115 protein-coding genes and 3 tRNA genes (1 of these 118 running past the window's edge) are annotated in these 115343 nt (G+C 34.3%); 77 read left to right on the top strand and 41 right to left on the bottom strand.

Annotation, left to right across the window (positions count from 1 at the left end; translation table 11 throughout):
- The 3 genes in view from SB689_RS06750 to SB689_RS06740 are tightly spaced (at most 35 nt apart) and all read left to right on the top strand, a layout consistent with a single transcriptional unit that may run on beyond the window.
- Positions 1–986, top strand: the 3' portion of a protein-coding gene (locus tag SB689_RS06750) for a YncE family protein (protein WP_410691372.1). Its footprint begins 148 nt before the window's first position; the window shows 986 of its 1134 coding nt (coding positions 149–1134); the start codon falls outside the window, past its left edge; the stop codon is at positions 984–986.
- Positions 987–998: 12 nt separating this feature from the next.
- Positions 999–2207, top strand: a complete 1209-nt coding sequence (locus tag SB689_RS06745; RefSeq protein WP_410691371.1) for a cell surface protein — start codon at positions 999–1001, stop codon at positions 2205–2207.
- Positions 2208–2242: 35 nt separating this feature from the next.
- The gene (locus SB689_RS06740; RefSeq protein ID WP_410691370.1) at positions 2243–4522 is read left to right on the top strand and encodes a DUF5074 domain-containing protein; all 2280 of its coding nucleotides are present in this window, start codon (positions 2243–2245) and stop codon (positions 4520–4522) included.
- A gap of 246 nt (positions 4523–4768) precedes the next feature.
- Here SB689_RS06740 and SB689_RS06735 read toward each other — a convergent pair whose 3' ends face one another.
- From SB689_RS06735 to SB689_RS06700, 8 genes are all read right to left on the bottom strand, one after another.
- Complete coding sequence (locus SB689_RS06735) at positions 4769–5980, bottom strand: MFS transporter (RefSeq protein WP_410691369.1); 1212 nt, start codon at positions 5978–5980, stop codon at positions 4769–4771.
- Between the two features lie 70 nt (positions 5981–6050).
- Positions 6051–6707, bottom strand: coding sequence for a FadR/GntR family transcriptional regulator (locus SB689_RS06730; protein ID WP_410691368.1), 657 nt, complete (start codon positions 6705–6707; stop codon positions 6051–6053).
- Between the two features lie 130 nt (positions 6708–6837).
- Positions 6838–6909 (bottom strand) — tRNA-Glu (locus tag SB689_RS06725).
- Positions 6910–7005: 96 nt separating this feature from the next.
- A tRNA-Glu gene (locus SB689_RS06720) sits at positions 7006–7077 on the bottom strand.
- Positions 7078–7088: 11 nt separating this feature from the next.
- Positions 7089–7343 (bottom strand): 30S ribosomal protein S20, encoded by a 255-nt coding sequence (gene rpsT / locus SB689_RS06715; RefSeq protein WP_066752975.1) that lies wholly within the window; start codon positions 7341–7343, stop codon positions 7089–7091.
- Positions 7344–7419: 76 nt separating this feature from the next.
- Entirely contained in the window at positions 7420–7740 is a 321-nt protein-coding gene (locus SB689_RS06710; RefSeq protein WP_066752973.1) for a hypothetical protein, read from the bottom strand.
- A 215-nt stretch (positions 7741–7955) separates the two neighbouring features.
- A tRNA-Glu gene (locus tag SB689_RS06705) sits at positions 7956–8027 on the bottom strand.
- A gap of 56 nt (positions 8028–8083) precedes the next feature.
- A complete protein-coding gene (locus SB689_RS06700) occupies positions 8084–9376 on the bottom strand; it encodes an N-acetylmuramoyl-L-alanine amidase family protein (protein WP_410691367.1) in 1293 nt (430 codons plus the stop codon).
- Positions 9377–9442: 66 nt separating this feature from the next.
- Here SB689_RS06700 and SB689_RS06695 point away from each other — a divergent pair, with 66 nt between their 5' ends.
- The 3 genes from SB689_RS06695 to SB689_RS06685 all read left to right on the top strand — a co-directional run bounded on the left by SB689_RS06695 (position 9443) and on the right by SB689_RS06685 (position 13013).
- Positions 9443–12034: a putative LPS assembly protein LptD gene (locus SB689_RS06695; protein WP_410691366.1), complete on the top strand. Its 2592-nt coding sequence runs from the start codon at positions 9443–9445 to the stop codon at positions 12032–12034.
- A gap of 143 nt (positions 12035–12177) precedes the next feature.
- The gene (locus SB689_RS06690; RefSeq protein WP_054512082.1) at positions 12178–12558 is read left to right on the top strand and encodes a RidA family protein; all 381 of its coding nucleotides are present in this window, start codon (positions 12178–12180) and stop codon (positions 12556–12558) included.
- Positions 12558–13013: a hypothetical protein gene (locus SB689_RS06685; protein ID WP_410691365.1), complete on the top strand. Its 456-nt coding sequence runs from the start codon at positions 12558–12560 to the stop codon at positions 13011–13013. Before SB689_RS06690 ends, SB689_RS06685 begins: the two co-directional genes overlap by 1 nt.
- Before the next feature lie 67 nt (positions 13014–13080).
- On the opposite strand, the gene SB689_RS06680 is transcribed toward SB689_RS06685, so the two are convergent.
- Positions 13081–14625 (bottom strand): trypsin-like peptidase domain-containing protein, encoded by a 1545-nt coding sequence (locus tag SB689_RS06680; protein WP_410691364.1) that lies wholly within the window; start codon positions 14623–14625, stop codon positions 13081–13083.
- Positions 14626–14989: 364 nt separating this feature from the next.
- On the opposite strand from SB689_RS06680, the gene SB689_RS06675 reads away from it, so the two are divergent.
- Positions 14990–16369: a rhodanese-related sulfurtransferase gene (locus tag SB689_RS06675; RefSeq protein ID WP_410691363.1), complete on the top strand. Its 1380-nt coding sequence runs from the start codon at positions 14990–14992 to the stop codon at positions 16367–16369.
- A gap of 35 nt (positions 16370–16404) precedes the next feature.
- A complete protein-coding gene (locus SB689_RS06670; RefSeq protein ID WP_410691362.1) occupies positions 16405–16950 on the top strand; it encodes a 5-formyltetrahydrofolate cyclo-ligase in 546 nt (181 codons plus the stop codon).
- Here SB689_RS06670 and SB689_RS06665 read toward each other — a convergent pair.
- Both SB689_RS06665 and SB689_RS06660 read right to left on the bottom strand, forming a co-directional pair.
- On the bottom strand, positions 16899–17447 hold the full coding sequence (locus tag SB689_RS06665) for a hypothetical protein (protein ID WP_410691361.1): 549 nt from the start codon (positions 17445–17447) through the stop codon (positions 16899–16901). The genes SB689_RS06670 and SB689_RS06665 overlap by 52 nt on opposite strands.
- Positions 17448–17466: 19 nt before the next feature.
- Positions 17467–18633, bottom strand: a complete 1167-nt coding sequence (locus SB689_RS06660; protein WP_410691360.1) for a hypothetical protein — start codon at positions 18631–18633, stop codon at positions 17467–17469.
- Positions 18634–18815: 182 nt separating this feature from the next.
- Here SB689_RS06660 and SB689_RS06655 point away from each other — a divergent pair, with 182 nt between their 5' ends.
- On the top strand, positions 18816–19154 hold the full coding sequence (locus SB689_RS06655) for a hypothetical protein (RefSeq protein WP_066752945.1): 339 nt from the start codon (positions 18816–18818) through the stop codon (positions 19152–19154).
- A 186-nt stretch (positions 19155–19340) separates the two neighbouring features.
- On the opposite strand, the gene SB689_RS06650 is transcribed toward SB689_RS06655, so the two are convergent.
- From SB689_RS06650 to SB689_RS06620, 7 genes are all read right to left on the bottom strand, one after another.
- Entirely contained in the window at positions 19341–20105 is a 765-nt protein-coding gene (locus SB689_RS06650) for a TrmH family RNA methyltransferase (protein WP_410691359.1), read from the bottom strand.
- 2 nt (positions 20106–20107) lie between these two features.
- A complete protein-coding gene (gene rmuC, locus SB689_RS06645; RefSeq protein WP_410691358.1) occupies positions 20108–21607 on the bottom strand; it encodes a DNA recombination protein RmuC in 1500 nt (499 codons plus the stop codon).
- Positions 21608–21668: 61 nt separating this feature from the next.
- Entirely contained in the window at positions 21669–22424 is a 756-nt protein-coding gene (locus SB689_RS06640) for a DUF5995 family protein (protein WP_410691357.1), read from the bottom strand.
- Positions 22425–22453: 29 nt separating this feature from the next.
- On the bottom strand, positions 22454–23053 hold the full coding sequence (locus tag SB689_RS06635; protein ID WP_410691356.1) for a hypothetical protein: 600 nt from the start codon (positions 23051–23053) through the stop codon (positions 22454–22456).
- Positions 23054–23055: 2 nt separating this feature from the next.
- Entirely contained in the window at positions 23056–23526 is a 471-nt protein-coding gene (locus SB689_RS06630; protein WP_410691355.1) for a YciI family protein, read from the bottom strand.
- Between the two features lie 4 nt (positions 23527–23530).
- Positions 23531–24709 carry a nicotinate phosphoribosyltransferase gene (gene pncB, locus SB689_RS06625; protein WP_410691354.1) on the bottom strand — a complete coding sequence of 393 codons (1179 nt, stop codon included), beginning with the start codon at positions 24707–24709 and terminating at the stop codon, positions 23531–23533.
- Positions 24710–24802: 93 nt separating this feature from the next.
- Positions 24803–25279, bottom strand: a complete 477-nt coding sequence (locus SB689_RS06620; RefSeq protein ID WP_410691353.1) for a Dps family protein — start codon at positions 25277–25279, stop codon at positions 24803–24805.
- Between the two features lie 141 nt (positions 25280–25420).
- Here SB689_RS06620 and SB689_RS06615 point away from each other — a divergent pair, with 141 nt between their 5' ends.
- The 8 genes from SB689_RS06615 (at position 25421) to SB689_RS06580 (ending at position 34695) form a co-directional block, all read left to right on the top strand.
- Positions 25421–26785, top strand: a complete 1365-nt coding sequence (locus SB689_RS06615; protein ID WP_410691352.1) for a hypothetical protein — start codon at positions 25421–25423, stop codon at positions 26783–26785.
- Between the two features lie 360 nt (positions 26786–27145).
- Positions 27146–27559, top strand: a complete 414-nt coding sequence (rpsL, locus tag SB689_RS06610) for a 30S ribosomal protein S12 (protein WP_027383325.1) — start codon at positions 27146–27148, stop codon at positions 27557–27559.
- 23 nt (positions 27560–27582) lie between these two features.
- A complete protein-coding gene (gene rpsG / locus SB689_RS06605; RefSeq protein WP_066752920.1) occupies positions 27583–28059 on the top strand; it encodes a 30S ribosomal protein S7 in 477 nt (158 codons plus the stop codon).
- A gap of 6 nt (positions 28060–28065) precedes the next feature.
- On the top strand, positions 28066–30183 hold the full coding sequence (gene fusA, locus SB689_RS06600) for an elongation factor G (protein ID WP_410691351.1): 2118 nt from the start codon (positions 28066–28068) through the stop codon (positions 30181–30183).
- Positions 30184–30200: 17 nt separating this feature from the next.
- Positions 30201–30506, top strand: coding sequence for a 30S ribosomal protein S10 (rpsJ, locus tag SB689_RS06595; RefSeq protein WP_002661363.1), 306 nt, complete (start codon positions 30201–30203; stop codon positions 30504–30506).
- A 334-nt stretch (positions 30507–30840) separates the two neighbouring features.
- The gene (locus SB689_RS06590) at positions 30841–31689 is read left to right on the top strand and encodes a carbonic anhydrase family protein (protein WP_410691350.1); all 849 of its coding nucleotides are present in this window, start codon (positions 30841–30843) and stop codon (positions 31687–31689) included.
- Positions 31690–31828: 139 nt separating this feature from the next.
- Entirely contained in the window at positions 31829–32326 is a 498-nt protein-coding gene (locus SB689_RS06585; protein ID WP_410691349.1) for a low affinity iron permease family protein, read from the top strand.
- Positions 32327–32478: 152 nt separating this feature from the next.
- Positions 32479–34695, top strand: coding sequence for a reprolysin-like metallopeptidase (locus SB689_RS06580; RefSeq protein WP_410691348.1), 2217 nt, complete (start codon positions 32479–32481; stop codon positions 34693–34695).
- A 74-nt stretch (positions 34696–34769) separates the two neighbouring features.
- Here SB689_RS06580 and SB689_RS06575 read toward each other — a convergent pair whose 3' ends face one another.
- The 7 genes from SB689_RS06575 to SB689_RS06545 all read right to left on the bottom strand — a co-directional run bounded on the left by SB689_RS06575 (position 34770) and on the right by SB689_RS06545 (position 44045).
- A complete protein-coding gene (locus SB689_RS06575) occupies positions 34770–37484 on the bottom strand; it encodes a hypothetical protein (RefSeq protein ID WP_410691347.1) in 2715 nt (904 codons plus the stop codon).
- A 121-nt stretch (positions 37485–37605) separates the two neighbouring features.
- Positions 37606–38583 (bottom strand): hypothetical protein, encoded by a 978-nt coding sequence (locus tag SB689_RS06570; RefSeq protein WP_410691346.1) that lies wholly within the window; start codon positions 38581–38583, stop codon positions 37606–37608.
- On the bottom strand, positions 38583–38996 hold the full coding sequence (locus SB689_RS06565; RefSeq protein WP_410691345.1) for a hypothetical protein: 414 nt from the start codon (positions 38994–38996) through the stop codon (positions 38583–38585). The genes SB689_RS06570 and SB689_RS06565 overlap by 1 nt, the downstream gene beginning before the upstream one ends.
- Positions 38997–39360: 364 nt before the next feature.
- Positions 39361–40164 (bottom strand): hypothetical protein, encoded by an 804-nt coding sequence (locus tag SB689_RS06560; RefSeq protein WP_410691344.1) that lies wholly within the window; start codon positions 40162–40164, stop codon positions 39361–39363.
- 17 nt (positions 40165–40181) lie between these two features.
- Entirely contained in the window at positions 40182–40913 is a 732-nt protein-coding gene (locus tag SB689_RS06555; RefSeq protein ID WP_410691343.1) for an MIP/aquaporin family protein, read from the bottom strand.
- Between the two features lie 28 nt (positions 40914–40941).
- Complete coding sequence (gene glpK / locus SB689_RS06550) at positions 40942–42438, bottom strand: glycerol kinase GlpK (protein WP_410691342.1); 1497 nt, start codon at positions 42436–42438, stop codon at positions 40942–40944.
- An 11-nt stretch (positions 42439–42449) separates the two neighbouring features.
- On the bottom strand, positions 42450–44045 hold the full coding sequence (locus SB689_RS06545) for a glycerol-3-phosphate dehydrogenase/oxidase (protein WP_410691341.1): 1596 nt from the start codon (positions 44043–44045) through the stop codon (positions 42450–42452).
- Between the two features lie 106 nt (positions 44046–44151).
- Between SB689_RS06545 and SB689_RS06540 the strand changes: the two genes are divergently transcribed.
- The 30 genes from SB689_RS06540 (at position 44152) to SB689_RS06395 (ending at position 61075) form a co-directional block, all read left to right on the top strand.
- Positions 44152–44916 carry a DeoR/GlpR family DNA-binding transcription regulator gene (locus SB689_RS06540; RefSeq protein WP_410691340.1) on the top strand — a complete coding sequence of 255 codons (765 nt, stop codon included), beginning with the start codon at positions 44152–44154 and terminating at the stop codon, positions 44914–44916.
- A 231-nt stretch (positions 44917–45147) separates the two neighbouring features.
- Positions 45148–45774 carry a 50S ribosomal protein L3 gene (gene rplC, locus SB689_RS06535; protein ID WP_072407369.1) on the top strand — a complete coding sequence of 209 codons (627 nt, stop codon included), beginning with the start codon at positions 45148–45150 and terminating at the stop codon, positions 45772–45774.
- A complete protein-coding gene (gene rplD / locus SB689_RS06530) occupies positions 45765–46394 on the top strand; it encodes a 50S ribosomal protein L4 (protein ID WP_072407371.1) in 630 nt (209 codons plus the stop codon). Before rplC ends, rplD begins: the two co-directional genes overlap by 10 nt.
- 3 nt (positions 46395–46397) lie before the next feature.
- Positions 46398–46688 carry a 50S ribosomal protein L23 gene (gene rplW / locus SB689_RS06525; RefSeq protein ID WP_410691339.1) on the top strand — a complete coding sequence of 97 codons (291 nt, stop codon included), beginning with the start codon at positions 46398–46400 and terminating at the stop codon, positions 46686–46688.
- 22 nt (positions 46689–46710) lie between these two features.
- Positions 46711–47532 (top strand): 50S ribosomal protein L2, encoded by an 822-nt coding sequence (rplB, locus tag SB689_RS06520; RefSeq protein ID WP_034702846.1) that lies wholly within the window; start codon positions 46711–46713, stop codon positions 47530–47532.
- A gap of 2 nt (positions 47533–47534) precedes the next feature.
- Positions 47535–47813 (top strand): 30S ribosomal protein S19, encoded by a 279-nt coding sequence (rpsS, locus tag SB689_RS06515; RefSeq protein ID WP_050378485.1) that lies wholly within the window; start codon positions 47535–47537, stop codon positions 47811–47813.
- Positions 47814–47815: 2 nt separating this feature from the next.
- A complete protein-coding gene (gene rplV / locus SB689_RS06510) occupies positions 47816–48214 on the top strand; it encodes a 50S ribosomal protein L22 (protein WP_066752878.1) in 399 nt (132 codons plus the stop codon).
- Between the two features lie 7 nt (positions 48215–48221).
- The gene (gene rpsC / locus SB689_RS06505; RefSeq protein ID WP_054512045.1) at positions 48222–48959 is read left to right on the top strand and encodes a 30S ribosomal protein S3; all 738 of its coding nucleotides are present in this window, start codon (positions 48222–48224) and stop codon (positions 48957–48959) included.
- Between the two features lie 78 nt (positions 48960–49037).
- A complete protein-coding gene (gene rplP, locus SB689_RS06500; protein WP_066752872.1) occupies positions 49038–49463 on the top strand; it encodes a 50S ribosomal protein L16 in 426 nt (141 codons plus the stop codon).
- 12 nt (positions 49464–49475) lie between these two features.
- Positions 49476–49664: a 50S ribosomal protein L29 gene (rpmC, locus tag SB689_RS06495; protein WP_066752868.1), complete on the top strand. Its 189-nt coding sequence runs from the start codon at positions 49476–49478 to the stop codon at positions 49662–49664.
- An 11-nt stretch (positions 49665–49675) separates the two neighbouring features.
- Complete coding sequence (gene rpsQ, locus SB689_RS06490; protein ID WP_052186088.1) at positions 49676–49933, top strand: 30S ribosomal protein S17; 258 nt, start codon at positions 49676–49678, stop codon at positions 49931–49933.
- A gap of 2 nt (positions 49934–49935) precedes the next feature.
- On the top strand, positions 49936–50304 hold the full coding sequence (gene rplN, locus SB689_RS06485) for a 50S ribosomal protein L14 (protein ID WP_066752865.1): 369 nt from the start codon (positions 49936–49938) through the stop codon (positions 50302–50304).
- A gap of 22 nt (positions 50305–50326) precedes the next feature.
- A complete protein-coding gene (gene rplX / locus SB689_RS06480; protein ID WP_054512040.1) occupies positions 50327–50653 on the top strand; it encodes a 50S ribosomal protein L24 in 327 nt (108 codons plus the stop codon).
- A 13-nt stretch (positions 50654–50666) separates the two neighbouring features.
- Positions 50667–51218, top strand: a complete 552-nt coding sequence (gene rplE, locus SB689_RS06475; protein WP_054512039.1) for a 50S ribosomal protein L5 — start codon at positions 50667–50669, stop codon at positions 51216–51218.
- A 3-nt stretch (positions 51219–51221) separates the two neighbouring features.
- Positions 51222–51491 carry a 30S ribosomal protein S14 gene (gene rpsN, locus SB689_RS06470; RefSeq protein WP_034712998.1) on the top strand — a complete coding sequence of 90 codons (270 nt, stop codon included), beginning with the start codon at positions 51222–51224 and terminating at the stop codon, positions 51489–51491.
- A gap of 146 nt (positions 51492–51637) precedes the next feature.
- Positions 51638–52036 (top strand): 30S ribosomal protein S8, encoded by a 399-nt coding sequence (gene rpsH, locus SB689_RS06465; RefSeq protein ID WP_072407375.1) that lies wholly within the window; start codon positions 51638–51640, stop codon positions 52034–52036.
- Between the two features lie 17 nt (positions 52037–52053).
- Positions 52054–52599, top strand: coding sequence for a 50S ribosomal protein L6 (gene rplF / locus SB689_RS06460; RefSeq protein ID WP_410691338.1), 546 nt, complete (start codon positions 52054–52056; stop codon positions 52597–52599).
- A 15-nt stretch (positions 52600–52614) separates the two neighbouring features.
- Positions 52615–52968: a 50S ribosomal protein L18 gene (gene rplR, locus SB689_RS06455; protein ID WP_123982588.1), complete on the top strand. Its 354-nt coding sequence runs from the start codon at positions 52615–52617 to the stop codon at positions 52966–52968.
- A 19-nt stretch (positions 52969–52987) separates the two neighbouring features.
- A complete protein-coding gene (gene rpsE / locus SB689_RS06450; RefSeq protein ID WP_123982590.1) occupies positions 52988–53509 on the top strand; it encodes a 30S ribosomal protein S5 in 522 nt (173 codons plus the stop codon).
- Between the two features lie 10 nt (positions 53510–53519).
- Positions 53520–53696, top strand: a complete 177-nt coding sequence (gene rpmD, locus SB689_RS06445) for a 50S ribosomal protein L30 (protein ID WP_007839493.1) — start codon at positions 53520–53522, stop codon at positions 53694–53696.
- Positions 53697–53714: 18 nt separating this feature from the next.
- Positions 53715–54164, top strand: coding sequence for a 50S ribosomal protein L15 (gene rplO / locus SB689_RS06440; RefSeq protein ID WP_066752854.1), 450 nt, complete (start codon positions 53715–53717; stop codon positions 54162–54164).
- Between the two features lie 9 nt (positions 54165–54173).
- Positions 54174–55553, top strand: a complete 1380-nt coding sequence (gene secY, locus SB689_RS06435; protein WP_034702876.1) for a preprotein translocase subunit SecY — start codon at positions 54174–54176, stop codon at positions 55551–55553.
- A 3-nt stretch (positions 55554–55556) separates the two neighbouring features.
- On the top strand, positions 55557–55772 hold the full coding sequence (infA, locus tag SB689_RS06430; RefSeq protein ID WP_047401287.1) for a translation initiation factor IF-1: 216 nt from the start codon (positions 55557–55559) through the stop codon (positions 55770–55772).
- Between the two features lie 63 nt (positions 55773–55835).
- The gene (gene rpmJ, locus SB689_RS06425) at positions 55836–55952 is read left to right on the top strand and encodes a 50S ribosomal protein L36 (RefSeq protein WP_007839480.1); all 117 of its coding nucleotides are present in this window, start codon (positions 55836–55838) and stop codon (positions 55950–55952) included.
- Between the two features lie 9 nt (positions 55953–55961).
- Positions 55962–56339, top strand: a complete 378-nt coding sequence (gene rpsM / locus SB689_RS06420) for a 30S ribosomal protein S13 (RefSeq protein WP_066752851.1) — start codon at positions 55962–55964, stop codon at positions 56337–56339.
- 12 nt (positions 56340–56351) lie between these two features.
- Complete coding sequence (rpsK, locus tag SB689_RS06415; RefSeq protein ID WP_034702879.1) at positions 56352–56741, top strand: 30S ribosomal protein S11; 390 nt, start codon at positions 56352–56354, stop codon at positions 56739–56741.
- 19 nt (positions 56742–56760) lie between these two features.
- A complete protein-coding gene (gene rpsD, locus SB689_RS06410; RefSeq protein WP_072407383.1) occupies positions 56761–57369 on the top strand; it encodes a 30S ribosomal protein S4 in 609 nt (202 codons plus the stop codon).
- Positions 57370–57402: 33 nt separating this feature from the next.
- The gene (locus tag SB689_RS06405; protein WP_123982592.1) at positions 57403–58398 is read left to right on the top strand and encodes a DNA-directed RNA polymerase subunit alpha; all 996 of its coding nucleotides are present in this window, start codon (positions 57403–57405) and stop codon (positions 58396–58398) included.
- Between the two features lie 6 nt (positions 58399–58404).
- Complete coding sequence (gene rplQ / locus SB689_RS06400; RefSeq protein WP_034725967.1) at positions 58405–58929, top strand: 50S ribosomal protein L17; 525 nt, start codon at positions 58405–58407, stop codon at positions 58927–58929.
- A 76-nt stretch (positions 58930–59005) separates the two neighbouring features.
- Positions 59006–61075 carry a T9SS type A sorting domain-containing protein gene (locus SB689_RS06395; protein WP_410691337.1) on the top strand — a complete coding sequence of 690 codons (2070 nt, stop codon included), beginning with the start codon at positions 59006–59008 and terminating at the stop codon, positions 61073–61075.
- A 41-nt stretch (positions 61076–61116) separates the two neighbouring features.
- Here the strand turns inward: SB689_RS06395 and SB689_RS06390 are convergent, their stop codons facing one another.
- Positions 61117–61551 (bottom strand): hypothetical protein, encoded by a 435-nt coding sequence (locus SB689_RS06390; RefSeq protein WP_410691336.1) that lies wholly within the window; start codon positions 61549–61551, stop codon positions 61117–61119.
- A 209-nt stretch (positions 61552–61760) separates the two neighbouring features.
- Here SB689_RS06390 and SB689_RS06385 point away from each other — a divergent pair, with 209 nt between their 5' ends.
- The 3 genes from SB689_RS06385 (at position 61761) to SB689_RS06375 (ending at position 66472) form a co-directional block, all read left to right on the top strand.
- Complete coding sequence (locus tag SB689_RS06385; RefSeq protein ID WP_410691335.1) at positions 61761–63623, top strand: glycoside hydrolase family 35 protein; 1863 nt, start codon at positions 61761–61763, stop codon at positions 63621–63623.
- A gap of 186 nt (positions 63624–63809) precedes the next feature.
- Complete coding sequence (gene eno / locus SB689_RS06380) at positions 63810–65102, top strand: phosphopyruvate hydratase (protein WP_410691334.1); 1293 nt, start codon at positions 63810–63812, stop codon at positions 65100–65102.
- 83 nt (positions 65103–65185) lie between these two features.
- Positions 65186–66472, top strand: coding sequence for a citrate synthase (locus SB689_RS06375; RefSeq protein ID WP_410691333.1), 1287 nt, complete (start codon positions 65186–65188; stop codon positions 66470–66472).
- A 71-nt stretch (positions 66473–66543) separates the two neighbouring features.
- On the opposite strand, the gene SB689_RS06370 is transcribed toward SB689_RS06375, so the two are convergent.
- Positions 66544–66867, bottom strand: a complete 324-nt coding sequence (locus SB689_RS06370; protein ID WP_410691332.1) for a nuclear transport factor 2 family protein — start codon at positions 66865–66867, stop codon at positions 66544–66546.
- Between the two features lie 23 nt (positions 66868–66890).
- On the bottom strand, positions 66891–67685 hold the full coding sequence (locus SB689_RS06365) for an SDR family oxidoreductase (RefSeq protein WP_410691331.1): 795 nt from the start codon (positions 67683–67685) through the stop codon (positions 66891–66893).
- Positions 67686–67808: 123 nt separating this feature from the next.
- Here SB689_RS06365 and SB689_RS06360 point away from each other — a divergent pair, with 123 nt between their 5' ends.
- Complete coding sequence (locus tag SB689_RS06360; RefSeq protein WP_410691330.1) at positions 67809–68186, top strand: winged helix-turn-helix transcriptional regulator; 378 nt, start codon at positions 67809–67811, stop codon at positions 68184–68186.
- Positions 68187–68245: 59 nt separating this feature from the next.
- Here SB689_RS06360 and SB689_RS06355 read toward each other — a convergent pair whose 3' ends face one another.
- Positions 68246–68410 carry a hypothetical protein gene (locus tag SB689_RS06355; protein WP_410691329.1) on the bottom strand — a complete coding sequence of 55 codons (165 nt, stop codon included), beginning with the start codon at positions 68408–68410 and terminating at the stop codon, positions 68246–68248.
- Positions 68411–68718: 308 nt separating this feature from the next.
- On the opposite strand from SB689_RS06355, the gene SB689_RS06350 reads away from it, so the two are divergent.
- The 10 genes from SB689_RS06350 (at position 68719) to SB689_RS06305 (ending at position 85922) form a co-directional block, all read left to right on the top strand.
- The gene (locus SB689_RS06350; RefSeq protein WP_410691328.1) at positions 68719–69633 is read left to right on the top strand and encodes a dimethylarginine dimethylaminohydrolase family protein; all 915 of its coding nucleotides are present in this window, start codon (positions 68719–68721) and stop codon (positions 69631–69633) included.
- Between the two features lie 133 nt (positions 69634–69766).
- Positions 69767–70168, top strand: a complete 402-nt coding sequence (locus tag SB689_RS06345; RefSeq protein WP_410691327.1) for a four helix bundle protein — start codon at positions 69767–69769, stop codon at positions 70166–70168.
- 79 nt (positions 70169–70247) lie between these two features.
- On the top strand, positions 70248–71171 hold the full coding sequence (ctlX, locus tag SB689_RS06340; protein WP_410691326.1) for a citrulline utilization hydrolase CtlX: 924 nt from the start codon (positions 70248–70250) through the stop codon (positions 71169–71171).
- Positions 71172–71513: 342 nt separating this feature from the next.
- Complete coding sequence (locus tag SB689_RS06335) at positions 71514–72188, top strand: hypothetical protein (protein ID WP_410691325.1); 675 nt, start codon at positions 71514–71516, stop codon at positions 72186–72188.
- 646 nt (positions 72189–72834) lie between these two features.
- Positions 72835–74382, top strand: coding sequence for a T9SS type A sorting domain-containing protein (locus tag SB689_RS06330; protein ID WP_410691324.1), 1548 nt, complete (start codon positions 72835–72837; stop codon positions 74380–74382).
- A gap of 6 nt (positions 74383–74388) precedes the next feature.
- On the top strand, positions 74389–78003 hold the full coding sequence (locus SB689_RS06325) for a hypothetical protein (protein ID WP_410691323.1): 3615 nt from the start codon (positions 74389–74391) through the stop codon (positions 78001–78003).
- A 30-nt stretch (positions 78004–78033) separates the two neighbouring features.
- A complete protein-coding gene (locus tag SB689_RS06320; protein WP_410691322.1) occupies positions 78034–81807 on the top strand; it encodes a DUF6443 domain-containing protein in 3774 nt (1257 codons plus the stop codon).
- The gene (locus SB689_RS06315; protein WP_410691321.1) at positions 81807–82217 is read left to right on the top strand and encodes a hypothetical protein; all 411 of its coding nucleotides are present in this window, start codon (positions 81807–81809) and stop codon (positions 82215–82217) included. Before SB689_RS06320 ends, SB689_RS06315 begins: the two co-directional genes overlap by 1 nt.
- A 559-nt stretch (positions 82218–82776) precedes the next feature.
- Positions 82777–84534: a discoidin domain-containing protein gene (locus SB689_RS06310; protein ID WP_410691320.1), complete on the top strand. Its 1758-nt coding sequence runs from the start codon at positions 82777–82779 to the stop codon at positions 84532–84534.
- Positions 84535–84707: 173 nt separating this feature from the next.
- Complete coding sequence (locus SB689_RS06305; protein WP_410691319.1) at positions 84708–85922, top strand: serine hydrolase domain-containing protein; 1215 nt, start codon at positions 84708–84710, stop codon at positions 85920–85922.
- Between the two features lie 45 nt (positions 85923–85967).
- Here SB689_RS06305 and SB689_RS06300 read toward each other — a convergent pair whose 3' ends face one another.
- From SB689_RS06300 to recJ, 7 genes are all read right to left on the bottom strand, one after another.
- Positions 85968–86846 carry an alpha/beta hydrolase fold domain-containing protein gene (locus tag SB689_RS06300; RefSeq protein ID WP_410691318.1) on the bottom strand — a complete coding sequence of 293 codons (879 nt, stop codon included), beginning with the start codon at positions 86844–86846 and terminating at the stop codon, positions 85968–85970.
- 84 nt (positions 86847–86930) lie between these two features.
- Positions 86931–89222, bottom strand: a complete 2292-nt coding sequence (locus tag SB689_RS06295; protein WP_410691317.1) for a TonB-dependent receptor domain-containing protein — start codon at positions 89220–89222, stop codon at positions 86931–86933.
- Positions 89223–89465: 243 nt separating this feature from the next.
- Positions 89466–89804: a DUF3817 domain-containing protein gene (locus SB689_RS06290; RefSeq protein WP_066752792.1), complete on the bottom strand. Its 339-nt coding sequence runs from the start codon at positions 89802–89804 to the stop codon at positions 89466–89468.
- A gap of 5 nt (positions 89805–89809) precedes the next feature.
- Positions 89810–90613: a hypothetical protein gene (locus SB689_RS06285; protein WP_410691316.1), complete on the bottom strand. Its 804-nt coding sequence runs from the start codon at positions 90611–90613 to the stop codon at positions 89810–89812.
- Positions 90614–90619: 6 nt separating this feature from the next.
- Positions 90620–91204, bottom strand: coding sequence for a nicotinate (nicotinamide) nucleotide adenylyltransferase (gene nadD, locus SB689_RS06280; protein ID WP_410691315.1), 585 nt, complete (start codon positions 91202–91204; stop codon positions 90620–90622).
- A gap of 27 nt (positions 91205–91231) precedes the next feature.
- On the bottom strand, positions 91232–91597 hold the full coding sequence (locus SB689_RS06275; protein ID WP_410691314.1) for a four helix bundle protein: 366 nt from the start codon (positions 91595–91597) through the stop codon (positions 91232–91234).
- 30 nt (positions 91598–91627) lie between these two features.
- Positions 91628–93340 (bottom strand): single-stranded-DNA-specific exonuclease RecJ, encoded by a 1713-nt coding sequence (recJ, locus tag SB689_RS06270; RefSeq protein ID WP_410691313.1) that lies wholly within the window; start codon positions 93338–93340, stop codon positions 91628–91630.
- A 207-nt stretch (positions 93341–93547) separates the two neighbouring features.
- Here recJ and SB689_RS06265 point away from each other — a divergent pair, with 207 nt between their 5' ends.
- The 4 genes from SB689_RS06265 to SB689_RS06250 all read left to right on the top strand — a co-directional run bounded on the left by SB689_RS06265 (position 93548) and on the right by SB689_RS06250 (position 98177).
- On the top strand, positions 93548–94264 hold the full coding sequence (locus tag SB689_RS06265) for a ferritin-like domain-containing protein (RefSeq protein ID WP_410691312.1): 717 nt from the start codon (positions 93548–93550) through the stop codon (positions 94262–94264).
- 26 nt (positions 94265–94290) lie between these two features.
- Positions 94291–95100, top strand: coding sequence for a ferritin-like domain-containing protein (locus tag SB689_RS06260; protein ID WP_410691311.1), 810 nt, complete (start codon positions 94291–94293; stop codon positions 95098–95100).
- 106 nt (positions 95101–95206) lie between these two features.
- On the top strand, positions 95207–96019 hold the full coding sequence (locus SB689_RS06255; protein ID WP_410691310.1) for a M48 family metalloprotease: 813 nt from the start codon (positions 95207–95209) through the stop codon (positions 96017–96019).
- Between the two features lie 412 nt (positions 96020–96431).
- Complete coding sequence (locus tag SB689_RS06250) at positions 96432–98177, top strand: T9SS type A sorting domain-containing protein (protein WP_410691309.1); 1746 nt, start codon at positions 96432–96434, stop codon at positions 98175–98177.
- A gap of 80 nt (positions 98178–98257) precedes the next feature.
- Here the strand turns inward: SB689_RS06250 and SB689_RS06245 are convergent, their stop codons facing one another.
- On the bottom strand, positions 98258–99880 hold the full coding sequence (locus SB689_RS06245; protein ID WP_410691308.1) for an ABC-F family ATP-binding cassette domain-containing protein: 1623 nt from the start codon (positions 99878–99880) through the stop codon (positions 98258–98260).
- Positions 99881–100074: 194 nt separating this feature from the next.
- Between SB689_RS06245 and smpB the strand changes: the two genes are divergently transcribed.
- From smpB to SB689_RS06220, 5 genes are all read left to right on the top strand, one after another.
- Positions 100075–100533: an SsrA-binding protein SmpB gene (gene smpB / locus SB689_RS06240; RefSeq protein ID WP_089754547.1), complete on the top strand. Its 459-nt coding sequence runs from the start codon at positions 100075–100077 to the stop codon at positions 100531–100533.
- Between the two features lie 77 nt (positions 100534–100610).
- A complete protein-coding gene (locus SB689_RS06235; RefSeq protein ID WP_410691307.1) occupies positions 100611–102113 on the top strand; it encodes an OmpA family protein in 1503 nt (500 codons plus the stop codon).
- 93 nt (positions 102114–102206) lie between these two features.
- Positions 102207–102947 (top strand): YebC/PmpR family DNA-binding transcriptional regulator, encoded by a 741-nt coding sequence (locus tag SB689_RS06230; RefSeq protein WP_410691306.1) that lies wholly within the window; start codon positions 102207–102209, stop codon positions 102945–102947.
- A gap of 56 nt (positions 102948–103003) precedes the next feature.
- The gene (locus tag SB689_RS06225; protein WP_410691305.1) at positions 103004–103828 is read left to right on the top strand and encodes a UDP-2,3-diacylglucosamine diphosphatase; all 825 of its coding nucleotides are present in this window, start codon (positions 103004–103006) and stop codon (positions 103826–103828) included.
- Positions 103829–104800 (top strand): glycosyltransferase family protein, encoded by a 972-nt coding sequence (locus SB689_RS06220; RefSeq protein WP_410691304.1) that lies wholly within the window; start codon positions 103829–103831, stop codon positions 104798–104800.
- On the opposite strand, the gene SB689_RS06215 is transcribed toward SB689_RS06220, so the two are convergent.
- Together SB689_RS06215 and SB689_RS06210 are read right to left on the bottom strand one after the other, a co-directional pair.
- Entirely contained in the window at positions 104789–105079 is a 291-nt protein-coding gene (locus SB689_RS06215; RefSeq protein ID WP_066752734.1) for a GNAT family N-acetyltransferase, read from the bottom strand. The two genes, SB689_RS06220 and SB689_RS06215, sit on opposite strands and share 12 nt — an antisense overlap.
- 172 nt (positions 105080–105251) lie before the next feature.
- The gene (locus SB689_RS06210; RefSeq protein WP_066752731.1) at positions 105252–106001 is read right to left on the bottom strand and encodes an RDD family protein; all 750 of its coding nucleotides are present in this window, start codon (positions 105999–106001) and stop codon (positions 105252–105254) included.
- A 27-nt stretch (positions 106002–106028) separates the two neighbouring features.
- On the opposite strand from SB689_RS06210, the gene SB689_RS06205 reads away from it, so the two are divergent.
- The 7 genes from SB689_RS06205 to SB689_RS06175 all read left to right on the top strand — a co-directional run bounded on the left by SB689_RS06205 (position 106029) and on the right by SB689_RS06175 (position 112972).
- On the top strand, positions 106029–107012 hold the full coding sequence (locus SB689_RS06205; RefSeq protein WP_066752729.1) for a stage II sporulation protein M: 984 nt from the start codon (positions 106029–106031) through the stop codon (positions 107010–107012).
- The gene (locus SB689_RS06200) at positions 106996–107958 is read left to right on the top strand and encodes a DUF4013 domain-containing protein (protein ID WP_410691303.1); all 963 of its coding nucleotides are present in this window, start codon (positions 106996–106998) and stop codon (positions 107956–107958) included. Before SB689_RS06205 ends, SB689_RS06200 begins: the two co-directional genes overlap by 17 nt.
- Positions 107951–108748: a DUF4129 domain-containing protein gene (locus SB689_RS06195; protein WP_410691302.1), complete on the top strand. Its 798-nt coding sequence runs from the start codon at positions 107951–107953 to the stop codon at positions 108746–108748. The genes SB689_RS06200 and SB689_RS06195 overlap by 8 nt, the downstream gene beginning before the upstream one ends.
- Before the next feature lie 16 nt (positions 108749–108764).
- Complete coding sequence (locus SB689_RS06190; RefSeq protein ID WP_410691301.1) at positions 108765–109922, top strand: hypothetical protein; 1158 nt, start codon at positions 108765–108767, stop codon at positions 109920–109922.
- A 93-nt stretch (positions 109923–110015) separates the two neighbouring features.
- Positions 110016–111047, top strand: coding sequence for an AAA family ATPase (locus SB689_RS06185; protein WP_410691300.1), 1032 nt, complete (start codon positions 110016–110018; stop codon positions 111045–111047).
- 79 nt (positions 111048–111126) lie between these two features.
- Positions 111127–112449, top strand: coding sequence for a DUF58 domain-containing protein (locus SB689_RS06180; protein WP_410691299.1), 1323 nt, complete (start codon positions 111127–111129; stop codon positions 112447–112449).
- Positions 112450–112552: 103 nt separating this feature from the next.
- A complete protein-coding gene (locus SB689_RS06175) occupies positions 112553–112972 on the top strand; it encodes an OsmC family protein (protein WP_410691298.1) in 420 nt (139 codons plus the stop codon).
- Between the two features lie 76 nt (positions 112973–113048).
- Here SB689_RS06175 and SB689_RS06170 read toward each other — a convergent pair whose 3' ends face one another.
- Both SB689_RS06170 and SB689_RS06165 read right to left on the bottom strand, forming a co-directional pair.
- Positions 113049–114722 carry a T9SS type A sorting domain-containing protein gene (locus SB689_RS06170; protein WP_410691297.1) on the bottom strand — a complete coding sequence of 558 codons (1674 nt, stop codon included), beginning with the start codon at positions 114720–114722 and terminating at the stop codon, positions 113049–113051.
- A gap of 201 nt (positions 114723–114923) precedes the next feature.
- Positions 114924–115154, bottom strand: a complete 231-nt coding sequence (locus SB689_RS06165; RefSeq protein WP_410692134.1) for a T9SS type A sorting domain-containing protein — start codon at positions 115152–115154, stop codon at positions 114924–114926.
- Positions 115155–115343 lie beyond the last annotated feature (189 nt).

Here is a 115343-nt window from a genome sequence, read left to right as displayed (position 1 = left end):
GAAATATGGGAACCAATAAAGCCACACTAGATTTCTTTGATTATACAACAGGAACTTATCGCAGGAATATTTACGGAGAGATTAATCCTACTGTCATAAAGGAATTGGGGGATGTTGGAAATGATATTCAGATCTATGGCGGTAAAATGTACGCAGTCATCAATGTTTCCAATAAAATTGAAGTGCTGGATGCAAAAACGGCAAAACGTATCAAAACCATTCAATTGGAGAATTGCAGATATATCACTTTTAAGAATGGAAAAGCCTACGCGTCAAGCTATGCCGGCCCTGTTTCTCTTGATCCGAATGCGCCTTTGGGTAAAGTAGCAGAGATCGATACGGTTTCTCTTTCCATTCAACGAGAAGTGACGGTTGGATATCAGCCCGAAGAGATGGAAATTATAGGAAATCAACTTTTTGTAGCTAATTCGGGAGGGTATAAATATCCAAATTATGACAGAACCGTTTCTGTGGTTGATCTTTCGACATTTAAAGAAACCAAGAAAATAGATGTTGCGATTAATCTTCATCACATCAAAAAAGATAATTACGGCGATTTGTATGTGACTTCAAGAGGTGATTATTATACAATTCCGTCGAGTTTGTATTTGGTTGATCCTGTCACAGGAATGGTGAAGAAAGATTTTCATATCGGAATAAGTGAAATGACGATCGTTAATGACAAACTCTATTATTACGGAAACGAATTCAATTACAACACGCATACCTACAAAAAATCTTTCGGAATTATTGATGTTAAAACAGAGCAGATCATTTCGAATAAAGTGATCGATCAGGAATATGTTGACTTGATCAAAACACCTTACGGAATTGCCGTAAATCCAATCACAGAAGATATTTACATTACAGACGCGAGAAATTATGTTTCCACAGGATTTGTGTATTGTTTTGATAAAAACGGACACTTCAAATGGAAAACCGAAGGCGGAAATATTCCCGCGCATTTCACTTTTTTATATAAATAAATTACCCAAAATATGGATAAAAATATTTTTAAAATTTTAAAAACCTCATTCTTTGCTTTTCTTCTTATTGGAATTATAGGTTGTAAAAGTGATAATGATGAAGAGGTAAATAATGATAATTCTTCTTTTGAAGGGTTGAAAGAAAACTATACGATTGATCGTTTCAAAGTTTTAAACATTACCCCGAAATTAAACGGGAAACTAACATGGAGTATCAATGATTCTATTATTTCTGAAAATTCTGAATTGGATTTTATCAGTCCTGTTGTAAAAACGTATCCTTTAAAATTAAAAGTTGAGAACAACGGAACGGTAAAAACATACACTTCTTCAATCTCAGTAAATCATGAAGCGGGAACTTACAGCAAATATATTTCTAATGTTTTTGATTTCCGTCCGGCTGTAGGGCAGTTTATCAATGAAATTCCGGAATATCTCTCAGGAAATACAGCAAATGATATGATCCAAAAAGCTAAAGAATCTTTAGTTGGAAGCAATTCTACAATGGTTACGCTTGGAGGTTATGGCGGATATGTTGTTTTTGGTTTTGATCATACGATTCCGAATATGAATGGAAGAGATTTTAAAGTTTTGGGAAATGCTTTCTTCGGAAATGAAGCCAATCAGCCCCGTTCTGGATCTTGCGAACCGGGAATTATCATGGTTGCCTACGACAGAAACAAAAACGGAAAACCCGATGACAACGAATGGTACGAGATCGCCGGAAGCGAATATTTTAAAAATACAACCGCTAAAAACTATAGCATCACTTATTTTAAGCCCAACGAAAACAAGCCACCTGTTCCTGGAACTGAATTTTGGCAGACTGATGTTGAGTACATTAAATGGCAGGACACTCTTGGGAATGTAGGATTTAAAACAAGAAACACCTTCCATGCACAAAGTTATTATCCTTTGTGGATTAATGATACTTCTTACAGTTTTACAGGAACCAGACTTCAGGGTAATTTTTACGATCAAAGCGGAACAGGAGCTTATTGGGTAGGGAAGTCTTATGATTTCGGATATGCAGATAATGCTCCGAATAATGATGAAGCATCCAATATCGATATTTCCTGGGCAGTTGACCAAAACGGGAATTATGTAAAACTTCCGGGTGTAGATTTTGTGAAAGTGTACACAGGAACCAATCAGGAAGCAGGCTGGCTTGGAGAAGTTTCTACGGAGGTTGCCGGAGCTTACGATTTACATTTAAATTAAAAAATTTAACAATAAAATATTTAAACTAATTAAAAATGAAAAAGTTTTATCTTTTAACGATGCTTTTTCTGTTTGCATGTTTTACGAATGCGCAGATAAAAGTTCAGGGAGTGCCCCGAAATGATATTCAGCAGAATATTACGACTCAAAATCAGACAAACAATACGACTTTAACGTTTGCTGATGTTCAATATTGGGTTGGGACAGGTTCTAATCAGGCTGCTTTTGTGGTACAATGGAACGACAGCAAAAATCCGGATGCTCTAGTTTGGGGATTCAGATGGGACGGAAATGCTACAGGTGAAGATATGTTGAAAGCGATTGCAAAAGCAGATCACAGATTCTATACTTTGTTGTATCAGGGAACTCAGTTCGGTTCGGCAATCGGCGGACTTGGTTTTGATCTAAATGGTGCAAACACAAACGCTCTTTACAAAAACGGAAACGTTACTTATCCTTATTACCCTGTTGACGGAATTGTAAACACTACAGCTTACGATTTTGATGATTATACCGCAGCAGATGCTGCAGATCATTGGTCTTCAGGATGGACAACCAACGGATATTGGTCATATTGGGTAAAAGATCCTACTGATGCCGATTTCGGATATTCAGGCGTTGGAGCTTCAACCCGTGCTTTAGTAAACGGATCTTGGGATGTTTGGAATTTTAATGCAGGATTTTCAGATTTTCCTATTTCTTCAACGATGACTGCGGTTTCACCATATATTTCTTCAACTAATTTCACTAACGGATATTTTATCGTGAATGAAGAATGGTTCGGTCATACCAATGGTTCTGTAAATTTTGTTGATAATAATGGAAACATTAACTATCGTGTCTACAGCAATGCGAATAACAATCAGGCTTTTGGAGCAACGACTCAGTACGGAACAATTTACGGAGATAAATTTTACTTTATCTCAAAACAAGCTGCTGACGGTGGAGATACTCAATACACACCTGGAGGAAGATTGGTTGTTGCAAATGCTTCAACAATGCAGAAAATTGCTGGATTTAATAATATCGGCGGAGGAGACGGAAGATCTTTTGTTGGTGTGAATGAACACAAAGGATATATCGGAGCTTCTAACGGAATTTATACATTTGATATTGATAATTTAGCGGTTGGAACTTTAATTCCTACAACCGGAGGAGGAAGCCAATATGCAGGACAGATCGGAAATATGATCCGTACTTCACAATATGTTTTTGCAGTAAAACAGGCTGCGGGAATTTTAGTTATCAATCCTAATACAGATACGGTTGTGGCTACCATTGCAGGTTCTTTCCATTCTATTGTTCAGGCTAAAGACGGAAGTATTTGGACGGTTCAGGATCAAAAAGTGGTAAATATCAACCCTGTGACTTTTGCAAAAACAGAATACGCAATCCCAACAACAAAATATATCGGAGCTTGGGGAGCTTGGAATGCAGGTAGCTTTACAGCAAGTAATCAGCAAAATGCTTTATATTGGATCAATTCTATCAACAGTTTCGCTTCAGGAACTCAGATCGTTAAATTTGATATTAATACAAAAACTTTTAACGAAAATTTTGCAGCAATTCCGGGACAAACAGGAACTTACAAACAAATTCCTTATGGAGCAGCTTTACGTGTAAATCCTGTTACTGACGAGATTATTTTAAATACTACAGAAAGCGGTTACGGAGCTCATTACCAGAAAAACTGGATACATACATTTAATAATACAGGAACTTTAACCAACACAAAAATATTAAACGATTATTACTGGTTCCCGGCGATCACGGTTTTCCCTGATACTACGAATCCTGTGGTTAGCAATACGTTCCCTTCTCAGGTTTCTGTGAACGGAACATCTACAATTGATTTAAAAACTGTAATTTCTGATGGTGATAACTTAGCTGCGGCTATTGTTAAATCTATCAAATCAAACAGTAATACAGCGGTAATTTCTGCGGTGATCAACGCTAATGAAGAGTTGGTTCTTACACCTCAAGGTTCAGGAACGGCTGATATTGTGTTAAGTTTTAATTCAAATGGTAAAGTTGTTGAAAAAACACTTACCGTGAATGCTACTAATTCTACTTTGGCAACTGCTGAGGTTAAGAAGCTTCAATTCGGTATTTATCCAAACCCAACGACAGATGTTTTGAATATTAAAACTCAGGATAAAATTACCAATGCTGTGATCTTTGATCTTTCAGGTAAGATGATCAATGCACAGATCAATAATGGACAAATCAACGTAAGCTCTCTTACAAAAGGAATGTACATCTTGAAAGTAGTAACTGATAAAGCAGTTTATCAACAGAAATTTATTAAGAACTAATTACAGTTCGGAAAGAATTTTATTTTTAATAATTAGATAACGAAACCCTTTACTATTGCAGTAAAGGGTTTTTTATTATTAGCTTAAATTTTTATTTTTTAAATTAAAAAACGAGAAAATATCTATCTTCTTTGTCATTCCGGAGGAATCTAGACATAGCTTGTGAAAATTATTCTGTTAATTACTTTGTTGAGATTCCTCCGGAATGACAAACTACATGAATAATAAAGATTTAATAATTAAAATTTATTTACTCTTTTTTGTTCCTTGAATATTCGGTAAAAGAGCAGTGATGATTCCCATCAAAGGTAAAAATGCACAGATTTTAAATACATATTCAATACTTGTATCATCGGCAACTGCACCTAAAACGGCAGAACCAATTCCACCCATTCCGAACATGAACCCGAAAAATAATCCGGCAACCAAACCAATTTTATCAGGCATAAGATCTGTTGCGTATACCAAAATGGCAGAAAATGCTGATGCAATGATCAATCCGATGATAACGGCAAATGCAATCGTCCAAACCAATGAAAGATAGGGAAGACAAAGCGTAAATGGAGCAGCACCTAAAATGGAGATCCAGATAATTTTCTTTCTGCCATATTTATCACCCAATTTTCCGCCTAAAATAGTTCCGACCGCAACTGCTGCAAGAAACATAAATAGATACAATTGAGAATCCTTTACAGAAATATGAAATTTATCAATCAGGAAGAATGTAAAATAATTCGTCATTGAAGCCAGATAAATGTATTTTGAAAACACCAAAGCCAATAAAATACTCACAGAAAAGATTACTTTTTTTCTTGATAACTGAATATTAACAACCAAATCCTTATGTTTTGCTGTTTTTTTGAAGGCTAATCTTTCAGCATACCAGTTTCCGATTCTCCATAACAGGATAATTCCGATAAAAGCGGCGATGGCAAACAGTCCAACGTATCCCTGACCTAAAGGAAGCACAATAAGAGCAACCAATAACGGCCCGATCGCACTTCCGGAATTACCCCCTACCTGAAAAATAGATTGAGCAAGTCCTTTTTGTCCACCCGAAGCGAGTTGGGCAACCCTTGAAGCTTCTGGGTGAAATATAGATGAACCCATTCCGATCAAAGCAACTGAGATTAAAATGACATAATACTGATGAGCTGATGCCAAAAGTAAAAGCCCTGCCATTGATAATCCCATTCCGATGGCTAAAGATCTGGGATTTGGCTTTTTATCGGTGTAAATTCCGACAAATGGCTGTAAAATTGAGGCTGTAAGTTGAAATACCAAAGTAATAATCCCAATCTGCGAAAAAGATAGGCTAAACTCGCCTTTTAGAATTGGATATAATGATGGGATGGTAGATTGGATCAGGTCATTCAAAAAATGCGAAAAACTGATCATAAATAAGATTGGATAAACAATTTTGTTCGTGTCAATTGTTTTAGTCTGTATGTTATCCATAGAGTGGTTGTTTTAAATTCATCTTGTCATCTGATGAATTTTGTTATGATTTTAATGATTTATTTTATTCCTAATATAATTTTTCAACAATTTTTTGAGCAATAAGAGCTGCTTTCTCTGGATCTTTATTTTCAATGCTGTTATAAAGTTCTGTATGTATCTTCTGTGAAATTTTAAAAGAAGGGGTATTATTGTTATGATTGGTTTCGAAACTTCTAAGAATATTTTTGCTTGCAATTTTATAGATTTCCTTTAAAAGGGTATTTCCACAAGCTTCAGCTATCGCAACATGAAAGTTAATATCTGCTAGATAACATTCTTGTGCTTTGTTTTCTTCAGCAAATTGCTCTCTAAGATCTAAGTAAGCTTTAATTGTTTTTAATTCTTTCTCCGTATGATTGATGGCTGCTTTTGCTGCGATTTTTGAATCCAGCAGAGATCTTACTTCAAGAACTTCTTCAATTTCTGCTTTACTCATTTGAATATCCAATGATTCCTGAATGTTTTTAGAAACTACAAACGTTCCCACACCCTGTTGGACGCTCAATACTCCTTTAATCGATAGAATTTTTATCGCCTCACGAATGCTTGATCGTCCTACACCATAGATTTTCATTAGCTCTGGTTCGATGGGTAATTTTTCACCGACAGGATATTCATCATTAAGAATTCCTTCGATCAATCTTTCCGCTACTTCTTGAGCTAATGTTTTTCTTTGAATTTGCATAGTATATACATCTTATCATCTGATGATTGCAAAGATAAGCTTTTTATAAATATAACAGAATAAATTATGTCAAGAATAGTTTATAATTAAGAACAAAAAAAAAGAGACTTTAAAAATAAAGTCTCTTTTGTAGCCCGTAGGGGAGTCGAACCCCTCTTACCAGAATGAAAATCTGAGGTCCTAACCGATAGACGAACGGGCCATCTACCAAACTGTAATTAGATTACAGGGTTAGTATTTTGTTTTTATAAGTTTCAACTCTTATTTTAATTACCCGGTTAGTAGTAATTAAGTCTTGTAGCCCGTAGGGGAGTCGAACCCCTCTTACCAGAATGAAAATCTGAGGTCCTAACCGATAGACGAACGGGCCAACTATACTGATTAAGCTAGTTTATTAACGTGCTTAGTAAGTTTGCTTTTTAAGTTAGCAGCTTTGTTTTTGTGGATAATATTTTTCTTAGCTAATTTATCCAATAAAGAGATAACTTTTGGCAATTGCTCTACAGCAGCAGCTTTGTCTTCTTCATTTCTTAAAACCTTCAAAGCTGTTCTTGCAGTCTTGTGATAGTATCTGTTACGAACTTTTCTAACTTCGTTTTGTCTTATTCTTTTTAATGCTGATTTATGATTTGCCATATCGTTTAAATGTGAGTGCAAAAATAAAAACTTTTTTGATACCTGCCAAATTATTTTTGACTTTTTTTGAAAATTTTTAATTTTCTTCTGAAAGGTACTTTTTAAGCTTATCTATTGCTTGTTCTATTTTAAAATTTTCTTGTTCTTTATCTATTCTCTTGATAATATTTTCCAACATTATCATTGCGTTGTTCCATTCTCCGGTGGTGTTGGTGAAGGTGAGTCCGTCAATTGTAACTTCCATCGCTCCTCTTTCTCCACTCTTGTAAAGTCTGAAACTTATTTTATCATCCTTGCCTGTTATCCCATCTTCATTGATCTTTAAATCGTAACTTTTTGGGTTAGAGTGGATTTTATTAAAAAGCAGCTTGGCTTCTTGTATTTTTAAATCCGGCATGATATAAAATTATTTGTAAATCTTTTCGGAAATACATCCTTCGGATTTAATAAATTAGTATTCATCATTTTGCTTTTTCTTAATTTGGGATCATAGAACATTAGGGATTTAATGTTTTTCACCTATTTTCTCTCATTAAGAATAAATGCGGTTGCAAAATTAAATAAAATTTTTCAATTTTCTCTCATTTTTGCTTACCAGAATACTTTTTTCTGTAGTCTATAGGAGAATCGAACTCCTGTTGCAAGGATGAAAACCTTGAGTCCTAACCACTAGACGAATAGACCAAATTTTGAGGTTGCAAAAGTAGAAATTAACTTTTAAACTTCAAAATTATTTTTCACTATTTATAAACTTTTTGAATGACCGTATTTTTAACTCCTTTAGCTTCAATCTCTTTCTGAAGTTTCACAGCATCCTCTAAAGTGAACAGTTTTCCGTAAGTATAGTAGAAAGTACCGTCTTCTTTGTTTCTTTCAACATCTTTCAGGGTTTGAATGATGAATGAATTGCCATTTAATTTCTCACCTACAAAGACTTCAAGAGTGTAATATCCGGTGCTTAATTTTTGATTAGGCATAAATCCAACCGCAAATGCATTTCTAAACCCTGCATCTTTAGCTGTTCTTAAGTTAATATCTTTCACAGAAGCCATGTTGGTAACTCCGTAATAGTATTTGTACTGTCCGTTCTCTTTGATAGGAAGAATGTAGTTTAATCCTTTTAGAGCAGGATCATTATCGTTATACTTCGTAGGAGAACTCATTAATAATATTCTGAAATCGTTCTTTAATGCAACTTCGGCTGGCTTTTCAGGTTCAGGTTTTTTGGTTGTTGAACTGTATGCTCCTCCAGATTTTCTGTCAACCGCTTTTTTATAATCGATGATGGCGGTGTAAATACTCATTGCAATTTCATCCTGACCTTTTTCTGATGCTAAGTAATGACTTTCCTCAGGATGATTGATAAATCCTGTCTCAATAAGTACCGAAGGCATCGCATTCATACGAAGAACGTGTAAGTTCTTTTGGAAAACACCTCTTGAGAATCTTTTATCTTTTTCAACAAAATTTCCTTCTACCAATCCGCCTAAAAGAAGACTGGATTCCAAATATTTGCTTTGTTGAAGTTTTAGGGCAATTAATGATTCGGGAGAACTGGCGTCGTAAGAACCAAATGTCTGTTTATCTTTTTCGTCAAGAAAGATCACATCATTCTCTCTCTTTGCAACTTCTAAGTTGGTATCATTTTGATCTGGACCTTGTACATAAGTTTCGGTTCCGTAAGCGCCGGATCTTTGTGCAGAATTACAGTGTACCGATACAAAAAGATCTGCTTTGCTCCTGTTTGCAAGGTTGGTTCTGTCCGATAAAGAAGGATATTCATCATATTTACGAGTGTAAATTACTTTAAAGTCCTTATTTTTCTCCAGCATATTACCAATTTTTAACACAACGGCTAGGGTAACATCCTTTTCCGCGACTCTTCCGATGTCGGCGTAGTTTCTATTGGCTCCATGGTCACTTCCCCCGTGTCCGGCATCTAAAACGATGGTAAATTTCTTCTGTGAAAAAATAAAATTACAGACCAGTATCAGGAGAAATGATAAAATTATTTTAAAATTTTGTTTGTGCATCTTACAGTTTTAAAAATTATATTAATTTTGAGCCTGAATTATATACATTATAAATATATACAAAAATTGGTCAAAACCGTCTTCAAAAATATATTACAAATTTCAATTATCCTAATTTTTAACAGTTTTTTAGCACAGCAAACGTCTGAAAAATTGCCTAAAAATGCGGTTAATGATACTATTTCCAAAAAGGATACCATTGTTGTAAAAAAAGAGTCTTTAGAAGATATTCTTCAGACTAAAGCAGATAATATCCGTAGAGACTTCCCTAAAAAGATGATTTACCTGAACAAAAAAGCTCAGGTGAAGTATCAGGATATGCAGATTGATGCAGATTATATCTCCATAGATGAACAAAAAAGTCTAATGTATGCGAGAGGTAAACAGGATTCTTTAGGGAAAATCATCGAGCCGGTTATTACAACTCAGGCTGGAAAAAAATATGAGACCGACGAGTTTCAATATAACACCAAAACTAAGCAGGCAATTGCTTTTAATGCCCGAACCGAAGAAAGTGAAGGAGTAATTATCGCTAAAAAGACAAAAAAATATAACGATTCTGTCTTTGCGATGAAAAATGCGCTGTATACAACCGATGAGTATTTTATCAAGAAAAAAGATACAGCGGCGGATTATCACATGCTTGCTTCCAATATCAAATTAATTAAAACTAAAGAAAAATCTCAGATCATAACCGGGCCGATTCAATTATATATTGAAAGAGTTCCGACGCCTTTGATTATGCCGTTTGCTATTTTGCCTTTTTCTGATAAAAGATCGGCAGGTATTCTAATCCCGAGTTTTGGGGAAAGGCAGGATGTAGGTTTCTTTTTAAATGGAATAGGATATTATCAACCGATTGGAGAGCATTTTGACCTTAAAGTTCTTGCCGATATTTATACAAAAGGGAGCTGGAATTTAAGACCTGAAATGAATTATCTAAAGAAATACCGCTACTCCGGAAACTTCTCCGCAGATGTCGGAACAATGGTAAGAGGGATCAAAGGTCTTGATGATTATAATAAAAACAGTACCTACAGAATTGCTTGGAGACATACTCAGGATACAAAAGCGAATCCTTTTCTAACGTTCTCTGCTTCCGTAGATATTGTAAGTACTAAATTTTATAATAATACGCTGAATAACAATTATATTTTAAATCAGAATGTATTAAATACTCAGCAAAACTCAACTGTAACGATTACAAAAAGGTTCTTGAAATTACCGATTACGATTACAGGAACAACTTCTTATTCTCAGAATTTTGCAACGGGACAGGCAGATTTACGTTTGCCACAAATGAATGTTGCAATCAATCAGTTTTATTTATTTAAATCTAAAACAGGGGTAAGACAAGGTTTATTAGAAAATATTACAGTAAATACAGGAATCAATTTAACGAATTTCGTAAGAACTGAAGAAGGCGAACTTTTCAAAAAAGAAATGTGGGATAAAATGGAGACTGGGCTTAAAAATAATATTGCGCTATCTACAAACACCACTCTTGCAAAATATTTTACCTTCACATTAGGAGCAAATGTTGATAATGCTTTAACAACAAAAACGGTCAATAAATTCTACGATCCTATCGCCAATAAAGATATTACTGAAACAAATAAGGGAATTACCGGATATTCTACATTCTCAACAACAGCAAGTATTCAGACAACGTTGTACGGAATGATGAAGTTTAAAAAAGGAGCTGCAATAGAAGCTGTGAGACATATGATGACGCCGAGTATCGGATTTACTTACTCTCCTGATTTTGGAGGTTCGGGCTTTGGATATTATAAAAACTATTACAATGCAACGGGAGCTTTAACGCCTTATTCAATTTTTGAGGGAGGTATAGTTGGAAGTCCTTCAAGCGGATTGGTTGGAGCTTTAGGATTCAATATCGGAAACAATATTGAGATGAAAGTGAAGTCTAAAAGCGATTCTACCGGAGTAAAAAAGATCAAAATATTTGAATCTTTAAACCTTTCCGGAAGTTATAATTTTGCGGCTAACGATCACCCTTGGTCAATCTTTACGATCAACGGACAATCTTCTTTCTTCAATAATAAGCTGAACGTAAATACAAGTTTGTCTTTAGATCCATATAAAATCATATATCTTCCGGGACAGGATACTGGTGGTATCAGAACGGAGGAGTTTGGTCATTTCAGTGTACAAGGATTTAACGTGCAGTTGTCTTATCCTTTAAGCAGTGAGATTTTTGGAGAAAAAACAGATTACGCTAAAAAATATAAATCAAAAGGAGAAATAAGAAATGAGAATTATTATTTTGATGATGATAATTATGCTCGTTTCGATCAGGCATGGACGTTGAATGTGAATGCAAACTATGCCTATACAAAAACTTCAGGAAATAGAATTCCTACAAGAATGGCATCGGTAGGATTAGACGGTAGTCTTAAATTGACTCCTTTCTGGAACATCAACGGAAGTACCCACTACGACATGGTAACGAAAGAATTGGCGTATACAAGGATTGGTTTCTCAAGAGATCAACGAAGTTTTACCATTAATTTTAACTGGGTTCCTTTCGGACAGTATAAAGTGTACGACTTCTTTATTGGTATAAAAGCTAATATTTTAAGTGATGCATTGAAATATAAAGACAGAAGTTTCACGCAGCCAAACTCACCTTTCTAAATATCATATTGATATTTGAATATAAATTTTATATTTGCACCCAAAATAAATTCTAATGAAATCACTGTTGACTGAATTTTCTAACAGACCAATACAAGAAGCGGTGATTGCATATGACCTTAGAAAAAATTAAGTACCTACATATGAAAAAAGTAATCAACACAGTGAATGCACCTGCAGCTATCGGACCATACTCTCAAGCAAATCTTGCAAACGGAGTACTGTATATTTCAGGTCAGATCCCTGTAGATCCTGCAACTGGTAAATTGGTAGAAGGAATTGAAAAAGAAACGCACCAGGTAATGAAAAACCTTGAAGCAATTCTTACTGAAGCTGGAATGACGTTCAAAAACGTTGTAAAAGCAAGCATTTTCCTTAAAAGTATGGATGATTTCGCGGTAATGAACGATATTTATGCGTCTTATTTGGATGCAGAGAGCTTTCCGGCTCGTGAAACTGTGCAGGTTTCTTGCTTGCCTAAAAATGTTGATATTGAAATTTCTATGATCGCACACCAGGATTAATGAGCTTTATAAGAAATACATTTGCGGTTTTGGTGGGTCTCGTTATCGCGGGGCTTATTATCACTCTTGGTATAAGGGTTTTTCCGCAATGGGTTACTTTTGAAGCATTTGCTCCGTTTGAGCATTGGCAGAGGTTTCTTTACAGTATGAAAGATGATGAGGCTTTCTTTGGCTTCCTTTTGTTTATTTCCGGATTAGGGAGTACTTTTGGAGGGGTGGCGACGGCAATCATCGTGAAGTATGCTAAAGTGGCTTATGCTATCCTTATTGGCTTTATTATGTTGTTTATAGCCATGCTGGATGTTATTATTTTTCCTTATCATCCTACGTTTTATAAAATATCTATTTTCCTTACGTTTTTCCCTTTCGCTTGGATCGGAGGTAAGATTGTTGAAGTAATTTATGAACGGAAGAAGAAAAGAAGGATCGCCGAGAAAATGAACAATAAATCATAAATGAAAAAACCGCTGCAAATTCTGTAGCGGTTTTTCTTTGATATGAAAATGTTTAGCTTAAATTTTATTAAGGCATTTTGAAACCTTTTGTGTAAATTCTTCCGTATTCATCTACAAATTTCACCTGTACGTTTCCTTGGTATTTATCTAACACTTTTTCAACGTCTTTTTGAGAGTTTACAGGTTTGCCGTTGATTTCTACTACAATGTAATTATCTACGATTCCTATTTTGGCCATTTCGCTGCCTTCTGATACGTTTTTAGCAACAACACCGCTCGTCAATCCATAATCTGTTTTGAATCTTTCACTTAATGGTTCAAAATCTGCTCCGATTTTTTCTCCTATACTTAAATCAGCCTTTGTTCTTGTGGAAGTTCCGCCTTTTTGATCTTTTAAGGTTACGGTTGTCATGTTTTCTTTACCGTTTCTTAGGTAAGCAACCTGTACTTTATCACCAGGACGTTTGCTTCCGATAGCGATAGATAAGTCGGCGAAATCTGTAACGTCAGAGTTATCAATCTTAGTGATAACATCACCAATTTTCAGACCTGCATCTTCTGCACCGCTACTGTCTCCGAATCCTGTAACATAAACTCCTGAACCAGACTTGATGTTAGTCTTTTTCTGCTTGTTATAAGCCTGAACCTGCATATCATCAGAAAGATCTAGAGACTGTACTCCAAGGAATCCTCTTTGTACGATTCCGAATTTCTTGATGTCTTCAACAATTTTTCTTGCCAAATTAGCAGGAACAGCAAATCCGTATCCTTGATAATATCCTGTTGTAGATTGGATTGCTGAGTTGATACCAATAAGCTCTCCATTTGTATTAACTAAAGCTCCTCCTGAGTTTCCTGGGTTGATGGCAGCATCCGTTTGAATAAAACTTTCAATCGGGTTGGCTGCTTTACCCTGACCGCCTAAAATCCCGATTCCTCTTCCTTTAGCAGAGATAATACCTGCGGTAACGGTTGAATTCAGTCCAAGTGGGTTACCTACGGCAAGAGCCCATTGTCCAACTTCAATATTATCAGAATTTGCGAAATTTAAATAAGGTAATCCCTTTTCTTCAATTTTTAATAATGAAATATCTGTATTCGGATCTGTTCCTACTAATGTCGCGATGTAAGATTTCTTGTTGCTTAATACAACTTCTAATTTATTAGCACCCGCTACAACGTGGTTGTTGGAAATAATATATCCGTCTGGCGAAATAATTACCCCTGAACCCATTCCTGAAGGCATATTATCAGGTGCTTGTTGCTGTGGCTTTTGTCTTTGCTGACCTTGACCTCTTCCTCCCCCGAAAGGATCACCAAAAAAGAAATCAAACAGGTCTTGTTCAGATGCTCTTCCTCCTGAAGCTGCTCTGTTTTGATAATTCTTAATAGTTACCACAGCTGGAACTGTAGTCTTAGCCGCTTTTACGAAATCGTCACCCACGGCACCAGTATTCATTCCGGCAAACGAAACATTTGAGACAGATTTAAAATAACCTTGGTCCTCATTATTAGAATTGTGACCGAAATATTGTATTGTGCCAACGGTAGTAGCTCCTGAGATAACTCCTACTACGGCAAATGGTAATAGTTTTTTTAAAGTACTCTTCATTGTATATCTTCTTTTAATTTTATGTTCTACAGTAAACAAATTTAATGCTAAATAGGTATGCGATTAGTATGATATGTTTCAATTTTAACTAAAATTTAACAGGAATAGCAATAATTTATGTGTTATGTCATAATTATAAAGGTCAATTAACAAAACTTAAAATTATATTAAAGGACAATCTGACATAGTATAGATGTCAGAATGGTCATAAAGGTTAAATTTTGAGTTAAGATTTTATCTGAAGTCAGCATCCTTGTCAAGCTTTTATGACTAAAAATGAACAACCAAAAACCATCAACTAGCAACCAATTCAAAAAATTCTTATCTTTGCAAAAATATTTTTCTCACTTAAAACGTTTATAGCATGCAACTGTATAACACCTTAAGCGCAGAAGAAAGAGCTCAACTTATTGATGAAGCTGGTAAGGAACGTCTTACATTGTCTTTCTATGCGTATGCCAAAATTGAAGATCCCAAAAAATTTCGCGACGAATTATTTATAGCCTGGAATGCACTTGATGCCCTTGGCCGTATTTATGTTGCTCATGAAGGAATTAATGCTCAGATGAGCGTTCCTGCAGATCAGTTTGAAGCATTTCGTGATACATTGGAAGTCTACGATTTCATGAAAGGAATCCGTTTGAATGTAGCAGTTGAGCAAGACGACCATTCTTTCTTAAAGTTGACGATAAAAGTTAGACATAAAATTGTTGCCGACGGTTTAAATGATGAAACTTTTGATGTTACCAACAAAGGAATTCATTTAAAAGCTCAGGAATTTAATAATCTATTGGAAGATCCAAATACAATTGTAGTCGATTTTAGAAATCACTACGAAAGTGAAGTAGGACATTTTGAAGGAGCAATTACTCCTGATGTAGAAAATTTCAGAGAAAGTTTACCGATTATCAACGAACAGTTACAGGATTTTAAAGAAGATAAAAACCTGTTAATGTATTGTACAGGTGGAATTCGTTGTGAAAAAGCGAGTGCTTACTTCAAACATCAGGGTTTCAAAAATGTTTTCCAATTAGAGGGTGGGATTATTGAATATACGCGTCAAATCAAGGAAGAAAACATTGAAAGCAAATTCATTGGGAAGAATTTTGTTTTTGATCACCGATTAGGAGAAAGAATTACAGACGATATTATTTCGCAGTGTCACCAATGCGGTAAACCTTGCGATAACCATACGAATTGTGCTAATGACGCTTGTCATTTATTGTTTATTCAATGTGATGAGTGTAAAGCTGCTATGGAAAATACATGCTCCACAGAATGTTTGGAAATCATACATTTGCCTAGAGAAGAACAAGTTGCACTAAGAAAAGGATTGCAGGTTGGAAATAAAGTTTTCAGAAAAGGAAAATCTGAGGCTTTGAAGTTTAAAAATTCCGGAGATTTGTCGACTCAAACTTTAGCAAAAGCTACAACAACTGAAACTACAGATATTCGTCAGAAAATTAAGGTTAAAAAGGTATTGATTGGAAAAGGAGAGCATTATTACTCAAAATCAAAAATTGCTCAGTTCTTAATTGAAAATAAAGAGCTTTCAATTGGTGATAAAGTATTAATTTCAGGGCCAACAACGGGTGAGCAAGAAGTAATAATTACTGAAATTTTCGCGAACGGAGGTCCTTGTGAAACGGCAAAAGTTGGAGATCAAATCACTTTTGAACTTCCATTTAAAGTTCGTTTATCAGACAAATTATATAAAATTATAGAACCTTCTGAAAAAGCTTAATTAGAATGCTAAAAGCTGAGCTTAGAAAAAAATATATGCAAAAAAGAAAAGCCTTGTCAACTGATGAGGCTTTCTTGTTATCTGAAAAGGTTTTTGAAAATTTCATTGAATATTTTAAACCTGTTTCGGATCAAAAAGTTCATGTTTTTATTCCAATTGAGAAGTTTAAAGAAATTGATACTCAAATATTCATTAATTATTTTTTAAGTCGAAACATCAGAATTTTTGTCCCTAAAATTGTGGATACAAAATTAATTTCGGTTGAAATTTTTAAAGACGCTCATTTTGAAATTAATAAATGGGATATTTCTGAGCCTGTTTCTAATGTAGATTCTAAAGTCTTAGATTTTAATTATGTCATAACTCCTTTGCTGTATTGCGATAAAAAAGGAAATAGAGTAGGCTATGGAAAAGGATTTTATGATAGTTTCTTCGAAAATCTTTCTTCCGAGACAAAAAAAATCGGAGTTAATTATTTTAACCCCGATGAATTTATTGATGATGTTTGGGAAAATGATATTCCTCTAGACTATTTGGTTACTCCGACCGATGTGCTGTCTTTCTTTAATGGAGAAGAGTAGAAGTTGAGGAAGTAAAATTTAAATTCTTTTTTAAATTTAATTGGTGTTGACATTAAAATATATTGCGCATTTTTCTCAAATGTTCCTAATGATCTGTTTTTGTCATCAAAATATTCTACATTAAATTTCGCGTAATCTAGCGTATCATTTTTATAATAATCTTTATAAACGGATAAATTATTCACTTTTACACTTTTTACCTTTAAACTATCCAGTTCTCGGAAAAGCTTTTTGAATGTCATGCTATCCGGCTTATGGAAATAACTTCCCATTTGAGAATAAATTACTGTGTCGATCTCTGTATTCTTGTTTCCAGATAAATATAGCGTTGACAAGTCTAAAAGTTCCTGAACCTTTTGCTTGGTAATGAAATTTATTGCCTGCGCACTATCCATCTTTACCGCGGGATAGCTCTTTTTATTATTACTATTTCTAAGTGTTTCCAGATCGCTTACCTCTGTTTTTTTATTATTACAGGCTGCAAGAGTTAGAAGCATTATTGCAAAAATTAAAAAATTATTTATTCTTTTCATCTGTACTTGCAATTTTAAATTTTATGGATACTATTTTTCCTTTATTATCTTTTTTCATTTCAATTACACTTAGATTTTTAAGAGAAGTAGTAGGAGTTGTTACTAAGGTAATATATTTCTGTTTATCTAAGGTCTCAATACCGTAGGTGGTATTGTCGTAAACCTGATAAATAATAGCGTTGTTGCTGATTAGGTTCTCCAGCTGCTTACGTTTTTGCTTAAGAAGTTCCGGATTACCGTTGGCATCTTTTACTGAAAAATAATTGACAGCCATTTTATAATCATCAGGCTTCAGTTCTATCATTTCTTCTTCAGGTGCGTTTTCTAAGCTTCTGTTTACTGTTAAATATTCGTAGAAGGGTGCTCTGATCTCCATTTTAAGGATCTTATCTTTTGTTGAATATTTAAAACACTCACCCGGTTTTATCCTGTAAAGAATTGGAGATTCATTTTCCTTAATCACTTTTATTTCTAAAGTATTGATTACCGAAGTTCCTCTGTCTGCATCCGTGAAACAATATTTATATTCTTTTAGAAAAATTTCATCCTTAAAACCTAGAAGTCCGGTTGCGATCACCAAAATTGATGTTATGAATGCCCAAGCGTTCTTTTTTAAGAAATTTTTCTTGGGTTTTACAGGCTCAAAATCAGATTGATTTTTTATTTCTTGATTTTGATTAACTATTTGGTTTTCAGTAATTGATTTTTGTAAATCAATGTTTTCTTGCTCTTTTTGAACCGTTTTTTTAGACTGAATCTCGTTATCTGGAAGAATTTGTGAATTTTCAAGTGTTTTTTCTAATTCCTGTATATCTTCTTCACTTAAATCTTCCGTTTCCTGTAACAATTCTCCTGCAAAAAGGTGCTGCTTTTTGAATTCATACCATGAGTCGTAACCCGTATAAATACTCAATAAGTTGAGCATATCGATGCGGGGTAATTTGGTAACCGGAGAGTTTTTGAAATAGGTGTAAAAAGATTTTTCGCTAATGTTTCCTTTAGCCTTTTTACGAAGATCTTCCTGAAAATATATAATATCTATACCCTTCCATTTTGAAATATCATCATAGGAAGGAGTATATTCTTTCAAATATTGAGCTTGGACATCCTTTTTTAGCTGCTCAAAATGTAATAGATCTAAATCTGTCAATTTTTTAAATATAATTAAATTACTGATTATCAGTTAAGTTTATTTGTAAAACTATTTTACAAAGGTATTACAATTATTTTTCATAAACAACTTTTGTATCTGCTATACCTTTGTCTTGTTCAAATAACAGAACGAAAGAAAATTTTAAAAAACAATATTAACAAAATTAAATTTAATTTATTATGAAAAAGTCATTATTCGTAGCTGCTATCGCTGCAATCTCTCTAGTTGCTTGTAAAAAAACTGAAGCTACTTCTACTGAAGGTACTGCTGATTCTGCTGCTGTAGCTACTACTGATTCAGCTGCTGTTGTTGCTGATTCTGCTGCAACTGTTGTTGATTCTGCTGCTTCTGCTACTGTAGGTGCTGCTAAAGATGCTGCTGCTGCAACTACTGCTGCTGGTGCTGATGCTGCTAAGAAAACAGCTGAAGGTGCTGCTGACGCTGCTAAAGGTGCTGCTGATGCTGCTAAAGGTGCTGCTAAAGACGCTAAAGAAGCTGTTGACGCTGCTAAAAAATAATTTTAGCCTCAACCTAAAAATAAAAGAACCGGTTCACCTAGTGAATCGGTTTTTTTATGCATTTTATTTTAAAGATGGAAGCTTGGAAGATGGATGCTGGAAGTTACTATTGGTCTGTTGGTTTCTATAAAATTACTAGTTTAAAAACTCCGTTCTTCTAGCTTCAAACTTCCTTACTAAAAATTATTATCCTTTCTTTTGTTTCAATGCTTCATAGCATGTAATGGCAACGGCGTTGCTTAAATTTAAAGAATCGATGCTTCCTGTCATTGGAATTAAGGTGTTTTTTCCTTTTCCTGTCCAGAAATCACTTATTCCTGAATGTTCTGTTCCAAATAAGACCGCAGATTTTTTCGTAAAATCTCTTTTATATAGATCCTCAGAACTCTCATCCATAATCGTTGTATAGATATTGAACTTATTTTTCTGAAGAAATTCTAATGTTTCCTCGTTTTCAGCTTGAAATACTTCCATTCCGAAAAGACAACCAACACTTGAGCGGATTACGTTTGGATTATAAAAGTCTGTTTTACCATCTGCTACAATTAAAGCATCAACGCCAAAAGCTTCACAGCTTCTTAAAATTGCACCTAAATTTCCCGGTTTTTCAACACCTTCAACAATAATTACGGTTGAATTTTCTTTAGGTTTAAATGTATTTAAATGATTCTCTTTAGCTTTATATACTCCGATAATTCCTTCAGAGCTACCTCTGTATGCTATTTTGTCATACACTTTATCATTAACAAAATGTATTTTTCCTTCCGGAGCTTTACCTTTAAAAATGGTTTCACAAATGAAAAACTCTACCGCTTCAAAATCATATTTCTGAGCCCTTTCATTTTCCTGTTGTCCTTCCACCACAAATACACCAGATTTTTTTCTAAATCGGTTGTCTGTAAGTAATTTAGTGATGTTTTTTATTTTATCGTTTTGAAAACTTTCAATCATTTTTATGACTCTAGAAGGTTATTAGAATTATCGATCATGCTCTGAGGAAGGTCTTTTTTATTCTTTATTCCTAAAGATTTTAATTTCTGAGTTTGAATAACAAGGTTGTCATTTCCTGTAGAAAGCTGTTTGTAGGCTTCATTGTAGACATTTTTAGCTTGATCTAAATTTTTTCCTACCTTTTCTAAATTGTCCACGAAACCAACAAATTTGTCATATAATTTAGCTCCTCTTTCTGCAATTTCCATGGAATTTCTGTTTTGATATTCTCGTTTCCAAAGGTCAGCAATCAACTTTAATGAAGTAATTAAATTGCTTGGATTTAATAGTAAAACTCTTCTTTCATAAGCGTAATTCCAAAGGTTTTGGTCTGCCTGCATTGCCGCAATATACGCGGGTTCGCTTGGAATAAACATCATAACAAAATCCAGCGATTTTCCGTAATCATCGTAAGCTTTTTGGCTTAATTGAGTGATGTGAGTTTTTATTGAAGATAAATGTTGGTTAAGCTTAATTAAATAAACATCCTGGTCGGTTTCGTCAACCAATTCGGTGAAAGCTGTCAATGAAACTTTAGAATCAATGATCACATTTCTTTCATCCGGATATTTTATAACAGCATCGGGACGCATTTTTTTGCCTGAAAACTCTGAAAATAAAGCTTTATTATCTTCATCGCGAAGTTCATGTTCAAGAAAATATTCTCTTCCTTTTACCAAACCGGATTTTTCAAGAATACTTTCGAGGATCATTTCTCCCCAGTTTCCTTGAGTTTTGCTTTCGCCTTTCAATGCTCTTGTCAGTTTTTTTGCATCTTCCGAGATTTGTTGATTGAGCTCGGCCAATTCTTTTACTTTTTCGGCAAGAGAGAAACGTTCTTTATTTTCTTGTTCATAAGCTTCATTTACTCTGTTTTTCAGATCGGCAATCTTTTCTTGGAAAGGGTCTAAGATCAATTTAAGATTATTCTGATTAAGAGTTGTGAACTTTTCGGTTTTCTCTTCTAAAATCTTATTGGCTAAAACCTCAAACTGCAATTTAGATTCTTCCTGAATTTTAGTAATCTCTCCTTTTTGAGTTTCAAGAGACTTTTGCATACTTTCATTGATGGCAGAAAGTTCAGAATTTTTAGCAAAAATATTCTGTTTTTCTGTCAGAAGATTTTCAATTTGAGAAGTCTGTTTTGTGTTGAATTGTTTTTGCTCAAGAAACTGAGAATTCAACGATGAATGTTCGGCTGAGATTTTAGCAAATTCGTTTTTCAGATCGTTTAATAGGTCTGTCTGCTGTTGATTCAGTTCTTTTTCTTTGTTAATATTCTGGCTTAATTCCTGAATTTTAAGATTAGAATTTTCCAGATCCGAATTATTTTTAATCTGTAAATTGTTGAGTTCATCATAAGAACTTCGTGAAACCATCGATGATTTCAACGCAAAATATAAAATTACCGCACCAAGAATTCCCCCGGCAATAAATCCAATAATTAAATAGGTCATCTCCATGCTACAAAATTACAAAAAGAAAAACGGATTTTCTTTACGGGAAACCTCAAAAATGAATTGTTTAAATATTTTTTGTTGAAGATAAAATCTCAATATTTTTCACAATATCACTGCTCTCACATTTTTTCAGTTCTTTGGTTAATGCGGGAGTAAGAAGTTTTGGATTTATAATCTGTGAAGCTACTTTTGCGGCGGCGTAATCTACAATGTTGATAACAGATTCTCTCAGAAATTGAGGTGTGTTTGACGCAATAACTGCCGTTGTCCAGGAAGTATCTCTCGCTTTAGAAATTGCAAAATCTAAAACAACATTATCTTTTCCATTTGAAATTTTATCAATCAATTCAACCGGATAACAGATTTTGTTTAAAGAATCCTGAACTTTTTGGTTGATTGACGCGATCACATTATTGATATTTTCAAAATCCTTTTTAAGTGGATTTATTTTTCTGTAAGGCATCACCGAAGAAGCGGAAATTCCCAAATCCAGATTGATATGAGCATTCATTCCCAGAAAAATATGCTGTAAAATTAAAAGGTTTTTATTTTTTGCAGCTTCAAAAGCAATATACCAAGATTGAGTGCACTTTTTTCCTTTGCTGTAATTGTCCCAGGCTTCAAGATATCGTTGTGCAAAAGCCAGATCCAGAAGAGTCATTCTTGGATTATCCTCAAATTTTTTCTGTTGAATTCCTTTCAAAACCTGTGCAGTCATAATTCTGTACGTACAGGCGAAATATCCTACAGGACTTTGGTTTTCTTTGCTCCAGATGATGATTTCGTCTAGTTTTTTTAAAACTTCTTCGATGGTTTTCATGGTGGTTTTGTTTTTATAAATCTAATTATTTATTCATTAAAATATATCAAAACAAAAAAATAAATACAATTTAAAACAGTTGCCACAAAAGTTGCAATAAAAACTGCCAGATTATCTCTTGTTTTATTGGTGAAAAATTTAATAATGAGATAATTAATGATATATATTGGTATCAGCAAAAAGAAATTAAACACAATTAAAGAATTAATTGCTGCAAGCAGTAAAAACATAACCATCGTACTTACAATTGAAGCGATTATGGCTCCAATAATACTACTAATTATAATACTAGAATCAATTTTTAAATTTTCAGTTCTGTAGTGAATATCTGTATACTTTTCTTCAACAAGGACTCTTATTTCCGATGTCGATAATAGATCCGACTTCAGTAATAAAAGTGTTTCTTCTTTTGAAGACTTATTTAGATAATATTGATGAATTTCTCTTATGATTTTGTTGCGTTCATCCAGAATCAATTTTTGATTTTCAATTTTATTTACAAAATCATCTATCGAACCTCTTTTTGAAATTTCTTCTAAAATTTCTTCGCTTGGCTTACCTTGATAATCAATCAGATTTTTGTAAGATTCGATTAAATCTTGTTCAGAAAAATTACTGTAAAAACCCATATTTAAGGATTTTCTTTCGAAATCTCTTCATGATGTTTCAAATACAAAGGCAAAGCCGCCGACCCATACCAAGAGAAAATCTCATAACTGAAAACTCCTCCCTTTACTGCTGGATCTGTTTTTACCCATTGCTCGGCTTCTTCTTTAGATTTTGTATTGAAAATAAACATTCCGCGGTAGTTTTCTTTATTTTTTTCAAGAAAAGGGCCGGCAACGATAATTTTTCCTTCGTCTGCTAATTTTCCGATGTTGGACATGTGTCCTTTCATTAATTCTGCCATTTTAGCTTTATCTTCAATTTTTGCAGAACCGGTTGTCAGCATTACAATTGTGTAAGCTTTCATTCCGTATTTGTCTGCGCCAAGAGATGTTGCTAATTCCTGATTGAATTTTGGCTTTTCTGTTTTCTTTTCTTGAGCGAAAGATAAAGTTGCCACGAAAAGAGAGAGGGATAAATAAATTTTTAGTCGCATATGTTTAGTCTTTAATTCTTAAAAACTCTTTGGCTAATTCTATCATTTTTGGATCTCCTGTGTATTTTCCATGTTCGTCGGAAAGTTTTACGGTAGGAATCCATTCTTTATTGGGTGCCTGAACGCCAATTAATTTCATTACAATATTCATTGGTTTTAAACCTACATCATTAGTAAGGTTGGTTCCGATCCCGAAAGAAACTCCGATTTTACCTTTACAGTATTTGGTTATTTCTTCTACTTTTTCAAGATTTAAAGCGTCAGAGAAAATGATATATTTAAATAAAGGATTAATTCCGTTTTTCTCATAATGAGCAATTGTTTTATCCGCAAATTCTAAAGCATCACCACTGTCATGACGTACACCATCAAAAAGTTTTGCGAATTTTTTGTCGAACTGACGGAAGAAAACGTCTGTCGTGTAAGTATCAGAAAGAGCAACTCCCAAATCACCTCTGTAAACATCAACCCAATGTTCAAGGGCTAATTCGTTGGCCATTTTGAAACCATATTCTGCTCCGTGGAACATAAACCACTCATGAGCGTGAGTTCCAATAGGTTTTACATTATATTTCATTGCGAAATGAACGTTTGAACTTCCTATAAATGTAGAATCTTTCTTTTGATTTAAAGCTTCCATCACCAGATTCTGTACTTTGTAAGAATGTCTTCTTCTTGTACCGAATTCCGCGAAATTAACGCCGAGTTTTGTAAGGGATTCTGCTTTTTCCACAGTTTTACTCATTACAACATCGTTAGAATCTCTTTCCATGTGATTCATTTCGTAATGAAGTTCGCTGATTAGAGCTAATAAAGGCACTTCCCAAAGAATTGTTCTATACCAAAGTCCTTCAACAGTAACGCTAAGATCTGTTCCATCCTGATGAATTTTAACTTCAGAAGGATCGTAATGATAGCCTTCAAGAAAATCTAAATAGGGAAGGTCTAAATATGGGCACGTTCTTGCCAAAAACTTTTTTTCGTCCTTGGTTAATTTTAATTCTGCCATTTTTGTCACTGCTTCTCTTAAAGCAACGTCAAAACCTTCCGGAAATTGATGTTTTCCTCTGTTGATGAATTCGTATTTTACAATAGAGCTTGGAAATAATTTCACCACTGCATTTTGCATAGTTACTTTATAGAAATCATTATCTAGAATGGAGTTTAATCGGACGTCGTGCATATATGTGTAATTTTAACGCAAATTTAATAATTAAAAATAAAAATCGTCTAAATGTAAGACGATTTTTTTAAATATTTCGATGATTTTGTCTGTTTACTTCCCTAAATAAGAGTTGTACATCCAAACTTCTTTTTCCTGTTCTGTGATATAGTCGCTCATTTGAGAGTTTGTACCTTCGTCTCCTGCTTTATCTGTGATGTCTAAAAGCTCTCTTTGAAGATCAATAACCACTTTAAATGAATTCAAAATATTCTCTACACTTTTGTTTCCATCTGAAACCTCTTTAGTTTCTTTAATAGTCGCAACCTTTAAATAATCAGAATAATTATGTGCCGGAGTTGCCCCTAAAGTCAAAATTCTTTCTGCTATTGCATCAATTTTTAAAACTAAGCTGTTGTAAAGCTCTTCAAATTTTGGATGAAGCGTGAAAAACTGATCACCTTTAATGTTCCAGTGCGAACCTCTTGTATTTTGATAAAATACGGAATAGTTGGCTAAAAGTATATTTAATTTTTCCGAAATGTTTTTGCAGTCGGCTTCCTGAAGCCCGATAATACTTGCGTTTTTCATATGTTTATTTTTTATATCCACAAAGTTAGAAAATATTGTACCGAACCACTTTTATAGTCAATAGAACCTAACTATGAGAGGATTTTTAAAAATAATTTGAATAAGTTTCCTTAATATTGCGGTAAAACACTAGAGTCTGTAATGAAGTATAAAATTTTAGCTGTATTAATCATAATTATCTATTTTTTTCAACCTTTTTTTCTTCCTACGGGTGGAATAGGAGCTGATAGTCTGTCGTATTTTGGGATTGCTTCGGATCTGCCTAATTTAAAAACAAATCTTTTTCCTTTAGGTTATCCGGTTTTGCTAGAAATCTGCCACTTTTTTGTAAAGGATTATTTTTGGGCTTCAAAAATTTTAAATTTTGTCTTTATTGTAGGTATTTTATCATTTTCATATTTTAAAAGATTCTATTTTAGAGAAACGGTTCTGCTGCTTGCCGGAAAGACAGCTTTTTTTGTGTTTTGCGGAGTAATTTCTGAAGGTCCTTTTATCTTTTTCTTGTACTTTCTGTTTTACTTTCTACATCAAATGTTTTCCGGAAAAAAGCTTTACGTAAATGCGGTTGAAGCTTCCCTGATGATGATTTGTATGTTCACCGTAAGATATTCGGGAATTTATGTTTATCTGTCAATTTTAATATTTCTCTTTTTTACATTTTTAAAATTGAGAAAGGAAAAGTTTTTCACACCTTTATTATTGTTTGCATTTCTTTCGGGATTAGGAATTGGAGGATATTTATTATTTAATTATTTATATTTTGGAAGTTTTACGGGTGAAGATTTGAGAGGAGCACCTGGAGAATTAATACCGATATATGTATTGCGTGATTTGTTAGGTGTTTCTAATGTAATAGATCCTTATATTGGAATAAAACCGGCTTCAAATAGCATTGTAAGTATTGGTTTTCAGTTTTTGATTTTAGGTATAGATATTCTAATGTTTCGATATTTTCTCACCTATTATAAAAAGGCGAAAGAGACGTCATTATATTACTTTCATATTTTAATTTGGATAATGGCAGTTACTTATGCCCTATCTTTAATGGTTTCAGGATGGTTTCAACAAATTGAAGAAATGAATATGAGGATGATGGCTGCTGCTAATTTCTGTTTATTCTTTTCATTTCTTATTCTATATTTCCAAAAAGAGACTTCTGATAAGGTGATTTGGAGAGTTGGATGCTTCTTTTTAGTATTTCTTTCGTTATACAACATAAAGAGTCCTGATAATTATTTGAAAAATAAAAATCAAATACGTTCGCAAGTGTCTAAATTCAAAGGTAAGAAGTACATATATAATGATGAAAAGGCTATGAAAAATATTACTGTATATCATATTCCTGTCATTAATAAATCTTTCAGTTATCAGCATACCAATAAGCAGAAAGGCGAGTTGAAACAATCTCTTGTCGGGAGTATAGATCCACAAATAAAATGGGTAAAATATGATACGGTTAAAAATAAGAGCCAGGTTTTATATACTTCACAACTTATTTTAAATTAAATAATCAAATTGGGGATACTGTTTTAAGCCTAAAAAAAATAAGTTGTTACAGGACGTGCCATGTTTTCATTTATTCTATCAATCCAAAAATCCATGAATCACTTAAACAAAATGTAAAAGATTTTAAATGGAATAAAAATGTTGATGTTAAGATCATAGAATAAAAAAATATATTTATTTAATACAGCTATATTTATCTCTTTCTTTCCTCGCTTTTCTTCCTATATATAATGATATGCATATTTCTTTAATCATAGATTGAAGCTTTTTGATGTAAGTGATTGATTTTAATTTTCATATAAGTTTTTGTAGATTGGAAAATTATTTATATTTTTGCACCCTAAAATAAAAAGCAATTAAATGCCTACTATTCAACAATTAGTAAGAAAAGGAAGAGTCGCACTCACCAAGAAGAGTAAATCGGCTGCCCTTGATTCTTGTCCACAAAGACGAGGTGTATGTACGAGAGTATATACTACCACTCCTAAGAAACCTAACTCTGCACTTAGAAAAGTTGCAAGGGTAAGACTTTCTAACGGGAAGGAAGTCAACGCCTACATCCCGGGCGAAGGACATAATCTTCAAGAGCACTCGATAGTATTGGTACGCGGCGGAAGGGTGAAAGACCTACCGGGAGTACGTTATCATATCGTAAGAGGAGCATTAGATACTGCAGGTGTAAGCGGTAGAACTCAGAGAAGATCTAAGTATGGAGCTAAGAGACCAAAACCAGGTCAGGCAGCAGCTGCACCAGCTAAAGGAAAGAAAAAATAATCATTAAATAAGGTACAGAAGCAATGAGAAAGACAAAAGCGAAAAAAAGACCGTTGTTACCAGATCCGAAATTTAATGATCAATTGGTAACAAGATTTGTAAACAATTTAATGCTAGACGGTAAGAAGTCTATCGCATTCAAAATATTCTACGATGCATTAGACCTTGTAGAAGCTAAAAAAGGAGAAACTGAAAAGACTGCCCTTGAAATCTGGAAAGATGCATTAACTAACGTTATGCCTCACGTAGAAGTACGTTCTAGAAGAGTAGGTGGAGCTAACTTCCAGATTCCTATGCCAATCAGAGCTGATAGAAAAATTTCTATGGCAATGAAATGGTTAATCAAATATTCTACAGCTAGAAATGATAAGTCTATGGCTTTGAAATTAGCTAACGAAGTTGTAGCTGCTTCTAGAGAAGAAGGTGCTGCTTACAAGAAAAAATCTGATACTCACAAAATGGCGGAAGCTAACAAAGCTTTCTCACACTTTAAATTCTAATTAGAAATGAGTAGAGATCTTAAATTTACAAGAAACATTGGTATTGCTGCCCACATTGATGCGGGAAAAACTACCACTACAGAAAGAATCTTATTCTATACAGGTGTAAACCACAAAATTGGTGAAGTTCACGATGGTGCTTCTACAATGGACTGGATGGAGCAGGAAGCAGAAAGAGGTATTACAATTACTTCTGCTGCAACTACTTGTTCTTGGAATTTCCCAACAGACCAAGGGAAAATCTTACCTGAAAGTAAGCCTTACCACTTCAACATCATTGATACACCGGGACACGTTGACTTCACAGTAGAAGTAAACAGATCTTTAAGAGTATTAGATGGTTTGGTATTCTTATTCTCTGCAGTAGATGGAGTAGAGCCTCAGTCTGAAACAAACTGGAGACTTGCTGACAACTATAAAGTTGCAAGAATGGGATTCGTAAACAAAATGGACAGACAAGGTGCTGACTTCCTTAACGTGGTAAACCAGGTTAAGACTATGTTAGGATCTAATGCAGTTCCAATCGTTTTACCAATCGGTGCTGAAGAAGATTTCAAAGGTGTTGTTGACTTAATTAAAAACAGAGCTATCATCTGGGATGAAGCAGGACAAGGAGCTACTTTCGAAGTAGTGCCAATTCCTGAAGACATGAAGGCTGAAGTTCTTGAATACAGAGAGAAACTAGTAGAAGCTGTTGCTGACTACGATGATACTTTGATGGAGAAATTCTTCGAAGATCCAGATTCAATCTCTGAAGAAGAAATCAACGAAGCTCTAAGAAAAGCTACTATCGATTTATCTATTATCCCAATGACTTGTGGTTCTTCATTTAAGAATAAAGGAGTACAGTTCATGTTGGATGCAGTATGTAAATACTTGCCTTCTCCATTGGATAAAGATGATATCAAAGGTACTGACCCTAGAACAGATCTTGATATTACAAGAAAACCATCTGTAGACGAGCCTTTCGCAGCTTTAGCATTTAAGATTGCTACTGACCCATTCGTGGGAAGATTAGCATTCTTCAGAGCATACTCTGGAAGACTAGATGCAGGTTCTTATATCTTGAACACTCGTTCAGGAGATAAAGAAAGAATCTCTAGAATCTATCAGATGCACGCTAACAAGCAAAATCCTGTAGAATATATTGAAGCAGGAGATATTGGTGCAGCTGTAGGTTTTAAATCTATCAAAACTGGTGATACAATGTGTGACGAGAAACACCCAATCGTTCTTGAATCGATGGTTTTCCCTGATCCGGTAATTGGTATCGCTGTTGAGCCTAAAACTAAGGCTGACCAGGATAAAATGGGTAACGCTCTAGCTAAATTAGCTGAAGAAGATCCTACTTTCCAGGTTAAAACTGACGAAGCTTCTGGACAAACGATTATCTCAGGTATGGGTGAACTTCACCTTGATATCCTTGTTGATCGTATGAAGAGAGAATTCAAAGTTGAAGTAAACCAAGGTCAACCTCAGGTTGAATACAAAGAAAATCTTACAAGAGTTGCTCAACATAGAGAAGTTTACAAAAAACAATCTGGTGGTAAGGGTAAATTTGCTGACATTGTATTTGAACTAGGACCTGCTGACGAAGGTAAAGTTGGTTTAGAATTCATCAATGAGATCAAAGGTGGTAACGTTCCTAGAGAATTTGTTCCTGCAATTGAAAAAGGCTTTAAAGCTGCAATGAAGAACGGTCCTTTGGCTGGTTTCGAAGTTGAAGGTATTAAAGTTACTCTTAAAGACGGATCTTTCCACGCAGTGGATTCTGATGCACTTTCTTTTGAATTAGCTGCTAAATTAGGATTTAAAGAAGCGGGACGTGCTGCTAAGCCAGTAATCATGGAGCCTATTATGAAATTGGAGGTTGTAACTCCGGAAGAATATATGGGTAACATCATTGGTGACCTTAACAAGAGAAGAGGTACAATCAGTGGACAAGAAGAAAAGAACGGTGCCGTTGTAATCAAAGGTTCAGTTCCACTTTCTGAAATGTTTGGATATGTAACAACTCTAAGAACACTTTCATCAGGAAGAGCTACTTCTTCTATGGAATTAGAGAAGTACCAAGCTACTCCTCAAAACGTTGCTGAAGATATCATTGCTAAAGCAAAAGGTTAATTTTTTAAAGTAAAGAAATGTCACAAAGAATCAGAATAAAACTAAAATCTTACGATTACAACTTGGTAGACAAGTCTGCTGAGAAAATCGTAAAAACGGTAAAGGCTACTGGTGCTGTTGTAAACGGACCAATTCCATTGCCAACGAATAAGAGAATCTTCACTGTGTTGAGATCTCCGCACGTAAACAAGAAGGCAAGAGAGCAGTTCCAATTATCAGCTCACAAGAGACTAATGGATATCTACTCTTCTTCTTCTAAAACTGTTGATGCTCTAATGAAATTAGAACTTCCTTCAGGTGTAGACGTGGAAATTAAAGTGTGATAACTTGCATACTTTGCACGTAATTATATAAGAATCCGTCCCTTTCAAGGGGCGGATTTTTTATTTGTATTAATTGAAAATTCTCTTAAAATTTAATTATAAAGTAAAATTTCTAAAATGTATTTGTTTTAAATATTTATTGATGAGTTTGGATTAAAATTTTAAACCAGTTTATAAGAATTTATATTTTTTTAAAATTTAATTAAAACTTACCTTCTTGTTTAATAGTTGGTTATCCAATATTTTATATTTGTTGTCAAATAATATTTAATATTTCACAAACAATAATGGTCTGATAATTAACAGCAGACAAAACATTTAAAATTTTACACAAATGAAAAGAAAAAAAATGAATACACTGGTTCTTGCCAGTGTTAAGAGAGCTATTGTCCTTTTGAGTTTTGCTCCAATAGTTTTACTAACGTCATGTAATAGTGATAATAATAGTGAGGATATGCATGAACTGAATTCCTATCCCTCAGATCTTATCAGCACACCGATTTTTACCTCTAACTTTCCGGCTGCAGTCGCAGAATCCCAAACACCTATTAATATTGTTCCTTCCAGTGCTATTGCTTTTCATAGTACAGACCCTGCAATACATTACGGATCTGTAAACCTGAATTCGGTAGTAAATAATGCAGGAGAAAACCTTAAAGTAAATGTTTCAGGTGCAGATAATGCCAATAACTATATTACAGTGGGAGGGAAGAAATTTAACCTTGTTAATTTCCATTTTCATTACAGCAGCGAGCATACTGTAGATGGAAAATACAGCAAAATGGAGATTCACTTCGTAAATGTGTCGGCAGACAATTCATATGCTGTTCTTAGCGTCTTGGTAGATATTGGAGCAGGTAATTCTTCAATGCAAAACTTATTTGCACAGTCTCCAACAACAAGTAATGGAACCAATTCGCCAAATACTACATTCAACTTGTTAGATCTATTTCCTACCAATACACGAGAATATTACACCTACAGTGGTTCATTAACAACTCCAAACTTCGGTGCCAGTTCTAATATAACTAATGGAGGTCCTGTAGATTGGTTTGTATTTAAAAATAAACAGCAACTTTCTGATGCACAATTCAACTCTTATACATCAATTTATACAGATCCTAATTTCCGTGCAATACAGTCTTTAAACGGTAGAAAAGTATACGTAAATTCAGGAAATTAATAAAAAGAAAAAATAAGAATATACAACATATTACCTAACTTAGAAACTTCGTCGATTTCGGCGGAGTTTTTGATGAATTTATACTGCAAGAGTTTAAGGGATTTTTCAAATACAAAGCATAAAATTAATACATACTAAAATGTCAAAATCAAATAACAGCATTTTTGAAAAATTTTCAAATTGGGCTACAAAATTTACAGGAAGTTCTTATGCTTTTATCGGAGCAACACTTATTGTTATTGTTTGGGCTGTTTCAGGGCCTATTTTTAATTATTCTGAAACCTGGCAGTTGGTTATTAATACAGGAACTACAATTATTACTTTTTTGATGGTTTTTTTAATTCAGAAAGCACAGAATAAAGATTCAAAAGCTATTCAGATAAAACTGAATGAATTGCTCGCGGCCAACGAAAAAGCAAGTAACCGAATTGTAGACATTGAAGATCTTACAGAAAAAGAATTAGATGAGCTTCACTGTTATTATGAAAAGTTAGCAGATTTTGCCGAAGAAGATACTGATATTCACAGTTCGCACTCAATTGATGCAGCTAAAAGAAATCAGGATTATAAGCATGATCAGTTCAAAAAAAGGCATGATGAATGGCTTCAGAAACAATCACAGAAAAAGGAATCGTAATGATTCTTTTTTTTATGTTAAATTCAACAAATAGATTGAAAAATTGAATTTTAATAGATTGATTGTATTTAATAGTTAATTTTTTAAATTATTACTTCTTTTTATTATTAAATTAATAATAAAAACTACATTTGTCTTCCTAAATTTTATACATGAAGACAAAATTACCCCTTGTATTGTTTGCAGTTGCCTCTTCTATGGTAAGTGCACAATGGAGCAAGACGACACCGACGAAAAATGTGGTTAAAAAGAGTGACAATTCGATTTATTATCAACTCGATATTGATAAAATAAGAACACAATTATTAAGAGCCCCGAAATACGGAGAAGGAAGCGGAATTACTGTAAATATTCCGACCTTAAACGGGAAAACAGAAAGGTTTACAGTTAATAGCTTACCTGTAATTGATGAAGCAATGGCAAGTCAATATCAATTAGGATCTTATGTTGGAACCGGAATTGATGATCCAAGTAAATATATCAGATTCAGTGTAGCTCCTAACGATTTTCAGTCGATGACGATCAGCAACGGAAAATATGAATTCATTGAACCTGCGACACAAGATAAATCTGTTTATTCAATCCACGGGAAAAGTGGTAAAAATGGTCATGCTTTCACTTGTAGTACAAAAGAAAGTAAAGAATCTGTAGCTAAACTTCAACAAATGCAAGCTTCTGGTTTAGCATCAAAATCTAGTGATAAAAAATATCATACACTTAGATTGGCAATGTCTGTAACAGGAGAATATACAGCATATTTTGGAGGAGCTGCAAATGCCTTGGCTCAGGTAAATGCTACTTTGACAAGAGTAAACGGAGTTTTCGAGCAGGAATTTAACCTTCACCTTAATGTGGTGAGCGCACCTAATCTTATTTTTACAACTGCTTCTTCTGATCCTTACAGTAATGCAAGCCAAATGTGTAAATGGAATTATGAATTAATGAATACTTTGCACGGTGGAACTTATGGTGTTACAGATGCTAGTTTTGATATAGGACATTTGTTTGGTGCTTCCGGAGGTGGCGGTAACGCAGGTTGTATCGGTTGTATCGGAAGTAACGATGTTACTACAACAAGTTATACAGCAGCTAATGGAGGTTGTGGTTATGCTTATATTGCTCCGGATAATTATAAAGGGAGTGGTATAACTTCTCCCGCAGATAATGTACCGATGGGAGATACTTTTGACATAGATTATGTAGCTCATGAATTAGGACATCAACTGGGTGATTCTCATACGTATAGCTTTTATGAAGATTTCCTAGATCAGGAAGTTGAACCGGGATCGGGATCTACAATTATGGGTTATGCCGGTATTACAGGTTCTACAACAGATGTACAGTCTAATTCTGATCCATATTTCCATAGTGTAAGTATCGATCAGGTTCAGACAAATCTTGCAGCGGTAAGTGTTGATGTAGAAACACCTATTACTAATAACACACCAGTTGTTACAGCAATGCCAACTACTTATACAATTCCAAGATCAACTGCTTTTGTATTGACAGCTTCTGCAACAGATCCGGATGGAGATGCATTAACATACAATTGGGAACAAACGGATCCTAGTATTCTTGATAACGGTGTAACTAAATCAAATATTGGAAATACTACTTCAGGTGCAAGTTTCAGATCTTGGATCGCTACAACAAGCCCAACAAGATATTTCCCTAAATTAGCTACAGTTTTAAGTGGTGTAGTTAAAAATACAACTGATTTCGAAGCTGCTTCTACGGTAGCAAGAACAACTAACTTTAGAGTTACAGTAAGAGATAACAAACCTGCAGGTCAGGCACAAACAGCTTACGCTACACAGACAATTGTTGTAGGTTCTGCAAGTGCATTTACTGTAAATGCTTCAACATTAACTCCAAATACAAACTCTACAATTACGTGGGTGGTTTCTGGTACAACTGCTTCTCCGTACAACGTTGCCAACGTGAAAATAGATTATACTTTTGATGGTGGTGCAACTTGGACGGTTTTAGCGGCTTCTGTTCCTAACTCAGGTACTGCAAGTGTTTTAATTCCTGCGTCTTTAGCGGGTAAAAGCGGACACGTAAGAGTTTCTGCAATTGGTAACGTGTTTTATGCTGTAAAGCAAAATAACGTTGCAACTTTAGGAACTTCTGAAGTTGGAAATGTGAAAACTGTTCAGATCTATCCAAATCCTGTTGATGATATTTTAAATGTTAAAAATATTTCTTCTAAATCAACATATGAAATTTATAATGCTCCAGGGCAATTGATCTCTAAAGGAACAATCGGAGATGGTAAAATTGTTGTGAGAGATTTAGTAAAGGGTATTTACTTCATCAATATAAATGAGAATGGTACAGATCTTAAAACTAAGTTTGTTAAAAAATAATTTTAAATAAATTAAAGGTCATAAAAAAATCTCTGAAGCAATTCAGAGATTTTTTTTATATAATTAAAACTAGGCTACTTCATAAAATAACTAAAATAAGAACAACTACCCATAAGATTTTTCGTAACCTCTGCATCTGCATATTGAGATTTTAGGATAGCAAAATAGGTTCTGTATTTTTGGTTTTTAATATCGTTAAGCTGAATTTGATAAGCATCACTTTTCTCAGAATATTTAGGATCGGAGTAATCAATTTTTGAAGGATTTTTTGCTTCATATTGGTAATACTTTCCTTGCTCGGCACTTGCCATCTGGAAAAGAACTCTTGCTTTTTGATCTTTATTGGCTGAAAGGTCTAGAGCTTTTTTATAATAATTAATTGCCAGATCAAAATTATTAGGTTCAATGTAAGAACTGTCTAGGAAGTTTTTATAGTAATATTGATATGGCGTTTTTTTGTCAGTATTCCAGAAATCATATTTTCCGCCATTGCTGTTGTCAATATCCATCACAAATACTTCTCTGTAATATCCTAAAATTGAAGTGTTGTAAAGTAAATTACCGATCAATTGATTGGCCTGTGCTGCTTTTTCATCTTTCCCGCTTCCAATTTTCTTCAATTGAATTAAAGCATCCGAAAGTTCAAGCTTATTCATCGAATTTTTAATGAAAGGAAATGCCGAATAATCTTCAGCTTCCATACTGATATTGTCTGCGCTTTCAAAACTTTCCCAGACATTGTGCCCGAAAATAAGATTGGAAACATTTTTAAAACCATTATATTCAGCACCGGCATATTGACGTGGCGTTACTTTTTGATTATTTTCAGTCCATTCATAATTAAGCCTTGGAATTCCGGTGAAGCTTTGGGCTTTTTGATAATAAGATTTAGCCTTTTCAAAATCAGCCATTCTCATTGCTCTGTCACCGTAAATTACACTGAAAAATGCATCTATATTTCCTACATCATTAATATTTTTAGCAATAATTTGTTGCTCAAATTGTGACTTGTTCGGCTTTCTGTAAAAATCTTCCACACTTTTCACCAAATTTGAATTCGGGTTGTATTGAAGATCAGAAAGTTTATTGCTCATCAGGAACGATTTTCCATCTTCTCCTTGTAAGAAATAACGGTTGGCCAAAACATCTTTAAGGAAAGAAGCGGTTGAAGGTACCGGACTGTAATAAGAATCGTAATCTGATTGAGTACTGTCTTTTTTTACTTCTTTTTCAACAAAATATTCCGCATAATCTTTCATTAAATGATTTTCATATTCCGCAGTGATTTTTGGCTGAGAAACGATATCATTCAGAACTTTCATTCTCTTTATTTCTTCAAGATATTCAGGATTATTGGTTTTGATATCTTCTAAAATTTCAGTGCTTGCTTTGTAGTCTTTTTTCAAAAACTTCAAGTAAGCGTCTGCGATCTGCCAATATTCATCTTTAGATTTAGCCTTTGTTTTTTCTGTGAATTTTTCAAGATCATCTAAGAAATCTTTTTGCTTTTCATCATAGTAATAACTTTGATTTTTAGTGTAAAAAGGAATTCGATTAGGATTATCCAGCAATTCATCATCGCTTTGATCGGCTTTGCTGTTTTCGGTTGTTGGATCTGATTTTATTCCGAAAAGCTTTTTAAAGAATCGTACGATCTTTTGCCAGAAAGACAATCCTTTTTCTTTTACTTCAGGAGTTTCAGCTTTAGCCGGATCTGTAGTTGTACTTGAAGTACTTTTTTGAACAGTTGAATTATTACCATTATCAGAAGCATAATAATATGTTGGAAGATAACTTCTCTCCAATTCATTAATACTTCTTACAGCCATTACTTTTAGGATTTCGGAATCAGGATTGATGTCGAACATTTTCTCCATAATAGGAATCGGATTCGTAAAATCTTCATACCCCAAAAGGAAATATCCCATATTTTTTTCCTCATTCGTTCCGGCTCTTTTCAAGATATTATTGAAAGAAGCAGTATCTGAAAGTTTCATCGAAACAAATGCAGATTCTTTACGACTTTTGCTGTTCATGAAAACCTGAAAAAAGTTCCAGTTCGCATCGCTGTTCATTTGCAAACCTCTTTGCGCGCCTGCCAATTGATCGAGCGACATAAAATAAGGCGCTCCCTTTAATTTTACAGGTTCAACATAAGTTTTGAATGCCTGAAGAGCCGCATCATAATTTCTGGTATAATGATTAAAACGCACAAGCTGATAACCATAACGTTGCTTGATTTCAGGATTTTTTGCAGCATTATATAAAGAAGTTAATGCTGAAATTGTTTTAGGATAATCAAGATTGGTGGCATTTTTATCCGTGCTGTTCTCTCTGTAATAGAACGAATCTGCGCTTTCCACATAATTGATTTTCATGTAAGGCTCCAGATATTTAGCCTCGATCAGATAATCAATTCCTTCATTGTATTTTTGATAGAATCCGGTGCCCAACTTTGTGAGTAAAGCATTATTGGGCGTTCCTTTTTTCAATTCATTAAGATCGTTCATGCTCATTTTATTGACCATGAAATCTGTTTCAGCATAACTTAACTGATTATTAAAGAATTTTCTCCAAGACTCAATATTTTCATCAGGAATTTGAGATTGTTTAAAATCAGTGTAAAACCGTGTTGAATAGCTGTGAAGAAAAGGCAAATACGATTTATCCTTAATGATACTTTGCGTGAAGAGATTAAAATATTCATAATCCGGATCAGACCAGGCACAGGCATCATATTTCGTGTAGAAAAGTGATAAAACAGCAAGTGAAAGAATATACTTTTTCATTTTTATGTAAGGTGTTTTTTATAGTTTCAGTTTAAAAAAAAAAATCAACGCAATCATCTGTGCGAATCTGTGTAATCCGTGGGAGAAAAAAAGTTCCACAAATCTTCACAGAGATATTTAATTAAAAATTAAAATTCTGATTAACAACAAATTTACTATCTAATTGATAATAAACGATATCAAACTGCGGTATTTTTTTCTCTAAGAAATTAACAACGGTTTGAAGTTGTTCGTCAGAAATCTCCTCAATTTTTATTTTAAAACCTTTATTAAGATAATTTCCGAAGTAGAATCCGTCTTTTTCAATCTCAATTTTATTTTCTGATATTTTCTGAAAATTAGGATTGTTTAAATCTTCTTTGGATAAAGCATTAATGAGTTTATGTTTTCCCAAATGATTGGTGACAATTCCCCACGAGTAAATCGGGAGCGCAACGGCGATTTTCTTTATCGGATAATTTTCAATATTCGAAAGGTAGCTTTTCAAAGTATTCACATCTAAAATTGAATTGATGTCGGCATTTTCCAAAGGCGAAGAAGTGGAGTAGCACATCAGATACACTTTTTCAACTGGTGGAATTCCGGTCTGGGCTTTATCTTTCACCTGATGAAGACGAAGTGTGCAGGTAATTTGCTTTCCTGAGATCTTTTTTAATTCTTTTAAAAATGTAAAATAATCATCGCGTGTTCCGGCGGTCCAGTCACAGTCGATCTGAATTTCATTGGTGATATTTAAATGATATTCTGTAGTTTTCTTCTGAACTAATTGATTGATTTTTTGAGCTAAAAATTTAATTTCATCCTGAGAAATATTCAGCAAAGTTCTGTTGGTAACAAAAACAGTCGGAACAATTTGTTTGTCGGTCTGGAAACTTTTGTCTTTCGTAATAACTGCAATCGGCTGAAATTTTCCTTCCACTTTATCAACATCAAAAAATCGGGTGTATAAATAAGGAACGGAAGCTTTGTCTAAAGCTTTTTTTTCCTTCTGATCTAATGAAAGTTTCGTTTTCCAGTAATAGAAAGTATATGAATGGTCATTTTTCTTATTGCAGGAAACAACAAGAAAAAGGAAGAATAAGATTTTTAATATTTTCATTATTGATAAAATGCGCTGTCACAAATACAACTTCCACTTTCTGTTTCTGAAACGGAGCAACAGTCTTCAGATTTTGAAATGTTTCCTTTTTCGTCGGTCATGTAGATTTTTTCTTTATCAAATTTTACAAAAAAGGTTTCATTATAAGTTTTGAAATGAACTTTCATCACTTTTGGGTTGTATTTTCCGGCATTTATTTCTTCCTTGGTTTCCTCTCCGCTAGCCTGATTAACCTGTACAAAACCAAAATAAACATCACCATTTTTTTTTACATCCACATAATAAGCAGGAGTTCCTGTTCCGCTGTAGCCTTCAAGTATATTGAAATCCCTTTTTCCTGTAAATGGAGCTGTAGCCTGAGCAAATGACAAAATGCTGATGCATAAAATAAATAAGCTGAAAACCTTTTTCATATTTTTTTCTCAAAATTAAACATATTCCAGCAAAAATTAAACCGTAAAAACACGGTTATTGCCTGAAACAAGCACAATCATATGTGAAAATTTATTGGAGCTAAAATTTTAACCACAAAAGAGACAAAAGGTTGAATGCTTTAGTTTTTTAAACTAAAATTTATTCTGTTAAAAAGTACACATAAGTTAAAAAAAATCTTTGATTTTTATTCTTTTGCAAGCTTTTATTTTCAAAATAGTTAAACTTTAAAACGGTCAATAAAGGCTTTTGTCCCTTTTGTGGTTAAAATCAAAACATGTTCAAAACAACAAACCATCCCAAAAGTGGAATGGCTTGTAAATTAAATTACTAACAATTTTTATTTTAAAATACAGTCGCAGCTAGCTGAATTCTTGCATATTTGTTCGAAGGATTCCACATGGCCATCATAGAAACAGGAAGGCTGTAATGATCTGTTATTTTAACGGTTTTACTGGCTTTAATTCCTGCATTAACAATGTCGAAACTATTCTTGCCATTCCCGTAAAGAAAGGTTTGATCATTAAGGGCAAATCCTGCACCGACAAAAGCATCAAGATTTATTTTCTTACCAGATATCACAGGATAACTTACCTGTACATAGGTAGAATATTTATTCTTTTTATAGCTTCCGTCGGGTTCTAATACAACTTCTCCTGCATTGGCTCCTCCATAAAGCATGACGTCTGCTTCAACATTAATCGGAAATGAAGGCCCGAAAGTATAATTGGTTCTCAAATCAATAATATGAGCCGTTCTTCTGTTAGAATAATGGAAAATATCATCCGAAGCGACTGCCATGTTGATGTTTCTTGAATTAAATAAATCCCATAATCCAATATAAAATCGTCCGTTTGAATATTGAACATAATAATTGATCTCTTTATAATGAGTTCCGTCTTTATCATCAGCTAAAGCAGAAGCTCCCCAGATTCCGACTTTCCATTTTTTTTCTGCATCCAAAGCGTAGGAAAGATTTCCCATCACAACAGGTTTATCAGTAATAATCAATCCTCTCCAGAGATGGTTGTTTTGAATATTTGCTGTAAAATCCAGTCTGTTATCCTCCTGCTTTTCTGTTGCATCTTGGGCAAAAAGCTTCCCTATGCCCAATATTATCAGGCATAAACTTGTTAAAAGTTTTTTCATTGTTTAAACTTTTTAGGTTAATTTAATGCTCCGTAGAGGAGAGCTGCTAAAATGGCTCCAAAAATAGGTCCGGCAACAGGAATCCACGCATATCCCCAATCACTGCTTCCTTTAATTGGAAGAATAGAGTGCATGATTCTTGGCCCCAAATCTCTTGCGGGATTAATTGCGTATCCTGTCGTTCCTCCCAAAGAAAGTCCGATCGCCCAAACTAAAAATGCTACAGGCAATGCACCGATTGATCCTAACCCTATTTTGGCAGTTGTATCATTCTGTAAGGATAGACTCGGATCTGCAAAATAGAATATCACGAAAACCAATACGAAAGTTCCAATAGTCTCACTGATAAAGTTTGATAAAGGCTTCCTGATTGCTGGGCCTGTACTGAAACATGCCAGTTTTCCACCTTCATCTTCCGTAACTGCGAAATGATCTTTATAAACCAGCCAGACAAGAAATGCTCCCAGTCCAGCTCCAATCATTTGGGCTGCAATGTAAGTGGGAACTTGATCCCATTGAAATTTTCCTGCCACGGCCAAGCCAATTGTAACGGCTGGATTCAAATGCGCGCCACTAATCGGGCCGGCAACCTGAACGCCTACAAAAACGGCCAGTGCCCAAGCTGTAGAAATAACAATCCATCCGGAATTGTTTCCTTTAGTATCTTTCAAAACAACGTTTGCTACAACGCCGTTACCCAATAATATAAGAAGCATCGTGCCAATTATTTCTGCTATAAATGGTGTCATATGTGTATCTTTTTAGGTGAGAGGAAATTTAATCTTCGATCCAGTTTTGAGAGCGTTTTACAGCTTTATTCCAGAAATGAATCATGTTATCGGCTTTTTCTTTGTCCAATTTTGGATGAAAATCTTTGTCAACGATCCATTGAGATTGAATTTCGTCTACACTTTTCCAATATCCAACAGCTAAACCTGCAAGATAAGCTGCTCCTAAGGCTGTTGTTTCTAATGTTTTTGGTCGTGTAATTTTAAATCCAAAAAGATCGGATTGAATCTGCATTAATAAATCGCTCGCAGAAGCTCCACCATCAACTCTAAGCTCGAGACTAGGTGTTCCTGAATCTGCTTCCATGGCTTTTACGATATCATATACCTGAAATGCAATTCCTTCCAAAGTAGCTCTGGCAATATGTCCGTTGGTTGTTCCTCTGGTAACTCCGACAAGAGTTCCTCTCGCATATTGATCCCAATAAGGCGCTCCTAAACCGGTAAGAGCCGGTACAAAATAAACCCCACCATTATCTTCAACAGTTTGAGCAAGTGTGTTGATTTCTTCAGCTGAATTAATCAATTTAAGTCCGTCTCTTAACCATTGTATTGCTGCGCCGCCTACAAATACGCTTCCTTCTAATGCGTAATTCACTTCTCCATTTATCTTCCATGCAACAGTTGTCAGTAGATTGTTTTTAGATTCTACGGCTTCTGTTCCTGTGTTCATTAATAGGAAGCATCCGGTTCCGTAGGTATTTTTTACCATTCCCGGAGTCGTACACATTTGTCCGAACAAGGCAGCTTGCTGATCTCCTGCAATTCCTGCAATAGGAATTTTAGTTGAAAATAATGTTGTTGAAGTTTCACCATACACTTCACTGCTTTGTTTCACTTGTGGTAATATGGCTTTAGGAATATTGAATAATTTTAACAAATCATTATCCCATTCTAAAGTATGAATGTTCAAAAGCATCGTTCTGCTGGCATTGGAAACATCGGTGATGAACATTTTTCCGCGGGTAAGTTTCCATACAAGCCAAGTGTCAACAGTTCCGAAACATAATTTTCCTTCTTCTGCTTTTTCTCTTGCTCCTTCTACATTATCTAATATCCATTTTAATTTTGTTGCCGAAAAATAAGCATCTAATACAAGTCCTGTTTTCTTTTTGATCATCTCGGTGTGACCTTCTTCTTTCAGAGAATCGCAATACTTAGAGGTTCTTCTATCCTGCCAAACAATAGCATTATAAATGGGTTCTCCGGTTTCTCTGTCCCAAACAATGGTAGTTTCCCTTTGATTGGTAATTCCGATAGCGGCAATTTCTAATCCTGAAATGCCTGCTTTGGCAATGGTTTCAGCTGCAACGGAAATTTGAGAAGACCAGATTTCATTTGCGTCATGCTCTACCCAACCCGGAGTCGGAAATATCTGTTCAAAATTTCTCTGGGAGATTTGTTTAATTTCTCCGCTGTGATTGAATAAAATAGCCCTAGAAGATGTTGTTCCCTGGTCTAGAGCGAGGATCAATTTTTCACTCATACTGTGTATATTTATGGTTGTTTGTTTTTAGGAGAGTAGGGTATTAGTAAATAACCTTTTGCTAATTCAATGAATTCTTTTTCCTGTTGGCTTGCCCATTCTGCTGAAAGTCCTCTTTCTTCTGCAATGATCAACGATACTTTATGTGCGCTGTCGATCGCTGCTCTTGCATCTAAAAATAACATACGGACTCTTCTTGCCAAAACATCTTCTATTGTTTCCGCCATTTCATTTCTTACTGCCCATACAATTTCTGCGACTGTGAAAGGTTGATCTGGATGAATCTTTTCTGAATATATAGGATTGCTGTTTTGCAGCATTTTTATTGAAGGAATATCTGAACCGTAAACATACAAATGACTGCTTCTGTCTACCTGCTCAGCTTTTACATTACCGTGAATGGATAACTTCTCTGTTTTAGAAGTTGTCATTCCCAGATTGTGAATTTCCATGGCTTTGTTAATGGTGTCTTCTGCCATTTTACGGTAGGTCGTCCATTTTCCACCAATGATTGAAACTAATCCTGTGTCAGATGTAATAACTTTGTGACTTCTGGATACTTCTTTAGTGCTTTTGCTTCCGTCTTTTGGAGCGGCAAGCGGTCTTAATCCTGCGAAAACAGATTTAACATCTTCTCGGGTTGGTTTTTTAGATAAATATTGTCTTGCTGTATTTAAAACGAAATTAATTTCTTCTTCCAAAGCTCGAGGTTCAAAACTTTCGTTTTCCAATAAAGTATCGGTTGTTCCAACTAAAGCTCTGTCGTGCCACGGAACGACAAACAGAACTCTTCCGTCTGAAGTTTTTGGAATCATGATGGCATCATCGCTTTTTAAGAAAGATTTATCTAAAACCAAATGAATACCCTGACTTGGAACAACAAATTTTCCGTGTTTGGGATTATTCATATTAAGAATGTCATTCGTGAAAATTCCTGTTGCGTTGATGACAACCTTTGCATGAATTTTATATCGTTTTTGAGTGAACTGATCTTCTGCAACAACTCCGATTATTTTATTAGCATCACTTTTAATAAGGTTGATTACTTTTAAATAATTAATGGCGCTTCCTCCTTTTTCAATAATGGTTTGAGCTAGATTAATCGCCAAACGGGCATCGTCAAATTGTCCATCCTGATAAACAACACCACTCATCAGATTTTTCTGCTCAATAGTCGGAAGTTTACTGACAGTTTTAGACTTACTTATATATTGTGTTCTTCCAAGACTTAACTTTCCGGCAAGAAAATCATAGATGGATAATCCTATTTTATAATAAATACCTCCCCACCAAGTATAGTTGGGGATGATGAAAGATTGATTTTTTACAACATGCGCTGCGTTTTGTGCAAGTAAACCTCTTTCTTTTAAAGCTTCTTTTACTAATCCGATATCGCCCTGAGCAAGATATCTTACTCCTCCGTGCACAAGTTTCGTACTTCTGCTGGAGGTTGCCTTTGCAAAATCGTGAGATTCTATCAGTAAAGTTTTAAATCCTCTGCTTGTTGCGTCCAATGCAGAACCTAAACCACTAGCTCCACCACCAATAACAATAAAATCCCACTCCTGGGTATTGGCTAATTTAATGAGTTCTTCATTTCGTTTCATAATACTTCGTTTATGTTTCGTTTTCAAATTTAGTAATTAAAAATGAAACTAAAAGGAAAATAAATGAAATTTTTAAGGTCTCAATAAAAATTAATAAATTTGATGAATGGAAAAGTTACAGCCCAGGCATAATGATATATTAAAGGAAATAGACGAAAAAGACTATGTTCTTGTTCAGGAATTGTGTGAAAAGTTTAATGTTTCCTCAGTTACGATTCGAAAGGATTTGACGTATTTAGAAAGCTTAGGCTTGTTGTTTCGTAATCATGGAGGAGCAAGTAAACATGTGAGATACGCTTATGAAAAGAATGTTGGTGAAAAGGAAAGTATTAATGTAGAAGCAAAACAAAATATTGCTAAAGCGGCCTTGCAATTGATACAGGAAAACGACTGTATTATATTGGCTTCCGGAACAACGATGCATTATCTTGCCAGAATGTTGGTGAATTTTGGTCAGCTTACCGTGCTTACTTCTTCTTTAAGAGTTGCGCTTGAGCTTTGCAATAATCCAAACATTAATATTATACAGTTAGGAGGGGAGGTTAGAAAAAGTTCGACTTCTATAGTAGGCTCTATTTCGGAAACTATTCTTAAACAGTTTTCGTGCAATAAATTATTCCTCGGTGTTGATGGTATTGATATGGAGTTCGGAATAAGCACTTCCAACGCTGCAGAAGCACACCTTAATCAGCTTATGATTGAATGTTCTGAGAAAGTCGTGATATTGGCAGATTCTTCAAAGCTTAATAAAAAAGGGTTTGGAAAGATCGCTCCTCTGGATAAAATAGATTATCTGGTAACCGATGACGAAATCTTAGAAGAAGACAGAAGAGGACTTGAAGAAAGAGGGGTTTCTGTTATTACGAAATAAATTTAATAATTGATAAATAATTATTGTATAAATCACCCTGAGTTTGCCGATTTTTTGTAAACTGCTAAAAATCAAAATATTTTGCAATAAAATTTGTCAATTTGAAAATTATTCATAAATTTGCACACTCATTTTAGGAGTAGAGTATGCCTATATCAAAAGTAGAAATTACTCAAACCTTCCCGAAATGAAAGTGTATCCAAGGAAATTTTATAACATATTATATAAATAATGTCAGGTATTATTGGTAAAAAAATCGGTATGACATCTTTGTTTAACGAAGAAGGAAAAAACATTCCTTGTACAGTTATCCAAGCTGGTCCATGCTCGGTTTTACAGGTCAGAACCATTGAAAAGGACGGCTATAAAGCAGTTCAATTAGGTTTCGATGACAAGAGTGAGAAGAACGTTGGTAAAGCGTTAGCTGGTCATTTTAAAAAGGCTGGTTCAGCTCCTAAAGCTAAGTTGGTAGAATTCTACAGAGAATTCGTAGACCAAGTAACAGTAGGAGAAGATGTAACTGTGAAACTATTCGCTGAAGGTGAATTTGTTGACGTAACAGGAACTTCTAAAGGTAAAGGTTTCCAAGGTGTTGTTAAAAGACACGGATTTGGAGGTGTAATGCAAGCTACTCATGGTCAGCACAACAGACTTAGAGCTCCAGGTTCTATCGGTGCTGGATCGGATCCTTCGAGAGTATTCAAAGGAATGAGAATGGCAGGTAGAATGGGAGGTAAGCAGGTAACTGTACAAAACCTTCAAGTATTAAAAGTGGATCAAGAACAAAATCTTTTAGTAGTAAAAGGTGCTGTTCCGGGAGCTAAAAATTCTTATGTAATTATCAGAAAATGGAACTAGTAGTATTAAATACATCAGGAAAAGAAACCGGAAAAAAAGTAACTCTAGACGAATCTGTATTCGGAATTGAGCCAAATAAGCACGCGGTTTACTTAGAAGTTAAACAGTACCTTGCTGCACAAAGACAAGGGACTCATAAATCAAAAGAAAGAAGCGAAATTACTGCTTCTACTAAGAAACTTAAGAAGCAAAAAGGATCTGGATCTGCTAGATACGGTGATATTAAATCTCCAACTTTCAGAGGTGGAGGTAGAGTATTCGGACCTAAGCCAAGAGACTATAGATTCAAATTGAACAAAGCTCTTAAGAGATTAGCTAAAAAATCTGTTCTTTCTCAGAAAATGAGAGACAACAGCATCAGAATTGTAGAAGGATTGAGCATTGCTGCTCCTAAAACTAAAGATTTCATCACTATCTTGAATGCATTAGCATTAAACGATACTAAATCTTTATTCATTCTTCCTGATACAAACAAGAATGTATATTTATCTTCAAGAAACTTACCTAAGACTAAAGTTATGAAATTCAACGAAATTTCTTCTTATGACTTAATCAATGCGGGTGAGATCGTTTTCTTAGAAGGTGCAGTTGAAAAATTCCAGGAAAATTTAAAGAAATAAATCATGTCACTAATTATTAAACCAGTTATTTCAGAAAAGGCGAACTATCTTACAGATTTAAGAGGTGCTTATTCTTTCTTAGTACAACCTAAGGCGAATAAAATCCAAATTAAAAATGCTGTAGAGCAAGCTTATGGTGTAAAAGTAGCAGACGTTAGAACCATGATTTATGCGCCTAAAGTTTCTTCGAAATACACGAAAAAAGGTCTTCAAGTAGGAAAGACAAACAAATTGAAAAAAGCGATTATCACTCTTGCTGAAGGGGAAGTAATCGATATTTTTGCTGTAAATTAATTATTAATTATAAATAATAGTAATGTCTGTTAGAAAATTAAAACCTATCACCCCAGGACAGAGATTCAGAATTGTAAACAATTTTGAGGAAATTACTACTAACAAACCAGAGAAATCTCTAACTGTTGGTATTAGTAAGTCAGGTGGACGTAACCAAACTGGTAAAATGACCATGCGTTACACCGGAGGTGGACACAAAAAGAAATACAGAATTATCGACTTCAAAAGAAACAAGCATGATGTTGAAGCAACGGTAAAAACTGTAGAATATGATCCAAACAGAACTGCATTTATCGCTTTATTAGAATATGCTGACGGAGAGAAGAGATATATCATCGCTCCAAACGGTATCAAAGTAGATCAAAAGGTAGTTTCAGGAGAAAGCGTAGAACCGAACATCGGTAACGCAATGAAATTGAAAAACATTCCATTGGGTACTGTTATTTCTTGTGTTGAAATGAAGCCTGGACAAGGTGCTATTTTAGCAAGAAGTGCTGGTTCTTCAGCTCAACTTACTTCAAGAGACGGAAAATATGCAATCATCAAATTGCCTTCAGGAGAATCTAGAATGATCCTTACTGAGTGTTATGCAATGATTGGATCTGTTTCTAACTCTGATCATCAGTTAACTGTTTCAGGTAAGGCTGGTAGAAGCAGATGGTTAGGTAGAAGACCTAGAACTAGACCGGTAGTAATGAACCCTGTAGATCACCCAATGGGAGGTGGTGAAGGACGTTCATCTGGAGGTCACCCAAGATCTAGAAACGGTATGCCTGCTAAAGGTTACAAAACCAGAAAGAAAAACAAAGCGTCTAACCGTCATATCATATCTAAACGTAAATAATTATGGCAAGATCACTTAAAAAAGGACCATTCATCGCATATACTTTAGATAAGAAGGTTCAGGCAAATATAGAGGCTGGAAAGAAAACAGTTATTAAAACTTGGTCTAGAGCATCAATGATCTCTCCGGACTTCGTAGGACAAACTATTGCAGTACACAACGGGAAATCTTTTATCCCTGTTTATGTTACAGAAAACATGGTTGGTCACAAGCTAGGCGAATTTTCTCCAACAAGATCTTTCAGAGGTCATGGTGGTAACAAAAACAAAGGAAGTAGATAATCATGGGATCAAGAAAAAGAGAAAGTGCATTAGCACGTAAATTAACGAATCAAGATGTAGTAAAAGCATTACATAATGATTGCCCTTCTTCTCCAAGAAAGATGAGATTAGTTGCTGATATCATCAGAGGAGTAGAAGTTGACAAAGCTTTATACATTCTAAAATATTCTAAAAAAGACGCTTCTAACAAATTAGAGAAAGTATTACTTTCTGCGATGGCCAACTGGCAGTCAAAGAACGAAGGTGCTGATATCGAAGAAGCGAATCTTATCATTAAAGAAATTTTTGTAGACAGTGCTAGACAATTGAAGAGACTAAGACCTGCACCACAAGGTAGAGGACACAGAATCAGAAAGAGATCTAACCACATTACACTAATCTTAGGTAATAAAGAAAATTAATCAAGGTATGGGACAGAAGACAAATCCAATTGGTAACAGATTAGGTATCATCAGAGGATGGGATTCAAACTGGTTTGGTGGTAAAGATTATGGAGACAGAATCGCTGAAGACTACAAAATCAGAAGATACCTTGAAGCTAGATTATCTAAAGGTGGGATTTCAAAAATTTATATTGAAAGAACATTAAAATTAGTAACAGTAACAATCACTACTGCTAGACCGGGACTTATCATCGGTAAAGGAGGTCAGGAAGTTGACAAGCTAAAAGAAGAATTGAAGAAACTTACTAAAAAGGATATTCAAATCAATATTTTCGAAATCAAAAGACCTGAACTTGATGCAGTTTTAGTTGCTGATAGTATTGCTAAGCAAATTGAAAACAGAATTTCTTACAGAAGAGCTGTTAAAATGGCTATCGCTTCTACAATGAGAATGGGTGCTGAAGGTATCAAAGTTCAAATCTCTGGTAGATTGAACGGTGCTGAAATGGCTCGTTCTGAAAACTTCAAAGACGGAAGAATTCCATTATCAACTTTCAGAGCAGATATCGATTATCATATCGGTGAAGCACTTACTCAATACGGTAAGTTAGGAGTTAAAGTTTGGATCATGAAAGGAGAAGTTTACGGTAAGAGAGATCTTATGCCATTAGTAGGACAACAGAAGAAAGGTGGTCCTTCAGGAGGCGGAAACAGAGGAGATAGAGACAACAGAAGACCTTCAAGAGATAAAAAAAATAATTAATAAAATTTTAGAGGATAGTTTTTAAACGACCGTTACTTTTTTAAAATCTAAATTCTAAAATCTAAAATTTAAGAAATTATGTTACAACCAAAAAGAACCAAATTCCGTAGAGTTCATAAGATGAAGATGAAGGGGATTGCTCAAAGAGGTAATCAACTTGCTTACGGAACTTTCGGAATCAAAGCTACAGAAGGAGCTTGGATCACTGCAAGACAAATTGAAGCTGCTCGTATCGCTGCTACAAGATATATGAAGAGAGAAGGTCAACTATGGATCAAAATATTTCCAGATAAGCCAATTACTAAGAAACCAGCCGAAGTACGTATGGGTAAAGGTAAAGGTGCTGTGGAATATTGGGTAGCTGTAGTGAAGCCAGGTAAAATTATGTTCGAAGTCGGAGGAGTATCTTACGAAATCGCTAAAGAAGCATTAAGACTTGCTGCACAAAAATTACCGATAGTTACTAAATTTGTAGTTGCTAACGATTTTGTTAAACCTCTATAATCTTTGAATACAATGAAACAAGCTGAAATTAAAAATCTAAGCGCTGAAGATATTCAAGCAAAATTGGCTGAAGCTAAAGCTGAATTCACTAAAATGAAATTAGCTCACAAAATCAGCCCACTTGAAAATCCAATTCAAATCAGAGATTTGAGAAGAACGATCGCAAGACTAAATACTGAGTTAACTAACAAACAACAATAAGATTTTCATACATTATGGAAAGAAACTTAAGAAAAGAAAGAATCGGAATAGTTTCCAGCAATAAAATGGAAAAGACCATTGTTGTAAGTGAGACGACTAGAGTGAAACACCCGATGTACGGTAAATTCGTATTAAAAACGAAAAAATATACTGCACACGACGAAAACAACGAATGCACAGAAGGAGATACAGTTCTTATCCAAGAAACTAGACCTATGAGCAAGAGTAAGAGATGGAGATTAGTAAGAATCATTGAAAAAGCTAAGTAATAATGTTACAAACAGAATCAAGATTAAAAGTTGCTGATAACACTGGTGCTAAAGAGGTACTAGTAATCAGAGTTCTGGGTGGTACCAGAAGAAGATATGCTTCAGTTGGTGATAAGATTGTAGTTACTATCAAGGCTTCTACACCATCAGGAAACGCAAAGAAAGGTCAAGTATCTAAAGCGGTAGTAGTAAGAACAAAAAAAGCAGTTAGAAGAAAAGATGGTTCATACATCAAATTCGAAGACAATGCTTGTGTTTTACTAAACGCTGGTGGAGAAATGAGAGGAACACGTGTTTTCGGACCTGTTGCTCGTGAGTTGAGAGACAAAGAATATATGAAGATCATTTCATTGGCTCCTGAAGTACTTTAATTTTAAAAATTTTTAAACGAAAATGTCAAAGTTAAAAATAAAAAGAGGAGATAACGTAATCATTACTACTGGTAAGAAAGATATCAAAGGTAAAACTGGTGAAGTTATTGAAGTGATCAAAAAAGAAGGAAAAGACCCTAGAGTTATCGTTGCAGGACTTAACATCGTTAAAAAACACGTTAAGCCTTCAGCTTCAAATCCTCAAGGAGGAATCACAGAAAAAGAAGCTTCTATTCATATCTCAAACATAGCTTTAGTTGGTAAAGACGGAAAAGCTATCAAAATCGGTTACAAAATCGATGGAGATAAGAAAGTAAGAATCGACAAAAAAACGGGTGAAACTTTATAATTTTAAATAACACATGGAATATATCGCAAGACCCAAGAAAGCATATAAAGAAACAATTGTTCCTGCAATGATGGAAGAATTTGGGTACAAATCTGTAATGCAGGTACCTAGATTAGAAAAAATCATCCTATCTCAAGGTTTGGGTGATGCTACTGCAGACAAGAAAATTATTGATTATGCTGTAGAAGAACTTACAAATATTACTGGTCAAAAGGCTGTAGGTACTATTTCTAAGAAAGATGAAGCAGCTTTCAAATTAAGAAAAGGTATGCCTGTAGGTGCTAAGGTAACTCTTAGAGCTAGCAAAATGTACGAATTCTTAGACAGACTTACTGCTTCTGCTTTGCCACGTATTAGAGATTTCTCTGGTATTAAAGCTGATGGTTTCGATGGTAGAGGTAATTATAACTTAGGTATTACTGAGCAAATTATCTTCCCTGAGATCGCAATCGACAAAGTGAAAAAAATCCAAGGGATGGACATCACTTTCGTTACAACTGCGAAAACAGATAAAGAAGCTAAAGCATTGTTAACTCACTTCGGTTTACCTTTCAAAAAGAACTAAGAAATGGCTAAAGAATCAATGAAAGCGCGTGAGCGCAAAAGAGAAGCTACTGTAGCTAAATACGCTGAGAAAAGAAAAGCTTTAAAAGAAGCTGGTGATTATGAAGGACTTCAAAAATTACCAAAAAATGCTTCTCCTGTAAGATTACACAACAGATGTAAACTAACAGGTAGACCAAGAGGTTACATGAGAACTTTCGGTCTTTCAAGAGTAACTTTCCGTGAAATGGCCAACAACGGTCTTATTCCGGGAGTGAAAAAAGCTAGTTGGTAGTCAATACTAATTAAAAATCGGGACAATTAAGTTGTCTGGATACTAAAGAAATAAATATCAGACCGAAGTTTTTCTGAAGTCTGATATTTTAATCTTCAAGTCCCTTCAATACTGATTGTCTTTAACCAATAATTTAAAAAAGAAAAATGGTAACAGATCCAATTTCAGATTTCCTAACAAGAGTAAGGAACGCACAAAGCGCAGGCCACAAGGTGGTGGAAATTCCTGCATCGAAAATCAAAAAGGAGCTTACAAAAATCTTATTTGATCAAGGGTATATCTTAAACTACAAGTTTGAAGAGAGCGCTGTTCAAGGAACGATCAAAATAGCTTTAAAGTATGACAAGCAAACTAGCAAGCCTGCAATCAAGTCTATCCAAAGAGCTTCAAGACCAGGTCTAAGACAATACAAAGGTTCTACTGAACTTCCAAGAGTATTGAACGGTTTGGGTATCGCTATTATCTCTACTTCTAGAGGGGTAATGACTGATAAAAAAGCTAGAGAAGAGAAAGTAGGCGGTGAAGTAATCTGCTATGTTTATTAATTTTTAATCAAAGGAAAATGTCAAGAATTGGTAAAGCAATTATAACTATTCCCGCTGGTGTTACTGTCACTGAAAAAGAAGGTGTAGTAACTGTTAAAGGTCCAAAAGGAGAACTTACTCAGGAGCTTACAGAAGGAATTACTTTAGAACAAAACGATGGTGTGCTTACATTCAGCAGACCGTCTGATTCTAAACAACACAGAGCGCTACACGGTTTATACCGCGCGTTAATCAATAACATGATTTTGGGAACTGCTGAAGGTTTCACAAAAAAGTTAGAACTAGTAGGGGTAGGATACAGAGCTTCTCATTCAGGTCAAAAACTTGAATTAGCTTTAGGATTCTCTCACGGTATCGTTTTAGAACTTCCAAAAGAAGTAATAATCGACACATTGACTGAAAAAGGTAAAAACCCAATTATTACTTTAACGTCTCATGACAAGCAACTTCTAGGAATGGTTTCTGCAAAGATCCGTTCATTCAGAAAGCCTGAGCCATACAAAGGAAAAGGTGTAAGATTCGTAGGAGAAATTGTTAGACGTAAAGCTGGTAAATCTGCTTAATAAATTATAAGTATTATGGCATTAAGTAAAGTAGAAAAAAGAATAAGAATAAAAAGAAGAGTAAGAGGGAAAATCTCTGGATCTTCTGAATTGCCAAGATTATCTGTATATAAAAGTAATAAGGAAATTTACGCTCAGTTAATCGATGACAAAGACGGTAAAACTTTAGTATCTGCTTCTTCTAGAGATAAAGGAGTTGACGCTAAAGGTACAAAAAGTGAAGTTTCTGCCGCTGTTGGTAAAGCTATTGCTGCTAAAGCAGTTGCTGCAGGAATTGGAGCTATTGTATTTGATAGAAACGGTTTCGTATACCACGGTAGAGTGAAGGCTCTAGCTGACGGTGCGAGAGAAGGAGGACTTAAATTCTAATCATTAAATTTCGGAAAATATGTTAGGACTAGATAATATAGAAAGAGTAAAACCGGGAGGATTAGAATTAAAAGATCGTCTCGTATCAGTTAACAGAGTAACTAAAGTAACAAAAGGTGGTAGAGCTTTCGGGTTTTCTGCTATCGTTGTTGTTGGAAATGAAGAAGGAGTTATTGGTTACGGTTTAGGTAAATCTAAAGAGGTTGCTTCTGCAATTGCGAAAGCAGTTGAAGACGCTAAGAAAAACCTTGTTAAGGTACCTGTAATGAACCATACAATCCCTCACCAAACTACTGCTAGATATGGTGGTGCAGATATCTTCTTGAGACCTGCTTCTCACGGTACAGGACTTATTGCAGGTGGTGCAGTAAGAGCGGTATTGGAGTCTGCTGGTATTCACGATATCCTTTCAAAATCTAAAGGATCTTCTAACCCTCACAACGTAGTGAAAGCTACTTTCAAAGCGTTGCTAGACATCAGAAGACCTGAAGAAATTGCAAGAATGAGAGGAGTTTCTCTAAGTAAAGTGTTTAACGGTTAATAAATAAACAATGGCAACAATTAAAGTAAAACAAGTAAGAAGCGCTATTGGTAGAACAAAAACCCAAAAGAGAACGCTTGAAGCATTAGGATTTAAGAAACTTCACCAAGTTGTAGAACACGAAGCTACGCCTTCTATTTTAGGTATGATAGCTGCAGTTAGTCATTTACTTGAAGTTCAAAAATAATTTTAAAAAGAAATTAAAATGAATTTAAACAACATAAAACCTGCTGCAGGTTCTACTTTTAGTTCAAAAAGAATTGGTAGAGGTCAAGGTAGTGGAAAAGGAGGTACTTCTACGAAAGGTCACAAAGGACAGAAAGCAAGAGCTGGTTATTCTCAGAAGATCGGTTTTGAAGGAGGTCAAATGCCTTTACAAAGAAGATTACCGAAATTCGGTTTCAAAAATGTAAACAGAAAAGAATTTAGAGCTATTAACCTAGACGATATTCAAACTTTAATTGATACTAAATCTGTAACAGGAGATATTACAAAAGAAGTTTTGGTACAAAACGGTTTAGCTACTAAAAACGAATCAGTGAAAATTATGGGTAGAGGAGAATTGAAATCGGCGGTTTCAATCTCTGCTGATAAATTCACTAAATCTGCATTAGAGCTTATTTCTAAAGCAGGTGGACAAGCAATTACATTATAATAGTAACTAATGAAAGAATTTATACAAACCCTTAAGAATATTTGGAGCCTAAAGGAATTAAGAGATAAAATTCTCTTTACGTTAGGTATTATCCTTGTGTATAGATTCGCATCTTATATCTCGTTGCCTGCAATTAACCTTGCAGAAGTAGGGGATCTCTTAGAGCATTATAAAAATCAAGGCGGTAACAAGCAAGGAGCAGGTCTCCTTGGCTTGCTTTCGTCGTTTACGGGTGGGGCTTTCAGTCACGCTTCTGTAATGGCGTTAGGTATCATGCCTTATATTTCAGCTTCTATTATTGTTCAGTTGATGGGGATGGCTATTCCTTATCTTCAGAAACTTCAGAAAGATGGAGAGTCCGGTAGAAATACATTGAATCAAATTACTAGATGGTTAACGATTGGGGTTTGTCTTGTACAGGCACCTTCTTATTTAACTTCTATTACTCAATTATTCTTACCATATGCTCAGTTCCAGTCTGCATACTATGTAGAGCCAAACTCTATCATGTTCTGGTTACCAAGTATTGTTATACTTGTTGCCGGTTCAGTATTTGCAATGTGGTTAGGTGAGAAAATTACTGACAAAGGAATCGGAAATGGTATTTCTATCCTTATTATGGTTGGTATCTTATCTAGACTTCCAGAAGCATTTGTACAGGAAATGGCCGTGCAGAACGGAAAAGGAGGAATGGGATCTATCATGATCCTTATTGAAGTGATATTCTGGATGTTGGTGGTTCTTTTAGCAGTCGTCCTATCGGTCGCTGTTAGAAAAATTCCAATTCAATATGTAAGCAGAGCTCAAGCAAGAGGAGGTGTAAATAGAAATCTTATGCAAGGAGCAAGACAATGGATTCCGTTGAAAGTTAATGCTGCCGGTGTTATGCCAATTATCTTTGCTCAGGCATTGATGTTCGTACCTGGTTTATTAACCAAATTCGATGAATCTAATACTTTTCTTGCAGGTTTCAAGAATGTTTTTAGCTGGCAGTACAACGTATTGTTCGCGCTATTAATTATTATCTTCTCATTTTTCTATACTGCAATTACTATTCCGGTAAACCAAATGGCTGATGATTTGAAGAGAAATGGAGGTTTAGTACCGAAAGTAAGACCCGGTAAAGAGACAGCTGATTATTTAGATGATATTTTATCAAAAATTACCTTGCCAGGTGCAATATTTTTATCTATCTTTGCAGTCCTTCCAGCAATTGTGCATGGAAGCTTTGTTCAGACAGATGCGTTCGCCCTATTTTTCGGGGGAACATCACTATTGATTATGGTGGGAGTTATTTTGGATACAGTTCAACAGATTAATACATATCTGCTGAACCATCACTATGATGGCTTAATGCAGTCTAAACTGTCAAGAACGACTGGATATTAATTTATGGCAAAACAAAAACATATTGAACAAGACGGCGTTATTACGGAAGCACTTTCGAACGCCCAGTTCCGTGTAGAGCTAGAAAATGGGCATATGCTTATCGCTCATATTTCTGGTAAAATGAGAATGCATTATATTAAACTTTTACCTGGTGATAAGGTAAAACTAGAAATGTCTCCCTATGATTTGACAAAAGGGAGAATTACTTTTAGATATTAAACAACCGCCAAATGGAGTCTTCGGGTTTCCATTTGGCTATTGTTAAAAAATAAATACTATCAAATGAAAGTTAGAGCATCAATCAAAAAAAGAAGTGCTGATTGCAAGATCGTACGCAGAAAGGGTGTACTATTTGTAATCAACAAGAAGAACCCAAAATTTAAACAAAGACAAGGCTAATATTAAATTATGGCGAGAATTGCAGGTATTGATTTACCAAAAAACAAAAGAGGCGTTATCGGTTTGACTTATATTTATGGAGTTGGAAGAAGTACTTCTTCTGAAATCCTTAAAGCTGCCGGTATTAGCGAAGATAAGAAAGTCAACGAATGGAATGACGATGAATTGGCTGCAATCAGAAATTTTATTACTGAAAACGTAAAAGTTGAAGGTGAATTAAGATCTGAAGTGCAATTGAACATCAAGAGATTGATGGACATAGGATGCCAACGAGGAATACGTCACAGACTAGGACTACCTTTAAGAGGCCAGAGAACGAAAAACAACTCGAGAACCCGTAAAGGAAAGAGAAAAACAGTTGCTAACAAGAAAAAAGCAAGTAAATAATCGTTAGGAATTATGGCAAAACAAAGTAAAGTAGTTAAAAAAAGAAAAGTAAAAGTTGAAGCTATTGGTGAAGCGCATATTCAAGCTTCTTTCAATAACATCATCATTTCTTTAACAAATAAAAGCGGAGAAGTTATCTCTTGGGCTTCTGCCGGTAAAATGGGATTCAGAGGTTCTAAAAAGAACACTCCTTTTGCTGCTCAAATGGCAGCTGAAAATTGCTCTAACGTAGCCCACGAAGCTGGACTAAGAAGAGTAAAGGTGTATGTGAAAGGTCCTGGTGCAGGTAGAGAATCTGCGATCAGAACAATTCACAATTCAGGTATTGAAGTTAGCGAAATTATTGACGTTACTCCTATGCCACACAATGGATGTAGACCACCAAAAAGAAGAAGAGTTTAATTTTTAGAATTTACCCATTATGGCAAGATATATTGGACCTAAAACTAAGATTGCTAGAAAGTTTGGTGCTGCAATCTACGGAGATGATAAAAACTTCGAAAAGAGAAAAAACCAACCGCCAGGACAACATGGTCCTAACAAAAGAAGAGGTGCTAAAAAATCAGAATATGCAGTTCAGTTAGCTGAAAAACAAAAAGCTAAATATACTTACGGTATTTTAGAAAGACAGTTTGCAAACTTATTCGATAAAGCACACAGAAGTAAAGGTGTAACAGGTGAAGTTCTATTACAGCTTTGTGAATCAAGATTGGATAACGTAGTATACAGATTAGGTTTTGCTAAAACCAGAGCTGGTGCTAGACAGTTAACTTCTCACAGACACATTACTGTGAATGGTGAGATCCTTAACATCCCTTCTTATTTAGTAAAAGCTGGTGACGTAATCGCTGTAAGAGAGAAATCTAAATCTCTTGAAGTTGTTACTGACTCATTAGCTGCTAAAGCAAATTATGAGTGGTTACAATTCAACGATGAGAAGAAAGAAGGTACTTTCATCTCTGCTCCTGAGAGAATCCAAATCCCGGAAGACATCAAGGAACAGCTTATCGTCGAACTTTACTCTAAATAATTTTTTAATCAAATTTTTGCTCAACCCAATAATATGGCAATTTTACAATTCATAAAACCCGATAAAGTAATTTTACTTAACTCTGATGAATTTAAAGGTCAATTCGAATTCAGACCTCTAGAACCAGGTTTCGGGCTTACAATCGGTAATGCTTTGAGAAGAGTGTTGCTTTCTTCTCTGGAAGGATATGCTATTTCATCTATCAAAATAGAAGGTGTAGAGCACGAATTTTCAACTATTCCAGGAGTAATCGAAGACGTAACCGAAATTATTCTTAACCTTAAGCAGGTAAGACTAAAAGCTACGGCAGAAAACCAGACAAATGAGCAGGTTGTTGCTAAAGTTTCGGGACAAACGATTATTACTGCTGGAGATTTAGGTAAATCAATCAATGGATTCGAGATTTTAAATCCGGATTTATTAATCTGTAACCTAAACAGTGATGTAACTTTCGAAATCACCTTCAATGTAGAGAAAGGTAGAGGTTATGTTCCTTCGGAACAAAATAAGACAAACAATGCTCCTGTAGGAACTATTGCTATTGACTCTATTTTTACCCCTATTAAGAAAGTACAATACAGTATTGAGAATTATCGTGTAGAGCAAAAGACAGACTACGAAAAACTTGTATTAGATATAGAAACTGATGGCTCTATCAGCCCTCAGAATGCTTTAACAGAAGCTTCTAAGATATTAATTTATCACTTCATGTTGTTCTCTGATGAGAGAATCACGTTGGAGACTGAAGCTGTAAAAGCATCTATCCAGTACGATGAAGAGACTCTTCACACAAGACAACTTCTTAAGTCTAAATTAGCAGATATGGATCTTTCAGTAAGAGCCCTTAACTGTCTAAAAGCAGCTGAAGTAGAAACTCTTGGAGAACTGGTTTCTTACAGTAAGTCTGATTTGATGAAATTCAGAAATTTTGGTAAAAAATCTTTGACAGAACTAGAAGAATTAGTGCATTCAAAAGGTCTTAACTTCGGTTTCGACGTTGCAAAATATAAGTTAGACGCTGATAAATAATTAATAATGAGACACGGTAAAAAATTCAATCACTTAGGAAGAACAGCTTCTCATAGAAGTGCTTTACTTTCTAATATGGCTTGTTCTCTAATTGAGCATAAAAGAATCAACACTACTGTAGCTAAAGCGAAAGCTTTAAGAGTATATGTTGAACCTCTATTAACAAAGGCAAAAGAAGATACTACACACAATAGAAGAATTGTTTTTTCATATCTTCAAAGTAAAGAAGCGGTTACTGAACTTTTCAGATCAGTAGCTCCTAAAATCGCAGAAAGAAACGGCGGATATACAAGAATCATCAAGACTGGTTTCAGACAAGGTGATGCTGCTGATATGGCTCTTATCGAGCTAGTTGATTTCAACGAACTTTACAATCCTAATGCTGAAGAGAAAAAGACTACTAGAAGAAGTAGAAGAGCTACAACTGCTAAAAAAGAAGCTGTAGTTGCTGATGCTCCTAAAGTAGAAGAAAAAGTTGAAGAGCCTAAGGCAGAAGCAACTGATTCTACTGAAGAGAAAACTGAGGAATAATATAATATTTTCTTCAAAATATAAAAGGAGCGTGTATTTATTTACAGGCTCCTTTATTTTTATAAAAATTATGACCATGAAAAAAAATTTACTCTTTATTTTATTACAATTTTGTATTATAAGTTTTGCTCAGACAAATTTAGACTGGCAGCTTGTAACACCTTTTTTACGCCTGGAAGAGATCATGAAAATGGAAATCTTACCGGACGGAAGTTATCTTGTCCAGAAGAATAACGGTACTGATGATTTGGTTATTACTGAAAATAATGGGAAGACCTGGAGACAGATTAATGATAATGCAAAAACAGTTTACGATTTTACAATTCATAATAATAAAGGGTACGCTGTAATAGGGACAGATTTTAGAATCACTGATCCTAAGTTTTCAACTCCTGGAGTTTCCTACACTTTTCCCGGTAATGCTGAATCTATTTTTGTATTGAATGATAATACAATATTCGTAAGTGGTGGAAACAGCAGAATGTATAAGTCCGTTAATGGTGGAGCGACATGGACGAGTGCCATCGTTCCGACAGTATACCAGGACAGAATTACGAGTGTGTATTTTACTGATGCCAATACCGGATTTTGCGTTACAGATGCAACGAGTGGGAACAGTTTTATTTTTAAGACCATCGATGGAGGACAGACCTGGACTAAAATGAATACAAGCTCTGTTGAGTTTACGAAAGTTACTTTTAAAGATTCAATGAATGGAATTGCTGTAAAATATGGCGGAAATCCTTTATATACTTTAGATGGTGGAAATACGTGGAATGAAGCGGCAGGAATTGGAACTGTAAATGACATTAAAGTTTATAACAATGAATATATTGCCATAGTAAATCCGAATAAATTATATAAAACTGCTACCGGAGAGTCCTGGACAAATACAGGAGATATGTACCCTTCTTCTTTTCATGGTTTTACATGTCTGGCAATCCACCCGGATTTTATTCTTGCAGGGACAAATAATGATGATCCTTATACTTTACGCCATACAATTTTTAAAAGTACAAATAATGCATTAACATGGGATCCATTAAACATTAAATGGATCTATTCACAACCTTATAATAAGGTTTACGCATTTGAAAATTATGCAGCTGTACCTGCAATGGGATATTTTTCTCAGGATAGAGGATATACCTGGACAGCGGCATTATACAATCCTTATCCGGTCGGGCCAATGAATATATTACCCAATGGTAAAGGAATTTCTTTAGGACTGTCTCAATTTTGGATCACAGATGATAATGGACTGACCTGGACTCAGCAAATATCACCCAATTTGCAATTAAGAGTTCCGGCCATGAAACCAAACGGAAATTATGCAATTGCCAATATGGGTACTAATTCATTTGCGTTTACAGGATTTGTTTCTACATATTCTGCTGCAACGGGCTGGACTCCTCAGGTAAATGTAGAATCTGAAGTTACTTCCATGAAGTTTATTGATGACAATGTAGGATTTCTTGTGAACCAAACCAAGATCATGAAAACATTGGACGGAGGATTAACATGGAGTGCTGTTACAAACTTTCCCGGAGCAATTGCAGATGTAAGAAATATTGTTTTTGGAAACTCTTCAAGGGTTTATTTCGGAAAATATTATACAACGAATTTAGGAAGTACATGGAATTCTGTGCCTTCACCAATGGTGTCATTTAAAGATTATGACGTTTTTTCAGATGGTACCGGATATGCGATGGACGACGAAAGAGATGTTTATAAAACAACAAACTATGGCGCTTCATGGCTGAAAATTATAGATACACAGTTATTGCTTACACCCGGTGGTTATATAAACAAGGTTGCTTTTTCTAAAAACTATATGGTTGCAGTAGGATATACAGGTTTTTATGTATTGGATTTTGTGACTGGAAATCTTTCTACTAACGATCCTAAATTAGAAACGAATAATAAAATAAGGATTTATCCAAATCCCACTTCTTCAACTTTATATTTTGATATTAAAGATGAAATTAAAAATATTACAGTATTTGATATTTCTGGAAGAATTTTTAAAAATATAGGGAACCCAAAATCAAATTCAATCGATATTTCTGATCTTGAAAAAGGAAACTATTTTGTAAAAGTTATTACTGAAGATAAAACATACTTAGAAAAGGTAATTAAGAAATAAATTAAAAACCGTTCAGATTTTTGAACGGTTTTTTTTATGTTTTAGATTTTTGTTCTTTTCAGTTCAATCACGTTATTGCCTTGCTCAAGATGAATACTATCTCCTTTTACTCTCGCTGTCATATCATCTTTTTTATAAACCGTTTCGCCATCCTTTGTTTCTTTCTTTTCCAGTGTGAAAGTTTTTTTATTGCTAGTAATGGCAACCGTACTTTCTTTCGGATCATTCTTGAAAACCACTTTCACTAAGGCGCCGTCTGTTGCTTTGTAAACAAAATCTGTCTTTTCTGTTTTCTGTCCATTAACTACTATCGTAGATGAATTTACCGTCGAAGAATCTATTTTCCCATTATTATCAACAATCGTTGTTTCCGAACTGTCAGATTTGATGATGTTTTTGTTTCCGCTTTCAGTTTTGTTGCAGCTTACTAATGACAAAGCTACAAGCGAAGCTGTGATTAAAAGTCCTTTTTTCATGTTATTTATTCTTTTTAATGTATTTGAAAGTTAATTTTCTATCGTAAAGAAATTAGAATAAATTTAATAAAACAAAAAACAAACCAATAATTATCGCTTAAATATAAAATCTTAAGTAAATGTGTAATTAAATTTTCAAAAATGGTTAAATCATAAGATTTTAATCAATTATTTGTTTTTTATTTAGATTTGTAAAAATAACATTTGTTATGAAAATCAAGTTTAAATATTTGTATATATTTCTATTGATCCTCATCAGTGTTTCAGCTTTCTCCCAAAAAAGTAATAAAAGTTTTGAAATTAAAGACGGACATTTTTGGTTGAATGGAAAACAATTCAACATTTACTCGGGTGAACTTCATTATCCAAGAGTTCCTTCCCAATATTGGAAACATCGGTTACAAATGATGAAAGCAATGGGACTGAATACAGTGACAACCTATGTTTTCTGGAACTACCACGAAGAAAGTCCGGGCAAATGGAACTTCTCAGGTGAAAAAAATTTAAAGAAATTTATAAAAACCGCACAGGAAGTAGGACTGTATGTAATCATTCGTCCCGGCCCTTATGTTTGTGCTGAATGGGAATTTGGCGGATATCCTTGGTGGTTGCAAAAAGATAAAAATTTAGAAATTAGAACTGATAATAAAGCTTTTCTTAAAGAATGCGAAAAGTATATCAATCAACTTTCAAAACAAATAATTCCGCTGCAAATAAATAATGACGGTTCAATAATTATGGTTCAGGCTGAAAATGAATTTGGATCTTATGTTGCCCAAAGAAAAGATATTTCATTGGAACAACACAGAAAGTACAGCCATAAAATAAAAGATCTATTGGTGAAATCTGGAATTTCAGTTCCATTTTTTACTTCTGATGCAAGTTCTCTTTTCAAAGGAGGTTCTATTGAAGGAGCGTTGCCAACTGCAAATGGAGAAAGTAATATCGAGACTCTCAAAAAAAGCATCAACGAATATCATGGAGGAAAAGGTCCATACATGGTTGCAGAATATTATCCGGGCTGGCTCGATCATTGGGCAGAACCTTTTGTAAAAGTTTCCACAGAAGATGTTGTAAAGCAGACAGAATTATATTTAAAAAATGGAATTTCGTTTAATTACTACATGATTCACGGAGGTACAAACTTTGGTTTTACAAATGGTGCGAATTATGATAAAGACCACGATATTCAACCAGACATCACAAGTTATGATTATGACGCTCCGATCAGTGAAGCGGGTTGGGCTACTCCAAAATATGATGCTTTGAGAAATGTTTTTCAAAATTTAATTAAAGAAAAGCTTCCCGAAGTTCCAAAACCGATGAAAGTAATTTCTTTTTCAGATATAAAATTAAAAACAACTTCATTATTTGATATCATTGATCAGCAAAAATCAATTTTAGCAGATAAGCCTTTAACCTTTGAAGATCTTAATATTGGTCACGGCTATATTTTATACAGAAGAAAATTTGATGTCGATTACAAAGGAAAGCTCGAGATAAAAGGATTGAGAGATTACGCCCATATTTATATCAATCAATTATGGAAAGGCGAAGTCAACAGATATTACAAAAAATACGATCTTGAAATAGATATTAAAAAAGGCGAAACCTTAGATATTATTGTTGAAAATATGGGAAGAATAAATTACGGAGCTGAGATTGTTCATAATTTAAAAGGAATAATCAGTCCAATAATTATCAATGGAAATGAAATTAATGGCAATTGGAAAATGTATCCACTACCTTTTGACAAGTTTCCAAAGATCAATTATAAAGTAAGAGATATTGCCATAAACACACCGGCCTTAAAAGAAGGTGAATTCACACTTGAAGAAACAGGAGATGCATTTCTCGATATGCGAAAATTCGGAAAAGGAATTGTTTTTATTAATGGTAAAAACATTGGAAGATATTGGAGCAGAGTCGGCCCGCAACTTACTTTGTATGTTCCTGGAGTTTGGCTAAATAAAGGAAAGAATACGATTCAGATTTTTGAACAAATCAATGAAAATAATATTTCTGAAATTAGCAGTATAAAAACTCCGATTCTTGATCAATTGGTTTATTAATTATTGCTAAAAATTTAAAAATAAAAATATCAGGAACTAATTTTGTTTAAAAGATGAAATGCAGTCTTTTTTGCTTTTCAATATTAACTAAAATTTAACTTGGAATTGGTCGAAAAGGCAGTCCATTTATGATCAAAAAAGTTAAAAATTGATTAAATTTGTATAAACTATAAAAAAAACGGAAAAATGAGTTACATTTCTTACATAGAAGCGAGACAAATTTTGGATTCAAGAGGAAATCCTACAGTAGAAGTAGATGTATTTACAGAAAGTGGCGCAATGGGTCGTGCTGCAGTACCTTCGGGAGCATCTACAGGAGAACATGAAGCGGTTGAATTACGTGATGGTGGTTCAGAATATTTGGGGAAAGGAGTTCTTAAAGCTGTTGAAAACGTAAGAGAAGTAATAGCGCCTGAGTTAGTTGGTCTTCCGGTTTTTGATCAGAATCTTTTAGATCAGATCATGATCGAGCTTGATGGAACACCTAATAAAGGAAGTCTTGGAGCAAACGCAATCCTTGGAGTTTCATTGGCAGCGGCAAAAGCAGCAGCAGCAGAATTGAAAATGCCTTTATATAAATATGTAGGTGGTGTTAATGCTAATACACTTCCTGTTCCGATGATGAACGTTATCAACGGTGGTTCTCACTCTGATGCGCCTATCGCGTTCCAGGAATTTATGGTAATGCCGGTAAAAGCAGATTCTTTCTCTCACGCATTGAGAAAAGGAACTGAGATTTTCCACAGCTTAAAAGCAATTCTTCATTCAAGAGGTCTTTCTACTGCGGTAGGTGACGAAGGTGGTTTTGCACCAACTTTTAAAGGAACTGAAGATGCTTTGGATACTTTGCTTCAGGCAATTGAAAAAGCAGGTTACAAGCCTGGTGACGATGTAATGATCGCATTAGACTGTGCTGCTTCAGAATTCTATAAAGACGGAATTTATGATTACAGAAAATTCCAGACTCCGGATGCTGCACAATTTACAAGCAGTGAGCAGGTTTCTTATTTAGCTGATCTTGCAAACAAATATCCAATCATTTCTATCGAAGACGGTATGCAGGAAAATGACTGGGAAGGTTGGAAAATGTTAACTGACAAGATCGGTGACAGAGTACAATTGGTAGGTGACGATTTATTCGTAACGAATGTTGAAAGATTAGCAAGAGGTGTTGAAGAAGGAATTGCTAACTCAATCCTTGTAAAAGTAAACCAAATTGGTTCTCTTTCTGAAACAATGGCAGCTGTACAAATGGCTCAACATAACAAATTCACTTCAGTAATGTCTCACAGATCAGGTGAAACTGAAGATTCTACAATCGCTGATTTAGCTGTAGCAATGAATTGCGGACAGATCAAAACAGGTTCTGCTTCAAGATCAGACAGAATGGCGAAATACAATCAATTATTGAGAATCGAAGAAGCTCTAGGAGAAACAGCAATTTTCCCAGGATTAGGTGCATTTAAGATCAAAAGATAATCGAAATTATAAATAACGGCAAGCGATAATTTTTGTTTGCCGTATTTTATGGAATTTAGTAAATTTAGAAAAAAAATAAATAAATGTCAGACAACAAAGTAATATTGAATTACGACGGTAATTCATATGAATATCCAATCGTGGATAGTACTATCGGAGACAGAGGGATCGATATTTCAAAGCTAAGAGACCAAACAGGTTTAATCACTCTAGATTTAGGTTACAAAAATACAGGAGCTACACTTAGCGACATTACTTACTTAGACGGTGATAAAGGGGAATTATTCTACAGAGGATATCCTATTGAGCAGATTGCTGAAAAGTCTAACTTCACAGAAGTAATGTACCTTTTGTTACACGGTGAATTACCAACTTCAGACCAATTCAATACCTTCAACGGTAATATCAAAAAATATAACTTCGTAGCAGAGGAGATGAAAAAAATCATCGATGCTTTCCCTCGTTCTGCTCACCCAATGGGAGTTCTATCTTCTTTAACTTCTGCTTTAACTGCCTTCAACCCGAAAGCGGTTAACGTAAACTCTAAAGAAGAAATGGATCTTGCTGCAGAATTGCTTATTGCTAAATTTGCTCACCTTGCTGCTTGGACGTACAGAAAAACTCTAGGTCTTCCATTAAACCACGGAGATAATAACCTAAACTATGTAGAGAATTTCTACAAAATGGCTTTCAGATTACCAAATGAAGAGTTTGAAATCAACCCTGTGGTAACTGCTGCTTTAGATAAATTATTAATCCTTCACGCTGACCACGAGCAAAACTGTTCTACATCTACTGTAAGAATGGTAGGTTCTGCTCACACAGGTCTTTTTGCTTCAGTTTCTGCTGGTATTTCCGCACTTTGGGGACCACTTCACGGTGGTGCAAACCAAGCAGTTATCGAAATGCTTGAATTGATCGAAAAAGACGGTGGAGATGTTAATAAATGGGTTGAAAAAGCTAAAGACAAAAACGATAGCTTCCGTTTGATGGGATTCGGACACAGAGTTTACAAGAACTTCGATCCAAGAGCAAAAATTATCAAAAAAGCTGCTGACGATTTATTAATTGCATTAGGAATTGAAGACAAAGCTCTTGATATTGCTATGCAGTTAGAAAAAGTAGCATTGGAAGATGAGTACTTCATCGAAAGAAAATTATATCCAAACGTAGATTTCTATTCAGGAATTATCTACAGAGCTTTAGGAATTCCTACAGAAATGTTTACAGTAATGTTTGCATTAGGAAGACTTCCAGGATGGATTGCTCAATGGAAAGAAATGAGATTAAAAGGAGACCCAATCGGAAGACCACGACAGGTTTACCAAGGAGCTCAAAAAAGAGACTATATCGATTTAGTAAACAGATAATATTTGTTTCAGATAAATATAAATCCCAAAGTGTTATGCTTTGGGATTTTTTTGTTTTAAATAATGAAAAATTAACTAGTAATTTTCAGACTTGAAATTTTATCATTTTCAATCTCAAAGTTGTACTTTAAAATAATCGGACTGCCATCAAAATTCCCCGAACCCATAGTTGTTAAAACGGTCATTTTATCTTCATTAAAAACATCAATAACTTCTAGTTTTGTTTTGTATTCTTCATTCGTTTTTTCGTTCCAGTCTTTTATTTCTTCTTTTCCTTTGTGGGTTTTTCCTTCATCAAAGACCTGTGCATTGTCCGAAAAACACTCTGAATATGAAATACTGTCAAAGTTTTCCTGAGCTTTTAATAAATTTTTTAAAATAATAGGTAAATCCATTTTTATATATTTTTTTGGTTAATTTAAATTGTCGGAATCGTTCCTCCGTCGATTACATATTCAGTTCCGGTTAAATAACTTGCTCTTGATGAAACTAAAAATCCCACAAACTCTGCAATATCTTCCGGTTGAGCAGGTCTTCCGATGGGAATTCCGCCCAGTGCATCCATCACGCTTTGGGTTGCTTCTTCTATCGTTGAATTTGAACTTTCAGCGATTCTTTCCATCATTCTCGTCGAAGAATCTGTCATGATCCAGCCGGGTGAAACCGTCAAAATACGAACTCCTTTTGATGAAACTTCCTTCGATAAACCTTTACTGTAATTAATTAAACCCGCTTTTGCAGCTGCATAAGGCAAAGTAGAATCATACAACGGTAATCTCCCTTGAATAGAAGCAATGTGGATAATTACTCCATGTTTTTGTTCGATCATTTGTGGTAAAAATCCTCTATCCAAACGAACCGGAGTTAACAAATTTGTTTGAATGGATGTTTCCCAATCTTCATCCGTTAAAACAGAAAAGCCACCACCTTTTGTTTCCGAACCGCCAAGAGTATTAATTAAAATATCAAGCTTCCCGAATTTTGACAAAACTTCTTCTACAACTTTTTGTGTACCTTCAGCTTTACTCAGATCTGCAGCGATAAAATGAATGTTTTCATTCATGATTTCTGGTTGGTTTCTTGCCGTCATGATTACTGTTGCACCTGCAATTAATAGTCTCTCTGCAATGGCTTTTCCTGCGCCTTTTGTTCCACCTGTTACTAAGGCTATTTTATTGCTTAGTTCATTATTAAAATTAAATTGTTCGTTCATATGTTTAAAGTTTGGTACAAATTTCAGGAGTATGATGAGTTTATACAAGTACGGAAATACGATTCATATAGGGATAAATTTTTCCCCTATTGCTGTTTTTATAACAATGACTAATTTTGTAATATGTATGAAAGAAAAATTCCGCCAAATTTAAATTGTGGATTAGACTTAATCGGTGAAGTGCTTTACGGCAAATGGAAAATCCGTTTGTTGTGGTTTATCAATGAAGGTTTTCTGCGACCAAGTGAGTTGCAGAGGAAAATTCCGGATGCTTCCCGCAGAGTTTTGAATATTCAGTTGAATGAACTGGAAGAACACCAATTAATTACGAAGAAAATTTATGCCGTCGTTCCCCCAAAAGTTGAATATAGTCTTACCGATTTTGGTAAAACTTTGATACCTGTGATCTCTGTTTTAGGACAGTGGGGAGATGAAAATGATGAACGTCTGAGAACGGTTATTCTCAATCGATTAGAAAATATTTCAGGAGAAAAAAGTTAAAAAAATGATATCTGATAAAAGTAAAACCTGCTTGGTATAAGCAGGTTTTTTATTTTTAATTAAGGACATTGGCAGTTGTTACAAGTCCAGATATAGCATTTTCCTGAGTCATCCCACTCGCAGCAGCGTCTTGCTCCACCGATTGCGATGCCTCCTACAATTGATTTTTGTTGATCTCTTCCTAATTTTTGTGCGTGTTTCAGCACTGGGTTTTTCTTGTTCATGATTTTGTGATTTGATGTTAATAGTTAAGTTTAATTTTTCGCGAAAATTATATCACTAATATATGAATTTATTTTATATGTGAATAAAATTTTATATGTAAATTAATAATTAGCAATATGTTAGATCTAAAATTATCTTTCAATCGCTTTGATGAAAGCAATTAAATCTGCCATTAATTTAAAAAAACTTAACTAAAAACTGTAGAACTGAGATTTTGCAGTATAAAATTAAAGCTTGTTTATAAAACAGCTCAAAAGTTTCCTAAATACAGACCTTTACTTATATTTGTAGTATTGCATAAATCTTTATGAAACTAAACATTAAAAACGAAACGGGGAGGCTGAGATCAGTAGTTTTAGGTCAACCCAATTCAATGGGGCCCGTTCCCACACTTGAGGAAAGTTATGATGCCAAGTCATATTACTCAATCGAAAACAACATGTATCCAAAAGAAGAGGATATCATCAATGAAATGAATGCTTTTGAAGCAGTTTTGAAAAAATATGATGTGGAAGTGCTGCGTCCAAGTATCATTAAAGATTACAATCAGGTTTTCGCAAGAGATGTAGCTTTTGTGATCGATGATAAAATGATTATTTCAAACGTAATTGCAGACAGGGCCGATGAGCAGGAAGCTTACAAAAATGTTTACGAAAAAGTAGCATGGAGAACAATAATCAATCTTCCGGAAACTGCCCACATTGAAGGCGGTGATGTGATCGTTTGGAACGATTTTCTTTTCATCGGAACATGTTTCAGTGAAGATTACAGAAATTATAAAACAGCCAGAACAAACGAATACGCGATTGAAATTTTAAAGGAATATTTTCCAAAAAAGAGAATTATCGATTTAGAATTAAAGAAAAACGACAGAATTCCATACGAAGGAATTCTACATTTAGATTGTACATTCAACCCGGTTGGGAAAGATAAATGTATCATTTACAAAAACGGTTTTGTGGATGAAAGCGATTACCGTTTGATCATCGATATTTTCGGTGAAGAGAACTGTTTCCACGTTACAGACGAAGAAATGTTTGAAATGTGCCCGAATATTTTCTCTATTTCTCCAGAAATTGTAGTTTCAGATAAGGCGTTCACAAGAATGAACAATCACCTAAGAAACGAATGGGGAATGACTGTTGAAGAAATTCCGTACAGAGAGATTTCTAAAATGGGAGGTCTTCTACGTTGTTCAACGATGCCGCTTGTTAGAGAGTAGGAGTGTTGGAGTGTAGTAGAGTTTTAGAGTGGGAGTGTTAGAGAGTTTTAGGGTTGGAGAGTGGGAGAATGTTAGTGTTTGAGGTTTTATAAAAAGTATTTGTTTTTTTTCTATTTTAGTTGAAAATACAAATATGTCAATAATTAAATTTCATCAGGATTTGAAGGTTTTTCAAAAATCGTTTGATGTCGCAATGATTATTTATGAGCTTTCAAAATCTTTTCCTAAGGAAGAACTTTATTCTCTTACCGATCAAATCAGGAGATCTTCAAGATATGTTTCTGCAAATATCAGTGAAGCTTGGGGAAAAAGAAAGTATGAAAAATCTTTTGTTGCCAAACTTACAGATTCTGAAGGTGAAGCGAGGGAAACTCAAACATGGCTTTTATTTGCTCTAAAATGTAACTACATTAATGAAGAACAATTTAATAATTTAAACAATCAGTATAATCAAATAATTGGGATGTTGGTCAATATGATGAGTCAGTCACAAAGTTGGTGTTCATTTTCATCAGTAAATAAGGAAGAAAAATAATTTTGCACTAAAACACTAAAACACTAAAACACTAAAACACTCAGACTCTCAAACCCAACCCCCCTCAAACTCAAAACAGATGCAGACAACAGATACAGTATTAATGATAGAGCCGATTGCATTCGGTTATAACGCAGAGACAGCGGAAAATAATTATTTTCAAGTTGAACAGAAAGGTTCTGATATTCAATCTAAAGCTTTGGCAGAATTTAATATTTTCGCTGAGAAATTAAGAAGCAAGGGAATTAATGTCATTACGATAAAAGACACAATAGATCCTCACACACCGGATTCTATTTTCCCAAATAACTGGGTAAGTTTTCACAAAGACGGTAAAGTAGTTTTATATCCAATGTTCGCTTCCAACAGAAGAGTGGAAAGAAGAGAAGATATTATTGAAACGATTAAAGAAAAAGGTTTTGAAGTTTCTGAAATTGATGACTGGTCATTGCCGGAAATTCAGGGGCACTTTTTGGAGGGAACAGGAAGTATGATTTTCGACCACGATAATAAATTGGCTTACGGTTCGGTTTCTTTAAGATTGGATGAAAGATTGTTCAGAGAATTCTGCGAGAAATATGATTTTACACCCGTTGTTTTTCATTCTTTTCAGACAGTAGGCTCAGAAAGACTTCCGATTTATCATACCAACGTTATGATGTGTGTAGCAGATAAATTCGTGGTAATTTGCCTTGACTGCATAGATAATGAATTGGAAAGAAGCAAAGTCATCGAAACCATCAAAAATTCAGGAAAAGAAATCATTGAAATTTCTGAAGAGCAAATGCAGCAATTTGCAGGAAATATGCTTCAGGTTCAGAATGAAGACAGAGAAAAATTTTTAGTAATGAGTCAAACTGCGTTTAAATCTTTAAATGAAAATCAAGTTTCAGTTATTGAAAAGCACTGTGAGATCATTTATTCGGATTTAAATACAATTGAAGTAAACGGCGGTGGAAGTGCACGTTGCATGCTTGCCGAAGTTTTCTTGCCAAAAAAATAATCTTCTCATTTGTCCTTCTGAACGAAGTGAAAGCGTAGTGAAGAATCTATTATTTGAAATAGATTTTTCGTTTGTAGAAATGACAGAGTCTATATTTACAACTTAAATCTAGTGTACTAGAGCAAATGCTCTCAGGAGTAGAATGAATATCCAGTACACTAGAACAAGGGTCCTGCGAAGTGCAGGAAATCTTAAAAGTCATAAGCATTATTCCTTGTTTACAAGAATAAAAACAAACTGCAGAACCTATAATCTTTCACATAGTAGATTAAAAATGAAGTGACTCATAAAAAATATGAAGAAAAATGATATATTTATATTCAATTTTTAAATCTTAAAATTATGGGAATACTTAAAGAAGAATATGTTCCGATAGCAGATGCACTGTTAAATGGCTTTAGTAGGGATTTGAATTTATTTAAAGCGGAAAATCACTTGTTTAATGCAGGATATTTAGCATCTATGCAAAATAAAACCAATGAATTGAGAGCAAAAGAAACAGGTGATGCAGTTCTCGCACAACAGAAATTAGCGACCCAAGAGCTGTACCGGTTGGGAAACGAACTCAACAAGCCAATGAAGCTTTTGAATTTGGTTTTTGATAAGGCAGGTGTAAAAACCTCATTGGCAAGTGATGTTCTTAAAAAAGTAAAGAAAAGAAATTTTGAAGGAGTCCTGCAATCTCTGAAATCCTTAAAAGAGATCGTCACTTCCCAATCTGCATTGCTTACCACCAACGGGATGAAAGCAGATACTGAAACCACGTTGCAAAATGCTTTTGATGCTATTACTGCAAAAAGCAATGAGCAGACAGACTTTCAACAGCAGAGAAAAGCATTTACTTCTGCCAATAAAGGCTTATATAAGGAACTCTATATTTATATAGGTGAAGTTGCAAGATTGGGTAAAATTATCTTTCAGGGGGAGCAGAAAGCTTCAGAATATACGTTAGATAATCTTATTGCGATGGTGAATAGCTCTCGAAGCACTCCGGGTAATACTCAGCAAAAAGTATAACCTTATTTATCAAATTGTATGGTTATATAGCAATATTATAATTTTATCTATATATTATATTCGTGCCATAATTTTTAACGAAACAAGCGTAAGCTATCAAATAAGTCAAAGAAAACTGCGAATCTTCTTAAAGGACAAATTTTGATAGACTTACGTCCGTGTATCCATATGGGCATGGGCGGAGTCTTCTGGTTTACTGGTTCTTAGCGGTGCCACAGTAACAGATTGATTTTAGTTCCATGCCTTTCTTTTTTTATCACTACGGAATTAAAATACGTCAGGATTTGCCGCTGTGTCATTATAGCTTACCTAAATTTTTGATAATTAGTTTTTAATTAATGATAATTTATAGTTATTAAGTTTTGAAGTGTTTGATGATGTCCCCGAAATAGGGATTTTTATGGTGAAAACAGCTAGCCAAAAATGATGGAAAACATCTATGTAACGAAAGGAGATTCTCTATTTTACCTTCATAAGATAAATTTATACATCAAATTATAAATAGTAAGAAATAACTTAAAGTTAACGCTGCTATTGGTACTTCTTGATAAGGGAATTATTATATTAGAAGACCAATAAAATATAGGGTTTTCCCTATAATATAAACTGAAAAAAATATTTGAATTTGAACAGTAAAAAAGCAGATATGAGAAAAAACTATTCGGGCACACTTTTGGTGTGTGCATTATTCAATTTTTCTGCCCAAGAGATCGTCTGGGAGAAAAACATAAAATCCAGTACACAGGATTTTCTATCACAAGTCACAACAACAATTGATCAGCAGTACCTTATTACAGGAAGTTCAATTCAATCTGGAGGCACCCTTCGAAAGGCTCAGGGAACACAAAACAACGGTTACGATTTTCATTTAGTCAAACTCGATCAGAATGGCGAGCAGGTCTTTGAAAAATATTTTGTTGGAAATAATCACGACTTTTTATCGGCAGCTGTAGCTACTCAAGATGGAGGTTTTTTAGCAGCAGGCACTTCTTATTCAGGAAAAGGTTTAGACAAAAAAGAGGATTCTAAAGGGGGATCTGATATTTGGGTGATTAGATTAAATGAATTTGGAAACGAACTTTGGCAAAAAACAATTGGAACCGTAACTGATGAAGAAGCAAGATCGGTAATTCAGACCACTGATTTAGGATTCTTTGTTGCTGGAAACGTTCAGAACTCAGCAAAAGGTTACGGATCTAAAGACGTTTTGATAATAAGATTAGACAAAAATGGTAAAGAACTGTCACAATCTATTTATGGTGGAAAAGGATCAGACGAGGTTGAAAAGATGATTCCAACTAGAGATGGGGGTGCTTTGTTAGGCATCTATTCAAGAAGTAATGCAGGAGGCTCAAAGAAAACTGAAAACTTTGGAGAAGGAGATTATTGGATCATCAAACTTAATAAAGAAGGAAAAGTTGAATGGGAAAAGAATTTTGGAGGAAAAGGTGACGATCATTTGAGAACATTGGCATTAACATCAGAAGGATTTTTAATCGGAGGTGAATCCAGATCTGAACGCTCAGGAAATAAAACTGTTGGAATTGAAGAAGGAACCGATGTCTGGTTGATTTCTTTGAATGAAAAAGGTGACGAACTTTGGCAGAAATCTTACAACTTCAAAAACAGAGATGTCTTGATGGGAATGAGTGTACTACACAATGCGGATGATAAAACATCAAAAGGAATTTTGCTTGGTGGATATACTCAGGCAGAGGGAAGAGTTGAAAGCGATGATGAGAAATTCTGGATGCTGTATCTAGACAAAAACGGCAATGAACAGTGGAAAAAGCATGTAAAAGGAGAATCCAGTAAGAAAGAAGAGAGATTATCTGATATAAAACTTAACAGAGACGGATCAATCATTTTAGCAGGAACCAGTGCTGAGGAACTTGGAAAAGAGAACTGGAAGATCATTAAACTTGGAGATAAGCAAATCGACCAATTGATCGAAAAGCAGGATATCAAAATTTATCCTAACCCTGTTTCTGATTATACTTATGTTGAAATAGGTTTTGAATTTAAGGATGCAGAAATTATTTTGTATGACATGTCTGGACGACAACTCCAAAGTTTGAAAACGAAAAATAAGGTAACGAAAATCAATACCCAAAATTTGATTCAGGGGGCTTATTTGATTGTTATAAAAACTGATACAAATAAAACGGCTAACGCTAAGCTCATAAAAAAATAAACACAAATGAAAAAAATATATTTATCAATATCATTATTATTGTCTATAGATGCTTTTGCACAACAATCGACTGGGACATCAGATGTTCTCGAAAACAAATTAGATTTTATAAACAAAAGCACCACTGCTCCTGTTATATGGTCATTTAAGGATTATACTAAAGAAGGAAATGTTGAAGTATCAACCGGGACATTTGGAATATCCATTCCGTTTTTTGAAATTAATGAGGAAAATTTAAACATCCCAATAGGCATAAGCTATAAGACTTCCGGAGTAAAAGTACAACAGAATTCTTCTGAAGTAGGTATTAATTGGGAACTGATGGCGGGAGCGGCTATTACCAGAACCGTCAAAGGCCACCCCGATGAAAGAAAAGACATTTCTAATCCCGCGGTATTAGGAGGCTCACAAAGATATATTTACGCAGGTGGTCAAACACCAGAGAACCATTTAGAAGAAATTTTTGGTGGTGTAAGCCCTTTAACTTTAGGAACTTATACGGCTTCCCCTGCTCATAACGGATATATTTATACTGAAAATGTTGCTAGAAGTATTCTTAATCGAAATAGAGAACAATTTCCAAAATCAGGCTTTGTTCCTCCCAACGAAAGAGAAAGTTCCATAGCCCAAGTAATGTATGAAACAAATTTTTTTGGAAAAGATGATTATGAACAGGATATATTTACCGTAAATCTGGGTAAATCATTATTTCATTTCAGCTTTAAGCTTGCTACAGCAACGGTCTATAGCAACGAGACAGGATTAACACGTGTTGAAGGAACTTCTCTAGATGAAAAAGGGTACCGGATTATAGCATATATAGGTAACCCTGCAATTCTTCCACAAGGGAGTAGAACTAATATTATACAGTCTATTATTATAAAAGATAAGCAAGGAATTGAATATCAGTTTTCAAACTATGAAAAAACAGAAAATGAATATATTTTCGATTATTACAGGTATCCTTTTACACCTTGGATAGGCTCAGAAGCTTCTCCCGCAGTTATCTTTGGAGATAACTTTGGGGATGGTGTTAGTAACAGTACCCTCCAGAAATATCGTAATCAGGTTGTTCAACATATGATGAAGGAACTCAGTGTTAATAAATGGAACATCTCAAAAATTATTTTACCTCGTGGAAAAGAAATTAATTTTACATATTCAACGTCAATGTTTATTGAGAATAATGTTCAACAACGAATTCATGATGGAGAATTCCTTAATTATGAAAACAATACGAAACCAAAGTTTAATGCACGATTTCATGATGTAACTAAAAATTATACTTACAAAAATTATTTGAGTTCCATTAATTCAGACAATTTTAAAATTGATTTTGATTATGATTCCTACAGACCGGATTATTATCAGGGTGGATTCAGCCTTAATAAGGTGACTGTAAAGAATAATTTAAATCAAATTACAAAAATCTTTAAATTAGTAAAACAATTTTCAAATGCCGAGCAGGTGGACGCTTCTGATGATTACAGGATGTTCCTTTCTGAGGTACAAGAATGGAATACAGATAACACCTTTAATAATAAATATTCTTTTTCTTATAATAATCCAGATAATTTACCCTGTAAAAGTTTTTTGGCATATTCGGATCTGTTTGGGTATTATTTAGGAAATCGTGGAAATCCGGGTGCTTCAACAAACTTAGCGTTCCCTATGGTTTATTTATATCCGTATGAAAATCATGGTGAAAGAGTTTCTTATGAACCTTATTCAGCATCAACTGCTGTACAGACCAATGGTGTTGACAGAAGACCTAAAGGAAACGACGTTTCTTTAGGTGTTTTGAATAAAATTGCTTTCCCAACCAAAGGAACTTTAGATATAACATATGAGCCTAACACTTATTATTTTCCAAAAGGAGTAAATCAAAACCCGTATGGTCCAGGTGTAAGAGTAAAAAAGCTAGAGTATAAAGATAATCAGCAACAAAAACTCATCAAAGAATATTCTTATAATTCCGGCGGCACTTTATTATTCAAACCTTCTTATGCCTATATCGGAAATTTTGCTGATAATAATACATTTAATCAGGATACAGCCTTTGGAAAAAATCAGGTTGATTTTATGAACCTATATCGTGGAGGTAGTGGATTTTCTACAACAGGAAATAAATTAAAAAATGAAGGTCTCTCAGATGCCGCAATTATAAAAAAAATGATAATTCTTTCAAATAAAAACATCGGTCCCCAATTTGATTTGTTTGGAAGAGAAATAATCTATACAAATGTTCTGGAAAAAACCATAAATACAACAAATCAATCCGAAAGTTTTTCTAAAAGATATTTTAATTATTATGAAGACAATTCCCCTGAAGTGAATGTAGTATCGGGACCGACTGATGAAAGCACATTCATTCCTCCGGCTTCTACAGCCGTGAGTATTGAAAGGCTTCCCTGGAAACTCTACAATGTTTCTGATACTCCTGTAAAAATGTCTTACGGATTTGCCGAAAAAAAAGGGAAAAATATTTTTCCTTTTCCTGATAGAGATTATTTTGGACTGAATAATGAGTTGAAAAACGGGAAAACCTATTTAGTAGAATCTTTTGATGCCAATAACAACAAAGTCTTATCAGAAGAATTTGATTACGATTTGTATTATGACCCCAATCGAAATATAAGTGATCTCAAAAGTTTTAACATACAGCTTGGAACTTTAGCGACTCATGTTTATGATTCAACTGATCCACAAAAAAAATTTTTAGAAGACGTTTCACCCATCTATTATTATGATCGTTTTCATAGATCAATGTTTTATTATATTACTAAAAATAATTATTACGAGCGACCATTGAAATTAAAATCAACAAAAAGAACCCAATATTTTCCATCGGGAAACTCTCTTCAGGAAGTTACCAATTTGAACTACAACCCTTACCAGTATGACCTTATTTCTCAGAAAAGCACACTTCCTGAAGGAGATACTTTAGAAAGACGTTTTAAATATATTAACGATATATCACCAGGTAATAATGATTATACATCTTTCGGATTAACAGGTATTCCATTGGTTATAGAGAATTTTAAAAATAACAAACAAACATCTAAAACTAAAGTTGTTTACGGTAGAGATTGGATAGGTCATGAACATATGCTTCCTTCAAAAATTGAAAGTATCAAAACAAATACAATCAACGGTTCAGAAGAAATTGCTAATCAAATGAATATTACCCAATACGATAATAAAGGAAATATTCTTGAGTATAGTACAGAATCTAATATCCCTACAACAATGATTTGGGGATACAATCAAACCTTACCAATCGCTAAAATAGAAGGTTCTGCTTACGGTAGCATCACTCAATATACTGCAGATATTATTGCAAAATCAAATGCTGATACAGATTTGACAAAGGAGCAGGCATTAATAAACGCACTCGATGCTTTTAGAAAAAATCCAGCTTTAGCTAATTATCAGATTACTACCTATACATATAATCCTTTGAGTGGGGTTACGAGCGTTACTCCGCCATCAGGTATTCGAGAAGTATATATTTATGATACGGCTAATAAATTAAAAGAAGTGAAACAAATGCAAAAAGATAGCAGTGGTAATTTTGTATATAAAACGGTGAAGGAGAATAATTATAACTATAAGCAATAAAATTGAAAGTTGAATTTTAGAAATAACACAATGAAAAATACTATATTATTTAGCATCTTGTTTGTAGCAAATATATTTTATGCACAAACATCACCAACGAATACAGAAAACTATATTTATTCCAAAACATATTTATCAGATCCCGCTCTTCCAAATCCAAAAACAGCAGAGAGTATTCAATACTTTGATGGATTGGGAAAGGCAAAACAAATAGTAAATATAAAAGCATCACCACTGGGTAGAGATGTTGTTTCTCATATTGAATATGATGGATTCGGAAGACAAACTTTGAATTATCTTCCAGTACCACAGTTGGGAACGCAAAACGGAGCTATTTATACTGATCCTTTAAGTAACTCTACTCAAACTGATATTTATGGAACTGAAAAAATTTATTCAGAAAAGATTTTAGAAAGTTCTCCGCTAAACAGAATTCAGCAGCAAATTCAGGCGGGAACAGATTGGAGTACCAAACCTGTAAGGTTTTATTATGATGCCAATACCACCAACGAGGTGTTTAAGTTTGTAACCTCTACCACATGGGAAAATGGAGCTACCAAATCTACATTAAGTCTGTCAGCATATGCCCCTAATCAGTTATATAAAAATATAGTTCTGGATGAGGATGAAAACAAAACGATAGTGTTTAAAAATGGACAAGGACAGATTGTTTTGGTAAGAAAAATGCTGAATGATACAGAACATGCCGATACGTACTATGTTTATAATGAGTACAATCAACTGGCGTTTGTTATACCTCCAATAGCAGTATATAAACCTATGACGGATGATGTGCTGAATAATTTATGTTATCAGTACCGCTATGATGGTAAAAACCGCTTAGTCGAAAAAAAACTTCCGGGAAAAGGCTGGGAACAAATGATTTACAACAAAAGAAATCAAATCGTTTATTCACGTGATATTAATCTTAAAAAAGGAATAGATAATTTTGTAGCAGATGAAGCATGGGTTTTTACTAAATATGATAAGTTTGGAAGACCTATTTATTCAGGAATTTGTAGAGATGGCACTCCAAGACAGACTATCCAACAAGCCGTGGATAATCAAGCAATTGATTATGAAACAAGAGGAGAGAGCCTTAGCATGAATGGGGTCACTATAGAGTATGGCAATATTTCTTATCCAACTTATTTGGACAAAATTCTTACTGTAAACTATTATGATACCTACCCTACAGGCACACCCACTATTCCTACGCAAGTGTTGGGTCAGGAAGTATTGACCCAAGATGCCCTGAATTCTTCTATTAGTACTAAAAGCTTACCTGTAGCTTCTTATGTGAAAAATATTGAAGATGATAACTGGACTAAAGATTACATTTGGTATGATACACAAGGCAGAGCAATTGGAACCCATTCTCTCAATCACTTAGGAGGCTATACAAAAACAGAAGCCGAACTTGATTTTACAGGAGTTCCAAAAAAAACAAATACCTATCATGTAAGAAAGGCGGATGAAATTGGCGTGATTGTAAAAGAACGTTTTGTATATGATCCTCAATACAGATTAATTCAGCATTATCATCAGGTTGATAATAAACCCGAAGAGCTGTTAACAGAGAATACATATAACGAACTTTCTCAATTAAAAAATAAGAAACTAGGAAACAATCTTCAAAGTGTTGATTATGCCTACAATATCCGAGGATGGATGACAGAAATCAATAAGGATCAGATGGAATTACCGGATTTAGGAGGAAAGTTATTTTCTTATAAAATAAAGTATACTAAAAAAGAGGGCATCGAAAATCCTGGTACGACTCCATTTTCAGGGAAAAATGTAAAACCAAAATACAATGGAAACATTGCTGAAGTAGATTGGAGAGCCGTAGAAACATTAGGCACAAATCCTTTAACTACTCCCAAAAGATATGGTTATGCTTATGATAGTCTGAACCGATTAACGGCGGGGTATTATCAGAATCCAACCAACCCTTACGGTATAGAAAATACGGAATCTCTAGATTATGATTTAAACGGGAATATCTCTAAATTATATAGAACTTCTGTATTTGAGTCTCCAAGTAGTATAGCTAATGTAATTGATAATTTACAGTATATCTACACAGCGGGAGACAATAAATTAACGAATATTAACGACATCTCTCAAAACCCAACAGGTTATGAAGGTGGAGGAGGTACCATTGAATATGATCTGAACGGAAGCATGACATCAATGCCTGATAAAGGGATTTCCAGCATCAGATACAATTTTCTAGATCTTCCTAATAACATGATGATCAGTAAAAATGGGAATGAAAATATTATCATTAATACTAAGTACAGAGCTGACGGAACAAAGCTTAGGAAAGAAAATACGACTGATATAATTGGTTTTAATGGAAGCGTAACAACAATCAATACCACAGATTATCTGGATGGTTTTCAGTATTTACATTCGGTTAGTTTAACTCCTCCAGGCGGCGGTGGCTTTGAAATGCTTGCTGCTTCAGCATTATCCAGAAGAGCAATGGAACCACAAGCTTTCAGTCTTACAGGACTTATCGATACTGATCCTACAATTGATCCTCCTTTTGGAGGCGGTGGAATTATTGTTGATGTTAAAACACCAGATTTACAGTTTTTTCCAACTGCAGAAGGTTTTTATGACTATCAGAAAAATCAATATATTTACCAGTATAAAGATCAGATAGGAAATGCAAGAATAAGTTTCGCAAGAAACAGCGCAGGTGTTCTTGAAATAACAGATAACAATGATTATTATCCGTTTGGCATGAATCACTTGAAGACTGGAAATGCGTTCTTTGGACAGGCAAGTTATAAAAACTACAAGTATCAGGAGCAGGAATTGCAGGAAACAGGCTTTTATAGTTTTAAATGGAGGAACTATATGCCGGATGTAGGTAGATTTTTCAATGTCGATCCTTTAAGTGAAACATATGCTTATCAGTCTCATTATAATTTCTCAGAAAACAGAGTTGTTGATGCAAGAGAAATTGAAGGTTTAGAAGCAAAATCAATCAACCCTGCAAGTATGGGTAATATACCCGGTGGGTATGATGGTGCTCCTCAAGTAGACTCTAATGCAGGTTATAATGATGTTGCTGCATCACAAGGTATTCAAGGGATAACAATGCAGATGGGGAATTCATCCTCTTCTTCTAATAATTCATCGATGTCAAGTGGTTCAAATGATGGAGGCCTTTCTTGGATGGGTATTCAAAGTATAAATAATTACCAAAATAATTTATCTTACTTGGATAATGCTGTTCAAAATGACCCTGCAGCAAGATCTGTTGGAGAATTTGAAAAAGGTTTGTTTATTGCTCTTCCAGTGGCTTTAGCTACAGGAGGTGCGGGGGGCTTTGCATTGTCTGGGGAAATGACAGCTGGAGCCTTTGGTACCAGATTTTTAACTGATGCCTCTGTACAAGCAGCTGCCAACTATTCAACGAATGGAGGAAATTTGAGTAAAGCTTTAGGGAATATTAACGTAACCCAATCGTCATTAGCTGGTCTAGGGATGAATTGTGTTGGAAATGCTGTTCTTTCAACTGCAGTTAATATAAATATCGCTGACAGTAAATCAATATTTACTGGCGGTGTATCTACCAGAACATATGTAACTCAGGCAGGAATGAGTGCCTTTGGAGGATTGGCAGTAAACAAAATAAATAGTTCTTCCCTTTTTAAAAGTGCAGTTGTAGGAACTTATATGCGTACTACATCAAGCTTAGGACAAACAGCAGGAACAGCAGTTGCAAACACATTAATGAATGCCCCTGATTATACAAGAGCAACCATTCAAAATAAGGTACCATAATGAAAAAATTATTAAAAAAACTACACTATTATATTTTTGTTTGGAGTTCAAAGTGGAACAGAGTGTTTTTTTTGATACTGATATCTCCACTATTTTTGTATATATATTATAAACAATCTCCTATAAAAAAAGGAAATTATACAATTGCATATGCTACAAAACTGTATTGGCCGATAATATCTTATAAAAGGATAGAATATAATTACAATGTAGAAAATAAAAATTTTGAAGCTACAAATATCTATGCGTTAGATCCGAAGGTTATAATACCTGCAAGATATTTGGTGCAATTTTCATTGGAAGACCATTCTTTTTCAACTATTTATCCAAGTATACCTGTGCCGGACAGTATAAGAGAAGTTCCGCCAGAAGGCTGGAAAATCCTTCCAGAATGGGCAAAGAAAAAATAAATTAATGTCATATTAGTTTTAGAAAGAAACAAAACCTCCACAATGGTGGAGGTTTTGTTATTTATATAAAAAAATTACATCAAGATTTAGAGCAGCAGAGAATTATATCTTTAAATCTGAAATTTTTACAAAAATTTATCTAGATAAACAACTTCCAATTTTCTTTTGGGCAAAAATTAATGGGGTGCCAAACAAGGGGGGCTTTTTATCACAAATGAAAATACTTTAGCTATTTCAGAGAGGGCTTACTTATTGTTAAAAAACGATAGTATAAATCAAGCGAATATTTAGGATAATTTTAAAATTAAGCCATTTTATTTAGAGATGTCTTTTTCGAGGAATTTTTATGGGAAATTTTAATTTGGCGCGAACATTTTTCATTTGAATTTCAAATTTCATTAAATTGTTTTCAGTTTGTGGTACCGTTGCTGGTTGTTCCTCAGTTAACGCACTATCTTTTAGACGGGTTCATTTGGAGAAAACCTAAAAAAATCATTTAACTTTGTAAAAATTCAATTTAAAATAATATTTATTAACCGGGATGAACTGAAAAGTGCTTATGAAAACGAAAATTATGCTATTGATGGCTCTGCTGCCATTCTTTTTTATCAATGCTCAGCAAAAAACATTTTGTAACCCGATCAATATTGATTACGGATATACACCGTTCAAGAATTTTTCGAATCAGGGGAAACACCGTGCGACGGCTGATCCGGTGATTGTTAATTTTAAAAACAAATTATTCCTTTTTTCAACCAATCAGGAGGGATATTGGTACAGCGACGATATGCTGGATTGGAAATTTGTAAAAAGAAAATTCCTTCGAGACAACAAATATACTCACGATCTTAATGCACCCGCAGTTTGGGCGATGAAAGATACTTTGTATGTCTACGGCTCAACTTGGGAACAGGATTTCCCGATATGGAAAAGTACAAATCCAACAAAAGACGACTGGCATATTGCTGTCGATACCTTGAAAGTTGGAGCTTGGGATCCTGCTTTTCATTATGATGAAGACAAAAACAAACTTTATTTATATTGGGGTTCAAGCAACGAATGGCCTTTGTTAGGTACAGAAGTAAAAGTGAAAAATTTACAGTCTGAAGGTTTTGTAAAACCTATTTTAAGATTAAAACCAGAAGATCACGGTTGGGAACGTTTCGGAGAGTATAATGATAATGTTTTCTTGCAGCCTTTTGTAGAAGGAGCTTGGGTTACAAAACACAACGGGAAATATTATATGCAATATGGAGCTCCGGCAACAGAATTCAGCGGATATTCTGATGGAGTTTATGTAAGTAAAAATCCTTTGGAAGGTTTCGAATATCAGCAACACAATCCGTTTTCTTATAAACCGGGTGGTTTTGCGAGAGGTGCGGGGCATGGAGCAACTTTTGAGGATAATTTCAAAAATTGGTGGCATGTTTCAACAATTTTTATTTCAACAAAAAATAATTTTGAAAGAAGATTAGGGATTTGGCCTGCGGGATTTGATAAGGATGATGTGATGTATACGAACACAGCTTATGGAGATTATCCTACATTCCTTCCGCAATATGCTCAAGGGAAAGATTTTTCTAAAGGTCTTTTTGCAGGTTGGATGTTGTTGAATTACGATAAACCTGTTCAGGTTTCATCTACTTTGGGTGGTTACCATTCAAACAATGCGGTGGATGAAGATATTAAAACATATTGGAGCGCAAAAACTGGAAACTCAGGAGAGTGGTTTCAAACGGATTTAGGAGAAGTTTCTACGATCAATGCGATTCAGATTAATTATGCGGATCAGGATGTTGAGTTTATGGGTAAAACTTTAGGCAAAATGCATCAGTATAAAATTTACGGTTCAGACGACGGTAAAAAATGGAATGTCATTGTTGATAAAAGCAAAAATACCAAAGACGTTCCGCACGATTATGTAGAATTGGAGAAACCTGCAAAAGCAAGATTTCTGAAAATGGAAAACTTAAAAATGCCAACAGGAAAATTTGCATTAAGCGGTTTCAGAGTATTCGGAAAAGGAGCAGGAACAGCGCCCGCAAAGGTTGAAAACTTTGTTCCATTAAGAGCTGACCCTAAAAAATATGGTGAAAGAAGAAGTATCTGGATGAAGTGGCAACAAAATCAGGACGCAGACGGATACGTGATCTATTGGGGGAAATCTCCTGATAAAATGTACGGAAGCATCATGGTGTACGGAAAGAATGAATATTTCTTCACCGGAGCAGACAGGGTAGATTCTTATTATTTCCAGATTGAAGCTTTTAATGCAAACGGTATTTCGGAAAGAACGGAAGTTGTAAAATCAGAATAATAAATTAAAAATATTTATTTAAACCTCTCAGGATTTGATTCTGAGAGGTTTTGTTTTTAGTATGGCAATCATATTCAATAAATTGATAAATATTTTAACACATAATCTCTATTGGATGAAATATTTCTAAAAAAATACCGAAATTTACAGCATAAAATAATTAAAACTAAACCATGAGAAAACTTAAACTTCTGTCACTTTCATTATTTCTGCCTTTTATTTTAGGTTGTAGTGATAATGAGACTGAAAAAGATTATCAAATTGAAGTGGATGCAGCTGTAAAGAATATTCATGCCAACCTTCAAAAGGATCTTAATACTGATGTTCCTTCGTTAAGCGTTTATGTCGTTTCTCCAAAAGGGACTTATTTTAGTACAATTAAAGGAACAAATGGTTCTGTTGTTACTCCAAACACATATTTCCGTTTTGCGAGCAATACCAAAAACTTTACTTCTACAGCTATTCTAAAAATGATGCAGGACGGTTGGCTTAAACTTGATGATAAAATCACAGCAAATATCCCGGGGACTACCGTTCCTTATACACCGGATGTTGCGGATTGGGATTTTCCTAATAAGAATCTTATAACCATTCGTCAGATTTTACAACATAATGCAGGAATTTACGATGTAACGAATGATCCTTCTCAATATGATGTGAATGGTGAAACGTATACAGATTATATGCTGGAAAACTTCCCGGATCATCAGTTTACAGCAAGTGAATATGTCAAAATTTTGAAAGATCATAACCTTAAGTATGGAGTTCCAAATTCTGTTTATCATTATTCAAACACAGGATTTGCTATTTTAAGTGAGATTATCGCAAGAATTTATTCTCAAAAAACAAGTTCTTCAAAAACGTACGGAGATTACATGTACGACCAAATTGTTGGCCCGGGAACAAAAAAACCTCTTGGTATCAAGTTTCCTGAGTTAGCATCGGATAAACAACTGCCTTCGCCTTATGTAAAAGGTTTTATTAAATATGCCAATCATAACGAAATTACCGATCAAAAGAACGCAAGCGCCCACATCGGAGAAGGAAATGGAGTAGGAACGATGGTGATGCTTACGGATTATATCAGAAGTTTAATGAAAGGTCAGAATGTCTTGTATGCTTCGAGTGCTGAACTGATGAGAACGAGCAAAGGAGCAGCTACAACTTCCGGTTATGCGCTGGGATGTTCTAATTTTGCGGGCATTGGATATGGGCATAACGGAGCAACAGAAGGTTATCTATCCTTAATGACTTACGATCCAACCAATGATGTTTCCGTGATTGTATTATTACCGTATTGGGATTTGAGCAGTACTGCCAATTTTGCAAAATGCCTGAATACCTTAAATGTAACAGGTCTTGAAGTGAAAAAAGTACTCGGATATTAAAAATTTAAATATAAAAATAGAACGCTTTGAAATTTTTCAGAGCGTTTATTTTTTGTCGATTTTTTTTAGAAATGCATCAATTTTATTCATTAAAAAAGGAGCATTATTTTCTTTATCCCAATCATTATGACCACCGTCAAATTCATAAGATTCATTAATAATATTATTTTTTTGTAATGCAGAATCAAGGATTTTCTTTTGTGAAGCAGGAATTACAGTGTCCTGATTTCCATAATAAGACAGAGTAGGAGGGGCATTTTCTTTGATCCAAAATACAGGATTTGGGATATCTTTATTTGTAAGATCGGTTGGAGTTGGAGATTTTTGGTCTATCATATGTTTTTCCACAAAATCATAATCGAAATAAGTTGCAAAATCTTTGTCAGACAAATCTACAGGCCCCACAATATTTATGATGGCTTTTACTCTTTTCCTTTGTTTGAAGTCAAAAAAAGAATTGTAACCATATAACATGGATAGATGAGCTCCTGCACTATTTCCGAGTAAGATAAATTTAGGATTGAGTTTGATTTCAGATGATTTTTTAACCAAAAAACTCAATGCTTCATCAATATCATCGGTTTGATTGGGAAGAACAAATGACTTTTGACCCGCCAATCGGTAATTGATATTCGCAAAAGCATAATCAGGAAATTTCTGCATTAAGGAAAGAGTGAAAAATGTGAGTTGAGATTTATCGCCTGATCTCCAGCCTCCTCCATGAACAATAACGAAAATTCCTTTTATTGATACTTTATTTTTAGGAAGATAGAAATCCATTTTTTGTTCTGAATCTTTTCCGTAAGAAACGTTTTCCTCACTTTCAAAAGAAATTTCCTTACCGAGATTTATAGTTTTTTTCCTGCAGCTTGTAGTGAACAGCAACATAAAGAAACACCCGAAAATTAGGATTAAATTTTTCATAGATATTAAAGATAAAAAACTCGCTGATTTCTCAACGAGTTTCTGTACAAAATAATTTATATGAAGAATGATAATGATTGTTTTCTATCTTGTTCTGCTTTTGATGGCGTCAGAAGCACCTTCGATGTCTCTTACTTTTTTCACTTTCTGGTTTCCGAAGTTGTAAGTGATGCTTACGGTCATACCTCTTCTGAATTGGTCATTTTTTACGTAATTATAATTTCCGTTATCTTGGAAATCCTCGATTTCCACAACGTTTGTTCTCAATACGTCAGTTACGTTTACTGCAAACGTCCAATCGTTCCAGTTTTTCTTTAAACTTAGATCTAGACTCATTAGGCTTTTCAACATTCCTAATTCTATTTGTTGTTTGTCTACATAGAAATAATTAACTCCTAAGAACCAAGTTTTTTTCTTGTCTAAACGTAATGTATTGTTGGTTTGAATAATGATACTTGTAGATTTTACACTGTTTGAATAAACTAAAGGATTTCCTTCTTTATCTACAAAAGTATCCCCAGTTGTTGGGTCCTGAGCAAGAGTTCCGTTGTTGATATTGTGCTGAATTCCGGCATTGAAATTCATGGTTAAATATTGTTTAAAGAACGATCTCTGTATTCCAAGCATGGCAGACATTTCTTGTTTGTCCCCAAAATTAGTTCTGATGTAACGTAGCACATTTTGTTCGCCTACAGTTCCATTTGGCGATACAGGATAACCCTGCAACGGAACTTGAGTGATCTGATCTTTGAAATAAGAGTGATTTAAGATCAAGAAGTACGAGCTTTTGTACATATACGTTAATTCCTGATTATACGTAGAAGATGCTTTTACAAATGGGTTATTTTGAGTATAGTTATTTTCTGTCAGGATGTTTCTTACAGGATTAATTTCCCAGAAACTTGGTCTTCTCATTCTGCTTGAGAATGAATAAGAAATATTATTGTTCTCATTGATAGCATAATTAAAGCTTGCATAAGGTAAGAAGTTATTGTAATTTCTTTTTATTTCCTGATGACGCATTGTTGGTTCATCATTTAAAGGTGCATCTGCTGTTCCTAAGCTGCTGGTGATCTCATATCTTGCACCCACTTTTCCTGAGAATTTGTCTGAAAATTTCTTTTCAAAAGTCATATAAAATCCGTAAATATTTTCATCATAAACAAAATGATTGGGTTGATGTTCTTCGGGTTCTAAAGGAAGTACTGCATTTTTTCTATAAGTGTCATTTTTGGTGTCATTATCGGTTTTTGTTTTATTATAATTTCCACCTACAGAAACGGTAAAATCATTTTTAAATTTCTGGATGTAATCTACTGTACCTGAAAAGTTATTAATGATTTGAGGAAGATCCTGATAAATTGTCTGGCTAAGGTCGGTATTGTTGCCAGAAGAATTTGCCAGATAAGTTTTATTGTCAGTAAATTGGAATCTTTTATAATTCAGATATGCCGCATTTACATTCAACTTACTTCCTAAAGAATCTGTTTTTAATTCATAGTTTAAGTTAACTGAATTATTGTATGATCTTGCATCTTCTTTGTTTCTGGAATTAGTATAATTGGTAACATATTCTTTCTTTATTTCATCATAATAACGGATTGTGTTAAATAAATCCACTGTAGAATTATAGCTTTTATTCGCCCAAGTATTCCATGATAAAGCCAAATTGCTATTGTCATTTAATTGATAATCAACATTTAAATAACCACCAAGATTTTTGTTAGGATCATTAATGTCACCTACAGATTCGTTTGAGGATAAATCGTTTCCGTTTCTTAACACATAAGATTGTCCTTGAATATTTTCACCACCACTCAAATTAGCGCTGATTCCCAGCTTATCTTTTCTGTAGTTTGCAGAGAAACTCGCGTTGCTTCCGTTGAATTTATTTTGAGAGTTAGACATTCTCATATTTCCGCTCAAACCGTCGCTCATTTTTTTCTTTAAAACGATATTGATGATTCCGTCTGAAGATTCTACCTGATATTCACTTCCCGGAACAGTAATTACCTCAATTTTCTGGATGTTTTCTGCAGGCGTATTTTTTAAGAATTGAACCAAAGAATCTGCATCCATATTGCTCTTTCTACCGTTGATATAGATTAAAGCATTGTTCTTTCCTGCAATTTTCAACGTTTTGTCGTCAGTAGAAGAGAGTAGTGGAGTTTGTTTTAAAATATCGAAAGTCGTATTTCCTTTCGTTACAGGAGAAGCGGCAACATCATACACAAAACGATCACTTTGTTTTTTGAAAACCTGTTTCGTTAAAGTAACTCCTTCTATACTTTTAGTTTTTAAAGTATCTGATTTTTTTTCTTGTGCGAAGGTTAATCCGCTGAAAAATATGGCTGCGATAAGAATTTGAGTTTTCATGATAATCGTTTTAGAGAGTTTAATAGCTTGTATCTATTATTATTTTACATTGCAAAGATATGTAATAAATTTAGTATCTTGCAATACAAAGTAGTAAAAATATTTTAATATTTATTTTAACAATCTGATTTACAGTAGCTAAAATTTAAATAAAAATTTTGATGTACTTTGATTTTCTACATAATAAGACAACTGTAACAAAGATTTTGTTACAGCGAAATCAAAAATAATTGAAAATAAATTTTATTCTCTATCGAAACGGGCTAATTTTTTATCAACCCAGATAGTAGCGAAAGGAAAGAATGCAGATAATAATGCGAAGACAAAATCTTCATCATCCCAATTATAAATTTTTCTTGCCGGAAGACAAAGTAAAAGATAAAGGGTAAAGAAAAGTCCATGCAGACTTCCAATAACACTAATGAAAATAATGGAATATAAATTTTCATCGTAACGAATCCAAATCATGGCAACTCCATATAATAAAACACAGGAAATTGCTTCTGCCACGCAGATTTGTTTAAACCATTTAATGATTTTTTCCTGAGAATATTTTGAGAATATTTTATCGATGAAGTCCATTTTAGTTATTTATAATAGATTTTGAAAGAAGTTCTTGTGCCATTATATAAAGCAGCTCTTGATGAAAGAGTAAAGTTACTCGATTCTATGAAATTTCTAATTCTTTTTTCGAAATATGGAATAAACTGTTGATTATAATTATTTACAATATGATGTTTAAACCCATTTATTTTTAAAACATTTGTGTTTTCGTCTAACTCTAGCCCGACCTCAGTAAATGATTCGTTTTCTTTTGAGGAAGTTTTATAATTGGTTGGATACTTGAATTTTTTAAAAAAACATTCATTAAGCAATTTATCAGCTATAGAATAATTTCCCTCATACATCCAATCTAGATGGTCATTATGTTCAAAAAGTATAGTAGGATTCTTAACTGCATAACTCAAAATCGACTGTTTGACCAAATCATCAATAAAGACTTGACCAAATTTATCTTCAGTAAACTCTGTCATATAACGATTATAGCATGAATTAGGTGAATACCCTCCAATGTCGCTGCCCATCCATGTTCCACCCCAAATGATATTATATTTATTCAAAGCGATTTTAAGCTCTTCTTCTGCTGGAAATTCATCTCCACTTGGAGCTGGTGTATTTATAAAATATTTATTTTGAGTTTTTGAATCATTTACAGCTCTTATGGAATCTTTGCTACATCTTTCGTGATTATATTTTTGCTTTTCCAGAAACCATTGTTTTGCTTTTATTTCACGCTGTATTCTTATGGAGTCTTCTTTTGAAGCTGAAGTATCTTGCCCGAATAAAGAAAGTTGGATAAAAGCAAAGAATAAAAATAGATAGAATTTCATTTCTTCTTACTTATAAAAATTACTACCGTCCAAATAATCAAAAACTTCCGGAGGCAGCATTGGTCTTACGTTTTTACCATCTTTAATCATCGTTCGGATCTCCGTTGCAGAAAGTTCGATAACCGGGGCTTTAATTAAAGAAATATTTTCATTTTGAAGATAATCAGAATCTTTTTTCTCTCCATCAAAAACCCTTGGATAAACAATGATGTGATGATTTTTGATCAACGTTTCGTAGTTTTTCCATTTGTGTAAACTGCTCAGATTATCTTCACCCATAATTAAACTAAAAGAATATTCAGGATGTTTTTCATGAAGATAAGTCAGCGTGTCAATCGTATAACTCGGCTTTGGAAGAGAAAATTCTACATTGGAAGCCCTCATATTCGGGTAATTTTTAATGGAAAGTTGTACCATATCCAATCTGTTATGGTCTTTCAATAAAGATTTTTTGTCCTTGAAAGGGTTTTGCGGACTTACCACAAACCATAATTCTTCCATATCTGAATTTTCTAAAATATAATTAGCCAAAATCAGATGTCCAATATGAATTGGATTAAACGAACCGAAAAATAAGCCTATTTTTTTCATATTTCATTAGGGCTTAGGAATAAGCTTTTAGGGTTTAGGGTTGGTTTGTAGTTTTGAAATTATTGCATTCAACATCTTTGATATTTCCGTTAGCTTTTCATCGAGAATCTGAAACTCTTCCAAATTTAAATAATTTAAATTTTTGGAAATAAGTAATTGTGTCTCCAATTCAGCAGAACTTCCACGGGCAATTTTCAAAAACTGAATATAATCTAATTGAGATCTTCTCGAATGTCCTTCAGCAATATTTGACGGAATTGAAATCGATGAACGACGAATTTGATTCGTAAGACAGTAAATTTCTTCTTTAGGAAAATTCTTTGTGCTGGAGTAAATATCTGTTACAAGTGCTACAGATTTCTGCCAAACAATTAATTCCTTATAATTTCCCATTGCTAAAACCTAATTCCTGTTTCCTAAATCCTAATCCCTAAACTTAACGTCTTTAATATTAAGATAATGCGTCACATTTCCTTTCCAGTGATTCTCTTCTAAAGTGAATACAATATCGAAGTTTTTATTTTTAAAATCTTCTACAAATTGTCCTAATTTGAAGCCTACGCATTCTATATTTCGGCCTGTAGATTCCTGTTTTATGTAAAACTTAACGTGATTATTATCTTTCCCCATCGTTTTTACATAACCTGAAAGTTTTTGATTTTTGATCGCCAAAATTGGTTTCATGTTATGTGGACCAAATGGAGCTAACTTTCTGTGGAAATTAATAAACTCTCTGTTCACATCATCGATCTGAATCTCAGAATCTATCAAAATAGAAGGCTCTTTCTGATGTTCCTTAATCTTTTCAGCAACAACTTTTTCAAATTTTATTTTGAAAGCATCAAACTTGTCTTTCTCCATGGAAAGTCCTGCAGCAGCATGATGGCCTCCAAATTTAAGGAAATATTCTGAACAGATATCCAACGCTTCATGAACGTCAAAATCCGAAACAGACCTCGCTGAAGCTACCATTTCACCATTGTTGCCATCGGTGAAAACTAGAGTAGGTTTGTAATAGGTTTCAATAAGTCTTGAAGCGACAATTCCGATAACACCTTTGTTCCATTCAGGATGATAAACAATGGTGGTTAGTTTGCTTTGTTGTTGAGATTCAATGATTTGGTTCAATGCCGAAAGCGTAGAATTCATATCGAGTTCACGTCTTTCATCGTTGAGGTTCATAATATCACCAACAATTTGGTTGGCGTGTTTCAAATTATCCGAAACCATCAACTGAACAGCAGCTTTTCCATGAGAAATTCTTCCTGCAGCATTGATTTTCGGAGCAATTTCAAAAACAATATTCGAAATCTCGAAATGAGATAATTTATCTTCCGGAATTAATAATCTTAAACCTAAATTTCTCGTTTTTCTAAGAATTTTAAGTCCCATTTTGGCCAAAACTCTGTTCTCGCCGGTCATAGAAACAATATCAGCAGCAATAGAAATTGCCAGAAGATCTGTTAATTCAAATAATTCGGCATCGGGAAGTTTATAAATGGTATTTAAACCCTGACATAATTTAAAACCAACTCCACACCCTGAAAGTTCTTTGAACGGGTATCTGCAGTCGCGTCTTTTCGGATCCAAAACAGCTACCGCATTAGGAATTTCGTCTCCGGGTAAATGGTGGTCGCAAATGATAAAATCAATGTCTAAACTTTGAGCATAATTGATCATATCAAGTGCTTTGATTCCGCAGTCTAAAGCAATAATTAACGAAAAACCGTTTTGCTTGGCGAAATCAATTCCTTCTGTGGAAATTCCGTATCCTTCAGAATTTCTGTCCGGAATATAAAAATCAAGGTATTTTTTCTCAACAATTTTGCTGAGGTATAGGTACATTAAAGCTACGGCAGTAGTTCCATCTACGTCGTAATCTCCGTAAACCATTATTTTTTCTCCATTTTCAATAGCGTTTGCAATACGCTCAACAGCTTTTTGCATATCTGCCATTAAAAACGGACTGTGTATATCGGTAAGATTTGGTTTGAAAAATTCTCGGGCCTTTTGATAATCGTCAATCCCTCTAAGAACGAGGAGCCTAGATTCAAAAGTTCCAAAACCAAGTGACGAACTTAATCCATCCACTATATCCTCATCGGGTTCAGGCTTGTAAATCCATTTTTGACTCATTTCACAAAAATAAGGAAAATATATTTTAAAAACGAGGAATTGTTATCATAAAAAAATTAGTGTAAAATTTAATAATCTATTGTTTATCAGTGTTTTGGTTGTTTTGTTGAAAGTTTTTCAAATAAAATTCAATAAAATTTGAAATAATGAAAACCGAAACAGATTTGCTCTCGTAAGTAAGGTTATAACACTTAAAAAATTAATATTATGAAAAAAACGATCAGTGTTTCAAACAAAGGTGCCACTTTGGATACCGGAAGACGAAACTTTCTTAAACTTGGAGGACTTGGTATTGCTATGGCAGGCCTTGCTCTTGTAGGATGTTCAGATAATGAGTTTGATTATCAGTACATGGATCCAGCCAATAGATTTGATCTCGGTACAGGAGATGTTGGCGTTTTAAACTATGCGTATGCACTTGAACAACTTGAAGCAGATTTTTATACCAAAGTAGTAAACAGCTTTTACTCAGGGATTTCTGATGCAGAAAAAACACTTTTTACAGATCTTTATCATCATGAAGTCATTCACAGAGATTTCTTTAAAGCTGCACTCAGCGGAGTAACAACCAATGTGTTGCCAACTTTGGAATTTCAATATCCAAACGTGAATTTCAGTAACAGAGCTTCAGTTTTAGCTACGGCAAAAGCTTTGGAAGACACTGGTGTAGCTGCTTATAATGGAGCAGGAAAATATATTACAAATCCGGATTATTTAGTCATTGCAGGAAAAATCGTTTCTGTTGAGGCAAGACATGCCTCTGCAATCAGAAATCTGATTAATCCTGGTTCTGCTGATTTTTCAGGAGATGATGTAATCAACGCAACCGGGTTGGATGTTGCTAAAGAGCCAACTGAAATTGTAAGTGTGGCTGGAGGATTCATCAAAACGCCATTCACTTGGAAAGAAAGAGGTATTAGCTAAATTATTCATCTTCAAAATCAACAATTATGAACATTCTTAAATTACTAGATAAGCTTTCTAACGATAAATTTTTCACTACAGAATCATCAAGATTAGAAACTCTTACGAATATATCTTCAATCGGTAAAAAAGCGGCTGTTGCTGCTGTACCATTAGGATTGGGAACTTTAATGGCAACTTCGGCGAAAGCTGAAGCCACAACAACTTCAGGAACTTATTTTAAAACTCCGTTAACAGATGCTTTACAGCTGGCTTTAACGTTGGAATATCTTGAAGACGAATATTACGCAAAAGGTTTGGGTACTGCAGGACTTATTCCGAGTGCGGATAAAGTTGTATTTATGCAGATCTCAAAACACGAAACGGCTCACGTTGCCTTTTTGAAAAGTACATTGACTTCTTTAAACGTAACGCCTATAGCTAAACCAACTTTCGATTTTACTGTTGGTGGTAATTTTTCTCCTTTTACAGATTATAATCAATTCCTTATTCTGGCTCAGGCTTTTGAAGATACCGGAGTTAGAGCATATAAAGGACAGGCTGGAAATGTGATGTCGAACAAAGCAGTTTTACAGGCGGCTTTGCAGATCCACTCCGTTGAGGCAAGACACGCTTCTCAGGTGAGAAGAATGAGAGCAAATAAAGGCTGGATAGAATTGGCAGATGGTGGAAACATGCCTGCTGCAACCAATGCTGTGTATGCGGGTGAAGGTAATACAAATCAAGCTGGATTCAATACAGCAAACGCTTTTGGTGCTGCTGCTGGTTCTGCTGCTTATGACGAAGTTTTAAGTGGTAGTGACGCAACGGCAATTGCATCTTTGTTTATTGTATAAGTGATTTCTTAATATTAGGTGTAAAATCCTTTTTCAGAATTTTCTGGGAAAGGATTTTTCATTTAAAAATGATATATTCGCCAGACTAAACTTAAAAATTATTATCATGAAAAAAATTATCGTCGGTGTGTTTTTATTGGGCACGATTTGTGGCGTCAATGCACAAAAAATTAGTCTTGGAAAAGCGGTGGATGTAGTATCTAAAGGTTCAAAAGCGCTTACTTTTACAAACGAAGATGCTATAAAATTATCTAAAGAATCGGTAGATTATATGGATAAGAATAATGCTATTGCCGGACCAAAAGATCCTTATACAGTAAGATTGAACAAGCTTTTCGGGAAACATAAAACTCAGGACGGCCTTAATCTTAACTATAAAGTCTACAAAGTAAAAGATATTAATGCTTTTGCTTGTGCAGACGGAAGCGTGCGTGTTTTCTCGTCTTTGATGGATATTATGACAGATGATGAATTGCTTGCAGTAATTGGTCATGAAATTGGTCACGTTAAAAATCAGGATACGAAAGATGCTATTAAATCTGCTTATTTAAAGGCTGCTGCGTTGGATGCGGCTTCTTCGGCTTCATCATCTGTGGCTACGTTAAATGACAGTCAGGTTGGTAAAATGGCTAATGAATTTTTGGACGCTTCACACAGCAAAAAACAAGAATCTGAAGCTGATACTTATTCTTATGATTTCATGAAAGCTAATAAATATAATGTTGTTGGGGCTTACACTGCTTTCAAAAAGCTAGCATTGCTTTCGGAAGGAAGTACTCAGTCTGGTTTTCAGAAAATGTTTAATTCTCACCCTGACAGCGAAAAAAGAGCTCAGGTAATTAAGAAAAAAGCAGAAAAAGATGGTTTGTGGAAAGATCCGGGAACGGTTACTTTGCCAACAGCGAAACTTACGAAATAATTAAGACCAAGTTTTATCATACAGCCTCAAAGTTACTTTGGGGCTTTTTTGTTGAATGTTTTTGTTAAAATATATTTTCTTTATTAATCCCTTTCATTAAATAAACTTGTTTGATGATTTTAAAAACACAAATAGTTCATTTTTAATAATTTTTAATGCTATTTTATTTCACTTTAAAAGGAAATGGATGAGCTCATTAATAAAAATATTTACAAAAAAATGAAAATAATTTGAATCTGTAATTGAGAAAATTTTATTCTTTAAAAGATAATGTTGATTTATAATAATTTCGTAATGATGATTATTTATAATATAATTTTTATATTTTAATATTGGTTTTAATTTGTTAAAATAAGTTAAAATATAGTTTTTGTGTAATAAAAATATATATTTGCTAAACAATAAAAACATTATGAATAAAAAAATTACAGTAGGTTTCTTTTGTCTAATGACGGCTTCGTTGTTTTGCAAAATTAACGCTCAGACTTATCAAACATTAAATGTAACCAGTGGCTACAATGCAGATCTTGTTGCAAATGGATCGGGTACAGCATCATCCAGCACAACTCAAAGTGTAGACTCGCCAACCAATGGTTATGTGTTTATGTCTACAGATTTTATGAATGGCACAGGAGCAATGCCAACTTCAGGATTGCCAAGTTCGGGATTAATTAATTCCGCAAGCACCACAGGTTTATCATTTCAAATGGCTCCCTATACTTCAAATAACGCTTTGAGGTTGGCAAGTACAAATGATTCAGGAGTTTTAAATTTTGGATCAACACCAAAAGCTTCAAAATTATTTATGTTGGCAACAACGGGAAGTGGGACATCTGTTGCCAGCGTAGTTGTTAATTTTACAGATGGTACCAGTCAAACATTTACTAATCAGTCAGTAAGTGATTGGTATGGAGGTTCTTCATTTGCTATAAAAGGTATTGGTCGCGCAAGTAGGGTTACGGATGCTATCGAAAATAATGTTAATGACCCTAGATTATATGAAATTTCCTTAAATATAAGTGCAGCTAATCAGTCAAAGAATATTTCTAATGTTTCGGTAACAAAAACATCATCTGCTACAGGCTTTCTTTGTGTTTTCGGATTTTCTTATCAAGTTGCAAATTCTTGTATAGCTCCAGATTCTGTAACACCATCGAATTTAACTCCAAATTCTGCAACAGTTTCTTGGACATCTGTTTCGGGAGTTTCATCTTATGAGCTTTATAGAAGTACTTCAACTATAGCTCCTTCGAGTTCTACTACGCCAACAGATACAGGAATAACAGCTGCAACAAAAAATATTACAGGATTGTCTCCCGCTACAACATATAATGTATGGGTAAGATCTAACTGTGGAGGAGGAAGCGTAAGTGACTGGAGTTCATTAATGGCCAATTTTACTACACCATGTGCGGCGGTGAATGCTCCATACAGCCAGAATTTTGATTCAACACCACAAAGCGAAATTCCTGCATGTACATCAGTACAGAAAGTAAATACAGTAACATATGGTGGAGATTGGGAAGTTGTAGATGCTTCGGGAGAGAATGGTTTCACTTCTAATGTGCTATTTGTAGTATCATATTTTGATGATGTGAATTCTTGGTTCTATACACCGGGAGTAAACTTAGTAGCAGGAAATACTTACACACTTACTTTTGATTATTCAAATTATTTGGCTCCTCAAAATTTTAAAATTGCATATGGAACCTCACCAATGAATACGGCAATGACAAATCTTATTCATGATTATCCTAATGTAAGTGTAGGAACATCTACGCCCGCAAGTTTTACAATTACTCCAACTTCGTCTGGTGTTTATTATTTTGGATTTGATTCATATACAGCAGCGAGTAGTGATGTAGGAGCTATGATGCTTGATAATATATCATTGACTACAGGAAGCTTGTCTACTTCAGAGAACTTGTTAGCAAAAGGGGTACAGGTTTATCCAAACCCAACAAGTGATTACTTAAATATAAAAGGAGATAAGAAAGTTGCAGGAATCAAGATTTTTGATGTTTCAGGTAAAATTGTTTTATCTTCAGATAAAGGAGAACAACGAATTGATGTTTCTCATTTAACTAAAGGAGCTTATATCCTTACTATGAAAAACACAGACGGAACTTCTTCAACTCATAAGTTTATTAAAAAATAATAACTTAACTACTAAATTAGTAATAAAAATAGCTACTCAAACGAGTAGCTATTTCTTTTTATTGATGAAATTCTTAATGATTAAGAATACATTTTTTCTCTTAATTCCTTGATCTTTTTATCACCAAGATATTCGTCGTAAGTCATTTCTCTATCGATAATTCCTTGAGGAGTTAATTCGATGATTCTGTTACAGACAGTTGAAAGCATTTCGTGGTCATGAGATGACAATAAAAGATTTCCTTTGAAGTTAGACAATGAGTTGTTCAACGTTGTGATACTTTCTAGGTCTAAGTGATTGGTAGGTTCATCAAGTAAAAGAACGTTTGCTTTCTGAAGCATCATTCTACTGAACATACATCTCATTTTTTCACCTCCTGAAAGTACTTTACAAGATTTCAATGCTTCATCACCAGAGAACAACATTCTACCTAAGAATCCTCTCATGAATTCTTCGTGACGCTCTTCATCATTTTTAGTGAATTGTCTCAACCAATCTACCAGGCTGATATCTTCCTGGAAGAATTTAGTATTATCTAAAGGCATGTGAGACTGGTTTGTTGTAACTCCCCAAGCAACAGTTCCTTTATCTGCTTCAGTATTTCCAGCAAGAATTTCGAAAAATTCTGTGATAGCTAAAGAGCTTTTAGAAAGTACAGCAACTTTATCACCTTTTTTAAGGTTCAAATCGATATTTGAGAACAATAATTCTCCGTCTTTCGTTTTTTCAAGACCTTTTACATCTAAAATTTGATCACCTGCTTCTCTTTCCATTTCGAAAATAATTGCAGGATATCTTCTTGAAGAAGGTTTAATATCATCGATGTTTAATTTATCGATCATTTTCTTTCTCGCAGTAGCCTGCTTAGCTTTTGCAACGTTTGAACTAAATCTTGCGATGAAATCCTGAAGTTCTTTTTTCTTCTCTTCCGCTTTTTTGTTAGCCTGAGCTCTTTGTCTTGTTGCTAACTGAGAAGCCTGATACCAGAAAGAGTAGTTACCTGTATAAAGGTTTAATTTAGCATAATCTAAATCCCCGATATTTGTACAAACCGTATCTAAGAAGTGACGGTCGTGAGATACAACAATTACTGTATTTTCGTAGTCTGCAAGGAAGTTTTCTAACCATGCAATTGTTTCAATATCAAGGTCATTCGTAGGTTCATCCAAGATCAATACATCAGGATTTCCAAAAAGAGCCTGAGCCAAAAGAACTTTTACTTTGTCCTGATTCTCAAGTTCGCTCATCATCTGCCAGTGCATACCGTCTTTGATACCTACGTTAGAAAGCATCGTTTGTGCATCAGATTCAGAGTTCCATCCACCCATTTCATCATAGACTACACCAAGTTCACCTGCTTTGATACCATCTTCATCAGAGAAATCTTCTTTGGCGTACAAAGCGTCCATCTCTTCTTTTATTTCAAATAATTTTTTATTTCCTCTTAAAACAGTTTCAAGAACAGTAAATTCGTCATAAGCAAAGTGATCCTGCTCCAAAACTGACATTCTTTTCCCTGGTTCCAGAGATACATGTCCTGTCGTTGGATCCTGCTTTCCTGTTAATATTTTAAGGAATGTAGACTTTCCTGCACCATTTGCTCCGATGATTCCGTAGCAGTTTCCTTTTGTAAACATGATGTTTACATCATCAAAAAGAACTCTTTTCCCGAATTGTAAAGATAAGTTAGATACTGTTAACATATAGTTTTGTAAATTTGGCGCAAAAATACGAAAAGAAATTGGGTATTTCGTAATAATGTAATATTCAAGTTTTTAATATGGGGTATTTTTTATATATTTCATTAATGAAATTTAAAAAAGGGGAGTCTCAAAGGGGATAACTCTATATAGGATTGGGTAAAACTCAATTTTAATGTAACTATAGGAATACTAAAATGAAGATTGAAAAAACAGTCAATATATTAAACAGAAGAGCTAGATTCGAATATGAATTTATCGAAGAAATGGAAGCAGGTATGGTTTTAACCGGTACTGAGATCAAATCTTTACGCTCTTCTAAAGCCTCTATAACAGAATCGTTCTGTCAGTTTATTGATGGGGAATTGTACATCATTAATATGATGATTGATGAATATAAATTGGGGACTTTTTATAATCACAAAACAAAAAGGGAACGGAAATTGCTGTTGCACAAAAAAGAATTGCAAAAGCTCGAAAAGAAGTTAAAAGATGCAGGAAATACTATAATTCCTCTAAAACTATATATCAATGATCGAGGAAAAGCAAAGGTTTGGATCGCGTTGGGAAGAGGGAAAAAGCTTTACGATAAAAGGGAGAGCATAAAAGATAGAGAAAACAAACGAAATCTGGACAGAATATTAAAGAAAAGTTAAAAATCATTTGAAAAACTTTGTATATAAAGAAAAATTATATTTATTTTGCATTATCAATTATTTAATCATTTAATTCTATGAAAAATCTAAAATTAGGAATTTCAGCATTGGCACTTACTGTTGCTTCTACTGTGTTCGCTCAGACTACCAACAATCCGTGGATGATCGGAGTTGGTGCTCATGCAGAGAACCATACAGCAGTTAGAAACAGTTTCAGTAATACTTTTGCTGCAAAGAATTTATCGAAGACAATGTTCAATACGAACAATTTCTCTATTACACCTCCACTATCTAAACTTACAGTTGCTAGAAACGTAGCTAAAGGTTTTGTAGTAGACTGGCAGACTACTGTTGGTAATGTTGAGAACAAAAGATTCAACATGGGTAAAGAGTTTATGTTGATGACAGGTCTTGGTTTACAAGTAAAGGCTGCAGGTCTTTTATGGAACGAAGAATCTTGGTTTGATCCATACTTAAGAGTTGGTGCTAACTACTTAAGACATGATTATACTGCTCTTACTTTCCCAAGAACTGACGTTAATGGTGAGTGGGTACCTAATGGAGATGACGGTAACGAAAACGGTAAAGCTAACTTCTTTACAGTTTCTACTGGTGCTGGTGTAAACTTCTGGTTGACTAAAAACTTCGGTTTAGGTGTACAAGGAGATTACGTTTCAACTCCAGGTGACAAGTCTACTGTTGCTAACTTCTGGCAAGCTTCTGCTTCTCTTAACTTCAGATTCGGAAACAGAGACAGAGATAAGGATGGTATCTTAGATAAAGACGATTTATGTCCAGATACACCAGGTTTACCAGAATTCCAAGGATGTCCTGATACTGACGGTGATGGAGTTCCAGATAAAGACGATCAGTGTCCAGATGTTGCTGGTCCAGTTGAAAACAACGGTTGTCCTTGGCCAGATACTGACGGTGATGGTGTAATCGACAAAGATGATGCTTGTCCTACAGTTGCAGGTCCTGCTGAAAACAATGGTTGTCCTTGGCCAGATACTGACGGTGATGGTATCTTAGACAAAGATGATGCTTGTCCTACAGTTCCAGGTCTTCCAGAATACAACGGATGTCCTAAGCCTAAGAAAGTAACAGCTGAAGAATTAGAGAAAAACTTTGGAAGTGTATTCTTTGATTTCAACAAAGCTACAATCAAAGCTGAATCTAAAGGAGCTTTAGATGCTGCTTCTGACTTAATTAAGAAAGACGGAGGTAACTATCTATTAGAAGGTAGAACTGATGCTAAAGGTGCTGAAGCTTATAACTTGAAACTATCTAGAGAAAGAGCTGCTGCTGTAGTTGCTGCTTTAGATGCAAGAGGTGTAGACGCTAACGCTCTTAAATCTATCGGTGTTGGTAAAGCTAAAGCTACAGTTCCTGCTACAGCTTCTGATGCTGAAAGACAAGTTGACAGAAAAGTAGTTGTAACTGCTGTTGAAGATGCTGCTCAGTGGAATTCTATTCAAAAAAGAGATTACGCAGATCCAACTCCAGTAAAAGTTAAGAAAAAAGCTACTGCTAAGAAAAAAGCTCCGGCTAAGAAAGCTACAGCTAAAAAGAAAAAATAATTAATTTTTCTAAATATAAATACCTCCAGTTCTCTGGGGGTATTTTTTTTTTGTTTACTTTTAATTAATTTTGTTGAAAATTTAAAAATAAAAATGGGAAGAGCGTTTGAATATAGAAAAGCTTCTAAAATGGCCCGTTGGGATAAAATGGCCAAGACTTTCTCTAAAATAGGTAAAGACATTGCATTAGCAGTTAAGGCCGGTGGCCCTGATGTTGAAGCAAATCCTGCATTGAAAAGATGTATCCAGAATGCGAAAGGAGCAAACATGCCAAAAGATAACGTTGAAAGAGCGATCAAAAAGGCAAGTGGTGCAGATGCAGAAAATTATGAAGAGATCACTTATGAAGGATACGGACAAGGTGGTGTTGCATTTTTCGTAGAGTGTACTACGAACAATACTACTAGAACCGTAGCTAACGTAAGAGCTATTTTCAATAAGTTTGATGGTAACCTTGGTAAGAATGGCGAATTAGCATTTATCTTCGACAGAAAAGGTATTTTCAGTATCGATATCACTCAAATCAAAATGGATTGGGATGATTTCGAAATGGAAATGATCGACGGTGGAGCAGAAGATGTAGAAAAAGATGACGAAGAAGTAATGATCACGACTGCTTTTGAAGATTTCGGTTCTTTATCTCATAAATTAGATGAGCTTAAAATCGAGGTTAAAAGTGCAGAACTTCAAAGAATTGCCAACAATACAAAAGAAGTTACAGAAGAGCAGTTCAAGGCAAACATGAAAATGCTTGACCGTTTCGAGGAAGATGATGATGTGCAAAACGTTTATCACAACATGGAAATTACAGAAGAGTTGATGAACTCTCTATAAAAATAATATAACATTCATATACAGTTAACTTTCAATTAGTTTCTTTGCATAAAACTATGAAAAGAGATATTGAGTTAGTTGTTATTTCGGATGTTCATTTGGGAACTTATGGATGTAAGGCTAAAGAATTATTAAGATATCTGAACTCTATTCAGCCTAAAACTTTAGTTTTGAATGGTGATATTATCGATATCTGGCAATTCAAAAAGTCTTACTTCCCTAAACCTCATTTAAAGGTGATTAAGAAAATTCTTTCTTTGGCCACCAAAAATACGGATGTGTACTATATCACAGGGAACCACGACGAGATGTTCCGTAAGTTTACCGATTTTCAATTGGGTAAGCTTAAAGTCTGCAATAAAATCTGTTTAGATATCAATCAAAAGAAAACCTGGATCTTTCATGGAGATGTTTTCGATGCATCCGTCCAGCATTCAAAATGGATTGCAAAATTGGGAGGAAAAGGCTACGATTTATTAATTGTAATCAATAATGTTGTAAATTGGTTCTTAGAGAAAATGGGGAAAGAGAAATATTCATTTTCAAAAAAGATAAAAAACAACGTAAAAAAAGCAGTGAAATATATCGGAGATTTTGAATTAACAGCTTCTGAACTTGCTATCGACAATCATTATGATTACGTTATTTGCGGTCACATTCACCAACCTCAAATCCGTGAAGTTGTAACAAAAAAAGGGTCTTGCACTTATCTTAATTCTGGAGATTGGATTGAAAACCTTTCTTCATTGGAATACAACGATAACGAATGGAAGATTTTTTATTACGATGAGCACAAACATTTGTTGCAAGATGATGAGGTTGAAGAAATTCAGGAGATGGATAACACTGAGCTTTTAAAAATAGTAACCAATTTTTCTTAAATGAAGATTTTATACGCATTTCAGGGCACCGGAAACGGGCATGTCGCAAGAGCGCAGGAAATTATTCCTATTCTAAAAAAATATGCTTCGGTTGATACTTTGATCAGCGGTCATCAATCGCAATTAAAGGCCGATTTCGACATTAACTATCAACATAAAGGTATTTCGCTGCTTTATAATAAAACAGGAGGATTATCCTATCGAAAAACGTTTTTTGAGAATAAATTTCTTGAAGCGGTAAAAACGATAAGAGAATTAGAATTAAAACAATATGATTTAATTATTAATGATTATGAACCTTTGACAGGTTGGGCTTCTAAATTAAATAAGCTTCCAATGATCGAATTAAGTCATCAGGCGTCAATGAGTTTTCCTAAAACTCCTAAACCCAAAAAGAAAGATTTTCTTGGAGAATTAATTTTGGAGTATTATGTTCCGAGTAAAAGGAAGATAGGTTTCCATTTTGAAAATTACCATCCTCAGATTAAAAAACCTGTTATCAGACATAAGATCAGAAATCTCAATCCCGATAAAAAAGGCTATTATCTTGTTTATTTACCGAGTTTTTCTGATGAAAATATCATTAAAGTTTTAGAGCAAATCCCTGTGGAATGGAAAGTGTTTTCTAAGCACAGTAAAATTCAGGCTAAAATAAAAAATGTTGAAGTTTTCCCAATTGATGAAATTCAATATTTAAAATCCTTTGAAAACTGTGAAGGAATTTTATGCAACGCCGGTTTCGAAACCCCTGCCGAAGCCCTTTTTATGGATAAAAAATTATTTGTGATCCCGATTCATAATCAATACGAGCAGGAATGCAATGCTTGTGCTCTGGATAAAATGGGAATCCCGAACTCTAAAGTTTTAGATTTAAATGAAATAAAAGATTGGGTAGCTTCCGATCATCATTTGAAAGTAGACTACCCGGATGATATTGAGCAAATATTGGTGAATGAAGTATTAATTCTTTAAAAATATATCATCAACATCACTCATTCTTGTCATCACAGCTCTCGCATAAGAACAGTGTGGATAAACATTCCATTTATTTTCTCTTGAGAATTTGATGGCTTCCTCAACCAAATATTTCCCCATTCCTCTACCTTCAAATTCTGGATGAACCAAGACGAAAGAAATAATCAATTTATTGTCTTCGGGAAAAATGGTGTAGGTCAATCTTCCTATTTCTTTGATCTCGTTATTTAGCGTAAGAACTCCACCGTTTCCGGATTTATTGTTTTCAAATTTCATAATTAAGGCTTTGTTGATTAAATACAAAAACTGAACCGAGCTTTTGTTAAACACAAAATACACTAATTTTTTTCACAAATAACACAATGTTGTATTTCAATAGGAACGGGCTTTAGCCCGTTTAATGTTTTATGGATTCAAATTGGCTTTAGCCAAAACTTAAAGACGGATTTTAACTATCTTTTCCCGTATAATAATTATAATCTTTAATAACAACATTAATAAACTGTCTTTCCGTCATTTTTGTAGCATCAACTTCAAGCTTTAAAATCCCTTTTATTTTATCGGAAAGTTTGCTGATAATCTGTCTGTCATCAACCCTCAAAGCTTTGGTGTAATTGTCTTTAATAATTCTCATGTCATTGTCGGTTAGAGCAATAACCTGTGGAAAAGATGGAATATAATCTTCTTTAATATTTTCTAAAATCGTATGAGAAATATTAATGCTGTTTTTTAATGAAATCACAGCCGTTCCCGAAGCAATATCTCCCAAACGCTGATTGTTTTTAGAAACGATCATAGAAATTAAACCAACAACACCTGCAAAAGAAGTGTCAATCAATCTGAACATCCAGCGAATCAAATAATCTCCAAAACTTGCCTGATAACCATCAATTTTCACCACACGGATCTTCATTAGTTTTTTTCCGGGAGTCTGACCTTCCATCAAGCTTTCCAACACAACAGGATAAATGTAAATAGGAAATGTAATCGCAATATAAATTGCCATTTGTGACCATTGATCGAGGCCGTTTAATAAATATCCAAGATCAAAAAAATTAAAAAATACGTAAAAAGCAATCACTGCATACGCAACCTTAATCAGAAGATCGATGATAAACGCAAGCATCCTTTCTCCAACACTGGCGATGTTGAAATTAATATTTACATTTTGTGAAGTATTAATCGCAATTTGAGACATATTTTTTATTATTTTAGCCTTACAATTATGAGAGAGGTTTATTTCATTAAACAAAATAAAGAAAAATGGTTGGGAATTGAACAGGTTATTCAAGGGAAAATTAAAAAAAATCCTGATGACCTGTCTTCGTTGTACATCAACCTTATCAATGACCTTTCTTTTGCGCAGACTTATTACCCCAAAAGTAATACAACGGTTTATTTAAATCACTTATCTTCTCAGATATTTCAAAAAATTTATAAAACTAAAAGAGTAGAGGAAAATAGGATTTTATATTTCTTCAAAACCGAAGTTCCTTTGCTGGTCTATCAATACAGAAGATATTTGACTTATGCGTTTTTGTTTTTCACTTTATTTACATTGATTGGAGTTCTTTCTGCTATTTATGATAAAGATTTTACAAATATTATTCTGGGTGAAGATTATGTCAATCAAACCATAGAAAATATTAAAAAAGGAAATGCCGTTGGAATATATCAAAGCGGTTCAACTTGGGGAAGTACGATCGGAATTATTTTCAACAATATTGGAGTTGGAGCAAAATTATACATTTACGGAATCGCAGGCGGAGTAGGAACTTTATATGCTTTGCTCTCAAACAGTGTGATGTTAGGCTCTTTCCAATATTTTTTCTACGATTATGGAGCATTGAAAGACAGCGCAAGAGGAATCTGGCTTCACGGAGTTTTTGAGATTTTCTCGATGGTCGTTGAGGCGATGTGCGGATTGATTTTAGGAGCTTCCATTTTATTTCCAAAGACTTTTTCGAGATTTAATTCTTTTAAAAATGGGTTTAAAGATTCATTTAAAATATTTTTAAGCACGATTCCATTTACGGTATGTGCAGGAATTATTGAGGGATATATCACAAGACATGCTTTAAAAATGCCTTTGATTCTGAATTTAATTATTATTTTCGGAACATTGGCGATCATAGGGTTTTATTATATTATTTATCCGTCAATTGTCAACAAAAAAACTAACAACCAAATCAATGATGCAGTTTTATAAAAAAAGAGATTTCGGAACTTTTATAAGCGACAGTTTTAATTTTTTCAAATTATACGGTAAAAATTATTTCAAAAGTTACATTTTGTTGAATGGTTTGCTGATGATCTTAATGGTAACTGTATTTGTTTTAGGATACAGAGAATTGTTCTCGCAAATTTTAGGCTCTAATCTCAGTGGCGAAAGCTATTATTTTCAACAATATTTTGAGGATAATTTAGGAATGCTGATCGTTATCGGGATTCTTACCTTTCTTCTTTTCTTGCTTTTAATGATCATAAATTATTTGTTTCCTGTTTTTTACTTAAAAAGGCTGGGGCAAGGACAGGAAAAGATCAAAACAGATGATATTCTGAGTGATTTTAAAAATAACGCAGGCAAGATCTTTAAGCTTTGTTTAGGCATGATGTTTATCGTTACACCATTGTCAATCATCATAATAGGATTTTCTTATGTGTTGGTTTTGATTGTAATAGGAATCTTTTTAATCTTGCTGGTTTTTCCTACGTTATTCAATGTTGTTACATTTTTAATGTATGATTATTTTAATTCTAACCGAGGTTTTTTCGAAAGTTTAAGTTATTCCATCCGATCTCAGTTTTCTTATCCAAATGGACGAGAAAAATCACCTTATTGGAAATATTGGGGCTCAACGATCATCGTTTCAATCATTTTATATGTTGTAACATCAATTTTTACGTTTGTTCCGATGATGTTTTTCTACGGATCACTTTTAACGTCCGCTCCTGATGGTAATTTTGAACAGAATCCGTTTGCAGGAACAGCCGGAATATTTTTCTTTATATTGTACGGAATCTCGATGCTTGTGTCGTTTTTCCTTTCAAATATGCTGTACGTAAATTCAGGATTGATGTATTATGACAGCAGAACAGACCTTCATCAAAAAGTAGAATTAGCAGAAATAGACACCATCGGTAATAATGAATAAAATTCTTTTTTTCTTACTGATATTTTTCTCCTTTGAATCCTCATTTGCTCAGGATCAGACAGGTCCGCCGCCTGTTGCGGAAGCATATATAGATTCATTGAACACGGGACATTACAAAAATATGTACCGTGCAGATTCTGTTTTGCTTAAAAATCCAGTTTCTGAAAACACGGTTTATCCCAAAAAGTTCAAAGAAAATATTCAGTCGAGATATAAAGGAAATGAGTTTGATTATACAACTATTAAACCTAAAGAATCTTTCTGGCAAAAGCTTTTAAGAAAGATCGATAAAATATTGCAAAGTATTTTTGGCGATACCGTTTTCACGAAATCTGGCAATATTGCAGGAATTTTAATTCGAATATTTGCCATTATTCTGGTCGGCTTTCTTTTGTATTTTATTATTAAATATTTAATTGGAAAAGACGGAAATTTTATCTTCGGAAAAAAGAATAAGAAAGTAATTATTAAAGATGAAGAGCTTCATGAAAATATTCATGAGATCAATTTCCCGGAAAGTATTGCTAAGTTTGAAAGGGAAGGAGATTACCGTTCGGCGGTTCGTTATCAGTTTTTATTTGTCTTGAAAAAATTAAGTGATAAAAAATCCATCAATTGGAATCCTGAAAAGACCAATAAAGATTATGTTACAGAACTGAAAGCTCCTCATCTGAAAAATGATTTTTCTAATTTATCCTACATTTTCGAATACGTTTGGTATGGAGAATTCAGTATTGATGAGCAGAGCTATCAGAAATTCAAAGCCCAATATCAAGCCTTTAAACCTTAATTAAACTCTTTTTACAATGAATAAAACTTTCAAAATATATGCTGTAATTTTCATCGTCGTGATGGTGATTTTGGCGTTGCTTGAAGTGAACAAAAAAGAGGTTACAGATTGGCGTAAGAATTTCGATACGAATGAAAAATCGCCTTTCGGATTGTTTATTTTCGATCATGAAGCCAAAGATCTTTTTAAAAATAAACTGAAAAAAATAGATCAAACGCCTTACGATTATTACAATACTCATAAAAAAGAATCACATAATATTCTGGTTGTAGAAACCGATGTCGATACAGAATCCTGGAACAAGATTTTAGATCAGGTTTCCAAAGGTTCAGACGCGATGTTGATTGTAAGTCAAATTCCAAAAGAGGTTTCAGACAGTATCGGATATTATGATTCAGAAATATCTTTTGCAGATGAAAATGTGTTGAAACTGACTGATAAAAAATACCAAAACGATTTTATTAAATTAGATAAATTTCCGTCGGGCAGAGGATTTTCTTATATTAAACCACAAGTTGAAGTTCTTGGAAAGACGGTTGAAAAAAACAATTCTAATCAGGCTAATTTCATTAAAATTAAATTCGGAAAAGGAAATATTTACGTTCATTGTGAACCACTTTTCATGACGAATTATTACCTGCTGAAATCCGGAAACATAAAATATGCTCAAGATGTTTTTTCGTATCTTGACGATAAGGAAACGATTTGGTTTGTAGAAAGTAATGCGAAAGTTTCTCGTTTCTTTATGAGATTTATTTTGTCGAATCCGGCCTTGAAATATGCTTGGTGGGTGCTTTTGGGAGGATTGGTATTATTTGTTTTCTTTAATGCAAAAAGGAAACAGCGTATCGTTCCTGTCATTGAACCATTGAAAAATACCTCGGTAGATTTTGTGAAAAGTATCGGGAATCTCTATCTTCAGGAAGGCGATTTTCATGATATGATGGCAAAAAAAGCCCAATATTTTCTAAATAAAGTAAGACTTGATTTTCTCATTGATACCCAAAATTTAGATGAAGAATTTGCGAAAAAGCTTCAATTAAAAACAGGGAAAACAATCGAAATGATTAATGAAGCAATTAATCTGATCAAAAAAGCGCAAGATCCTTACGCTCATGTGATGAAAGAAGATCTGGCAAGAATGAATAAATTGCTGGACGAAATTTTAAAATAAAAACAGGGAGTCCCGAAGGGACGACATAAAACAGGGTTGGATGAAGTCCAATCAAATTAAAATAGAACTGTTACATTGTTAAATTAAAACAATATGGAAAACCTTGAAAACCAAAACATAGAAAATCAAAATTCTATAAATCTCGATAAAAAAGAAAACGATTTTCAGTCTCGAATTGATATGATTGAACTTCGTGCAAGCTTAGAAAAAGTAAAATCTGAAATTGCAAAAGTAATTGTTGGCCAAGAAAGTATGATCGAACATCTTTTGGCAGCACTTTTATCCAACGGTCACGTTTTGATCGAAGGAGTTCCGGGAGTTGCAAAAACGATTACGGCAAAATTGTTGGCGAAAACGATTGATGTTGGTTTCAGCAGAATTCAGTTTACTCCGGATTTGATGCCTTCCGATATTCTAGGAACATCAATTTTCAATGTCAAAAACTCTGAATTTGAATTTAAAAAAGGCCCAATTTTTTCCAACTTTATTCTGATCGATGAGATCAACAGATCACCTGCAAAAACTCAGGCTGCAATGTTTGAAGTTATGGAAGAAAGACAAATTACAATGGACGGAATCCGTTACGTAATGGAAGAACCGTTTTTGGTAGTTGCCACACAAAATCCAATTGAACACGAAGGAACGTACAGACTTCCGGAAGCTCAATTAGACCGTTTCCTATTTAAAATTAATGTTGGATATCCTAATCTTGAACAGGAAATCACCATCATCAAAAATCAGCACGAAAGCAAAAGAGAGGATAAAACGGAAGCCGTAAACCGAGTGGTTAGCGCAGAACAATTGAAAAGTTATCAACAATTAGTTAAAGAAGTTATTGTTGAGACTCATTTGATAGAATATATTGCAAAAATCATTATTAATACAAGAGAAAATCAGTTCTTATATTTGGGAGCTTCGCCGAGAGCGAGTTTGGCTTTATTAACGGCTTCAAAATCTTTCGCAGCTTTGAGAGGAAGAGATTTTGTAACACCGGAAGACATAAAAGAAGCAAGTTACGCTGTTTTAAGACACAGAGTAATAGTTTCTCCGGAAAGAGAAATGGAAGGTTTAACCGCTGATGAAATAATCCGACAAATATTAGAAGGAATAGAGATTCCGAGGTAGGTTATAGGAATAAGGGTTTAGGACTTAGTTATCCACAAAGTTTTAAAGCTTATCACCTACTGCTTACAGTTTAACACCTATGAAAAACTTATACATCAATACTCGCTTTTTCGTCGCGCTCATTGGAGTGGGGATTCTTTATGTCTTGGCGTTTTTCTTTCCTGTTGTAATGATGGTAGCTCATGCTGTTTTATTGATTTGTTTTCTTGCGGCAATGGTTGATTATCTCTTGCTTTTTAACCAAAAAGAGGCAGTTTTAGCACAAAGAATTTTACCGGAAAAATTATCCAACGGCGATGAAAATCCTGTGAAAATTGATGTCAAAAATAATTACGGTTTTAAGATCGAGACTAAAATTATTGATGAAATACCGTTTCAGTTTCAAAAGAGGGATTTTTTGATTAAAAAACAGATAGAGTCGGGAAGAAATACCTATTTTCAGTATACTTTAGAGCCAAAGGAAAGAGGCGAATATAATTTTGGAAGTTTAAATATTTATGCATCATCTCCGATAGGATTTATTTCAAAAAGATTTAGATTTCAGAAAGACGCCAATTTAGCTTCGTATCCGTCATTTGTACATCTCAGGAAGTATGAATTAATGGCACTCCAAAGCGAATTTCTATTGGGCGGAATTAAAAAGATAAGAAAGCTGGGTCACACGATGGAGTTTGAGCAGATCAAAGAATATGTTCCCGGCGATGATATCAGAACGATCAACTGGAAAGCGACTTCTAAAACGAACCGTTTGATGGTTAACCAATTTCAGGATGAAAAATCACAACGTATTTTTATGTTGATTGATACCGGAAGAACGATGAAAATGCCTTTCAAAGGATTGAGTCTTTTGGATTATTCAATCAATGCAACAATGGCTTTATCTCATATTATTTTAAAGAAGGGAGATCGTGCGGGAATGATGACATTTTCAAAGAAAACCGAGAATAAAATTGCGGCAGAAAATAAATCCGGTCAGCTTAAAAAGATCTCGGAAGCACTTTATAATGTTAGTACGAACTTTTTTGAAAGTGATTTTAACAGATTGTATCAGGATGTAAAGTATTCGATCAATCAGAGAAGTTTAATTTTATTGTTTACGAATTTTGAAACATTGGACGGCCTAAACCGCCAATTAAAATACCTCCGAGGAATTGCGAAAAACCATTTGTTAGTTGTCGTGTTTTTCAAAAATGCAGAACTTCACACATTGATCAATAAAAATCCTGAAAGCATGCAGGAAATTTATGATGAAATTATCGCTGAAAAATTTGAATTTGAAAAGAAATTAATCATTCAGGAACTTCGTAAATATGGGATTTATACGGTTTACACGCTTCCTGAAAATTTAAATATCGATGTTATTAATAAATATTTAGAGATAAAAGCGAGAGGAATTTTATAATTTTGCTTTACTGAAATTTTAAATAATAGATTTTAAATTTTGAATGATAATTCTGCAGATGAATCATTTAACATTTATCAATGATCACTTATAAATAAATCACATGAAAATTACACTTAACAGAATAAACGACGATTTTTTATTTGAATGCACCAATTCTCAAGGGAATTCCATTCTTTTGGATAACACAACACAGCCGGGAGCAAAAGGAGTTTCGCCAATGGAAAGTGTTTTAATGGCAGTTGCAGGTTGCAGCGGAATAGATGTAGTTTCTATTTTGAAAAAACAAAGACAGGAAATTACAGATTTTAAAGCAGAAGTGGAAGGAGAAAGAGTTCAGGTTGATGATGCAAAACCTTTTAAAGCGATTAAAGTTAAGTTTTTACTGGAAGGAAATATCGATCCTAAAAAAGCGCAAAAAGCAGCCGAATTATCTTTTGAAAAATACTGCTCAGTTTCTAAAACCTTAGAACCGAATGTAGAAATTGGATATGAAGTTTATGTAAACGGAGAGAAAATTTAATGTCTTTTTTACCTCATCAATAAAAAAACCGGACTCTGCGTCCGGTTTTTTGTTTATCAATAAATTTTTTGTGATATTATTTTTTAATGATCTTCGTATTTTTTAGAGTACCGTCTTTCATTGTTAATGTCAAAATATAAACGCCTGTTTTCAGACTTTCCAAATGCAATCCAGATGATGGATTATCAAAAGTTGTTACTATAATTCCGGAAAGATCCGTTACCACAGCACGTTTTACGTTGTCTGATTTTTCAATATTTAAAACATCTGTGAAAGGATTAGGATAAACAGTTAGTTGCTTTTCAGCTTTCACTTCATTTGTCGCTAAAACCAATGGCTCTAAGGTTACGTTTACTTTCCATGTGTTAGCATCAACTTGGTTGTAGTCTGCGTTACAATCAGATCCGCCGTATGTTCTCCACGCTCTTAGCTCGAAATTTACATTTCCTGTAAGATTATTCGCTAAAGTTAAACCAGATCTTTCATATGAGAAAGTTCCTGTATTTCCACCTGAACCCGTTGTAATAGATGGTTCTGAGGTGTTGTTGGTAGTACAAACCAGCAAACTGTTTTGTTCAGACATCCATCCGTTTCCTTGAGTGGTCATGGTGTAAGATACGCTCGTAGATTTTATTTTGTAACCTGCCGGAACTGCAACTGTAAGTAAACCAGGACAGTTTGTTGTTGATGTTACGCTTGGCGTACCGCTGCTGTACATGGTGTTGATGTTTCCTGCTGTGTATGTTGTAGATACGAGTCCGGTTGTGAATTCTTTCATTTTCCAGAAACCTTGTGATGAACCACAGTTTGATCTTACCCAGAAATAATAAGTTTGACCTGTTATTAAATTGTTTAAGGTTACAGAAGTATTTCCTGTTGCTACACTTCCTGTTGGTGTCGTTGTTGCTGTTGGGGCTGTAGGAGAGGTACTTACATAATATTGATATCCTGACGAAGGCGCACTGGCAGAAGGCGTCCAGCTTAAAGTAGCGTTCGTCATTGTAGAAGTGTAAGTAATATTTGAAGGAGACGCACATGCAGCATAAAGATCCGCTGAAAAAGCAAAAATATTAGGAACTCCGCCTGATGCTTTGGTTACTGTAATACTTTGTACATTTTTAGATTGATTCCCTGCGTCTATAGCTAACGGAATTTGATATAATCTGGGATCTGTTCCGCCTCCGGCTTCTAGATTGTCATTATTTATATTAATTCTTCCAATTCCCTGAATGGCAAAATTGGAACCGTAATACCAGTCTGAGATGGCAATTCCGCTGAAGGTTTGAGTGGTAGCATCTGAGAAATTAACGGTAACATTCACTGTACAATCTCCACTTCCGCCGGTTGCCAGCATGTATAGGCTTAGAACGGGAGTAGGCGTTGAAAGTGTCAATGTTCCGGAATCGTTTACGTTTTGTAGCCTTAAAGAATTGTTAGAGCTATAAGGTGCAAGCTGATAACTCAATCCTGAAGTAGAACCAACTGCCGAATTGATAATTCTGTTAATTGGTAGCCCGTAACTAAGTGCGGTACTTGAAGAAGTCAGTTGAAAATCTTTTGATATAAAGGCATAACTTACTCCGTCTACATCGTTGTTGGTGGATGAAGCAGAAGGACCAACTCCGTTTGCGATAACATCGGCATTAAATCCACTTTGAATCGAGATCGGTTGATATTCTTGAGCTTTGATTTGATTAATGAACATGCTTGATAACACCAAGCCCGTGATAGGTAGTAGTTTTGTTTTCATAAAAGCTATAATGGTTTTTGTTGTGCTAATATATGTAATATGTTGTAAATAATTTAATAAAAATTAAAATTTAATATTAAATTTCGATTAAAATGGTTTTTAAAGTACCTATATTTTATTTGTTGATGCTAAGTTGGTAAATAATCATAAAAAAAATACCCTCTCATAAAATGAAAGGGTAGAATATTGAAAATTATTTCTTTAGTTTTTAATGATCTTTTTCGTGAATGTTTCTTTTTCGGTAATTATTTTAAGAATATACATTCCCGAAGAATTACTGTGAATTGAAACCTTTGTATTTTGAGAATTAATACCCATTTGTTTCTGAATAATTCTTCCTTGCGCATCATAGATCTCGATTGAATTGATTTTTGAATCAGCATTGATGTTTACATCTCCTTTTGTTGGGTTTGGATAAACATTTACCGAGATTTTATCTTTACTGCTATCTACAGCAGATAATGACGCTGATGCTTCAATATTTGTAACTGCATCATTGGTTTCTACAGGGAAGTTATAATCAAAATAAATATTGGCTTTATTGTGTAAATCGTCAGCAAAAAGTGGACATTTGATATTAGAAATTTAAGGAGTGTTTTCATAAAAAGAGTAATTTTAATT

This window comes from Chryseobacterium sp. SIMBA_038 (assembly GCF_046535115.1).
In the GTDB taxonomy this organism is placed as follows: Bacteria; Bacteroidota; Bacteroidia; order Flavobacteriales; family Weeksellaceae; genus Chryseobacterium.
The sequence above is the reverse complement of the archived record's forward strand: the minus strand, read 5'-3'. Positions and strand labels throughout refer to the sequence as shown.

Bases quoted from the DNA above. Each gene is read 5' to 3' on its own strand.
- SB689_RS06745 (WP_410691371.1), top strand. From the start codon at position 999: ATGGATAAAAATATTTTTAAAATTTTAAAAACCTCATTCTTTGCTTTT.
- SB689_RS06740 (WP_410691370.1), top strand. From the start codon at position 2,243: ATGAAAAAGTTTTATCTTTTAACGATGCTTTTTCTGTTTGCATGTTTT.
- SB689_RS06735 (WP_410691369.1), bottom strand. From the start codon at position 5,980: ATGGATAACATACAGACTAAAACAATTGACACGAACAAAATTGTTTAT.
- SB689_RS06730 (WP_410691368.1), bottom strand. From the start codon at position 6,707: ATGCAAATTCAAAGAAAAACATTAGCTCAAGAAGTAGCGGAAAGATTG.
- rpsT (WP_066752975.1), bottom strand. From the start codon at position 7,343: ATGGCAAATCATAAATCAGCATTAAAAAGAATAAGACAAAACGAAGTT.
- SB689_RS06710 (WP_066752973.1), bottom strand. From the start codon at position 7,740: ATGCCGGATTTAAAAATACAAGAAGCCAAGCTGCTTTTTAATAAAATC.
- SB689_RS06700 (WP_410691367.1), bottom strand. From the start codon at position 9,376: ATGCACAAACAAAATTTTAAAATAATTTTATCATTTCTCCTGATACTG.
- SB689_RS06690 (WP_054512082.1), top strand. From the start codon at position 12,178: ATGAAAAAAGTAATCAACACAGTGAATGCACCTGCAGCTATCGGACCA.
- SB689_RS06685 (WP_410691365.1), top strand. From the start codon at position 12,558: ATGAGCTTTATAAGAAATACATTTGCGGTTTTGGTGGGTCTCGTTATC.
- SB689_RS06680 (WP_410691364.1), bottom strand. From the start codon at position 14,625: ATGAAGAGTACTTTAAAAAAACTATTACCATTTGCCGTAGTAGGAGTT.
- SB689_RS06675 (WP_410691363.1), top strand. From the start codon at position 14,990: ATGCAACTGTATAACACCTTAAGCGCAGAAGAAAGAGCTCAACTTATT.
- SB689_RS06670 (WP_410691362.1), top strand. From the start codon at position 16,405: ATGCAAAAAAGAAAAGCCTTGTCAACTGATGAGGCTTTCTTGTTATCT.
- SB689_RS06665 (WP_410691361.1), bottom strand. From the start codon at position 17,447: ATGCTTCTAACTCTTGCAGCCTGTAATAATAAAAAAACAGAGGTAAGC.
- SB689_RS06655 (WP_066752945.1), top strand. From the start codon at position 18,816: ATGAAAAAGTCATTATTCGTAGCTGCTATCGCTGCAATCTCTCTAGTT.
- SB689_RS06650 (WP_410691359.1), bottom strand. From the start codon at position 20,105: ATGATTGAAAGTTTTCAAAACGATAAAATAAAAAACATCACTAAATTA.
- rmuC (WP_410691358.1), bottom strand. From the start codon at position 21,607: ATGGAGATGACCTATTTAATTATTGGATTTATTGCCGGGGGAATTCTT.
- SB689_RS06640 (WP_410691357.1), bottom strand. From the start codon at position 22,424: ATGAAAACCATCGAAGAAGTTTTAAAAAAACTAGACGAAATCATCATC.
- SB689_RS06635 (WP_410691356.1), bottom strand. From the start codon at position 23,053: ATGGGTTTTTACAGTAATTTTTCTGAACAAGATTTAATCGAATCTTAC.
- SB689_RS06630 (WP_410691355.1), bottom strand. From the start codon at position 23,526: ATGCGACTAAAAATTTATTTATCCCTCTCTCTTTTCGTGGCAACTTTA.
- pncB (WP_410691354.1), bottom strand. From the start codon at position 24,709: ATGCACGACGTCCGATTAAACTCCATTCTAGATAATGATTTCTATAAA.
- SB689_RS06620 (WP_410691353.1), bottom strand. From the start codon at position 25,279: ATGAAAAACGCAAGTATTATCGGGCTTCAGGAAGCCGACTGCAAAAAC.
- SB689_RS06615 (WP_410691352.1), top strand. From the start codon at position 25,421: ATGAAGTATAAAATTTTAGCTGTATTAATCATAATTATCTATTTTTTT.
- rpsL (WP_027383325.1), top strand. From the start codon at position 27,146: ATGCCTACTATTCAACAATTAGTAAGAAAAGGAAGAGTCGCACTCACC.
- rpsG (WP_066752920.1), top strand. From the start codon at position 27,583: ATGAGAAAGACAAAAGCGAAAAAAAGACCGTTGTTACCAGATCCGAAA.
- fusA (WP_410691351.1), top strand. From the start codon at position 28,066: ATGAGTAGAGATCTTAAATTTACAAGAAACATTGGTATTGCTGCCCAC.
- rpsJ (WP_002661363.1), top strand. From the start codon at position 30,201: ATGTCACAAAGAATCAGAATAAAACTAAAATCTTACGATTACAACTTG.
- SB689_RS06590 (WP_410691350.1), top strand. From the start codon at position 30,841: ATGAAAAGAAAAAAAATGAATACACTGGTTCTTGCCAGTGTTAAGAGA.
- SB689_RS06585 (WP_410691349.1), top strand. From the start codon at position 31,829: ATGTCAAAATCAAATAACAGCATTTTTGAAAAATTTTCAAATTGGGCT.
- SB689_RS06580 (WP_410691348.1), top strand. From the start codon at position 32,479: ATGAAGACAAAATTACCCCTTGTATTGTTTGCAGTTGCCTCTTCTATG.
- SB689_RS06575 (WP_410691347.1), bottom strand. From the start codon at position 37,484: ATGAAAAAGTATATTCTTTCACTTGCTGTTTTATCACTTTTCTACACG.
- SB689_RS06570 (WP_410691346.1), bottom strand. From the start codon at position 38,583: ATGAAAATATTAAAAATCTTATTCTTCCTTTTTCTTGTTGTTTCCTGC.
- SB689_RS06565 (WP_410691345.1), bottom strand. From the start codon at position 38,996: ATGAAAAAGGTTTTCAGCTTATTTATTTTATGCATCAGCATTTTGTCA.
- SB689_RS06560 (WP_410691344.1), bottom strand. From the start codon at position 40,164: ATGAAAAAACTTTTAACAAGTTTATGCCTGATAATATTGGGCATAGGG.
- SB689_RS06555 (WP_410691343.1), bottom strand. From the start codon at position 40,913: ATGACACCATTTATAGCAGAAATAATTGGCACGATGCTTCTTATATTA.
- glpK (WP_410691342.1), bottom strand. From the start codon at position 42,438: ATGAGTGAAAAATTGATCCTCGCTCTAGACCAGGGAACAACATCTTCT.
- SB689_RS06545 (WP_410691341.1), bottom strand. From the start codon at position 44,045: ATGAAACGAAATGAAGAACTCATTAAATTAGCCAATACCCAGGAGTGG.
- SB689_RS06540 (WP_410691340.1), top strand. From the start codon at position 44,152: ATGGAAAAGTTACAGCCCAGGCATAATGATATATTAAAGGAAATAGAC.
- rplC (WP_072407369.1), top strand. From the start codon at position 45,148: ATGTCAGGTATTATTGGTAAAAAAATCGGTATGACATCTTTGTTTAAC.
- rplD (WP_072407371.1), top strand. From the start codon at position 45,765: ATGGAACTAGTAGTATTAAATACATCAGGAAAAGAAACCGGAAAAAAA.
- rplW (WP_410691339.1), top strand. From the start codon at position 46,398: ATGTCACTAATTATTAAACCAGTTATTTCAGAAAAGGCGAACTATCTT.
- rplB (WP_034702846.1), top strand. From the start codon at position 46,711: ATGTCTGTTAGAAAATTAAAACCTATCACCCCAGGACAGAGATTCAGA.
- rpsS (WP_050378485.1), top strand. From the start codon at position 47,535: ATGGCAAGATCACTTAAAAAAGGACCATTCATCGCATATACTTTAGAT.
- rplV (WP_066752878.1), top strand. From the start codon at position 47,816: ATGGGATCAAGAAAAAGAGAAAGTGCATTAGCACGTAAATTAACGAAT.
- rpsC (WP_054512045.1), top strand. From the start codon at position 48,222: ATGGGACAGAAGACAAATCCAATTGGTAACAGATTAGGTATCATCAGA.
- rplP (WP_066752872.1), top strand. From the start codon at position 49,038: ATGTTACAACCAAAAAGAACCAAATTCCGTAGAGTTCATAAGATGAAG.
- rpmC (WP_066752868.1), top strand. From the start codon at position 49,476: ATGAAACAAGCTGAAATTAAAAATCTAAGCGCTGAAGATATTCAAGCA.
- rplN (WP_066752865.1), top strand. From the start codon at position 49,936: ATGTTACAAACAGAATCAAGATTAAAAGTTGCTGATAACACTGGTGCT.
- rplX (WP_054512040.1), top strand. From the start codon at position 50,327: ATGTCAAAGTTAAAAATAAAAAGAGGAGATAACGTAATCATTACTACT.
- rplE (WP_054512039.1), top strand. From the start codon at position 50,667: ATGGAATATATCGCAAGACCCAAGAAAGCATATAAAGAAACAATTGTT.
- rpsN (WP_034712998.1), top strand. From the start codon at position 51,222: ATGGCTAAAGAATCAATGAAAGCGCGTGAGCGCAAAAGAGAAGCTACT.
- rpsH (WP_072407375.1), top strand. From the start codon at position 51,638: ATGGTAACAGATCCAATTTCAGATTTCCTAACAAGAGTAAGGAACGCA.
- rplF (WP_410691338.1), top strand. From the start codon at position 52,054: ATGTCAAGAATTGGTAAAGCAATTATAACTATTCCCGCTGGTGTTACT.
- rplR (WP_123982588.1), top strand. From the start codon at position 52,615: ATGGCATTAAGTAAAGTAGAAAAAAGAATAAGAATAAAAAGAAGAGTA.
- rpsE (WP_123982590.1), top strand. From the start codon at position 52,988: ATGTTAGGACTAGATAATATAGAAAGAGTAAAACCGGGAGGATTAGAA.
- rpmD (WP_007839493.1), top strand. From the start codon at position 53,520: ATGGCAACAATTAAAGTAAAACAAGTAAGAAGCGCTATTGGTAGAACA.
- rplO (WP_066752854.1), top strand. From the start codon at position 53,715: ATGAATTTAAACAACATAAAACCTGCTGCAGGTTCTACTTTTAGTTCA.
- secY (WP_034702876.1), top strand. From the start codon at position 54,174: ATGAAAGAATTTATACAAACCCTTAAGAATATTTGGAGCCTAAAGGAA.
- infA (WP_047401287.1), top strand. From the start codon at position 55,557: ATGGCAAAACAAAAACATATTGAACAAGACGGCGTTATTACGGAAGCA.
- rpmJ (WP_007839480.1), top strand. From the start codon at position 55,836: ATGAAAGTTAGAGCATCAATCAAAAAAAGAAGTGCTGATTGCAAGATC.
- rpsM (WP_066752851.1), top strand. From the start codon at position 55,962: ATGGCGAGAATTGCAGGTATTGATTTACCAAAAAACAAAAGAGGCGTT.
- rpsK (WP_034702879.1), top strand. From the start codon at position 56,352: ATGGCAAAACAAAGTAAAGTAGTTAAAAAAAGAAAAGTAAAAGTTGAA.
- rpsD (WP_072407383.1), top strand. From the start codon at position 56,761: ATGGCAAGATATATTGGACCTAAAACTAAGATTGCTAGAAAGTTTGGT.
- SB689_RS06405 (WP_123982592.1), top strand. From the start codon at position 57,403: ATGGCAATTTTACAATTCATAAAACCCGATAAAGTAATTTTACTTAAC.
- rplQ (WP_034725967.1), top strand. From the start codon at position 58,405: ATGAGACACGGTAAAAAATTCAATCACTTAGGAAGAACAGCTTCTCAT.
- SB689_RS06395 (WP_410691337.1), top strand. From the start codon at position 59,006: ATGAAAAAAAATTTACTCTTTATTTTATTACAATTTTGTATTATAAGT.
- SB689_RS06390 (WP_410691336.1), bottom strand. From the start codon at position 61,551: ATGAAAAAAGGACTTTTAATCACAGCTTCGCTTGTAGCTTTGTCATTA.
- SB689_RS06385 (WP_410691335.1), top strand. From the start codon at position 61,761: ATGAAAATCAAGTTTAAATATTTGTATATATTTCTATTGATCCTCATC.
- eno (WP_410691334.1), top strand. From the start codon at position 63,810: ATGAGTTACATTTCTTACATAGAAGCGAGACAAATTTTGGATTCAAGA.
- SB689_RS06375 (WP_410691333.1), top strand. From the start codon at position 65,186: ATGTCAGACAACAAAGTAATATTGAATTACGACGGTAATTCATATGAA.
- SB689_RS06370 (WP_410691332.1), bottom strand. From the start codon at position 66,867: ATGGATTTACCTATTATTTTAAAAAATTTATTAAAAGCTCAGGAAAAC.
- SB689_RS06365 (WP_410691331.1), bottom strand. From the start codon at position 67,685: ATGAACGAACAATTTAATTTTAATAATGAACTAAGCAATAAAATAGCC.
- SB689_RS06360 (WP_410691330.1), top strand. From the start codon at position 67,809: ATGTATGAAAGAAAAATTCCGCCAAATTTAAATTGTGGATTAGACTTA.
- SB689_RS06355 (WP_410691329.1), bottom strand. From the start codon at position 68,410: ATGAACAAGAAAAACCCAGTGCTGAAACACGCACAAAAATTAGGAAGA.
- SB689_RS06350 (WP_410691328.1), top strand. From the start codon at position 68,719: ATGAAACTAAACATTAAAAACGAAACGGGGAGGCTGAGATCAGTAGTT.
- SB689_RS06345 (WP_410691327.1), top strand. From the start codon at position 69,767: ATGTCAATAATTAAATTTCATCAGGATTTGAAGGTTTTTCAAAAATCG.
- ctlX (WP_410691326.1), top strand. From the start codon at position 70,248: ATGCAGACAACAGATACAGTATTAATGATAGAGCCGATTGCATTCGGT.
- SB689_RS06335 (WP_410691325.1), top strand. From the start codon at position 71,514: ATGGGAATACTTAAAGAAGAATATGTTCCGATAGCAGATGCACTGTTA.
- SB689_RS06330 (WP_410691324.1), top strand. From the start codon at position 72,835: ATGAGAAAAAACTATTCGGGCACACTTTTGGTGTGTGCATTATTCAAT.
- SB689_RS06325 (WP_410691323.1), top strand. From the start codon at position 74,389: ATGAAAAAAATATATTTATCAATATCATTATTATTGTCTATAGATGCT.
- SB689_RS06320 (WP_410691322.1), top strand. From the start codon at position 78,034: ATGAAAAATACTATATTATTTAGCATCTTGTTTGTAGCAAATATATTT.
- SB689_RS06315 (WP_410691321.1), top strand. From the start codon at position 81,807: ATGAAAAAATTATTAAAAAAACTACACTATTATATTTTTGTTTGGAGT.
- SB689_RS06310 (WP_410691320.1), top strand. From the start codon at position 82,777: ATGAAAACGAAAATTATGCTATTGATGGCTCTGCTGCCATTCTTTTTT.
- SB689_RS06305 (WP_410691319.1), top strand. From the start codon at position 84,708: ATGAGAAAACTTAAACTTCTGTCACTTTCATTATTTCTGCCTTTTATT.
- SB689_RS06300 (WP_410691318.1), bottom strand. From the start codon at position 86,846: ATGAAAAATTTAATCCTAATTTTCGGGTGTTTCTTTATGTTGCTGTTC.
- SB689_RS06295 (WP_410691317.1), bottom strand. From the start codon at position 89,222: ATGAAAACTCAAATTCTTATCGCAGCCATATTTTTCAGCGGATTAACC.
- SB689_RS06290 (WP_066752792.1), bottom strand. From the start codon at position 89,804: ATGGACTTCATCGATAAAATATTCTCAAAATATTCTCAGGAAAAAATC.
- SB689_RS06285 (WP_410691316.1), bottom strand. From the start codon at position 90,613: ATGAAATTCTATCTATTTTTATTCTTTGCTTTTATCCAACTTTCTTTA.
- nadD (WP_410691315.1), bottom strand. From the start codon at position 91,204: ATGAAAAAAATAGGCTTATTTTTCGGTTCGTTTAATCCAATTCATATT.
- SB689_RS06275 (WP_410691314.1), bottom strand. From the start codon at position 91,597: ATGGGAAATTATAAGGAATTAATTGTTTGGCAGAAATCTGTAGCACTT.
- recJ (WP_410691313.1), bottom strand. From the start codon at position 93,340: ATGAGTCAAAAATGGATTTACAAGCCTGAACCCGATGAGGATATAGTG.
- SB689_RS06265 (WP_410691312.1), top strand. From the start codon at position 93,548: ATGAAAAAAACGATCAGTGTTTCAAACAAAGGTGCCACTTTGGATACC.
- SB689_RS06260 (WP_410691311.1), top strand. From the start codon at position 94,291: ATGAACATTCTTAAATTACTAGATAAGCTTTCTAACGATAAATTTTTC.
- SB689_RS06255 (WP_410691310.1), top strand. From the start codon at position 95,207: ATGAAAAAAATTATCGTCGGTGTGTTTTTATTGGGCACGATTTGTGGC.
- SB689_RS06250 (WP_410691309.1), top strand. From the start codon at position 96,432: ATGAATAAAAAAATTACAGTAGGTTTCTTTTGTCTAATGACGGCTTCG.
- SB689_RS06245 (WP_410691308.1), bottom strand. From the start codon at position 99,880: ATGTTAACAGTATCTAACTTATCTTTACAATTCGGGAAAAGAGTTCTT.
- smpB (WP_089754547.1), top strand. From the start codon at position 100,075: ATGAAGATTGAAAAAACAGTCAATATATTAAACAGAAGAGCTAGATTC.
- SB689_RS06235 (WP_410691307.1), top strand. From the start codon at position 100,611: ATGAAAAATCTAAAATTAGGAATTTCAGCATTGGCACTTACTGTTGCT.
- SB689_RS06230 (WP_410691306.1), top strand. From the start codon at position 102,207: ATGGGAAGAGCGTTTGAATATAGAAAAGCTTCTAAAATGGCCCGTTGG.
- SB689_RS06225 (WP_410691305.1), top strand. From the start codon at position 103,004: ATGAAAAGAGATATTGAGTTAGTTGTTATTTCGGATGTTCATTTGGGA.
- SB689_RS06220 (WP_410691304.1), top strand. From the start codon at position 103,829: ATGAAGATTTTATACGCATTTCAGGGCACCGGAAACGGGCATGTCGCA.
- SB689_RS06215 (WP_066752734.1), bottom strand. From the start codon at position 105,079: ATGAAATTTGAAAACAATAAATCCGGAAACGGTGGAGTTCTTACGCTA.
- SB689_RS06210 (WP_066752731.1), bottom strand. From the start codon at position 106,001: ATGTCTCAAATTGCGATTAATACTTCACAAAATGTAAATATTAATTTC.
- SB689_RS06205 (WP_066752729.1), top strand. From the start codon at position 106,029: ATGAGAGAGGTTTATTTCATTAAACAAAATAAAGAAAAATGGTTGGGA.
- SB689_RS06200 (WP_410691303.1), top strand. From the start codon at position 106,996: ATGATGCAGTTTTATAAAAAAAGAGATTTCGGAACTTTTATAAGCGAC.
- SB689_RS06195 (WP_410691302.1), top strand. From the start codon at position 107,951: ATGAATAAAATTCTTTTTTTCTTACTGATATTTTTCTCCTTTGAATCC.
- SB689_RS06190 (WP_410691301.1), top strand. From the start codon at position 108,765: ATGAATAAAACTTTCAAAATATATGCTGTAATTTTCATCGTCGTGATG.
- SB689_RS06185 (WP_410691300.1), top strand. From the start codon at position 110,016: ATGGAAAACCTTGAAAACCAAAACATAGAAAATCAAAATTCTATAAAT.
- SB689_RS06180 (WP_410691299.1), top strand. From the start codon at position 111,127: ATGAAAAACTTATACATCAATACTCGCTTTTTCGTCGCGCTCATTGGA.
- SB689_RS06175 (WP_410691298.1), top strand. From the start codon at position 112,553: ATGAAAATTACACTTAACAGAATAAACGACGATTTTTTATTTGAATGC.
- SB689_RS06170 (WP_410691297.1), bottom strand. From the start codon at position 114,722: ATGAAAACAAAACTACTACCTATCACGGGCTTGGTGTTATCAAGCATG.